This is a genomic window from Gracilimonas sp., from assembly GCF_040218225.1.
Classification (GTDB): Bacteria; Bacteroidota; Rhodothermia; order Balneolales; family Balneolaceae; genus Gracilimonas.
Map to the genome: position 1 here is coordinate 519,042 of NZ_JAVJQO010000004.1, position 115,343 is coordinate 634,384.

Below are 115,343 nucleotides of genomic sequence, written 5' to 3' on the forward strand. Positions count from 1 at the left end.
TAGAATTGATAATCAGATCATAATCGCTTGAGTTGTTGATTTCCTGGTTGAAATTATACTTAGTGAAGTTTTCGCGTTCTGTATCTTTCTTCATGATAATTTCGGAGGCTTCCACTTTGGGAATTTGATAATCCTGTGCATAATTTTGGATGCGTTTTTTGAGCGGACATACCACACGCACATGGAAAGAATCTTTATGTTGGCAGATGTAGTTTGCTCCCCTTCCCACAATAATGCCGTTGCCAAATTTTTCCAGGGCACGAACGGCCTTTATCAGAAAGATCAGATAGCTTAGGTTTGTTTCCCGGTGATGGATAAAGCCAAAAATAGTGTCTTCCAGTAATCCCCTGCGGCTCTCATCTAAAGATTTAATAAACTCCTTATCACTGCCAATATTTTTACTGATCAATTCCAGCAAGTCTTTATCCCAAACCTTAAACCCCAACTGAGTGCCCAGCTCCGTAGCAAGTGCGGCGCCTTTAGCACCAAATTGCCGGGAAATCGTGATAATGGGAAATTTTTTATTAGGAACAGGAACTCCTTTTTGAGCGGCTTCTTTGCGAATCCAAAACTGGATTTGCTGTTCAGTGATCTGAGGAACTTTCTTTGACATGACAATTACCCATTAAATTAAATAACGAGCTTTTCTGACTGATGAAGGATTTACAATCAGAGTAAAAGAACCTTAAGTATTTAAAGAATTAATGTGAAGAGAAAATGAAAATAGATCCGATATAAGGGGGCTTTTTCAATCGGCTATTTTTGTTAGCTTTAAGAAATTCGGGAATCAAGAAAAGCTACTTTATGAAAAAAGCGGAGTTTGAAGAGCTGGAAAAAATTATTGATGAAGTTTTGCTCTATCCAAAAAAAGAGCAGAAGGCTCACTTAGAAAAACTTTGTGAAGGGAACCCAGAACTTCAAAAGCAGGCCGAAGAACTTTTAGAATCAATCCATGAAAGTGAAACATTCATGGATGATCAGCAGAAAAATCTGAGATCTTTCCTGGATGATTTTTCCGAGACGGAAGCTTATAGCGAATGGGAGGAAGAAAGCTTTTCGCCGCAGAATTTTGGGGCTTATACAACCACCGGCAAGATAGATCAGGGCGGAATGGGCGTTGTGTATAAGGGCAACCGCTCGGATGGGGAGTTTGAAAGAGAAGTAGCTATAAAGGTTTTAAACAGGCGGTTGGTAAGTGAGAACTGGGAGAAAAGGTTTAAGCAGGAAAAAGTAATTCTGGCCAGCCTGGAACATCCTAACATTGCCAAGTTGTATGATGCGGGGATAGCGCAAAATAACCGGCCATATCTGGTGATGGAATATGTCCGTGGGCTGTCGTTAAATGAATACGTCAAAAAAGAAAAACCCGGCCTGAAGGAGTGTCTTCAAAAGTTTAAAGAAGTCTGTGAGGCCATTGATTATGCGCACCGAAACCTGATTGTTCATCGGGATATTAAACCTCAAAACATACTCGTAGATGAGCATGGCCGTGTGAAAGTGCTCGATTTTGGAATAGCTAAAATCATTTCTGAAGAACTTTCTGAAGAAGAAGTAGTACAGACCATTGAGTCGGGACGACTGCTAAGTTTAAGCTATGCCGCCCCCGAACAAATCAATATGGGGAAAATAACTGTAGCGACGGATGTTTACGCATTAGGCTTGGTGCTATATGAGATGCTTGCTCAGCAAAAACCATTTGATCTCTCAGGAAAGACATTGCAACAGGCCGAAAGAATCATCCTTAATCGGGAGACAAAAAGTATAAGTGAGAAAGCTAAGGTAAGTCTCAAAGGAGTTGATCCGAAAGACTTAGATGCGATCGTAAATAAGTGCCTTAGAAAAGAATCCGAATATCGCTATTCATCAGCCCGTGAACTGTTAGACGACCTCGATAATCTTCAAAAAAGTAAGCCCGTATTAGCCCGGAAGAATACCAACCGCTATAAGGCAAAAAAGTTTATTAAAAGAAATAGGTTTCGGCTTTCTGTAGCGGCTACTTTTCTGGTAGCGGCCATAGCATTTGGAATTATCTACAGTGTCAATATCACCAAAGAAAAAAACCGGGCATTACAAGCTCTGGGAAGGGCCAAAATGGTTAGTGATGTGATGGTGAATATCTTCGAAGAGGTTGACTACACAAAGACTGAAGACCCCCGCCTTGCTACTAGCCAGTTTCTTGATGAGTCCCTGGCAATGGTGAAGTATAAGTTTGCTGATGTGCCTGGTGAAAAGGCCCGGCTGTTATTAAATTTTGGGAGCATAAAGTTTAATCTGGGCGAACTGGAAGCTGCAGACTCCCTGCTTAATGAAGCATCCTCAATTCTGCATTCTCTGGATAAAGAAAATGAATATCGGTATTGGATTGTAGATGTGTATAACTCGAAGGCAGATTTGGCGAGGGCTATGGGGAATGATAGAAAGGCTATCGTCTATGCCGACTCATTGGAAAGTTTTTTAAGGGAAAATGAGGAGGAGATCAAAAATCTGGAAGTGGTTGCTGTTGACTGGCAGGCGTACCTGTTGTCATCTAAATCTTACAAGGCAGAAGTATATACTTACCTGGGCGAATATGAGAAGTCAGACAGCCTGTACAAAGAAATTTTTGATGGATATGCAGTAAGAAAGGATACTCTTTCAGATGCGTATTGGGTAAGCAGACATGATCATGGGTGGCTGTTGTTTGATATGGGTGAATATGAAAAAGCTATATCAACCTTTGAGGAAGTTGTAAGCGCAAGAACTAAAGGGTTTGAAGAGGGCAGATTATACTATTCTCCAACTAAAGTAGCTGGAGCTCATGCTAGTTTAGCCTGGGCCCTGCACATTCAAAACCAGCAGAAAAAAGCCGAGCAACACTCTCGTAAAGCACTTGAAATGTATGATGATATCTTTGGAGATAAGCCAAGCATAGAGCGATCAAAGGCAATGAATGATTTAGGAATTATCATTCAGAAAAGTGGAAAGTATGAGGAAGCCAGGGCACTAATCGAAAAAGCATATTATATGAGAAAAGAGCTGTTGGGGGATAAACATCCTTTGACCTTAACAAGCGAGGGAAACATGGGAATGGTTTATTTCTACGATGGTCAAAAAGAAAAGGCTATCGATTGGTTTATAAAAGCGCACGAAAGCAACGTTGAAGTTAAAGGAGAAAACCACCCGGACCATGTTAGGGAGTTAAGCAATATTGGTGCTGTTTTTATGCAGCTAGGGAAAAATGAGCAGGCAAGAAAATACTTTAAGAGAGCACTAGATATTGGCGAACAATACTATGATACATCTAATGTGATTTACAGCAAGACATTATCAGCCTATAATTCTATCAAGTAAGGAACTGAAGATGACTCCTGAAAAGAATAAGGGAATGCCTGTCAGGAAGTGTCAAATCCTTGGATAAAATAGAGATTTCTCCAAGTCATTCATTTATTGTATAATCAGGCTGGTTAGTAATAGATTATATTATATAGGAGGGTTAATATGAAGGTGATATTAAATTTAGTAGTGTTGGTATGTTTTGTCGCCAATCTTTCACAAGCGCAGGATCGTCCGGATCCAAATGTTCCACAGGGGGTTAATTTTGAAGTTCCGGAAGGATGGCAGGTTCGTCTGGATCATGAGATGGAAGACGCAATTATTGGCTCCAAGCTTGACTCCTCTGACGTCTATTTTGTAAATATGACTCCGGGCTGGCATATTACTACAGGTCCGGCTGGCATTTTTTATCATCCTTCAAATACGGCCTCAGGAACCTTCGGGATAAAAACAGAGCTACACTTTTTTAATCCGGGCGACAGAAACAGAGAGGGATATGGATTGTTTTGGGGCGGATCAAATCTGGATGGTGATGCACAAGCATATATGTATTTCTTGCTCAGGAATACCGGGGAGTTTCTTATCAAAAAAAGAATAGGAGAAAATACCGAGGTAGTTAAAGAGTGGACGGCTAGCGATGCCATCGTCAAGTATGGGGATAATGAAGAGTCCTCTGTTCTAAATGTACTTCAGGTAATGGTTGATGAAGAGAATGTCAGTTTCTATATCAACGACGAAAAAGCAGCAACTGTAAGCGCTCAGGGGATTAATAGCGACGGAATTTTTGGCCTGCGGGTAAACCATAGCGTCAATCTGCACATTTCGGATTTAGCTTTGGCTCAACGCGATTAAAATTTTTTCCCACCATTTAAAATTTAGCGCTTGTTGATGTAACACGATTTCAATTCAGCCGTACGAGTTCATGTCTCAGAAAATTTAAAAGGAGAAGAGAGATGAAAAAAATAAATGCGGTATTGATCTTAGTTATAATCGGAATGATGACGGCAGCTTGTAGTACGTCTGTAAATAAATCTACTACTACCCACGTAAAAGACCTTGTTCAGTCGGACGTTTTTGGCGTATTACCTGAGGCAGGCCAGGAAATTGTAGTCTATAATAATCCTGAAGAAATTGAAGGGGAGTACCTTGAGCTTGCAACCGTAAATATTCAGGAAACAGCTCAGAAGAGTTCCACAGAAAACATGATGGAAATGCTTAAAAAAGAGGCAAAAAATTTAGGCGGAAATGGAGTAATCCTTGTCGAAAGCAAAACCAATGAAAAAGGCAGCGCAGTGACTAAAGAAGTAAAAGCAATTGCTGTTTTTGCTCTGGATAAAATGCCCGCAAAAAACCAGTTTGTACTGCTTTAAGAAAAAGCCTGGAATTAACCTTGGTGAAAAGTGTTTTATTTTATGTACTCTGCAATAAGTAGAGAAATAGAAATAAGACAAGAATCATGCAGGAAAGTTTTGAGCTTCTGGCAGAAAGAATTATAAGCACTGCGCCACAGATAATAGCCGCTGTGGCCTCTTTAATAGTACTCATTTTTATTGGTCAATTCGTCAGCAACGGCGTCACACGATTGATAGGTGGTGAGAAAAGGAAAGGAGTTAAACAGGTTCGGCTTGTTAAGCGTCTGGTTAGGTGGGCTTTTAATGTTCTGGGGTTAGTAGTTGCTTTACAAATTGTAGGTTTAACCCAGGTTGCCACCAGTTTTTTAGCAGCAGGTGGAGTAATGGCTGTGGTTCTTGGTTTTGCTTTTCGTGAGATTGGAGAAAACCTTCTTGCAGGATTATTCCTTTCTTTCAGCCGGTCGTTTGATGTAGGTGACCTTATTGAAAGTAATGGAATCAGAGGCGTCGTTAAGCGAATAGAAATAAGAGATGTGCACATCAGAACAGCGGATGGATGTGATATATTTATTCCAAGCGCCACTATCTACAAGAACCCACTTCATAACTTTACCAGGGATGGGTTGAGGCGAGGAAACTTCACGGTTGGCATTGATTATGGTGATGATCTGGAAAACGCCAGGGAAGTGCTGCTATCGGTGGTGCAGGAAAATACGCTAACCCTTCAAAACCCGGAACCTAAGGTACAGATATCCGGATTTACACCTTCCTATGTTGAGCTGGAAATATTCTTCTGGATTGACACATTCAGCAATGACCTTGGGCTTGGCGAGATCAGGTCTGGTGTGATGAACGCCAGCCATAAAGCACTTGCAGAAAAAGGATTCACTTTCAGCTCTAATGTTACTACGGCCGTAGACATGTTGCCTGTAAATGTGAAACTAAGCCAGGATGAAAAGGGAGTTTAAAGTCCGAACTGGTTTTTTAGTTCGTCAAGCTTTTCGCGGGACTCATCACTGATACCCCCCTCTGTGGCAGCAACTGTTTCAAGAAGGCTGTAAGTCAGCTTTTTACCATCATCAGAGAAATTACTTTTGACATGGTTGATAGCATCCTCTTGAACTTCATGAAGACCCTCGGTGCTGAGAGCGCCAAGGTGACTAAGTGTCTCCCGAAAAGTTTTCATGGAATATTCCATATTACTAAGAATGCGTTTTACAGCTTCTTCCTCTTCATAGGAAATAGTGCCATCGGAGCTTTCAATCCAAAAAATGAGTACATCGATTGCCGTTTCGTCGGTAAGGGAAAATTTTCTCATGGTAATAGTTGATTAAAATTCGTCTGCAAGAAGTTCACAAATTTCTTCCAAAAGTTCTCGTTGTTCTTTGGTAATAGAGTTTTTGGTGTTTGAGTCTATGTCGAGCTGTCCAACAAATTCATCGTTTTTCATAATGGGAACAACGATTTCGGATTGCACATCTGTACTGCAAGCCAGATAATTCTCTTCACTATGTACATCCTGAGCCACAAAAGTTTCGTGGCTTAAAGCAACCTGCCCACAAATCCCTCTTCCATAAGGTATTCGGGTATGATCAGTTGAAGGACCCACAAATGGACCAAGAACAAGCTCATTTTTGCCTTCAGGATCTGGGAGATAAAAACCAACCCAGTTAAAGGTGTTGATTTCATCGGCTAATAATTCACAAATTGCGAAAAGCTTTTCATCGCGGGTAACATTCCGCTCTAAAATATCTTCGGTATCCGATATCAATTGATCGTAGGAAATAAGTTGTACGGTGCTCATAGCATTATTAAAATTTGATGGAACAGAAAATAAAATAATATATCCGATATAAAAGTTAAGCTTTGTTTTAAGTAAAAACACAATCTAAAAATTGGTAAAAAGGTGTGTATCTTTAAGCATCATGGAAGAATTTTTTAACGACATAATTCCTTTTTCAACAGTGTTTATGAGCATCGCCGCATTATTCTTTGCAAGCTTTTCATCATTGTTTTCAGTTGTGAACCCTTTTGCTGCAATGCCGATCTATATTTCATTGATGGAAGGGCATTCCGACGAAGAGAAGATAAGAACGGCAAGAAAGGCTACTACATATATGTTTTTTGTGCTGATTATTTTCTTGCTGGTTGGAACTTATATACTGAGTTTTTTTGGAATAAGCTTACCGGGAATACAGATAGCCGGAGGACTGGTAATTGTAAGAGCTGGTTTTTCGATGCTAAGTCCGGATAATGGAGGTAAAAAGCTGACAAAAAAAGATCAGGAAGCGGCAAAAGAAAAAGAAGATGTTTCATTCAGTCCGCTTGCACTCCCGCTGCTTTCCGGGCCGGGAAGCATCGCCGTGGTCATTGGTTTTGGGTCAGACGCACAAGGAGTTACTGATTATATGGTTCATGGAGCCGCTGTATTTATGACGGCCCTGGTTGCTTATGGAATTTTAAGAGTCGCTCCGGCCATCGTAAAGTATATTGGCAAAACCGGTATGACCGTTATTACCCGAATGATGGGCTTTATCGCTCTGGCTATTGGCGTGCAGTTTGTGATTAATGGAATCTCTAAGTTCTTTGGTATTGGGTAAGAAAAATGGATCTTAATAAACTATTCGCTTACGATCATTGGGCAAACAGGAGGATAATCGAGGCTTTTCAAAAACTTAACGATAGCGAAGCAAGAAGCAATGTAGGGCAACTCTTTTCTCATCTTCTGGCTGCGCAGGTGATATGGATGAGCAGAATTACCGGTGAGAAAACAGATCTGGAAATATGGCCAGAACTCTCTGTTCAGGAAATGAAAGCCTTAATAGATGAGAATAACGAGAAGTTAATAGCTTTGATTTCCAAGAAAGAGGAAGGCATCACTTATCATAACTCGAAAGGTGAAGCCTTTGAGAATAAGGTTGGTGATATTTTGACTCACCTGATCATTCATGGGCAACACCACAGGGCTCAAATTGCAAAGTTATTAAGGGAAGCGGGTGTTAAACCACCGGGAACTGATTACCTCTTTTTTATAAGATGAAAGCAGGACTGTCAGTATAAAGAAGGAATTCTTTGTGCCCGGTAAGTGATATCAATATTCCCCCAACCCTGACCGTCTGCAAGTTGATTCTTAAAATGAAGTGTTGATTCAAAAACCACTTCCTTACTTGGGTATGTAACCTCTACCACTTTTGAGTAAGAGTTTGAGCTCCCTAAGCCAACTACACCAGGCATAATTAGCCTGTTTTTAGTTTCAGGTAGAAAGTCTACGTCACTAATTATTGAAGAAAACAGCTCTTCTCCCCGAGATTTCCCATAACTCCATACTTGTTTGACGGTCAAATTATCTTCATCTATTTCATACTCCGTTCCCATAGAGTAATTTGGTGCCGCGCCAAAATTTCGATTAAATCCATTGTCAAAAATGAAAAGATTACCGTTGGGTAGTATCAAAGGAGCGTGTTGTCCCCAAGTCCAGGAAAAGGCATTATGCTCTTGGGTTCCTTGCTGAACAGCATCACTAAAAGGGACACCATTCTGGTCTACAGCAGTCAAGAGAAACGGCGCCGTTTCGGTTGTTTTCTCATAGCGGCCTGCCTTTCCCCAGCCTTTGTGTGGGGCTAAAATCCATTGTAACTCGTTCTCCCAATTAACTTTTACAACACCTTGGTTCCTTCCCGAAATAATCAGGCTGTTATCGCTTTCACTATACCAAATTGCATTCATGTGGAACCAATCCACCCCACCATCGGTAAGGTCAGTTCGGTTTACATCCAGCACTTCAGCAAGATCCCATTCGGTTACTATATTACCATTGGGATCAACTTCAATTATATAATCTTCTACACTGATGATTTCTTCTCCACCTTTTATCATAGTAGCTCCGACCCTGCTAACAGCTACAACATAATTTCCATTTGGAATCTTGATGACTTCATGGTGCATATTGTTTTCTTCAACCACAATTCGATTTTTTTCTATGCCCGTCATATCAAATTCAAAAATTGTGACACCAAAAATGGCAAAGAACGAACCGTCATCATTAAATTTAATAGGCCAGGTAATTTTACCAAACTCACTCAAGTCCATATACCATCTTACATCCCCGTTATTGTCAAATATAATTGGGTGGGTGTTGAAGTCACCAGAATTCCCAATGTGTACTTCATTGAAGTGCATCCCGGGCTCCATTTTTGATTCCTGCAAAACATTAATTTCTGGGGTGGGAAGGAAGTCGGGAAGAGCTTCGGTCGCAATACTCAAGGTGTCTTTTACAATATGGTCTTCTGAGTTTTCAAGAGTTAAAACGACCTTGTTTTCAGTGTTTGGATAAAGTCCTAAAACAGGAATTTGAAATTTGGAAAAGCGATTGGAAAAGGAATTTTCTACAGGTATATCTCCTAAAACCTCGATTTTAGCAGTGGCGGGTTTACGGGTTTCAAACTGAATCTCTGCAGATAATGGGTTTCTGCCACTGGGATTTTTAATTATGGAGATAGGTTCTTTTACCAAATAATTTAAAGGGAGTTCGCTGGTTAAATAGACAAAATAGGTTTCCCGATTAAGCTCGCCTTCTGATACTACGGTATAAAAAACACCCTCAGAAAAATCATTGGTAGTTTCACCTGATATTTGAGGTTCCGAATCGACAAAAACTGTGGCTCCTTCTGAAGTTGAAAAAGTAGCGGTTAGAGAACTGAGGTCCACATCCCCGCCTACAGATCCGGTGTTTGTCACTTCAATGAAATGATCCTCATGATTAATAGAAAAAGAAGTATTAGGTAATTCACTTATGCTGAATTCAAGAAACTCTGCATTTTTATTGGACTCTGGCCCCGAGCCATTTTGACAACCGAAAAGAATTAATGAAAAAAATAATAAACCTGAGAAAAGAAGTTTTTTGGTAACAGACATCTCTTAAATAGATCTTATTTATATAGTTAAATAGTCAAAAATAAATTACAGGATAAAATTTAAAAATGATAAAATTTTAGAGAGATTGGACAATTAACCCGTCTATTCATTAGTTTCTACGCTTAATATTTAATAAACGGACAATACTCTGGTACTTATCGAAGAATTTCTCGCCGCGTTTTCCTCCTTCATGTGGGGATACCCTCTCGTTATCCTTTTGGTAGGAGGAGGATTGTTTTTCCTGATCTCATCTGGATTTACTCCATTTAGATTTTTCTTTCATGCTGTTGATTTAGTAAGGGGTAAATATGATAATCCCGATGATCCCGGAGACATTAATCACTTTGAAGCGCTCTCAACAGCACTGGCCTCTACGGTGGGTATGGGGAATATCAGTGGGGTGGCTGTGGCTATTTTTATGGGTGGCCCCGGTGCTCTGTTCTGGATGTGGATGAGTGCTATTGTAGGAATGGCGACGAAGTTCTTTACCTGTACACTATCCATCATGTATCGTGGCGAAGATACTGAGGGTAAAATTCAGGGCGGCCCGATGTATGTAATTCGGGAAGGGCTGAGTAGTAAATGGATGCCATTAGCATACCTTTTTGCATTAGCTGGTTTGTTTGGACCATTACCAATCTTTCAAACCAATCAGCTGGTACAGATTTTAAGAGATTTTATTTACATCCCAAATGGATGGGTTGAAGCTGACGCTGCTTTCACCGGAAACCTGATTACCGGTATTGTGCTGGTTGGGGTGGTTTCACTTGTAATCTTTGGTGGAATTACAAAAATCGGAAAAGTGGCCTCCAAGCTTGTTCCTTCCATGGTTGTGATTTATGTGGTATCCGTGCTGTTTATTTTAGCCGTTCACATTGGTGATATCCCGTATTACTTGGGCTTGATCGTAACGGACGCTTTTACTGGAAAGGCAGTGATGGGCGGGGCTGTTGGGCAGTTGATTATTATTGGTGTACAGCGCGCAGCTTTTTCAAATGAAGCCGGAATTGGAACCGAGTCGTTGGCTCACGGCGCATCAAAGACCAAAGAACCCGTCCGCGAAGGGTTGGTTGCAATGATGGAACCTGCTATTGATACGTTACTCGTATGTACCATGACTGCCCTCGCCATTTTGGTAACTGGTGTATGGCAATCTACGGAAGCCAATGGGGTAACTCTTACACTCAATGCCTTTAATGAAGCACTCCCCGCTTTTGGGACATATCTTCTGGTGATTTCAGTGCTTACATTTAGTGTGAGTTCTATGCTATCCTATTCTTATTATGGTTCTAAATGTTTAGGGTTTTTGCTGGGCGCGGAGAAGCAACATCTCTATAATTACTTTTATGTCTTCTCCATCATTTTTGGAGCAGTAGCCTCACTTGATGCGGTTATTAACCTGATTGATGGAATGTTTGCTCTTATGGCAATTCCGACGGTGACTTCTGCATTGCTCCTATCCAAGAAAGTAAGGCAGGCCTCAAAAGATTACTTCACCCGATTAAAAAACGGCGAGTTCAAAGAGTACTTAGACAAATAAAGGGATTTGTTTGAGTAGTCTTTACCCTGCACTTTATTCAGATTTTTATTGAGAATAACGCCGGAGTTTTCCCAAACCTTTACTGTAAGGAATGAGCTTAGGCGAAAACTTTAACATTTTTCTTATCCGCTCTTCTTTCAGATATTGGATGAAACCGTTATTTAGCGAACCTTCAACCCAAATAAAAATTCTGCATTGATGAAAAGAGCACTCACCGTATTCGTGATGATGTTTGTTGCCATTCAGGCCTCCGCACAAATACCGACCATTTCTGAAAAAACCAAAGGACTTAATAAGACTGAAGGGTATTTCAACTATTACTTTGACGAAGCTAAAGACCAGATCTGGTTGGAGGTTGATAAGTTGAACACCGAATTCATTTATGTAAACTCGTTGACGGCCGGTATCGGCTCAAATGATATCGGATTGGATCGGGGCCAGCTTGGGGATACCCGGTTAGTATATTTTGAAAGAAGAGGCCCGAAAGTGCTCATGGTTCAGCCTAACTACGAATACCGCGCAGAAACAGATAATGAACTGGAGAAGAAATCGGTTCGGGAAGCCTTTGCATCATCGGTTATTGCAGGGTTTGAAGTTGCAGCCGAAGAAGATGGAAAGGTGCTCATTGACCTAACCAGCTTTTTGCTGAGGGATGCTCATGGAGTGACTAACACTCTGCGCAGATCCAATCAGGGTTCCTACAGTTTGGACAAAAACCGTTCCGCCATATACAAAGAAGGCACGATGAACTTCCCCAAGAATACAGAATTTGAGGCAACGCTTACGTTCGATGGAAGTAATCCGGGAGGGTATGTGCGCTCGGTTGTACCAACACCAGAGGCCATCACAGTTCGCCAGCACCACTCTTTTGTAGAACTCCCTGATGACGGTTATGAGAAAAGAGCTCTGGATCCCCGGGCTGGATATTTCGGGATTTCTTACCAGGATTACGGCACGCCGATCGATCAGGATTTGACCAAGCGGTTTATAGCCCGGCACCGACTTGAAAAGAAAAACCCGGGAGCCGAAATGAGCGAACCGGTTGAATCGATCGTATATTATTTGGATAATGGAACACCGGAACCGGTTCGTAGCGCTTTGTTAGATGGAGCCCGCTGGTGGAATCAGGCGTTTGAAGCGGCCGGGTACAAAGATGCTTTCATTGTAAAAATATTACCGGAAGAAGCTCACCCGCTGGATGTTCGATACAATGTTATTCAATGGATTCACCGATCTACACGGGGATGGTCTTATGGCTCATCAGTGACGGATCCGCGGACGGGTGAAATCATTAAGGGGCATGTTTCGCTGGGTTCACTAAGAGTTCGTCAGGATTTCCTGATCGCTGTTGGACTGCTTGCTCCATATGGTGATGATCAGGTAAATACAACAATGCAGGAAATGGCACTTGCCCGAATCCGACAGCTTTCTGCTCATGAAGTGGGACATACCCTTGGAATCGCTCATAACTTTGCAGCCAGTGTTACAAATGATGCTTCGGTGATGGATTATCCTCACCCACAGCCAAAACTTGTGAATGGAGAAATTGACCTTTCCAGTCCTTATGATGTTGGAATTGGAGCCTGGGATAAAGTGGCTGTAGCCTATGGGTATCAGGACTTCCCGGAAGGAATGGATGAAAAAGAAGCGCTGGATGAAATCCTGGAAGCAGCTTATGATTCCGGACTAAAGTATATTTCTGATGCTGACGCAAGGCCGCAGGGTGGGGCTCATCCAGATGCCCATCTTTGGGATTTTGGCTCAGATCCATCTTCACAATTGTCAAAGATTTTAGAAATCCGTAAAATAGCGCTGGAGAATTTTGGCGAAGCTAATCTGAAATCAGGAAAGCCTATGGCGGAACTGGAGGATGCCTTAGTTCCGATGTACTTTTTTCATCGCTATCAGCTGGAAGGAACGGTTAAACTGATTGGAGGGCTCGATTATAGCTACAACTCAAAAGGGGATAATTTACCGGCCCCTAAAATTGTGGATAAATCAATCCAACAGAAAGCTTTAGCAGAAATGTTGAAAACTATTGATCCGTCTACTTTGGCGATTCCTGAGAACCTTTTAGAGCTTATTCCACCCCGGCCGTCTTCATTGGGATATTCTCGGGAGCTTTTTAATGGAAACACAGGTCCGGCACTGGACGCATTAGGAATTGCTGAAACTGCGGCCAACTTACCGGTGAGCTTAATACTAAATCCGGCACGTGCGAATCGACTGGTAGAGTATGGCGCACGCGATAATAATCTGAGCCTGGAGACTGTACTCGATGAACTCATTGCCGCAAGCTGGGACAAGAAAAACCAATCAGGATATCTCGGGTCCATACAACGAGTGGTAAATCATGTGGTGCTGAAAAATATGATTGCTCTTGCAGCAGACAGTGATTCCAATCCTGTGACCAAGGCCATTACCCATAAAAAGCTAACAGATCTCCAATCCAAATTATCCGGCAAAAATGATGCGGACAGCCGCTATGCGGTATATACGATTGGGATGTTTTTGACAAACCCCGAAGATTTTGAAGCAGAAGATGCTCCGGCACCGCCACCAGGATCACCAATTGGAAGTGATGCGATATTGTATTGTGAATTTTAGTTTTAAAATCGTCATTGCGAGGAGAAAAGTTGCGGAAATAGACTTGGGATTTTGGCCGACGATGCAATCTCCCTTATTCTAAATCCCAAGTGGTTCATGGAGATCGCCGCGGCGAAAAGCGGTAGAGTCAAAAGTTCGACAATGATGCTCCTCGCGATGACAATAAAATAATCACCAAATAGCAGCATGAAAATCATCCCGCCGGAAAGTCTGCTTGAAGCCTACAGCCAGGGGATTTTCCCCATGGCTGAGAGTAAAGATGCGGAAGGGGTGGATTGGTACTCAGCAAGAAAGCGGGGAGTTATCCCGATTGGTGAATTTCATACTTCAGATAATCTTAGAAGAATTATACGTCAGGGGAAGTTTGAAGTAAAAGTGAACCATCAGTTTCGGGAAGTGGTAAAGCAATGTGCTAAACGTGAAACGTCCTGGATTAATGACCTGATTATCAATTCTTACGATGTTTTGAATCAGTATGGAAATGCCTGCAGCGTGGAAGCCTATAATAAAGGCAAGCTGGTTGGTGGTTTGTATGGGGTGAAGTTGAAGGCAGCGTTCTTTGGAGAAAGTATGTTCAAGAAAGAAAAGTGGGCCGATAAAGTAGCTCTCTATTACTGCCATGAGATCTTGGAAAAGAACAGGTTCCTTCTTTGGGATACCCAATTCTATACCGATCACTTAGCGCAGTTTGGTTGTGTTTAAATTGAAGCTTCCGAATATGAAGAGATGCTGGAAATAGCCCTTAATAGAGAATGTAGATTTGTCCTTTAAAAACCTTCCACAAGAGCACGTTATAAAAAAAGCCACCCCGAATACGGATCGATGAAAATCATGTCCGGTATCCAAGGCAGCTTTCTGGATAGGATGTTAGTTACACTTTAATATTCGGTGAGGGTTACAGCATTTAATGCAGCTTCACGGGAAATTTGTCCTCGGTCCAGCTGATTAAAGGTCGACTTCTTAACCTGGAAGTCAACTCGTTCAGGCACAATATCACTTGAATCATTGATGTTCAATGAAACCAATAAGTATTGATCGTCATTAAGAGAGCTCAGCGTTCTGCCGTAATCCACAATAAACTCTTTGGTTTTAGCAACAAGAGCATCGTATTCTTTTTCAAGAGTTTCCGACACTTTCTTTTCACTTTCTTGAGCTTTTGCAGCGATTTCTTCTGCATTGCTATCCCGGTTCAGCCTTAATTCAAAAACATTTGAACCAAGCCCGTGACCCCGGTGCAAATCAAGTGAATACAATGCACCAAAATTATCCAGGTACATATACGAAAGAGAATTACTGTTTATCAGGTGATACTGATTACCATCCCCATCACCCAGGGCCGTTCCGAAGATGTTGCCAAGAACCTTCAGGTCAAGTCGTTCTTTATCTTCTGATGTAGACACTGATAAGCGGTTCTTGAAAGCATCGGTATTCAATCTCCCGGCACGATATGCCTCCAGGTCCGATTTTTTAGCTGAGACGGAAATTACAGGAAGGGGCTCAGACTTGTCTTCTTCATCTCCTTGTAAATTATAAACAGCAAAGCGGCTTCCGGTGGAGTTTGCAGAACCATAGATGACAAGAATACTTTCATCATTTTTTAGCTGACCGATCGTAGAGGCATAATCCTGCAGAAACTCACTGATTCTGTTCGTCACAGATTCTTTGTCGATGCTTCGGTCAGAGTCGTTGTCATCCGAGCTGTACTGAAACACAATCTGCCGGTCAGAACTTTTTCTGGAAACGATGGAGTACCTATTACTGGTAGATGGAATCATAAAAATGACACCGTACCCAGGAATATACGTCCCTTTAACATTTCCGGACGAGCCGCTTCCAAAAATAGTGTAGCCTTGTGAGCGCACCTGTATAGTTCCAGTTCCTTCCTTTGTGGTAAATTGGGTTTTAAACATTTCGCCCAGAATGTTCTCCATGATCTTGATGTCGCGGTTCATGCGATTGGTATCAAAATTCTGAGCGAGAGACAATGGAGACAGCAAAAGCGTCATCAATCCTACTATAATCATTTTAGCGAAATATCCACTTCTATGCCCGTCTTCGCGAGGAGTCTCAAAATTAGAATTCGAGTTGTCAAAGTAATCGACGAAGCGATCTCCCTGACTAATTTCAGATGTTGACTTAAAGAGATTGCCACGGGATTTACTCCCTTTGGCCGCCGAATCCCTCGCAATGACGAGGTTATTAAAGACTGATGTTTTCATAATTGTGTCCTGTAAATTTTAATTTCCGGTACTTACCGTTTGTATGAGTTCGCCTAATACCTGGTCGGTTTGTCTGAATCGGTCGTAATAAGTTTCTTCCATGTTATAAAGGCCGGAGCTGATCATTTGTAAATCAGATTGCCGTTGCTGTTCAATATAATCCGCAAAATTCACCAGGGTTTTTTCAATCCGGTTTTCTTGCTGTTGCTGCGCCTCCTGAATGGCGTCCGAAATCATGACAGCGTTATCTTCTCTTACCTGCTGGAGAAGCATTTCTACTTGCTGCGGGGTGAACCCCTGTTGTATAATTTCCTGCTTTTCACCAAAGGCCAGGTTAAAACCACCATCGCCCACAGTTATATTCATCTTAGTAAAAGCCCCAATAACAACAAATACGGCCAGAATCGAGGCCATTGCAAAACCGGCGCGGGCAAATCCGTTTTGAGGGAGTAACCCGCCAATTAGCTCATTCCACCACTCCTGTAATCCGGACTTGTTGGGCTCTACCATAACCAATTGCTCGGCAGGGTCCTGAACCGGAAGGTGGGAAATCATAGAGCGCACATCAGACAACGCGTCCAGCTCTTTCTTCAGCTCGGGGTTTTGGGATAAAAAGGTTTCTAATTCTTTTCGTTGATCGTGCTCCAATTCATCATACAGATAATCCATGAAGAGTGATCGGGCGGTTTCTTTATTCATAATCAAACACCTCTTTGTTGATATTCCAGGAGTCGAACGTCTTCTTCAGCGCGCTCAACCCGTAATACAATCTTGACTTTACTGTGTTTTCTGGTTCGTCTAAAATTTCTGCTATTTCTCTGAAGGTCAGACCTTCATATTCTTTCATAATTACCACTACTCGCTGGTCCACCGGTAATTGGAGGAGTGCTTTGTGAAGCAATACCAATCCTTCGTTTCGGAGAACCGTGCCATCGGCAGGAGTAGCGGTTTCGGTTTGGGGGGCTACCTTGAGAGCTTCATAAGAAGTAGCTCGCTTGCGGCCCGCACGTTTCAATTCATCGAGACAAAGATTATTGGCGATGGTGTATAGCCACGACCCAAATTTATTTACATCATCCAGCGTATCCAGCTTGTGGTAGGCTTTGATGAAAGTTTTTTGAGTGATCTCGGCGGCATCATCGGAGCTCGCAAAAAAACGGTACGCAAAGTGGTGGATGCGATCCTGCCATCGCGTTACCAGCTTGTTAAAAGCCTGGTGATTTCCACCACGAAAATCCTGTACCAGTTGCGCGTCTTCCATGTGTTCGTGTTGTCCCGGGTTCATTCTGAAGGTAAGACGAGAGAAGAATGAATATAGTTTTAAAAGAAATGAAATCGAGAGTTGAAAGGGTGATAAAGGGGAAAAACTAAGAGGTAAGCAAATAGCGCAAGTGTCCGCCTGTGCAGTGTTGAATTAGTGAAGAGGTTAATGGCTGGCTCGTCTGAGTTTAAGCCAAATCACTTTATCACCCTTTCAACTCTCAATTTCATCAACATAAAAAAAGGGGGAAGTGATCAACCTTCCCCCTCGTCTCTCTTCGCATATGGATGTCATTCCGTACGTTGCGTAACGACTCCATTCTCGTTAGATATAATAACTTCCACCCGGCGATTTTGTTGCCGGCCAGCCTCATTCATATTGGTGGCTACCGGAAATTCTTCCCCGTAACCAACGGTCTCAATTCGTTGTGAAGATATCCCCGCCTTAATAAGTGCTTGTTTCAAGGCATCGGCTCTTCGCTGGGATAAGTTCTTATTGTATTCTGCGGAACCGATGCTATCTGTAAATCCTTCTATCTGAACCGTTCTTTCAGGATAGTTATTCAAAAAAGCAGCCAGTTCATTTACCACTTTATTAGCTCCGGCTTTAAGGTTAGAGCTGTCGAAATCAAAAAGCACGTCGCTAAGGGTTAATACCATGCCCCGTTCACTTTGGCGGGCTTCCATTTCAGACAGTCGGTCGGCCAGCTCCGATGCTTCTTTACGAGCTTTTTCCGCCTCCTGTCGTTCTTTCTGAAGTTGTTGCATCGCATTTTCAGCGCGTTGCTCTGCTGCAATAGCTTCTGCTTTTCGGGCTTGTATCAACACTTCTTTACGTTCGGCTTCCGCGCGCTCAACCTCATCTTGCGCTGCGTTTAACTCAGCGGTTTCCCGGGCAATTTTTGTTTTCTGATTGGCAATGTATGCATAATGCTCAATTAGGTTTTTATCGGCACCTTCTTCCCAAAGCTGCTGACTTTGTTCCAGGGCTTCTTCCGCTTCTTTCAAGGCAACCGGTGCTTTCATTACAATCAGCGAATCTTGTTCAGCTTTATCATAAGATTGTTTTGCTTCCATAAGCAGCGGGTTGTTCTGGGGAGGGCCGCCACAGGCAGATAGCAGGAATACAAAGATTATACTTGTGAAAAGGAAACTACTTTTTGCAGAACTCATCATGATTGACTCTCCGATTTATCAATATTATTCTGAATTTCTTCCTGAAGCACCCGAATACTTTCCCGGAGCTCTCGCACCGCTTTCTGGGCTTTTTCCGATAATGATTTCATTTGTGCCAGTTCAGCATCTACCATGGCGCGGTCGGCGGTACGCTTTGCCTTTTCATATTTTTCTTTAGCCACCAACTCGCGGGCTTCGGTAAGTTTCTTTCGGGCCTCCCGTATTTCAAGCGGAGCATAATTTTCAGCTCCAACCTGCTCAGCTTGTTGAATAGAGGCTTCTACCTGAGTGAGTTTATCGGCAGGGGGTTTGGTGCTGGCACAAGCACTCAATACAATAACGAGCGGAACAACAATCGCTAACTTTCTCATGACCTTGAATGTTTTTTTGCAGAAAATTCACTCAGTTAAAGAAGAGAAATGAGACTTTGTTCCCGGTGAGGTGATTGGGCACTTAAACTAGTTAGTAAATAAGTTTGAGGATGCTAAAAAAGCCACATCAACTCTCATCCAGTCAACTCTCAACCCTCTATAAAAATAATTATCCACATAACTGTTGATAAGCCTTAAAAGATGCCGTATTTTTACAGGCTCTGTAATTGGCGGAGAAAAATTCTGTTAACACCATGTTTGAAGATTTATCCTCAAAATTAGATAAAGCATTTCAATCCCTTAAGGGAGAAGCTCGCATCACGGATGTGAATATAGCGGAGACTGTCCGTGAAATTCGCCGTGCATTGCTGGATGCTGACGTTAATTATGAGGTTGCCCGTCAATTCACAGAAGATATTAAAGAGCAGGTGCTCGGTTCTGATGTACTCACCAGTGTTAATCCCGGCCAGCAGTTCACAAAAATTGTGCACGACAAGCTGGTTGAAACATTTGGTGGCGAAAAGGCCGATATCGCACAGGCTGACACTCCCCCTACAGTAATTCTTATAGCCGGACTTCAGGGTTCGGGTAAAACGACCTTTGTTGGTAAGTTAGCCCGACACTTAAAACAGGAGCATAAAAGGAATCCTCTTCTTGCTGCCGCCGATGTTTATCGCCCTGCCGCTGTTGACCAGCTTAAGACACTCGCTTCGCAAATTGATGTTCCGGTGTATTCCATCGAGCAGAAAGATGCAGTTCGGGTTGCCAAAGAAGCCGTTTCGATGGCTAAAAGTTTGGCGCTCGATACGGTTATCATTGATACCGCGGGTCGTTTACATGTAGATGAGGAAATGATGAATGAGGTTGCGGAAATTAAGAAGGCCGTAAATCCTCACGAGATTCTGTTTGTAGTCGATTCCATGACCGGACAGGATGCTGTAAACACAGCCAAAGAATTTAACGAACGCATTGATTACGACGGCGTGGTATTAACCAAGCTGGATGGTGACACCCGCGGTGGTGCTGCCCTTTCCATTAAAACCGTTGTAAACAAGCCCATCAAATTTGTGAGTACCGGCGAGAAGCTGGATGCTCTCTCTCCATTCTATCCCGACCGTATGGCTCAGCGTATTCTGGGCATGGGAGATGTGGTGTCGTTTGTTGAAAAAGCTCAAAAAGAATTTGACGAGAAGGAAGCAGAAAAACTTCAACAGAAAATTCGGTCGGATAAATTCGACCTGAACGACTTCCTTGAACAAATTCAGAAGATCAAGAAGATGGGAGACTTCGGTGATCTTGTTTCTATGATACCCGGCGCCAGCAAAGCATTGAACGATACTGAAATCGACGATGATGCCTTCAAACCAATTGAAGCTATAATCTTATCAATGACGCCGGAGGAACGCCAGGAGCCCGAGTTGCTAAACGGAAGTCGAAGACGACGCATAGCAAAAGGATCTGGCACCACTGTTCGTGAGATCAATCAACTCATGAAGCAGTTCGATCAAATGAAAAAAATGATGAAGACCATGTCAAAAATGGGTAAAGCCGGACGTGCTCTTCAAGGATTGAAGAATCTGCCTATCGGCCGATAAGAACTTATAATTTAAACACACATTGGAGAACAGCATTGTTAAGAATCAGATTACAACGAAAAGGACGTAAGAAACGCCCGATTTGGCATATCGTAGTAGCCGAAAGACACGAAGCCCGCGATGGACGAATCGTTGAGCGTGTTGGTCGTTACGACAACGTAACCGAGAAAAAGGAAGTGGTATTAAATGAAGACCGTATCCTTTATTGGTTAGATACCGGCGCTCAGCCTACCGACACTGTACGTAAAATCCTTCGTCGCGAAGGTATTTTGTATAAGCGTCACCTTATAAACTGGGGCAAAAGCGAAGAAGAAGTAGAAAAAGCACTGGCAGAATGGAAAGAGTACAGAGACTCTAAGAAAGACGATGCCACCAGCCGTAAAGCGGATTATAAAGAAGTGCTTGCTGCTGAAGAAAGAGAATATAAAGAGCAGCTTCAGAAAAAAGCGAAGCAGGCTGCTGCTGAAGTAGAAGCTGAAAAAGCGGCTGAAGAACAAGAAGACGAAGCTCCTAAAAATGAAGCCGAAGAAATTGAAGCGGCATTAGAAGAAGCTGAATCGGATGACTCTGCTGAAGAAACCACAGAGGCTGCCCAGGAAGAAACTACGGAAGCAGAAGCTGAGGAAGAAACAGCTGATGAGGCCGAAGAAGAAACCGAAGCTAAAGAAGAAGCTCCGGAAGAAGAAGAAAAAGCTGAAACTCAGGAAGAATCTTCTGACGACGCTGAAGAAGAATCGGAAGAAGCTGCTGAAGAAACCAAAGATGAAGAGCCGGCTGAAGAAGAGAAAGAAGAAGCCAAAGAGTCATCTTCTGATCAGGTTTCCACTGATATGAATGCAAAAGAGGCGATTGATCATATTAACAATACTGATCTAGACGACCTTAAAGGATTTGTCCCGGAAAACGAAGACCGCGTGACGGTTCAGCGTGCCTGGGAAAGCAAACAAGAAGGATAAAAAAGATATCCGGCGCCTATGAATCAGGACGCCAATACACCGGGCTTTGTTCAGGTGGGGCATATTGAACGCTCCCATGGACTTGAGGGCGAGGTCAAAGTTTTCTTTGATGTCGATGACCCTCAAAAAGCCGAAAACCTTAAGCTGGTGTATTTGCGGAATGAACGAGGCGATTTTTACCCTGCCCGAATCATGGATTTACGGGTTGAAGGGAAAAGAAACAAAATTTCGTTCTTTGTACAATTTGACCATATCGCTGATCGCACCGGCGCTGAAGCATTGAAAAGCAAAGGCATCTTCCTGGAAACAGATGATGCGGAGCCTTTTGTCAGTGCTGAAGAAGAACCTGATGATTCACTCGTAGATCATGAAGTTTATGATGGAGATGAATCGATTGGGTTAGTGGTTGATGTGATGAACAATCCGGCTCACCCTATTTTAGTAGTTGCAACTACATCGGGAAGCCGGCTCATTCCATACATCGATCATTTTGTAAAAGACCGGCGCGACGGTAACATCTATTGCCAAAACCTGGATGAACTGGAGGGAATCTGATGAGAATTGATATTATATCAGCTGTTCCTGCTTTGTTGGAAGGACCCCTGAATCACAGTATTGTGAAGCGGGCCATCGACAAAGACTTGGTTAAAATTCATGTGCATGATTTACGGGACTATACCGAAGACAAGCACAAGAAAATAGATGATTACCCTTATGGTGGCGAACCCGGAATGGTGCTTACACCGCAGCCAATATTCAGCTGCATTGAGAAACTCCAGTCTGAGCGTGATTATGATGAACTCATTTTCACAGCACCCGATGGCGATGTTTTTGAACAGCCTGATGCGAATGCATTATCGCTCAAAGAAAACATCATTATTCTGTGCGGCCACTATAAAGGCGTAGATCAGCGGGTAAGAGATGAATTGATTACCAAAGAATTTTCGATTGGTGATTATGTGCTTTCGGGAGGAGAACTGCCGGCGATGGTAATTACAGATGCCATCGTTCGCTTGCTCCCCGGTGTGTTGGGAGATGCCGGAAGCGCATTGAATGATTCATTTCAGGATGGACTGCTGGAAGGTCCGGTTTATACACGTCCGGCAGAATTCAAAGGAATGAAAGTTCCTGAGGTGTTGCTATCCGGCGACCACAAAAAAGTAGCTGAGTGGAAGCAGGAACAATCCGAAAAGCGGACCAAAGAACGAAGAAAAGATTTGTACGAAAAATTTAAGAAAGAACATTAATAACAATCCTGATAGTTATCGGGGTTAAATTTAGAAATCATGGATAAGTTAAAACTTGTAGAGCAAAGCCTGATAAATGAGGACATTCCTCACTTTACAGCTGGAGATACTGTAAATGTACACTACCGCGTACGAGAAGGTGAAAAAGAACGTATTCAGCAGTACGAAGGTGTTGTACTTTCTGAAAGGGGAAGTGGGCCGAACAAAACGTTTACAGTTCGTAAAATCAGCAGTAACGTTGGTGTAGAGCGTGTTTTTCCGCTAAACTCTCCTTTTATTGCTAAAATTGAAGTGAAGAAAAAAGGAAAAGTAAGACGCTCCAAGCTGTTCTATCTTCGTGATCTGCGAGGGAAAGCAGCTCGTATTCAGGAAAAAGGCGCGAAGAAGCAATAATTTAGCTCGCTGAATTTTACTGTGATCTTAGATTCTTGTTAATCAGGTCTAAGATTACAGCACAGCTTGCTGTGGCTATATATCAGTATTAAAAAACTAATTAAGGATGAATATTATTCTGTTTGGCCCTCCGGGGGCGGGAAAAGGAACTCAGGCAAAACTGTTACAAGACGAGTTCAGCATTCCGCATCTTTCTACCGGAGATATTTTTCGGGCTGCCATCAAAAACAAAACGCCTCTTGGTGTTAAAGTAAAATCCATTCTGGATTCCGGAGAGCTGGTTCCTGACCAAACGGTTGTGGATCTGGTAGCTGATGAACTTAGTAAAGAAAAGTATCAGGATGGATATATTTTGGATGGTTTTCCAAGAACGGTTGTTCAGGCCGAGGCTTTTGATTCTTTTCTGGATGAGAATGATGATAAGCTGGATGCTTTTATTCTGTTATCTGTTCCCGAAAAAGAGCTGATAAAAAGAATTCTTTCACGCGGTGAAGGGCGCTCGGATGACACCGAAGAAAAAGTGAAAACCCGTCTTCAGGTGTATCGTGAGGAAACCCAGCCTGTAATGAGGCACTACGAAAAACAAGGCAAAGTCCAGCAGATAGACGGTATAGGATCCATCGATGAAATCTTCGGGCGCATTAAAAACGCTCTTTCCTAATCATATTTAAATCCCGCCACCGAGCGGGATTTTTTATTGTTGGCTTATTCATAATCGTTCGGCACGCAAGAGCTTACCATTAACAGGCAATGGAACGATTATCTGCATTTCTTGTGTATATTATTTAAAGAGTTATTAATTACAGGAGCGTGTGAATGGTAGCATCAAGCAAAAAAGGTACTGGCTTACTAAAGTGGGGAACCGGGTTGGCGGTATTGGGAGGATTGTCGGTTATATTATCCGGTTATGGATATCAATGGGGTTGGTGGCACTTCAGTACGGGTTTCTCGATTATTCCATGGGGAACTGGTACGGCGATATTGGGAAGTATTATAGGGACTATCGGATTCTTTAGAATACAAGGACGATCCAGAGATCAGACCGTTTCTGGCCTGGTTGCCATGGTGATAGGTTTAGGTGTATTATTAAATTTTGGGTATTGGTACCTCGAGGTTCAAAAAGGATACCCGCCTATTCATGATATAACGACCGATACGGTAAACCCTCCCGAGTTTAATGCCATTGTTCCCCTAAGAGAGGATGCCCCAAATCCACATGAATATATTTTTGAAAATGGGCCGGCTGAAGCACAAAAAGAATTTTATCCCGAACTGGAAACGCTGAATGTTTCTATGGATTATGACAGGGCGTATGATCATGCACTTGCCACAGCTCGTAAAATGCCCTGGCAAATCGTGGGAGAAAACAGACAAGAAGGTCGCATTGAAGCCTATGACAAGCTTCCCTGGTTTGGGTTTATTGACGATGTTGTAATCCGCGTTGATACAACAGAAATGGGCAGTAAAATTGATATGCGCTCAAAGTCCAGAATAGGAAGAGGTGATTTAGGGGTGAACGCAAAACGTATCCGTTCCTATTTCAACACCTATAATAAATAACTGGTCAGGGAATAAGCCTAATTACTTCGTCTGCCAGTAAGTTAGCAGCCTTTGGTTTCATGCGAAACCAAAGCTCGGGCTCAATTAGTTCGAGTTCAGAAACGGCCATTTTTCCAGAGTTATTAAGAATAAGATCGACACGGGCATAAACCGGAAGTTCAGGACAAGCCATTAATGCTTCCCGGGCAAAATTGATTTCCGACTCTTTGGGAATATATTCATGAACAGTTCCTCCAAAATCGTCCTGAACCCTGAAATCACCTGGTTTTGCTTTCTTTAAAACGGCATGACTGAAGTTTTTCCCAAAGAATACAAACGACCACTCTCCACTTGACAATACAGATTCCTGAAAAGGCTGTAACATGAAGTCTTCCTTTTGCATCACTTCAATAAGCTTATTGGCAATGATATCGATATTTTCTGGCTGGATACGATAAGTATGCCGGCCAGCTCCACCCACCGTCGGCTTTATGACGGTATCCCGCCACCCGGTAATTTTGTGTATTTGGTGGATTGACATGCCATTTCCCCGGTTGAGGTATCGCGTTGGAATAACAGAAACTCCAGCTCGGTTAAGGTCATCCAGATAGTGTTTATCTATATTCCAGTTTATAAGAATCTTACTGTTGATGAAGTGAGTTTTAGAAGAAGCCTCCTCCATCCAGCCTTGGAACTCTTCAAACCTATTGAAATAATCCCAGGTTGTTCTGAAAAGAACTGCTTTGGTTTGCTCCCAATTGAATTCAGAGTCTGCCCAATCTTTTCTGCCTACCCTTAGGTTTCTAGCTTCTAAGGCTTCCTTAACAATCTGGTCTTCCTTCAAAACATTCTGAACATAGCCGTCGGGTACACTTGGGTTTATATAGCGGGAGTCGGTTAATATGACTATATCAAAAATTGGTTGTGGCATTGGCAACGTATATTTACAATAAAACTGATGCTAAGGAATACAATTAATTGATAAAAACCAACACACGACACGGCTAGGGCATTTTTTATGAGACTTCATCTTGCTGGTTTGTATTTATTTAACAACAGAAAATTAAAGGTTGGCTAACTGAATAAATACCAAAGAAAAAGTTATAATAAAGGCGAAACATAAGGGGGAACAAAAAAATAAAAGTCTCGTTAGATCAGTAGCTAATAATAAATAAGATGGGTTTTCATGAAGAAGTTAATAAGCATAATAATTTATACGCTGGTTCCATTTTTTGCATTCTCACAAGTAATGGATGACGCTGATATTAAAAAACTTGAGAAAGGGGAGTACAATCTTGAATCCGGAAAAATTCAGGTTACCTTTTCTGATACCGTATCACCAAACTTTTTAGAGACAAAGTTGGATGAACTGGGCTTTGAAATTTTAAGTAGCAACATTCAAAATATTGTCCTTTCCATAGAAAACAATCCAAGCCCTAAACAATTAAAGGAGCTGGAAGAAAGTGAGTGGGTTGAGTTTGTTATGAGCGAAGCAGCGGGAAATGCTGATAAGGAACTTGAGCAGATTAATGAAAGCGATTCACTAGAGGGTAATCAGGTAAATCAGTTGCTGGCGAAGCTGACTTACAGCAAAGAATACGAATATGTAATAGTAGCTTTAACATACAGTGCAACCGAAGAAACAGTTGCGCATATTAAAGCAAAGTACCCAGAGCTTAAATTTAAAATGGTTGAAGAGAGCCAGCGTACAGCTATTCTAAAAACAGAAAAAGACAAAGAGTTAGAGGCTATGGATGAGTTGAAAAAACTCGTTTTCGTTGAAAATACGGCTATGGTTGGAAGTCTTGAGTAGAAATCAGAGACCATTGAAATGCTGCTTTCCTATAACCCGTTTAATCTATAAGTGAAGTTGGAAAAAAAGAGATTATTATGGAAGCGCAGAAAGCACCCGTAAATAACTCACCCTTTTCTGAAAAAGAACTTGAACATTTTAATGATCGGCTAGAAGAAGAACTGGATGATGCTAAAGAAAAGATCAGTTCATTTGAGGACCGGTTAAGCGAAATAGAGGAAAAGCTTGATGATACATCTTCTTCCGCTGCTCACCATCAGGGAAATATAGCTTCCTCGGAAGAAGAAAGAGAGAAGTACTATGCCATGATTGAAAAGCAAAAAGAAAAGGTCGAAGAAATAAACATGGCAAAAAACCGAATAAAGACAGGGAATTATGGCATCTGCAATGTAACTGGTGAGCCCATCAAAAAAGAGCGACTCGAAATCAAGCCTTATGCCCGTTACAGTGTAGAAGCGGTTAAGTCAGCCAATAATGTTGAAAGCCATAAAATTACAGTAAGCGATTCAACTTAAAAAGTCAGCTTAAAAGCAGAGAAATGTATACTTTAGTAGTATAAAATGTATAAACTATGCTTTACTTTGGTATATGATAAGTGTGATGAGCAAAAGCTTTTTTCTGTTAACATTAATAGTGTTGGTTTTCGGTTGCAAATACTCCCCCAGCGGAAGTAATTATATAGAAAGGTCGCAAGAAATGTTACCGATTGAGGCAAATGTCTCAGTATCCCCTTCTTTTCAAATTGACGACACTATTAAAGTATCTAGCTTCATAGAAGTAAGTTATAGTTTTGATCCAGGGAATAGTAATAAGCAAATAAGAAGGATTAGCTATTGGCTGGATGATGATACTCTGGATAGTCAATGGGGCGAAAGTTATGCGAATTTAGAACAGAGCAGTAGCTTAGAAACTACGAGATATGAAGATGGTGAACATACACTTCACTTTAGATTAATCACATCATCGGGAAGGGGGAATATTGCAGATAAGTTGGGGGTAGAACTCATAGAAGAAACCTACAGTTTTCCCCTGTGGTTTGATAATGCACCAGCAACTTCAGTTCAAATAAATGCAGCACAAAAAACGGAAGGAACTCTTCAGCTTACCTGGAAGCAGTACCGGAGGCCAAATTTTCAAGAGTATAGGGTATATAGAAGCACGTCCTTAAGAAATGGAGATTTGGAAAACACGAGACTGGTGGGAATAAACAGTACAAGAGAAAACACGATGATACATGACCCAAACTATATTGGCGGGAAGGTATATTACAGGGTTGATACACGGTTGAATTCGAATCATGCAAATGATTACTATGGTATGGGCTCGGCTTTTGTGTATGAAGATGATTATCCGCAGTTTAGTTCTGCCAGAATTGTTAATGACGAGATGATAATAAAGTGGAAACAGTGCAAGTATCCTGAAAACTTTGCCAAATATGATGTTTCTAAAATAAATAGTTCCAATACCTGGAGTTTTGAAAACATCTCAGACACGACCATAACAGTACCTGTTCCCGTGGGAGGAAATACAGCTACATATATTCTAAGAACGTTTGCGAAATCAAATAATGCGTTTACAAACATTAAGTCAGATACATTGCAGATCAGCCAATGAGCATGTCCGGGAAAGTAACAAGTCTGTTGGTGATGTTTATCACTTTGGGGGGCAGTATTATTGCCCAAACCCAGTCTTATGAGGCAGAATTCAGCGTGGGGTATTCATCAACTTCTGCAACAGATTTAAAAAAACTTCAGGCTGAAGTGATCTCATCTCAAAATTTTGAGTATAAAGTTACAGACAACTTTCCGGCAACACCTTATCTGAATCTTGCCATATTTAAAAATTTAGAAGACGGGAATAGGGTTGGCTTGTTTTGGAGGTATCTATCAACCGGCGGGCGATTAACGGTAAGCGACTATTCCGGAACCCTGACGTCTGATCAAATACTTACCAATCATGAGATAGGCGCAGATCTAAATATTTATTTGAAAGAGTTCCCACAAAAACTTGTAAGACCATTCGTGGAGCTGCAAATTTCAGCATTACTGAGTCGTTTGGAAATGAAGGATAAAGCAGTAATTATAAATTCGGGAGAGCAGAGTGAAAGCCTGTCTTTAGTAGCTCAAAATGTTGCTATTACACCAAGCCTTGGATTTGAAGTTATAATAAAAAATCATCCCATCAGGTTTAAGGCAGGGTATCTGATTGAGGTTACTCAATTTCCATTTCATTTGAAGGAAAACAGAGATGCCAAACTAAGGATTTCAAATGATAATACTGTTGGTCCGGGACTAACAGGGTTAAGAATAGGGGTTGGAAGCGCTATAGGATTTTAGAATAAACCTAATTGCTTATCCTGCTTGTTAGCGGGCCATTCAGGAAGTGGCGGGACATCAATAAGCCTCGAAAGCAGTTTGTGAAAATGTCGGCAAAGTTTGGGTTGATCAACTTTGTTTGGAGCGTGGATAAAAACGTAGGGGTGAAGCCCTTCATCAATCCATTCAGCCACTATGATAGCCCACTCTTTTAGGTAGGGGTCGTTGTTAAGGATATCATTGGTACCCACGTATCTTAATAGAGGTCGGGCACCGGTGGTATCGAATCGAACGGGTACTTTGGGTTTCTTCTTTTGCGCCTCTGCAATAGAAGATTCGATAGCTTTAACCGAATGGAGTTTACGGGTGTCAAAAATAACCCGATCCACATCATAGCTTTTTAGTAGCGAAGTCAGGTTTCGTTCGTGTTTGCCGTGGTCAAAAAAGTCGCGATGCCGTACTTCCACGGCATAACTAAAGGTCTTTGGAAGAATAGAAAAGACATTTTCTAACTTATATAAATCCTGCGGACCAAAAGTATCTGGAAACTGTATCATGAAGGGGCCGACTTTCTCACGAATTGGTTCGAATAGCTTTACAAACGCAAGGGTATCCTTCTCAGCTTCCAGCATTTTACGTTCATGAGTCAAATAGCGTGGGAATTTAAAGCAAAACTTAAATCCTTTCGGGGTCTGCTCGCCCCACTTCTTTATCACATCAGGGTCGGGCACGCTATAGAAAGTGGTATTTCCTTCTACCGCATTAAAAACAGAAGCATATTGAGATAAAAACTGTTCTGGTTTAGCATCATCAGAAAAGAAAGTCCCTTTCCATTCCTGAAGGCTCCAGACAGTACAGCCAAGATGATATGGCATTATCGTTTTTATCTTTTTAATCCGTTTGCTTTCAATTAACTTCGCAATTAACTAATTCCACCAATCAATTTCCAAGCCTTAAAGTTCAGAACGGGGAATGGAAAAACATTGATTTATCACAGAGCCAAAATAAGATGCCATTTGAGACTTTAGATTATGCTGTTGTTGCCGGATATATTTTATTAATGATTGCCGTTGCCTGGGCCGCGAAAGTACGTGGTCAGGAATCGCTGGACGATTTCTTCGCCGGTGGAAAAAACCTGCCCTGGTGGTTGGTTGGGGTTTCGATGGTGGCCACTACTTTTGCAGCAGATACTCCCCTTGCCATTACTGGAATTGTTGCAAAACAGGGAATAGCGGGAAATTGGTTTTGGTGGAACTGGATGATTTCAGGTATAGTGACTGTATTCATCTATGCCAAACTCTGGAAGCGAGCAGATGTGTTAACCGATGTTGAATTCATCGAGCTTCGCTATGGCGGAAAGCCCGCAAGTTTTCTCCGAGGGTTTAGGGCTCTGTACTTTGCCTTTCCATTCAACTGTATCATTATGGGATGGGTAACGGTGGGGATGGCCAAAATCCTTACTGTAGTTACTGGCGCTGACCAATGGATTGCCATCCTGGTTTTATATGGACTGATTGCCATTTATATTGCCATCTCCGGTTTGTGGGGAGTTATTGTAACCGACTTCGTACAATTCATTCTTGCAATGATCGGCACAATTGCGTTAGCCTATTTTGCGGTCGATCATGTTGGCGGGCTTTCGGAGTTAAAGTCACAGCTTGGAGATGTTGCTAATTATGATGTGCTCAGCTTCAATCCATTTACCAATCCAGAAATTGCTTTAACCACAGCGCTTATTTGGTTGGGGATGAACTGGTGGGCTGCCTGGTATCCCGGAGCGGAGCCTGGAGGAGGAGGTTATATTGCCCAGCGGATGTTCTCTGCCAAAGATGAAAAAAATGCGGTAGGCGGAACCCTGCTTTTCAATATTCTGATGTACGCTGTTCGCCCATGGCCCTGGATTTTAGTGGGGCTTGTGGCTCTTGTAGTATTCCCCGGACTTGAAGACCCTGAAACCGGCTATCCATTGATGATGCTTGAAGTTCTTCCCGTGGGGTGGATGGGGTTGCTCATGGTTGCTTTTCTTTCCGCGTTTGTATCAACAATATCAACTCAGCTTAATTGGGGTACTTCCTATGTGGTAAACGATTTCTATAAGCGGTTCATTAAAACAGAAGAGGAATTTGAAAACAAAGCGAAAGCACAGTCACATTATGTATTTATTTCCCGAATAGCCACCTTACTTATGGCCGCGTTAGGTGTGGGAGTTTCCTATTTCTTTGATTCTGTGTCTGGTGGCTGGGAGTTTATTCTCTCATTAAGTGCCGGAATTGGCGGGGTATTATTGCTTCGATGGTTCTGGTGGAGAATAAACGCATGGAGCGAAATAACGGCAATGATCGCCGCTTTTATTGGAGCTGTTTTCTGCAATCAAATGGGGTATGATTTTTCGGGAAGCATGATCTTCACCACTTTATTTTCTACGGTGGCATGGCTGAGTGCTACTTTTGTGACCAAGCCAGAGTCTGAACAAACGCTTAAAAAGTTTTATGCCAAGGTAACACCAATGGGAAGCTGGTCGGGATACCGGAATGGCAAACACTCAACCGATCGCTTGCTTCCACAGCTTATTAACATTGTAATGTCATTATTGGCCATCTTCTTTTTCCTTTATGGCTTGGGACAGATTTTCTTCTTCAATGTTGGAACAGGGATTGGTTTCCTGCTGGGAGGCTGTATTTTTGTTTACGCTGTGGTGAAGAAGATTTAGACAGCACCTTTTCAACAAAAAGATAAAATTTTTGAAACCTATCTGGGAGGATAACGTATTTGTTCTAAATTTTAAAACAAATGTATTATGGATATTCTTTCTCGCATGGAAGAGCTGATACTTCTTTCCGTATGGAAGCTGCAGGATGAGGCTTATGGTCTGGAAATCAGGCTACATCTTTCTGAAATACTGGATCATGATTTATCAGTGGGTGCGGTATATGTTCCGCTAAAGCGCTTAAAAAAAAGAGGATTTTTAGATTCATGGGATAGTGAGCCCACGGAGGAACGAGGGGGTCGATCCAAGCGCTTTTACAAGCTCTCAAAAAAAGGATTAAATGCGCTTCAACAAGTCAGAACAGTTCAGGAAAATGCCTGGTCTGACTTACCAGATTTGGGTTTAGGCTGGGTCCCTTCAAAAAACTGACGTATGCCTGACCATAAAAACATCATAACAAAAATATTAGATGAACTTCTGCCTCCGGATCTCCATCACCTGATCGGAGACCTGGAAGAAGAGTTTAATTTAAACAAAGAAAGAGAGGGGTTGGCTCAGGCTCGATGGTATTTTTGGTCTCAGCTGGTTCGTTCTTTCCCCTGGTTTTTTGTTCAATCTCTAACATGGAACATGGAAATGATTTACAACTATCTGAAAGTAACCTGGAGAAACCTTAAAAAGCATACCGGCTTTTCACTAATTAATGTACTGGGGCTGGCAGCAAGTATGTCGGTCTGCCTGCTCATTATTTTGTTTTTGATTGATCAGCGAAGTTATGATCGGTTCCATAGCAAAAGTGACCAAATTGTAAGGGTAACCATAGATTTTAAGTCACCCTCGAATAACGAAAGCAGTTTGTATGCTACAACACCTGCTTCGCTTGCTGAAAAGCTTGAAACGGATTACCCTGAGGTAGAGGAAGCGCTTCAGGTTCGGGGAAATTATGATGGTGAATTCAAGCATGGTGAGAAGGTGATTCCCCTGCAGGGTTTCTATGCAGATGAAGATTTTTTATCTGTTTTTGATTTTGAATTGATTTCCGGTGACCGTGCTTCTGCTCTAAATGAACCTGGCCAGGTTTTGCTTACTCCTGAAAGTGCTCAGAAATTGTTCGGTGACGAGGAGGCCCTGGGTAAAACCATTACCGGACTTGGCGATCGGGATTATGTGGTTTCAGGTATTATCAATGATGATGTAAGAACGCACTTTACTTTTGAAATCATTGCTTCACATAAAACTCTGGAAGCCAACACAGCCTCTCAGGAAATGTTAAATAGCTGGACGAGTAGTGTCTACGATTCCTACACATATCTGTTGATGAAGAAAGGAATAGATACAGAGGCGTTTGAGGAGAAAATTCAAACAATAATAGCCAGTGATTACAACGACCCTGAAGGAGAAAGTGTAATGGCATCAATGATCATCCAACCATTGACTAAAATTAACCTTGGTCCGGCCTTATCTAACGAAATAGGTATGGTAGTACCTAATTTTTTTGGATGGGTTTTTATCGGTTTTGCTATCATCATTATACTAATCGCCGGGTTTAACTATGTAAGTCTGACAATAGCACGATCACTTAACCGGGGGAAAGAAGTAGGGGTTCGGAAAGTGCTGGGTGCTCATCGGCTGAGCGTAATCAAACAGTTTTTGTTCGAGTCGGTGGTAATTACCACTATAGCTCTTTGTTTTGCAGTTTTGATTCTTAGGTTTCTACTACCTGAGTTCAATAGCTTATTCTTTATCAGTTTTACTGAGAATCAGATAGAAATGGATCTTCTGGCAAATTATGGGGTAATAGCTGTCTTTATATGCTTTAGTATTATGGTAGGTGTTTTTGCCGGTATCTATCCTTCCCTCTATCTGTCGTCATTTCAGCCGGCCAGCGTACTGAAAGGAATTTTTTCCACAGGCAACCGGCTTTCCGGTCAAACATTAAAGAAAACACTTACGGTGGGTCAGTTTACCTTTTCACTGATATTTATCATTACTTCCTTTATTCTTTTTCAGCAGTTTAAATTTATGGGAGAGACTGATTATGGCTTCAATCGTGAGAACATTGTAAATATAGCTCTCCAGGATATTTCACTTGATCAATTAAAGTATGAGCTGGAAAACATGCCGGAAGTGCAATCGGTAGCAGGAGCCTCTGTCGTACCGGCATTGGGTTCTATTCGGGGAGTTTGGCTGGAATCAGATTTGATAGAAGAACGTCTTCGGGCCCATTCATTTTTAACCGATGAAAACTATATCCAAACGATGGGGTTGAATCTGTTGGCAGGTCGAAACTTCAACCCGGAAATCTCCATGGATACTGCAAACGCCGTAATTATTAGTGATCAGGCTGTTGCACAACTAGGTTTTGAAAGCCCTCAGGATGCTTTGACCAAAGAAGTAACCATCAATGATGAAGACTATGAAATAGTGGGAGTGATTGAGAACTTCATTTCTGCTGATCCTATGCGGGCTGGAGATCCCATTGTAATGTTTTACAGGCCCGACATTACGTACTATGCGGTTGTCAAAACAAAAGCGGGCTCAACAGGTGATTTTCTACAAAACCTGGAAGAAAGCTGGTTAACAATGAATAGTCTTTATTCATTGAAGTACAAAGTTTTTGACGAACAATTAAAGGAAAGCCCTCAGCTGATAGTATTTGTTGACTTCATAAAAATTCTGGGACTTATAGCCGGGTTTTCAATTTTGATATCCTGCCTGGGCTTGTTAGGAATGGCTATGTATTCAGCAGAAAACAGGGTGAAAGAAATTGGTATTCGGAAAGTATTAGGTGCCTCCGTACAAAATATTGTGGTGCTGCTATCTAAGGAATATCTTGTATTGATTGCAATCGCTCTATCCATAGGAATACCACTCTCATGGTTCATTAATAACCTGTGGATGCAGCTGGTAACTAATAAGGTTGGTCTTCAGCCGGCCGTATTTGTATTCGGATCGATCGCCGTATTGGGGCTGGCAGTGATAACTATTGGTTCTCAGGCTTTCAAAGCAGCGCGGACGAACTCCATCGATAACTTAAGAAGCGAATAGCAAAAAATTGGAGTTGATCGGACAATCTATTTAACAACCATCTGGTTTAAGTCGATAAAAGTCATAAAAACATTATAGATATAAAGACGAAAGCTTTATTTTTTTAATGTATGGAAATATTTTAAATGACTTTTCCGGCTTTAGGTTAACTGCTTGGTTGAATAATGATTAGAAATTTTCTCGTAAGGATTAAGCTATTATTATTGGCTTTTATTTTACCGTGGGCTTTGTGTAGTGCCCCGGGAAACGCTCAGGCTACTTCTGATTCTCTCTGGACCTTTTCCGAAATCCGCTCCGATACCAACGGCGACCATAAGCTTGACTACCTTGGCCAAAAAGTGACCATCACGGGTATTGCTAACATAGGCACCGGCTTGCTTCATGAACACTATTTGCAAGCTTTTGTTCAGAACGATTCGGCTGGAATGTCGATTTTCGCAATGGAAATCGAAACTCCGTTTGAAGTCGGGGACAGCATAGTGGCGACAGGGATGATCGAACGATACAACGGGCTCGCAGAGGTTCATATTGATTCATACAAGGTATTCAAGACTTCATCCCCGATAAAGATAAACTTCTTATCTGACGCCATTGAAGCGCCGCAGAATTACCTTGGAATGTTGGTTAAGGGGGAAGGGAAAGTCATAGAAAAAGGCAGCACCTTTAACGGAAAGTATGTGCGTATTTCATCCGAAGGTTCATCAAAAAGTATGATGGTATACGTTTCAAATTTTCACCGTCTCTTTGATGAGTTCGAGTTCGATGTTCTTCAGGTTGGTGACAGGATTTCGGTTGAAGGAATTATTACAGAGTATAACCCAGAGTTTCCGGAAGAAAGAACGTTTAAATTATTTCTAAGAACTCCGGAGGACCTTGACTTTAAGGGAATTCCCCAGTTCTATCTTTACCTGATAGCCGCGACCTCCACTTTTTTCATGATCCTGATTGTTGGGTGGGTAATAGTTTTAAAGAGAAGCGTAAAATCCAAAACAAAAGAAATAAAGGCTTCTTTAGAACAGAAAGAGGTATTACTCCGTGAAATTCATCATCGCGTAAAGAATAGCCTGACGATAGTTTCGGGACTTATAGAGCTGCAGGAAGGGAGCACAGAAAGTCAGGAAGCAAAAGACGTGCTGCAAAACAGTCAGGCACGCATACAATCAGTGGCGTTAATTCACGAGAAACTATACAAAACAGAGTCGCTTTCAGAAATACAGCTCAATAACTACATCAATGATTTGGTGCAGGCTATTCATGGAACGTTCTCCGATTATAAAGAAGCCGTGGACCTCAATTTTGAACTGGAAGAGGTTTTTTTGGAGACAGATCGGGTGATTCCTTGTGGACTACTCATTAATGAACTGGTGGTGAATGCATTCAAACATGCATTTAGTAAAAACAAGAAGGGACGGCTTGATGTTATTCTGAAAAAAGAGGCAGGGGAAATTATTTTGACTGTTTCAGACAATGGGCCTGGATTACCCAAAGACTTTGACCCCAAAACCGACGAAAGTCTGGGCTCAATGCTGATCGATTCATTTGCCTCTCAACTGGATGCCAGCATGAAAGTAAGCAACAAAACGAGTGGAGGAGCCGAGTATATTTTTAAATTTCCTTCAGAAAATAAAACTGACTAACGATCTTCTTTACGGTACACAAATTTCAATCCGGACCAGTCTTCGTCCACGGCACATACCTTCACATCAACAAGGCCAATTTGAAGGCCAAGTGAACGCACTTCGTTTCCGGTGATGTCGGTGTCAACCTTAGATGACTTCTTAATCCAGGAAACCCATAAAGTGCCATCTTTTGCTAATTTTTCTTTAAGGGGAGGAAAGAAATTGTTCAGCTCTTCTTCGTTTCTGCAAAACACATGAATAAAATCTATGAGATCGTGATAGTTGTTGTCTACAAGAGTGACATCATCGGGAAAATCACCTAGTATTTCTAAGATGTGCTTTGGCTGATTGACAAGAAAAACGGAATAACCGGGCTTAATGCCAAGTTTTTTCAGGAGAGGTGTTCCTGAATAGCCAGCCATCAGTCTTGATACATTTCTGCCACATTCAAAAGCTTGCGGAGGTCTTCAACTTTCTCAAGTTCTTCCTGGCGTTCGTAGCTATGAATGAGATTACGAATACACCGCAGTATGATATCGAGGTTGGTGGCAATTTGGAAGTGCTCGGGTCGGGGATCAATATTGTTTTTCTTCAGAAAGAAATAGCACTGATCATAGGTAACAATGGCCCCGTCATCGTATGGATCTATTAAAAGCTCTTCCTTATCACCCACATAATTCAGCATAAAGTGAATGGGCATATTGATACCAAAAAAAGGCATTTCCAGCCGGTGGGCTATAAACATCACAACAAGACTCAGAGAAATAGGAAGGCCTTTTCTGCGGTCAATGACCTGATTCAGGAAACAGTTTTTGGGAGCGTGGTAGGATTCTGTATCGCCCCTGAAGTTGAGGTCTTCAAAGATGAATTTAAGCATGCGCTTCATTTTGCGCTTTTCATCCAGCTTATACTTAATCTGGGGCTCAATCATTTGTGCAAAGTGATCCAGCTTATTTTGATATTCTGATATTCTGAGCGTTGGGTTTCCAAACCGGGCCAGGGTAAACACAGCGGTCTCTAGTGACTTACGGGTTTTGATGCCATGCTCGAGAATTTCGATGAAATCAGATTCGAGTGTATCAAAGGTAAGCTTGTGAATTACATCATTTACACGGCTTTTTGCGTCTTCTCCACTAATCTCGGAACGATATTCATCAAGCAGCGGAACGGCTTTCTCGCCAAGTTCCTGAAGACGGCTTTCGACACTTTGTTGCACAAATGGATCAGGGTCATCCATTAAAAAAAGCAACGATTCTATTTCTGTCTTAGAAGTCATAATCTCTTTTCATTTACCTTGGCCGGTCAAGATATTGATTCACAAAGCCAATTACTTCTTATAAATGCGGTTTGTAACCGTTATATTTCACAGCTTCATTAAATCAATTATCTAACCAATCTATGGATATTAATGTTTCTTCTGAAATAGGACACCTTCAGGGAGTGATTGTACATACTCCCGGACATGAAGTTTCGCTGGTCAATCCTGAGCTTAAAGACGAACTGCTATTCGATGATATTATCTTTGAGGAAGACGCCCGGATAGAACATCTGGACATGCTGGAAGTCTTTAAAACGGCGATGCCAGCTGATGGCAATGTGATCGAAATCATTGATCTTTGCATCGAAGTATTTAAAAATGAAGATGCCCGGTCTTTTTTCATTGAACAGCTGATAAAAGAGTTTCCTGAAGAAAACCTCCACGTTGTGGAAAAAGACCTTCATAAACTGAATCCCAAAGAACTACTGATTTTCGTAACTCAGGGATACCTGGAGCACTCCAAAGGATTTTCACTAAATCCTTCTCCAAATCTGCTTTTCACAAGAGACTTGGCAGCTGTTGTGGGTGATAACATCTTAATTTCACGGGCAGCTAAAAAGGCTCGGTTACGAGAGTCTTTGCTAATGGAAACACTGGTAGAATTTCATCCCCTATTTGAGAGCGTCAGAGAGAATGCTATAAAAATATCCGGCCATCAGTCTATTGAAGGTGGAGACGTGTTGGTGGTTTCAGAGAAACTGGTTTTAATTGGGATGAGTGAAAGAACCTCTTTCAGTGGATTAATGAAAGGAACTGAAGGTTTATTGAACAGTGGTGTTGAAACGGTTCTGGCTGTTGATATTCCAAAACAACGCTCCTCTATGCACCTAGACACTATTTTTACTTTCGCAGATAAAAATGAGTGTATTGTATTCCCTCCGGCTATTTTAGAGCAGAACAACAATGTGGTTGCTCTATTTAAAGATGGGAGTTCTATTAAAACAGAAATGAAGGGCTCACTGAAATCAGCACTGGAAGAATCAACCGGTTATGACTTTAATTTCATTAAGTGCGGCGGTGAAGACCGAACTAATCAATTCCGCGAGCAGTGGACGGATGGCGCTAATGTTTTTGCGTTAGCACCGGGAATAATCGTTGGCTATGAACGTAATACCAATACTTTTAACACGCTGGTTGATCATGGTTATGACCTGATGAATCAGTTTGAGTTTATCGAGGAATTCAGTAAAGAAGGATTCACGCCTAAAGCCGGGCAAAAAATAGCTATCAGTTTCCAGGGACACGAGCTTTGTCGTGGACGAGGAGGCGCTCGCTGTATGACCTTGCCGATTTCCAGAAAGCCGCTAACCTATTAAGAAAAAGAGACGATTGAGTTCAAACCCATATCAAGAGGAAGTTAAAAGCGATTTTGAAGTCCTTTCCAGTAAAGAAGAGCCCAAAAATAAGCCCGATACCAAAACGATTTTAAAACATCTGGGGCTGTTTTTACTCACGTTTTTCTTTGTGACGATGACCGGCGCAAATTTTGTGGGATTTGATCCGGTTCTATTTCCTTTTGCCATCCCGAATTCTACAGACTTACTGAGAGGGGTGCTTTTTGCTGGATTGTTACTCTCCTTTCTCACAGTTCACGAGTTTGGGCATTATTTTGCAGCAGTTCATCACAAAATAAAAGTGACACTTCCCTACTACATCCCCCTTCCAATTGGAATAGGTACACTGGGGGCAGTTATTCGAATCAAGGAGCGCATTCGAAAAATGCATAAGCTGTTTGATATAGGTGCAGCGGGCCCTGTAGCCGGTTTTATTGTGGCGTTGATTGTTTTATTGGTTGGCTTTGCCACATTGCCTGAGCCGGCCGAATATGTGCAAAATTTTTCAGGGCACGAAGAGCTTAAAGAATATGTGGCTCAGAATGGTACTTATCCGGATTTTAAAACAGATAAGGTTGACGGACAGGGGGTTTTAACAGTTGGAAATACACTATTGTATACTGCTTTGGCATCCATGTTTGAAAACGTGCCGCCAATGTGGGAGATGTATCACTATCCCTTTTTATTTGCCGGATGGCTGGGGCTGTTTTTTACAGCACTAAACCTGATGCCCGTTGGTCAGCTTGATGGGGGACATATTCTCTACTCACTTATTGGGCATAAAAAGCATAAAATTGTAGCACGGCTGTTTTTTACTATGGTTACAGCAATTGGCGGTGCTGAAATGCTTCCACTGTTGAGAGATTTAATTTCTGGTTACACTACCATGCCGCTGGCGGAATATGTGGTTTGGGGGTTTATTTTATTTATTCTGATGAACCGTGCTTTTCGCTCAGATCGATACTGGGTTTACGCAATGATGACTTTCTCTATTATCGGCTCCGTAGCTTATAATTATACAGTTGGGGGAGTGGAAGCAGGGCAAGGCGACTACATATGGGTTATATGGAGTTTTTTCATCGCATTTGTAGTTGGGGTGGAGCATCCGCCGGTGGATATTGAAGAAAAATTATCACCCACCCGGCGCGTGATAGGCTGGTTAAGTATGCTTATCTTATTACTCTGTATTAGTCTGAATCCAATTTATATGAATTAATGAAATCAATGAGAACAATACTTTTTGGTATCCTTGCAATAGGACTTTTAACTGCTTGTAATCAGCCTGAAAAGAAAGCTGAGCAAGAACAAACGCTTGATCAGCAGGTAAACAGTTTGGTGGAGGAAGCCAAGTTTGAAGATGCCATGGCTATTCTGGACGGCCGCCCAACTTCTCCGGAAGTTGTTGCTTTGAAGGAAGAAGTACACCTGCAGCATGGAATTTACCTGATATATAATTCCGACCCTTCCCAAATGCGGGAAAATGCAAACAATGCACTGCGTGAATTTATAGCTGTGCTTGAAATCAACCCGGAGAATGAGAAAGCAATAGCAGAAACCGAACAGATTTTGGGCATTTACCGGACATTTCCAAACCGAAGCCCGGAACCAGAAATAATGGAAAAGCTAAAAGAATTAGGTTTCGAAATTTAGCTTTGTCATTCCGCACTTGATGCGGAATCTTCATAAAAAGGCAACCCAAATATGTATAAAGATTCCGGCTCAGAGGCCGGAATGACAATAAGAGGGAAGTTATATGTCAGATAAGAAAACATCACCAACCATTCAAAATCGAAAGGCTCGCCACGATTATAACATCGAGGAGACCTACGAAGCCGGTTTGGTTCTGAAAGGAACCGAGGTGAAATCGTTACGTCAGGGTAAAGCCAGCTTTGCAGATACTTTCGCATATATCCAAAATGGTGAAGTGTATTTGCGGGACATGTACATCAAGCCCTATGAACACGGCTCGTATTACAATCACGATGAAACCCGCCCCAGAAAATTACTGCTTAACAAAAGGGAAATAAGAGAGCTTGAAAAAGCAACGGAACAAAAAGGCTATACCATTGTTCCGCTAAAGCTTTACTTCAAAAAGGGAAATGCCAAGGTGCTGATCGGTATTGCCAGAGGTAAAAAGCAGTACGATAAGAGAGATTCCATCAAAGAGAAAGATGTGAAACGCCAGATTGAGCGCAACGTGAAGGGGAATTACAAGATTAATATGTAGAAAGTTACTTAGTAGCTTCTTTGTTTTTTTCTTTCCACTTCTTTAATTCAGATTCTACATAATCCATGTGATTCTTAGCTAAATCTTCACCAACTTTCTTTGGGGCTTTAAAGTTCATACTACTTTTCCGTTTATATGTATCAAAATTGAAATTTTTGGAAAAGTCTATTGTTAGTAAATCTTTCATAAGACTGAATTTAATAGAATTATTTATATCAATTTAATCTTTTTTTCTGTAATAATTATTAAAAAAATGATGATTTAATTTTGGATCAAAATAATGTTTACGCTTTATCCAAATAAATCCATCACCTTTTGTTATTACAGCAACATCTACGGGGCCTCCTACCGTTTCAAGCTCATCTATTGACACTTTTCGTTTAAAGGAGGTGATATTTACTAAAGACAGTGCCATTTCAGCCAGCTCATCTAGAGGTAAATTATCAAGATTGCTTATTATAGGTTGAACAAACTTCTCATTAGTGAATTCTTCTAAGTTTTGTCTTAAGTCTTCTTTTAAGCTTTTACTGATTTTAGATATTTGCTTAGTAAGGCTTTTCTTTTTACTTGTTTCAATATCTGGTAAAGAGTCTAAAATTTTTGAAGGGTATTCATTGATAATATCTTCTATATATTCACCAAAGAAGTTCATAAAAGCGGGGTCGATTCCTTCAATAAATCGATTAACCATTTCACTTTGAGCAAAAGGAATAATTGTGGCTAAACCCCTATTATCAGTTTCTTTAAATAATATATATTTTAGTTTTCCATCATAAAGCGCGTCAATTTTATATGATGTAATTGATGGGAAGTACTCTTCTTCTCCAAAGCCTGCAAATACAACACCAGTGTAATTTGTCATATGCTTACAAATAACTTCAAATGTTACATGCTTAATAAGGTCTAATTTCTTTTTTGATAGCTTAATTTTCACTTCTGCACGCTCTAAGCTCACCTCTATCAATTTGGGAATGGCCTTTTCATCCAGCAAAATATCACTTGGTTTTAAGTCACAAATCCGGTCATTTTCTTTTAATATTTTTTTTGCTTCCTCAAAAAAGTTCATAAAAGCATCTTCAACATCACTTTGTTCGACTGTGTCACTCTCTGACTTAGAGTAAATCAACTCAAGCATATGGTTTCGAGCATTAGCGCTTAAATTAGTTGCAGTATTTATAAATGTAGTGGCTATAAAATCAGCCCTTTCCTGTTCACTTAGAATCTGTTTCTGAATATTTCTAAGCCAGTTTAAAAAGTGCTCTGAGCAACTTTTAACTGTATCAAAGCTTTTATCACCAATATCATTACGGTAGGATTTTATTATTACCTCCCATGGTATATTCATGAATTGCGCATTATTGAAAATCATTATACCAATAGGATGGTACTTTGAAATGGTAAATAATTTATTCTCACTGCTATATATTTTACCTGAACCCCCAATAGTCACAGCGCTATCAGCAGCAAGTGCCACTGCTTTTCTGTTCATTACTGCAATTTCCGCCGTCATAATACCCTCTTTTTAGAGGTAAGTAATTGAATTAATTTGAAAAAACAAAACCCCGCTCTCAGCTAAGAGCGGGGTTTTCATATAAAGTCAACAGGAAAGCCTGTAAGCCGGATTCTGTCGAGGGTAATCATTTGTCTGTCGCGTTCTACCCGATGGCGTCACGACAAGTGGCGTATACCATCTGCATGAACTTGCACCCCGCGAGGTTTACACTGCTCCCGACCTCACGGTACGGGACGGTGAGCTCTTACCTCACCTTTTCACCCTTACCTCAAACAAGTTGAGGCGGTCTGTTTTCTGTTGCACTATCTGTCATCCCGGCATTCCTGCGGGGAAGCCTCCCCTTCGTCGGCTGAACCGAATCGGGGAGCACGGTACTTGTTGGTGTCCGGACTTTCCTCCCGGCACATAAATGTGCCAGGCGATTACCTGGCTTTCCTGTCGAATAAAGATAGGGTTTTTTAGAATAGGAATTAATAGAGGTCATCTCGTGGCGAATGCCCGGGATCTGGTTGTTGAAAAGGCACGGATGGTTTTCAAAGAACCAGATTCCTGCCTGCGCAAGAATGACAGCAACGGGTCAAAACAAAAAAGGGAAGTCGACCACTTCCCTTTTTTCATAAACAATGTGCTGATCCGAAAACAATTACATCAGATAGATAAGTCTTCTTTAGCTTTGTCAAAGAAAGACTGATCTACCACAATCCGCCCGCTGTTTTCATCGATGATGATCTTGTTTTTGCGGCGTACTTCAACCTGAGTTTGTGGTGGCAGCGCCATTCCCAGGGCAGCACCGCGGTCCATTGCTACAACAGCCATGCCATTATTCAAACCATCACGGAGGCGGTTATAGCTGCGCATGTAGCGGTCGTCAATCTCTTCTTCTACCTCTTTTCTTTTCTTGAGAAGTTCTTTTTCTTCATCTTCAGTAGATTTTACAACGTCATCGAGGCTTTCGCTTTTCTCATCATATAATTTCTGAGCAGCTTCAAGTTCTTCTTTGGCCTTCTCAATTTCCGGGCCGATTTCCTCTTTACGTTTCTCTATTTCCTTAAGGCGAGACTCCGCGTTTTCGATAACCTGCTTCTGAGCTTCGATCTCTTTGGTGAGAGCATCATATTCGCGGTTATTGCGAACACTCATTTGCTGATCTTCGTACTTCTGAATTTTTTCTTCAGAGCTTTTAAGATCAAGTTGCAGGTTGTCGTACTCAACAGTAAGGTTCTGATCTTCTTCCTCAAGGTTGTTGAGCTTGGCTTCCTTGCGGGCGATGTCAGTTTCCAGATCCAGCACTTCTTCCGGAAGGTCGCCCCGAAGCTGTTTCAGCTCGTCTATGCGACTGTCAATGTATTGGAGGTTGGCTAATTTTTGTAATACTTCGTTCATGGAGTGAGTTTCAGCTTGGTTGAATAGTTTTCGGTTCAGGCTCCGATACATATACCTGCATCGGGTTCGTTACGGTTCGGGTTACAGATACTTCAAGTTCTTCAAATGCTTCAGAAAGTTCGTTCTTTAAAGCCTCGGCTACCGGGAATTCACTTTCATAATGGCCAACATCTACAAGTAAAAAGTTATCGGCTTCAGTGAAATAATCATGGTATTTAATATCAGCAGTTACAAAAGCCTGAGCGCCGGCGGCGATGGCTTTATCCTTCAAAAATACTCCTGCACCGCCACATACAGCCACGCTTTTAATACGGTCAACGTTACCGGAAAATCGAATGGCCTTCACGTTCAAAGCCTTCGATACAAGGTGTAAGAATTCATTTTTGCCAATTCCTTTTTCGGGATATTCACCAATTACACCCATGCCAAAGTTTTGGGAAGTAGAGGCAAGGTCAATAACCTGGAAACTACCTTCTTTCAACATACCCTCGCTTTTGAGGGCTTTTTTAAGAACAGACACATTGTGCTGGTCAATAATAGCTTCAAAACATTTGAGCCCATCTTCGCGACTATTTACATCAAAATAGTGGGCCTCTTCTGCAGAATGGTAATTCAACAATTTCAGGACAGCATCACTGTCTTTGTGAGAAGTAATAAGACGAATCTTTCGGCTGATGGAATAATTTTTATCTAAAAACTTCAGGTTATCCAGACCCAGCATATTAGCTAATACAAAAGAAACACCATCAAGGGCAGCGTCTAAGTTCGTGTGAGCTACCAGCAAGCCTATATCATTCTTAATAAGCTTGTAAATAATCCGGCCCTGTTCATCAGTTGGATTAATGCTTCCAATTTTACTGAAGATAAGCGGGTGATGGGCAACAATAAGTTCGCTGCCTGTTTCTATGGCTTCAGCTACAACACTGTCGGTTACATCGAGGCAGGTAAGAATAGAAGTTACCGGAGCATTTGGGTCTCCGACGAGTAATCCGACATTATCATAATCCATTTTTACTTTGGGAGGAGCCCACTGATTAAGGAAGGTAGATATTTGCCGGATTCGGGTTGACATGCTATCTATCTCCTTGCACTTTGAAACCCGACGACCTTTTGGACGGATGATGTATGAATTTGTATGCGTTCAATAAATAAGTAACCATTAATTACGATAGCCTTAGAGCTTCCAAAAATAAGGCTTATTGATGAATGATAAAAGCTTATCTTGTGGTTAATTACACAGAATCGCTAAAAAAAGAACATTTTTTGTAATGAGTGACCAGGATATCGCCCAAAACCTTAAATCAATTCAACAAAAAATTGAAAAGGCTGCTACCGAATCAGGCAGAGACCCTGACGAGATTGTCCTCGTAGCGGTAAGTAAAACCAAACCCACGGAGGATATCCTGACGGCTATTAAAGCCGGACATTTACAGTTCGGGGAAAATCGGATGAAAGAGCTTGAAGATAAAATGGCTGAGATAGAACTGCCGGAGGTTGTTTGGCACTTTATTGGAAATCTTCAAACCAATAAAATCAAATACATTGCTGATCGGGTAGACTGGATACACTCTGTAGAAAAGGCTAAATACCTGAACGAGATTAACAAAAGAGCGGGTAACGCTGATCGGGTAATAAATGCTTTGATACAGGTGAATATTAGTGGTGAAAAGCAGAAAGGTGGCTGTGAGCCAGAAGATTTGGCTAATATTTTAAAGTCGGCACAAGATTATGAGCATGTGAGTGTTCGGGGATTAATGGGAATGGCTACTTTTGTTGATGATGCAGAAGACGTGCGTTCAGAATTTAAACTGCTGAAACAGCTTTTTGATTCACACCAAAAATACAATGGCGGCAGCGTAAACCTGGAGCACCTTTCGATGGGCATGACCAACGACATGGAAGTGGCTATTCAGGAAGGAGCAACGATGGTGAGAATAGGTAGTGCCATCTTTGGTGAGCGCAACTATGATTAGCTTGACGCGTAGTAATTTTAAGCTATATTTAAGAACCTTAACTAAATTCTAAGAGGGCATTATGTTATTTGGATTACCATGGTATGCTGTTGTAGCATTAGCATCTGTTATAGGCGGACTTTTATATGCTTATAAAGAAAAGGAAATGGAAATGGAGGAAAAACGCCTTGGAAGCTCCCGTGAACTTAATGAAATGAGAAAGGTAGTTCACAATCTGAAATCTCGTGTGGAAAACCTGGAGGCTATTGTAACCGAAGAAAAGCGACACGCCTCTGCAAGTAATTCTGATTCACTGAGTGATATTGAAATTGAGGATGAAGTTGAAGGTCAAAATTCCGATAATATCGGTTCAAAAAGGAAAACAAGAGCTTAATATACTGGAGTAACTATGCCTGAAGAAATTATGATTTTATCGATTGTTGCAATCGTATTTGGAACAGGGCTGACAGCCTTGGTTTTGACCGGCATATACAATCTTATAAAAGCAAAAATCGATCAAGGGAAAAATTCTTCTGGAGATATAAACCCTCAGTTTTTCAAAGCGTTGGGCGAGTTTAAAAAGAATACAGAACGGCGTATTTCCAGTCTTGAAGAAGCGGTTGCTGATATTGAAGAAGAACGCTATCTGGTTGATGACGGAGAGAAGTCGATGCCGGAAATTGAAATAGAAGAAGAGGAAGTTCGTTCAACATCTAAAAAAGAAAAAGATGAGGATGGAAATCTCAGGAACATGTTAAACGAATAAATGGTATTTTAATTAAGCTTTAAGGTCCACAAAAAACACTTGGTTATGAAACTCACTCCGCTTGAAATAAAACAACAAACTTTTGAGAAGGGGCTTCGCGGGTATGATACAGCAGATGTACAGGCTTTTCTTACGCTGGTATCAAATGAATTTGAACACCTGATCAATAAAAATAAAGAGCTTGAGCAGCAAATTGATAAGCTGACCGAACGTGTAAAGCACTACGAGCGGGTGGAAGATGCACTGCATGAAACACTGCAAACGGCAAAAGAGTCGATGGAGCAAAAGGTTTCCGGTGCAAAACAGGAAGCAAAAAACACCCTCGAAAAAGCTGAAATGGAAGCGGATGCCATCATCAAGGAAGCAAACCACAACCGGCAGCAAATCCGCCAGAGTATTCTCCGGTTGCTGGATCGTCGGGAAGAAATTATAAACGGAATAAGCTCTTATCTCGAAAACGCTAAGAAATCGGTGGAGCAATTCGGTAAAGACGAAATGGAAGTTTTTCAGCTTCCTAAAGAAGAGAAGCTGGAAGAGTCGCTTGATAATGTGAAGCGCCCAACCAAGTTTATGCTTGATGAAGAGGGTGAGGCTGACGGTGTGAAATCAGCAAAAAAAGAAAATGAAGATGATGAGGAAGAGGACCATGCATTTCCTCCCGGAAGCGACCGGCTAGATGATATTCTTGATGAAATAGATTAGCCGTTGCCGTATTTTTGCAGATCTGTATACAGCCAATTGACACCCATTAAAGAAACTCTATGAAATACGATACGGTTGAGGAATTTCGAAATAAAAGAGATGAAGCAGTAAATTTTATCAAGGGAGAAACGGAGTTTCAGCCGGAATATCTGCTTATTCTCGGTACAGGTTTGGGGCAGCTCGCCGACGAAATAGAGGCCGAACAAGTCATAAGCTATGCTGATATTCCTCACTTCCCGGTGTCAACGGTAGAAAGCCATGCGGGAAAGCTGATTTTCGGAAGGCTTGGCGGAAAGGAAGTGGTAGCCATGCAGGGGCGTTTTCATTACTATGAGGGTTATACCATGCAGCAAATTGCTTTTCCGGTTCGTGTGGCAAAGGCTATTGGTGCTCAGTCACTATTTGTGAGTAATGCTTGTGGAGGCCTGAATCCAAACTTCAGCCGGGGTGATATTATGTTGATTAAGGACCATATCAACTTTTTGGGTGACAATCCTCTTATTGGCCCAAATGATGATGAGTTGGGACCGCGCTTTCCTGATATGAGTGAACCATATACAGAGCGATTGTTGGAGCTGGCAGAGAATGTCGCTCTTGAAAACTCTATCAAGATGCATCAGGGAGTTTACCTTGCTGTAACCGGCCCTATGCTGGAAACAAAAGCGGAATACAGATATATGCGTCAGCTTGGTGCAGATGTGGTAGGAATGAGTACTGTTCCGGAAGTAATTTCGGCCGTTCATATGGGCATGGATGTACTTGGTATTTCAGTAATTACAGATGAGTGCTTTCCTGATGCGTTAGAACCGGTGGATATTGAAGATGTGCTGGCTGCTGCGGCTATGGCCGAGCCCAAAATGACCCAGGTAATTATTAATGTTTTAGAGCGGTTATAAACAACTTTTTATCCACAAAAAGCGTTACTTTTCCACAAAGTATTGCATTACTACCAACAATTCCTTTTTTATAATAAACAGCAACCAATAGCCTGCCTATATGCAACAGCATTTTGATGGATTCGATGATGAACAGTGGGACGAATTCAAGTGGGAAGCTCACTTAAACGAAGTAGAGAAAAAAAGTGAGCAGCTTAGAAAGTTTATAGCTTCCGACCCGAAAGGAAATACTCCAAGATGGCTGACTTTGCTTCAGGAAAGTCAAAATGAGGACGACGCCTTTGAAGCCTATGTAGAGGAAGAACTGTTGATGGATGAAGCCTATTTCCCGGAAGACGAAGATGATTGGGATGATGAGGATGACGACTGGGATGACGAGGATTTCCTCTTTGGCTTGAATGGAGATGGCCTGATGGATCAGTCTGAAGAAGATGAAGATTATGATGAGTTCGATGAAGGGGAAGAGTGGAAAAGCCTGAGTGACGAGTATATGTATACGGACTATGGCTCACTCGAGGATCTTGAAGCTTTCTTTGAAGCCAAGGAATTTGCTGTAGATATTCTGAAGTGGGCCGAAACGGTTCCCGCAAAACAGCAGTCTAAAGACTTTCAGGAATTTGTAGACGAAACCTTAAAGATTGGAGCCAAGCTTGCAGGCGGGCACTCATTTGGGTTTGAGCAGGAATATATTGGTGCCAATATAGCTTACTCTAAAAAAGCTTTAGCAAGTGCAAACCATGCGCTTGAACTGCTTCAAGCTCTGAAGAAGAAATCACTCTTTGCTAAAAAAGAATACCTGGAGTTCCATTCCGTTTTGTTTGAACTGAGAAATGATATCGGAATTTATATTCAGGAACTGCGGGATCAATTTCGTTTGGGCTTAGAATAATTTCAAAACTTAATAATCTGGTAGAGACACAAAGATTTGTGTCTCTACTTTTTTTTGAAACTATTCCCAGATTCCTACCTCTTTATTTCCGTCAGAATCAGTTGCAGCGCGGAACATAGATCCGGTATTTGTTTTCATAGAAATGTTGCCATATTTATCAACGGCGATAAAGCCGGCGTCACCGGGCTCAAGCACGTCATCAACCAGGTAATCCATAGATGCCTGCAGCGAGGTATTTTTAAACTCCATGTAAGCAGCCAGTGTATGTGCTGAAACGTTTAACATGATTTTCTCTCCCCATCCTGTGGCAGATACAGCAATTAAGTCGTTGGCATAGGTTCCTGACCCAATGATAGGCACATCGCCAACACGGCCATACTTCTTATTGGTCATGCCACCCGTGGATGTGGCCGCGGCAAGGTTGCCATTTTTGTCCAGAGCAACAGCTCCAACGGTTCCGTATTTCCATTCTTTTTGTTGATTAGTTTCAATCAGACTTGACTCCTGTTCTTCAGCCTGTGCTCTTTTCAGCGATTGAAAACGACGTTCGGTATAAAAGTATTCAGGATCTACGCGCTCCACATCTGTTTCATCAGCAAAGGTTTCAGCGCCATCAGCAGAAAAGAAAACATGCTTCGATTCAGTCATAACTTTTCTGGCTAAAGAGATCGGGTTTTTTACCGTAGTTACACCGGTAATGGCACCTGCATTCAGGGTTGAACCATCCATGATAGCTGCATCAAGTTCATTTTTTCCTTCCGAAGTAAATACAGCTCCTTTTCCTGCATTATAGAGTTCGTTGTCTTCCAGGTAGTTGACTGTTTTCTCGATTGCATCTAATGCAGAACCCCCATTTTCCAAGATTTCAGCACCAATGTTTAAGGCTTCCTCCAGAGATTTCATATAAGCTTCTTTGCGATCTTCAGGCATGTCTTTTGAAACATAGCCGGCGCCTCCATGCAGGGCAATAGCCCATTCTTTTTGAGCGGGTTGCGAAGAGTTAGCGTCTTGGGATTGTGTGCATCCCAGAGTAAAAGTGAACAATAGAAGAGCAAAGAAAATGTTTTTCATAACAGGTAGTTAGTTAGCTTTGATGGATTATAACTCTCAAAAAACCCATTTTAAAGTGTAGAGCTTTTCATTTACCTATTTTAGCAGTTAGGTTTTTAATGACTATAGAAATACTGCGTCGTGATTAAAAAAATAGATGCTGAAATCAGGCATAAAAAAAGGGCAGCCTCAGCAAAGACTGCCCCTCTATACGTAAATTAAGAAGTGATTTTATGCTTCTACTGGCGCACTTTCTACTACCTGAACATTCAGGTGTAATTTCACTTGATCGGCAACTACTACACTGCCAGCTTCAGTGACGGCATTCCATTTTAGTCCAAATTCTTTACGATTTACTGAACCGTTAATTTCAAAACCAGCTTTTGTTTGACCATATGGATCATCAACAGTTCCGCCATGCTCCACATTTAGTGTTACCTCTTTTGTGATGTCGCGGATGGTAAGATTTCCGGTCAGTTCGTAATTGTCTCCGCCTTTATTTTTGAAAGAGGTAGATTCAAACTTGAGTTTAGGATATTGTTCAGCGTTAAAGAAATCGTCAGACTTTAAGTGAGTGTCTCTGTCAGCATTGTTTGTGGTGATGCTGTCAATATCTGCTTCAAATTTTACAGAAGCATTTTCAAAAGAATCACCCTCTGTAGTCAGAGAGCCATTGAAACTTTTGAAATTACCAGTTACCGTTGAAATAACCAGGTGTTTTACTTTAAACTGAATCTCTGAATGAGTAGGGTCTATATTCCAGGTTGCCATAATAATATAATTAGATTAGTATTAAATAATTTAATGTTGAACTAAATTACGTACTATTAACTCATCCTCACAATAGATAGTTCCTATTGGCTCAATTATTAAACTTGTCAGGATTTATGGGAGGCGTTCTGTATGGTGCTGGATGAGGTAATTGCAAAAAGAAGCTAAAACAGTTTGGGAATTAGTTTTAAAGATGAAAAATTAATTTATTAGTGCTCCAAACTAATTAAGGTTTATAGGGCATGAAAAAGAAGATCAAAATAGTACAGGCAATAGTAATAGCAATCTGTGTTTTACAAAGCATGGGTATTCAGGCTCAAATGGTTTTTTGGCCTGACGCTACCTACAACCCCGAAATTACATCGCCTGAGGAGTTTCTTGGTTACGAAGCTGGAAGTTATCTTACGGATCACTTCCAGATGATTGACTACATTCACCTTTTGAAAGAGCAAGCTCCGGAGCGTGTTGAAGTTATTAAAATAGGCAAATCTATGGAGCGCAGAGATATGTATCTGGTGGTCATTAGCTCTGAAGAAAATATGGCCAGGCTGGAAAGTATCCGAACTAAAGTTAGTAGCCTCAAGGATCCGGTAAATACTTCAAATGAGGAAGCGCGGGAGATCGCATCTAATACTCCGGTTATAACGTGGATGAACTATGCTAATGACGGAGATGAGTCGGCAGCCTTCGAAGCTGGACTTCAGGTTACGTATCATTTTGCTGCTGGTACAGATTCGGAAACGCAAGCCGTGTTGGACGAATCGGTTATTGTAATTAACACTGCACACAACCCGGACAGCCACCAGCGGCATGTGACCTGGATGAAGGCTTCGATTGTTGGAGGCGGAACTCCGGACAGGATTGCATCAGAGCATGCCGGGGACTGGCGAATGTCGAACAGCAATAGTCGCTATCAAATTGATATGAATCGGGATGGTTTTGCTCTTACTCAGGATGAGAGTAAAATAGTTTCTGAGAACATGCAGTATTGGAGCCCGCAAGTTTGGGTTGACTATCATGGAGAACCAGAAGAATACTTTTTTGCTCCCTATGCTATTCCTGTAAACCCTAATTATCCGGGTACTACCAATAAATGGGCAAATGTAATTGGCGAAAATAACGCAAAGGCTTTTGATGAATTTGGTTGGACTTATTATGCCCGGGAAGTCTTTGATTTACATTATCCTGGTTATTGGGATTCCTATCCTGCTTTCAATGGGGCTATTGGGATGACCTATGAAACCAATGGAGGAGGAGATAAAGGTTTGGTATACCGCAAACTTGATGGTACACTCTCAACCCTGAAAAAAGCCATCCACCACCATGTAGTAGCAAGTATTGCCACTGCTATCACGACGGCTCAAAACCGTGAAAAAATGTTACTGGATTATTACAGCTTTTTTAAAAGTGGAATGGATGAAGTCAAGAGCGAAACAGTTAAACAAATAGCACTGGTACCTGGAAGTCAGGAAAATGACGTGCATGACTTGGTGAGACTATTATTGGATCATGAAATTAAAGTGTATAAAACGGGGGAGCAAAAAACCGCACAAGGAATTAATTATCTGTCTGGGAGAAATGAACGAATTACACTTCCAGCCGGAACATTTGTTGTACCAATGGCTCAACCCAATAAACGACTGGCGAAAGTGCTGCTGGAAAGAAATACGGATATACAACCTGAGTTTCTCGAAGAAGCGCTAAAAGCTTATGACTACAACAAATCTGTAGGAGAAAATGCTCCCAAACAATCGCTCGGATTTTATGATGTAACTGCATGGTCGTTGCCTTTGACTTACAATATTAATACTGCTGGGTTGACCCGCGAAATAAGCGGCTTGGTAGAAATCTCAGGTACGCCAGAGAGAGAGGGAGGTGTAGTTGGGAGCAAAAAAGCCAATTATGCCTACTACTTTGATTACCAGTCGAATGATGCGGCACGCCTTTTAAGCCGGCTGATTCAAGAAGAATTCAACGTTTCTATTTCCACAAAGCAAGTAAGCTTGAATGGGAAAGACTATAAGCGAGGCGTGGTAATAGCACGTGTTCAGCGAAATCCTGCTAATCTATATGATCGGATAAATGCTTTAGCAACAGAAATAGGAATACGAGTAGAAACGACCGACGCTGCCTGGACAGAAAAAGGCATTTTGCTTGGCTCAAGAAATGTCGTAAGTCTGCATAAACCCAAAGTTATGGTTTTGATGGAAGAGCCGGTTAGTGAAAATGGGTTTGGTGCTATCTGGTTTAACCTGGAAGAGAGATATAAGTTAGATTTTACAGCAGTACGGTTCGAGGATTTTAACCGTGCAAATTTATATGATTTTGATGTTATCATTTTGCCACCGGGATCTTCATCAGGATACCTGAACGGTTTAGGAGAGCAGGGAATCTCCTCCTTAAAAAACTGGATTTCGAATGGTGGAACATTTATAGGAATCAAAGAGGGAGCTGTTTTTGCCGCTAACGAAAAGGTCAACCTTACCAGCTCTCGTCTTTTGGGCAGCCAGGAAGATACCTCTGTAGACTTTACTCCGGGAGCCATCTTAAAGGCGAATTTAGACCTGAATCACTTCCTCACTCTGGGATTTGAGGATGAGTTACCCGTGCATGTATTCAGTTCAAATATATTTACGCCAAGCGAAAAAGGAGCAAATGTAGCCGTTTATGACACTGAAAGCCCTAAAATGAGTGGATTTATCTTCGAAGAAAATGAACAAAATTTTAGTGGCAATCCATATCTGATACACGAACCTATGGGACGTGGTAATGTTATCCTGTTTCCCGAAGAACCAACCTTCCGTTTATATTGGAGAGGCCCTGAAAGGCTTCTTATAAATAGTATTATTTTACCAAACAGCTTTTAAAAAATATTAAGTAGTTATGTATAAGAAGTTGCTATCTACAAATATCAATAAATTTATAAGCGCCGATTATGCCGTATTATTATTAAGAATTGGGGCCGGTCTTATTATTTTCACTCATGGCCTTCCAAAACTGATGAAAGTTTTTGCCGGCGATTTTAGCTTTGGAGATCCCATTGGGATTGGGCCAGAGCTTTCACTTATTCTCGCGGCTTTTGCGGAAGGAATTTGCGGCTTGTTTATCACTTTGGGTCTTTGGACAAGACTATCAGCAATCATTCTTTCCATTAATATGGCAGTAGCTTTATTTTTTGCTCATGCCGGAGACCCATTCAGTGCCAAGGAAAAGTCCCTGTTATTCTTGCTAATGTTTGTTGTTATACTGTTTATGGGTGGAGGGAAATACTCGGTAGACAAGAAAATGGGTGGCTAAACTCACTTAAGTTTTTATAAACAACGTAAAATCAACAGAATATCAGGGGATTCTTCAGCTTTCCTTCAAAGTTAAAAGGTATTTTGGGTTGTTATGAAGTTGCTTATAGTCGAAGACAACCCTGATTTGCTCGAAAATATTCTTACCTACCTCAAAAGGGAAGGCTATATCTGTGAAACAGCAGAAGACTATGACACTGCGTTTAACAAGATCATGTCGTATACCTATGACGTAGCCCTCATTGACATCATGATTCCCGGCGGAGATGGACTTCAGGTTTTGCAAGAGTTGAAGTCCGTTAAGCCTGAAACAGGAACGATTATTATCTCTGCAAAGAACTCTTTAGATGATAAAGTGAAAGGATTGGAACTTGGTGCAGATGATTATCTAACAAAACCTTTTCAGCTGGCTGAACTTCAGGCTCGTATTAAAGCGGTTAACCGTAGAAACAACTTGGGCGGGAAGGAGGTTCTGGAGGTCAATGAAATTTCCATCAATACAAAAACGATGGAGGTTGCAGTAAATAATACCCCTGTTGATTTGACGCCCAAGGAATATGATCTGCTGGTCTATTTTACGTCTAATAAAAACCATGTGCTTTCCAAACAAACCATAGCGGAGCATTTGTGGGGAGATTATGTAGACCATCTTGAGAACCTGGATTTTGTATATCAGCACATCAAAAACCTTCGGAAAAAATTAGCTGAAGCCGGAGGCACCGACTATATAGAAAGCGTGTATAGTATTGGTTATAAGTTCAACACGAACAAAAAAGTGTCATGAAGCTGATAACCAAATTCCTGCTTATTTACTTATTTGTGAGTACCATCGTTTTGGGAATAGGTGGCGTTATATCCTATTACATTATAAAGGATGAAATAGATCAAGAGCTGAAATGGGAATTTCTGGATCGGATAGATCGGGTAACGTATTTGCTGGAACAGGGCAAAACCTTTGAGGGGCTGGAAGGAGTTAATCAGGATGAGAACCTGGTCATCAGGAGTCTTCCCTATAATCTTGAAAATAATGTAGAAGTAACAGATACATTAATTTGGGATAGCCGGCTTGAGCAGGAGGAAAAAAACGTAAAAGTATCGGCCTACCGCACCATTCAGGACACTACATACTATATATCCACGTATGGAAATATGATTGAGTCGAATGATGTTCGCGAAGCCGTAATCACCATTCTTCTGTGGATCTTAGGGCTTCAGGTGGCTGGTGCCATCGGGATAGGATACTTTGTTTCTGGTCCGCTGTTCAAGCCTTTCCGAAATACGCTTAAACGGATTCAGGGATTTCAGCTGAACGAGAGTGAGTTCCTCAAAGCTGAGAAAACAAATGTTCAGGAGTTTAAAGACCTGAATCAGTTTGTTGAAGAGATGACAAAGAAAGCGGTATCGGACTATAAAAATCTAAAAGAATTCGCGGAAAATGCTTCCCATGAACTTCAGACTCCCCTTGCAATAGCCAAAGGAAAGTTGGAGTTACTCACAGAAACACCGCTGAATGAAGAGCAATACAGGTATGTAGAAAGTCTGGAGAAAACGATCAAAAAGTTATCCAGATTAAGTGAGTCTCTGGCGTTGCTCACCAAAATCGAGAATCATGAATTCATAGATGGTGAAGTAGTAAATCTTAGCAACTTGATAACAGAGGGAATAGAGGCTTTTAAAGAATTTGCAGAGCTCCATAACCTGACTATCAACACGGAAATTGAGAATGGGGTGTCCATTAACATGCATCCTGTGCTGGCAGAAATACTTTGGAGCAATCTGTTTCAGAATGCAATCCGTCATAATATTAAAGATGGGAGCATCAGGGTTATTCTGACACCAGAAAAACTAAAAGTATCTAATACCGGTAACAATTTAAAAGTTAAACCTGAGCAGTTATTTGAACGATTTAAGAAAGCTGATCCAAGTTCAAATAGCATTGGCCTGGGGCTGTCCATCATCAAGCGAATTGCCGATCAAAATGATATGGATATCACTTATGTGAATGAAAATTCATGGCACCATCTGGAAATTAGTTTAAAGACTGTAAAAACAGGCTGATCTTCAAATTTGCTTCAGGATTGATTCAAAATTAAGGCATGATTGAGCGGTAATTTTCATTACACAGACAGACTATTCAATCAGGGCATTAATCTAATAATCATGAAAAAACTCATCGTTCTTACATTTATTTCTTTCATTCAATTTGGTTTTGCCGGGTTGTTACAAGCTCAGACCACAACTGTTTCCGGAACTGTTGTAGATGATGAATCCAGTCCTTTAATTAATGCAACTGTAGCCTTATATCGACCCGCGAGTGATTCAATTGTTGAAGGAACAGCGACTTCAACCGAAGGTAATTTTATCATTGAAGCAGAACCAGGGACGTATAATCTTGAGATTAGCTTCCTTTCTTTTCAGGAATACACCCGGGAAATAGAGCTTATTGAAGGAGAAAACCTTGACTTGGAAATCATACAATTGATGCCTGCTCAGGAAAGTTTAGGTGATCTTGAAGTTCAGGGAGAGCGGTCATACATGGAAATGAATTTCGATAGCCGAAGCTTTAACGTGCAGGACGATGTCACCAGCCTTGGTGGTTCGGCTTTGGATGTTCTCGACAATGTGCCTTCTATCACTACCGATTTTGAAGGAAATGTAAGCCTTCGTGGAAACCAGGGAGTTCAGATTCTAATCAACGGCCGTCCGTCAAATTTGGTGCGAAATGGAACGGATGCACTGAGCAGTATTCCGTCCAGCATGATTGAGGAAGTAAAAATTATTACAAATCCATCAGCAAGATATTCCGCTGATGGAACGGGTGGTATCATAGACATAATTTTAATTGATGATGCAAACCTTGGCTTTAATGGAAGCGTAAGAGCTGAGGCCAGTTACCCGCAGGAATATGGGATAGGTACAAACCTGAATTACCAGAGAAACAAGGTCAACTGGTTTATGAATGCCCAGGTTGAATATGGCAGTGAGCCGGAATCCGGGAGTACATTCCAAAGCTTTAGCAGCGATACCACCTATGCATATCGTGAACTGGTGGATACAGATGAGACCGAAAGAGAGGCTAACATAAACTTTGGCGCAGATATTTATTTACCTGCTGAGCAATTATTAACTCTGTCAACACGGATAAGCCTTGAAAATCAAACCGAAGACCGGGACCTGAACTACATTGATTATGACCCAACCAATGATCAGGTCTATCAATCCATATCGGATAACTGGGGAGTTGTGCGGCAAACAACACGGGATGTAATTGAGGAACAACGGGAGAGCGATTTTGATATCCGGGCTCAATATGAAAAAACATTCAGTGATGAGAATGACCATAAGCTGGTAGCCGATCTGGACTTTGAATTCGGAGAAGAAGGAGAAGAAGTAGACTTTGAACAATTTATACAGCAAGGGGCAGGCAACTCTGTTCAGCAGCGGACCAATGGAGATGAAACGTATCGTGAAGCCAGGCTTGATGTTGATTATGAACGCGGTCTGGGAGATGCAGGCAAACTTGAAGCCGGACTTCGTTTCAATTACGACTGGCAGGATAATGATTATATAGTGGAGGAACTCCAAAATGGGGAGTGGGTCCGTTCTCAAGAAAACATCGGTGCTGCTGATAACTTCCGGTATTTGGAAAATGTGAATGCAGCCTATGCCATTTTTAACGGGGAGCTGGAGCCTTTTACCTATCAGGTGGGGTTAAGGGCTGAGAATACAAGAATTGAATCGGAACTGGATCAGTCAGGCAATAAAAGCTCACAGAATTACACGAATTTGTTTCCGAGCGTGTTTCTCTCTTATACACTTAACGAACTAAACTCCTTTCAGGCAAGTTACAGCCGCAGGATTTCGCGCCCATGGTCTGGACAATTGCTGCCGTTTACAGAAATCCAAAATGAACGGGAGCGCGAAATTGGTAATCCAGACCTGAAGCCAGAGTTTGGGAATTCATTTGAGCTGGGCTATCTGCGATACTGGGAAACAGGGTCGGTATTGACCAGTGTTTACTACCGGTACAGAACGCAGGTAATCGAAGATATTGAGACCACGGAAATTATTAATGGGCAACCTGTTAATGTTGAACGGCCTTTTAATCTTGCTTCGGAAGATGCCTGGGGTGTTGAGTTTTCTGCAGATCAGGATCTGTTTGAAGGACTGCAGCTTTCCGGTAGCCTGAATATTTATCAATCGAGCAGGGAAGGAGAGTTTGAAGGAATTTTATACACCAGTGAGTCAGAGTCTTTTACCAGCCGGTTGAGAATCAGGTGGCAATTTCTGGATGGGTGGAACTTCCAAAGCTATTTATCCTATCGCGGGGCCGAGCAAACTACCCAGGGCCGAAGAGCTGGCCGATCTTTTGTGGGAACAGGATTGTCAAAGGAGCTAATGGATGGCCGGGCAAACATCTCTCTGAATGTCAGGGATGTGTTCAACTCCCGGAATAGTGACCGTGAAATTATAGAACCCAATTTATACCGTAACAGTCAGTACAGCTGGTCGAGCCGACAATTCCGCGTGAATTTCCGATACAATTTCGGAGGGAATGATGATGATAGAAGAGGCAGAAGGTGAAGGCTTAATGAACGTGTTTAACCCTTTTCTGTAGCTAAAAGAAAAAGCCGAAAGCTTTGAGGCAATCGGCTTAAAAGTACGCCCGGAAGAAAGTAAAAGTGTTCATTTTATTACACTTAAATGCGCTTTAATGATACCTTGAGGCCGGTTTGGTTTTCTGTTTAAGTGGGCAAAGGGTAGGTAAATGAAAGATTTGTTTGCCGGAAATTTGGAATAAATATCATCCCATCTTTCCAACAAACCAACTTAATCTACTTAATTTTCATGTTACTTTATAAACGAAGGCATTGGTATTGAGTAAATGATATTGTCTGATTTTGAACTACTATTTCTCAATTTACTCGGAACCTGTAACACCTTGTGTGTTTTAAACCTGTGAGCTGATTTAGGATCGTGTGAAGGTAGATATATGACTGGACCTTGTTCTGCCAATCTCAAAATCTTCTTTTGCGTATTAACCGCTTGTTTTGTGTCTGGACTTACGCCATCCGGTTGAAGTTTTAATAAAAGCTCCTCTGTATAACTGGTATCTCCAGCCAGGAATATTTTCTCATTTCCGGTATCGACAACCACTGAAACGTGACCAGGAGTATGCCCCGGGGTTGGAACAATCATAATGCTTCCATCTTTGGTTACAGGAAATGATCGTGTAAATGGACCAAATTCCTGATCTCGAAATTCGACCTCATTTGGCTGAAACCAGTTCTCCCAATGTTGAGGTAAGTATCCTCTCAATTTACCTAACGTACCTTTAGCATTCTGATATTCTGTTTTTGGCACCAGAATATTACTGTTTGAAAAATGATACAGCCCCCCTGCATGATCTGTGTGAAAATGGGTGAGTATTACTGTATCTACTTCTTTAGGATCTACATCAAAACGGGCTAATTGATGGTCAATCTCCTCTTCTCTCGTTACATCCATTTTAACCGCATATCGGTAATAGGGATGCCATTTGGGAAAATATCCGGCACGCGAGGTCTTAGATGTTTCTCCGGTATCGATCACAAATGTTCCTTCAGGATGTTTGATCAACCAGGCATAAATTGGTAACCAAATAGTCCATTCATCGGAAGCGATTACACGAAGCATTCCTCCCTTTTCACGTGATTTCTGAGCTCTTTTTACCTTAACAGATCCTGTTTGTAGTGGATAAATTTCCATAATTACTCCTATAACTAGTTAAGTGTTCAGTTATAGGATATACAGGTCAGCAGCCAATCACTTGTATGAACCTGCTGTTCTTAAATATTTTTGAAGGAGTAATGCCATAATTTGATTTAAATGCCCTGTTCATATGTGGGGAATCCGTGAAACCCGCGGAGTATGCAGCCTCGGTAATTGATTCCCCATTAGCGAGCTTGAGAAGTGCGTGCCGCAGTCGCTGCCATAAAATATATTTCCGAATCGGAATACCTATCTGCTCAGAGAATAAATGCATCAATCTACTTGGACTTATATAAACAGTTTCAGCTAATTGTTCTACCGTAATAGTTTGATCGCTTAAATGCTCTTTAATCCAGTTAATACTTTCAGTGATCCGGTCGTCTAATTTATCCATTGAATCTGCTGCAGGCCAGCCTGTAATTAGTTCCCGAATTTGATGGGCTGTATCACAATTCAATGTTTGCTCTGTAAATGGTTTCAAATTAGATTCAAGATCTCCTAAAGAGGTCTTTATGACCTGTGAATCAGGCATTGACCTTTTGATTGAAAATTCCGGATCCAGCCATACCATAAGCACCTTCTCTGAACCGTCTAACTCAACCTGATGAGGTATGTCACCAGGTACAATAAAGGAATTTACATGTTTTGAGTTAAACCATTCTTTGGAACTGAGTTTAAAAGAATCAGATTTACTCAGGCCATATTGAACATAGTGATGAGCATGCATTTCAGATCTGCCATGTCGCCCCTGAAAGATCAGACAATCATCTAATATACAGTAGATATTTTGTGTTGTTTTTCCGAAAACGTCTTCGGGTTTTATTTTACTATTAATAATCACTCAATGATCAACTACTGAGAATATATATAAAATCCCTAATTAAGTAGGATGAAGAGCTCACTGAATACGAGAATTTTTAAGAGCCCTCAGCTCACTGTATCAAAAAATACCTACTTATTCTTGAGACGCTTAAATTCAAGAGTTGGAGTCCAAATCTCTTGTATAGTTCCATTTTAATTGATATTCGTTGGTAAAAAAATCTAAGTAGCAATAAAGTGCATTTAAGTGAAAATGTTTGCCATATGTTGGCCAAGCTAAAAATAAAACAGGCCGTTAAGTATTGTAAATTAGCAACTTAACGGCCTATAATAAGTACGCCCGGAAGGATTCGAAAATTAATCATGACTAAACGTCGCTTATCTATTAATGACGTTTAAAAGGTTGATAAGGCTATTTTAGCCTTTAATGAACAAAGTTTGTTTTGCTTATTTCAGTAATTTGTTATACCTATGTTATACCTAATAATCAAAGACATATTATGACAATTGAAAGTTTTTTGGCGACAATTCTAGTAGCTCTAATTCCCAGCACTTTTTCTGTATATATAAATTGGAAAAAGACAGAGAATGAAGTCAAAAATATTAAACGAGAATACGAAAAAAGCTATCTACTAAAATTGGTTGAATCACGATTCGAGGTGTATCCTAGAGCTCTTAAGGGTTTGTCAAAATTATTAAACTATGAAAGTTACATAGATGATGGCCATAACTTAATGGTTGGTGACCTTGAGTCGGATGCTGACATAGTTAATCTATGGTATATGACAGTTGGCTCAACATATATGAGCGATGAAAGTATCTCAGCTTATCAGCAATTCTCATTTGAGATCGACCTATTACGAGCAGGAGGAGAAGGTTTATTAACACCTAAGGATGCTAAATTAGTAACAACTACAGCTAAGAAGTTATTTGATCATCTAAGAAATGATTTAAAACCAAATAAGATTTAATAGCCTCTAAGATGAACGCAACAATAAACTTCGAACTACGAGATCAGAAAGCAGATGCCAACGGTGAAGCCCCTCTTTACCTGCGAATAACCTATGACCGGAAACCGGCTTGGATGAGTTTAGGGATTAGCCTCAAACCGAAAGACTGGAACCGAAATAAACAAAAGGTAAGTCGTTCTCATCGAAGGTGGGATGTACTCAATGAAGAACTGTTAAGAATCAGCGGTCAGGCTCATGATGCTATTCTGGAACTCAAAGAACAAGACCGTCTCAATGCAAAACGAGTTATTCAGCTTCTGAAAGGGCAAGACCGAAAAGATTTCTATACCTATGCCGATAAATACATTAAAGACTTATTCGCTATGGGTTCGGTACGAAGGGCAAAGAATGCGAAAGTCATCCTGAATCAGATAAAAGCATTTAAGAAAGACGAATCTTTTCCGATTCAGGAAATCGACCACCAGTTTATCGATGACTTCTCGACCTACCTGAAAACTGAGCAGTCGAATGCTTCCAATACCATTCGGAAGAAGTTCCAACGGTTATCACATATGCTGAAACGGGCGAAACGGGATGGGATTCTCACGGTGAATCCATTTGATGAATACAAACTCCCTGCCTATCAGAAACCGAAAAAGGAAGCGCTAAGTATCGGGCAAATCCGAAAGATAGAGAAACTTGATCTGCCGAAAGGTTCTTCGATTTGGCATACGAGAAACTACTTCCTGTTTTCGTTCTATAATGCCGGAATCCGTTTCGGGGATTTATGCCTTCTTAAACGGAAAAATATCGTAGATGGCCGTTTAAAATACGTGATGAGTAAAACCACCTCAAATGCCGAACCGAAATACAAGAATATCAAGCTTCGGGATGATTCCTATGAAATACTGGAACGGTATAATTACGGTCAGATGGAAGATGAGTCGTATTTATTCCCGATACTCGATACGGGGAAAAACGTGAATGACCCGTTAATCTTTGATCGGGAAAAGCAGAGTAAAAATGCGATAGCAAATAAGGATTTAAAAAAGATCGCCAAGAAAGCAGAGATTGATTTAACGCTCAGCACGCATATTGCACGGCATTCCTTTGCTAACTATGCCTTAAAAAGTGGAATGGGTGTGTATGCGATTTCCAAAGCATTGGCTCATTACGATTTGGCCACGACTGAATCGTATTTAAAGTCGTTTGATGAAGAGCTACTGGATTCGGAAATGGATGCTTTATTTAATGAATAGTTATGTCTGAATTAATCTTATCACTTGTAAAGCACGTATTATCATCGATCTTTATGGGGTTCATCCTTTGGTATCACTTAGAACGAGGCGTAGTATTTATGCCTTTCGTAGGATGGGTAACAAAAGATGAAAAGCCGGTCTATTTTCAATTAACCATTAATTTTGGTTATGCTGTACTATTTGTACTACTAGTTAGCAGTGTATTAACAGTAACTCATTTCATGGACATCACGGAAGTAGGTGGGTTTTTTGATACCGGTTTTAATGAATAATTTATGCCAGAATCAATTCTTAACGTATTACTAATCGGACTGTTCATAGTTGTTTTGGCGGTATTTATTACCTACCAATTACGAAATGAAGTGGTGATCACTCTTAATGGGAAATTTAAGAAGAAAGATTCACCGGCTTTATTCTATTGGGTGATTGTTGTGAATGTGGCTTTACTTTTAATCTTAATATTACTGCTCACAGATCATATTGGAATAACAGCTATTGAACCCTATATACAGAGCCTCTTTAATGATTAACATATAGTTGAATCATTAGCTACCCGTAAATATAAGCCAGTTACCGAATCTTAAAGGAAAAAGCTTAAAATGGTTAATGAATTAATTCATTAGAAACCGATGCTAAATGAATTAAGCGCAAATTCATTTCTTTAAGCATTATTCATTAAAATTGATCGGGGAATTCATTAATTCGATGATAACTCATTAACGGGATTCAGAAAGTTAAGTCAGAATTGGTTTCTTAAAGGAATTAATGAATAAAATAGAAAATGAAATTCACCAGAAGTAAGCTGTAATGAATAAAAAAGATAATGAAGGGTTTAAAGCTAATATTCCTTTCTACCCTAAAGTGAGCAAGAAAGCATTTTCCATTAATCCAGATGGTTATTCATCAAAAGGGGATGAATTAATCTTTGGAATGTATTCGGACTCGGTAAAAAAGAACGGGTTCACAGCCACGTTTAATGAATTAAAAAAATTCATCAAAGAAACTGCCAAGGAACGGGAAGATTCATTAGAGAAGATCATCCACCATGAAAAGTGGTTTAAGAATGGGATTGAGTTTATAAAAGAATTCCAGCCATATCGGGAAAAAGATGATAAGGATGAGCAAAAAGTTAATGAACTCAATAAATCCTATCCCCGAATAAACTTCGAAGACTTTTTAGAACAGTATGAGAGTTGGTCTTCTTTTCAGTTGGCAAGCCTAATTCATTACGTCGATGAAAATATGGACTACTTTAAACAGGTAACGTTCGCAAAGTTAGAGAGAGACGGTAAGGATTTAAGAGAGGCCATCATTCATTTTGATAAGATCAATTATTTGAATGAACGTACAAAAGACCTAACAGAGCTGATACTTCAAGAGGGGTTAGATAAAAAGATTGAAGAAGATCGGTTTGTTCAAAAAGAAGTTCAGATAAAACAAGAAGAGCAGGAAAGAAAAGAACAGCAGGAGCAAGTTGATAAAGGGGGAAGACCTGAAAAAGTAAGCGATGAATACATAGAGTCATTTATTGTTGATTGGGTGCAGAAAGCCAAAGAAGGCCACGATGATTACAAGCGGTTAATATGGAACTCACCTAAAAAGAAAGGAAAAATTAAATACGCTCGAATTGTCCAGCTACTTATCAATTCATCAGAAGTTGAAAAAATTAATAAGGACACCTACAAAGATGATACGGTGTTGGCTCGAAAGGTAAGTTCATTACTTGAAAAAAATGATTTAACCTAAGTAGAATCTGATTTAAGTAAGTTAAGTCATGTTAAGTTACTGTGTTTCTTACGTTTGTTGATTAATGGTGTTAGCTTCTCCTTCGAACTTAAAATTAGAAGGAGACCATTATGAACTTTGATTCATTTATAGACGACCTGTTACAGCGAATCGAGACGATAGTAGAACGGGTACTCTTAAACGTATTCGAGAGTAAACTTCCTGCGGTTATTCGCAAGACCAACCGAAAGGAATTCATCACAACAGAAGAACTAGAAGAGCTTACCGACTGGTCAAGAGGCAAGATATACTACCTGAGAAAAGAACAAGGTCTGCCATATATCAAAGAAGGTCGAAGCGTACTGTTCAAAATGGAAGACATTGAGCAGTACCTGGAAGAAAATAAAATCCGGATTGATTAAGGCCATTTGTTATGAGTCAATCAGTCATAGATGATTTTGATTTTCAACTCGAAAGTCCAGAAATACAATCGTTAATAAGAAAGGATATAAAACGGTATCAGAAACAGTTTTACTGCGTCAGTGAGGAACAGCGCAGGCAGTTTGAACTGCTAAATACTTTTAAACGTCCGTATTATGAAGCCAAGCATAACGATTACCATTCGAAGGGGTTAATTGAGGTTCACGGGAATAGCTGTAAGATTACATTAGACCCGTTAACAGATATTCAGAAGTTTGGAAAACTGCGGGATGAGCTCCAACGACAAGAAAGACCAAGTGAGCGAATAACGGATAACGTTAATTTTAATCATCAATACAAAAAGACAGGTAAAGCATTCTTTAAGCGTGTAGATGATGACTATGCTAACGAACCACCTAAAAGAAGAAAAGGGGATATCAAAGGGCTAACAAAGAATTCAAGAAGGCGGTTATTGATTCGGGTTAACCAGTGTAATCCCGATGACATCACTAAATTCTTTCATGTAGTGCTTACCTACCCGTCCAGATATCCTGCAGACGGAAAAGAACACAAAGCAGATTTAGACGCATTTTTGAAGCGTTGCAAAAGAAAGTACAGTGAAGAGATAGAGTATCTTTGGCGGTTAGAGTTTCAAGGACGTGGAGCACCTCACTATCATTTAATGATGTACTTACCTGAAGATCAAAATATAGTAGATGTTCGAAAGTGGATTTTGCAAAACTGGTATGAGGTTGCTCAACGATTTTGGGATACTAAACTAATAGATCATTCAAAAGTTGGGACATCAGTTGACCGAATGTTTAGTCTAAAAGGTGGAAGATATTTAACGAAATACATTGCAAAGAGTGACGATGATATTCCCGAAAATCAGGGAAGATTGTGGGGGTGTTCAAGGAATTGGGGAGATGTAGTTTTAAAGCAAGTAGAGCTAACCAAAAAACAGCTTATTCATTTTAGAAGGTTAGTTAAGCGATTTTTAAAAGGTCAGAAAAGAATGCAGAAAATGGCTACTCAGCCAATGAACTTAGTGGTATTTGGCCACTGGAGCTTTTTCACTCATGCCATCGATTGGGTGAAAGACGTGTACTGATGTAAGTTGCTTACCATAGAACTATCAAAGCTTTAAAGGCGTGCACACCGTTGCACGCCTTTTGTGCATTAATGATTATAGTAAATGGACGTTTTACTATAAGTAATCACAGATACAAAAAATGCCCGATTAAGGGCACGAAAAGGTGGTGAAGCAGCGAGCGGGCTTGTTTATAGTCCCATATTTCGCCAACACCTATTCTTCAATCATAAAATGTGACATAAGTGTGTCTTCGATCTTGGGATCTCTAATACCTGGCTTTTTCTCAATCTTCCTTTCTATATGTATCTTATATAAATCCCTGAAGTTCAATCTCACTATTGAATCTTCAATCCTATTGTCAAAATAACCGCTAAACAATTCGTTTTTAGTTGACTCGAAGTTAAAGTGGCCAGTATTACAATTTAAGGCTGTAAATCTACCATTTACATCGAATTGATCACTATCTGTAAATGAGAGATCTGTAATTTTATTTTTTGCTCTATCTGCCCTTAGAAGACTGAAATTGGATTTATAATGTGTTCCTGTTTGTGGCTTCAACCAACCTATGTCTAGTTTTAAATCACGTTTAATTATTTCATCTAAAAAATCGATGTAGGATGAGATAGAATAGTCGCTAAGGATTTGAAATACCTCAATGTTATTCTCTTTAGAAATACTTTCATTAAATAGCATAAAGATTTTTTCTGCTATTGCTTCGGTAGTTGATGACTTGTCAAAAAATGAAGGCTGTGAAAATTTTGGTCTTAAGAATATACTATATGAAGCAGCCGCATTATGGAATACCTCTGTTTTTGCAAACTGAATTACTTCTCTATGCTTATCGGTTTTGGAAGATATTTTACCTCTATTCTTTCCTAGATAAGTATCATAAGCTATTTCTCTATAAACCTTGTCAAATTCAGTAATTGCAACTCCTAACAGGTCTGTATCTATTGTACCATACTTAACCCCTTCACCTGCTAATAAATGAAGGTTGAAGGTCTCAGAGTTTGATTCATAACTAACGGCTTTATGGATGTAGTCATTTATATTAGTACTACTAAGCTTTTCACGGTTGAATTCTTTTAATATTTTTTCGTAATCAACAATATTTTCTCGATCTGCATAAACATCATATCTTGGCAAATAATCGTCTGGGAATTCAGTCTTATTAGCAATTACAACTTTATCCTCTTCCCCTCCATTATCTACAAAGAAGCCAAAACCATCTACCGGATTGAGCATAAGCTGACGATGACTTATCTCTCCATTTATAAAGTTCAACAATAGGTAGTTATTCGTTTTAAAGAAGTAATACCTATCTGTTTTGCCGTCATCGCTACAATCTAACCACTCCCTTACAATAGGAAAGCCATCTTTTGATTTATAAACAACTGTTGAGGGGAATTCTTCAAACAATAAAGTTCCTACCCTTACTAGTTCACTATAAGGTAATACCTCAACCGTTAAGGCTTTTATTTCTTGCATTTTAAATTAATGAGTCAACAATGGCGAATTTACTACTTAAATCAACTCCAACATACTCATGAAGGTCAAAATGTCCTTGTTCATTAGAGTCACATGAAATGCCATCATCCACACTTAAGTTGCCGTTAGCTACATTTTGACCCAACTTCTTATATAGATACGTTTTGTCTTTTGTAATTTCTTTAAACCGGCTTTTTGCTTGTTCAATTGTATCAAAAAAAGATACCGCCCAAAGCCCACAGTCCCGCTTATCTCTTTCTGGAGTAATTTTAATGGGAGGAAGAAAATTATTCGGATGGTTTATATCATCAAAAACCCATCTAAATGCCTCACGATCTTTTGGTGAATAGTCATCCAAATTACAGTGGTCAACTTCCTGCTCGTACTTTAACTCCATTCGCTAGTATAAATTATTTTATCTAATGATCCTATATGGTTCCTAAGATGTAATAGATAGTTGTCATCTATATCAAATTATTAGATTTCAACGATTAAAAAAACATCTAAAATCCAATATTTGTTATACCTATATAACAATAAAACCCTGTAAATCAATGATTTACAGGGTTTATAATCTAGTTTAGTAAATTTTTAAACAGTCATTAAATCTGCTTCTGATTTTTTTTGTTTAAAATCTTCTCTAACAATTTCACTTTTATTAGATACTAATTTATCCATTTTTGAAACTTGATGATTCATATTCATCTTATGAATATTACTAAACCTTTTTTCAGCTAATAAAGAATTTAGTTCATCTAAAAAAGACCTAGAAGCAAATTCAATATCTTTAAAATCAATGACTACATTAGGATAAAGAGTCTTTTTAATCTCTTTATTATATAAAGTGCGTGCTGTCGCTCTATTACTCAAAACGCTTACATTAAGCTTCTTACTAAGATCGATATGTTTAGCGAATATATTCATAGATATCTAGTTTTTGTGCGGGTTTAGTAAAACCCATGTTTACAATAGTACCATTCCAATCAAGATTTTGCAAATTCAGGAAGGTTTTTCGGCCTTGGCTATCTACATAATAACCTGCTGTACCACTTATAACGCAAAAATACCCGTTTAGTTCATTATTTGATAAAAGATTTATTGCGTTTCTAATACCTGTACCCCTTTTGGTCGAGCCAAATTCATCTTTTGCAGATAGAAATTCTTCTATTACTTTTTGCATAGCATCAATTTCAGATTCAACATTTCTCCCAGCATTTAATAAAGACTCATACATACCTATACCATTATCAGCTAAACAAATCTCACAAGAATCATTTCCCGGCCAATACTGTGAAAATATAATACTAGTTGATGCTTCTGAGTGTTCAAATATATTATCAATCATTTCTGTAATTAATAAAGCTGATACATCTTTCCCTATTCTTTGGAGAAATTGTTTATCTGTAATTATATTTCTTTCTAAAAGGGAAATATAAATATCAGATAGTGATCTTAACTTCTGTTCTTTGCCCTCATAGTCCAAATTTGTTAAATCAGCTCTTGTAAGAGGTAAATAGGTTCCGTTATTATCAGTATAATATTCTACCTCTTGTCCGCTAGGAAACCCAATAGTGCCTAAATATCCAGGAATGTCAGAAAAAGATAAATTCTTCGAAAGACCCATTATTGATAGAGGAACAATTGAAATTGGCCGAGCAAAACCGCAAGAATTAAAAGTAACCTCAGCGCCATCTGGTAATACTGATAACGCCCGCATATTATTTATGGATTCCTTCACTCTTTCGAAAGCATCCCAACTATTACCAATGTCAATCATCTAAAATATTTTTTGACAAAGGTAACGATTATTTAAGGTTTTACTTACTACTTAAATTAAGTTGTGTGACAGGGCTTAGAACACGTTTCACACCCGTTTGATTGGGGATAAACTTTTTTTGCTTCTTTTACTGCACTTGCACAACTATCATGCGAACCCAAGCTGGTATAGCTTTTAATTTTGGGAAACCAAATACACGAAGTTTTATGAACTTCATGGTCTCCATTATTCTGAGCATTGTCATTAACTACATAATTTGGCATAATATCCCCGAATTTTATTAAAGGTTAATAGTAAGAGCGAGTTCAGAACAATTCCTTACAAATGTTATACCTATATTATACCCATAAAACAACAAAACCCTGCAAATCAATGACTTACAGGGTTTAAAAGTACGCCCGGAAGGATTCGAACCCTCAGCCTTCTGATCCGAAGTCAGACGCTCTATCCGGTTGAGCTACGGGCGCAGATGTTTTGAATATCGAACACTGAACATTCAATATTGAATGTCGAAGTATTCTTTCAGCATTTCAAAAGGGCATCAAATATAAGAAGAGTTGTACTCAGAAACATCTAAAATCAGCTTCTGATTTATAATATCAGCATGGCATCACCGAAAGAGTAGAACCTGTATTCTTCATTAATGGCATGTTCATAAACCCGTTTCATTTCATCGAATCCCATAAAAGCGGCAACCAGCATAAGGAGGGTGCTTTTGGGAAGGTGAAAGTTGGTAATCAAAGCATCAACTGCTTTAAAGGAATAGCCCGGAGTGATGAAAATGTCGGTTTCCCTGCTTTCCGGGGTGAATTCTCGTTCTGAGTTAGAGGCGGTCTCCAAAACGCGGATACTGGTTGTGCCAACGGCCGTTATATGTTTGGCTGAATTCAATTCTTTACATGTGGATTCTGTAAGCTGAAACCATTCGCTGTGCATGTTGTGTTCGTCCAGGTTTTCCGTTTTAACCGGGGCAAAGGTGCCCAGTCCCACATGCAGGGTGACTTCCGTTTTCTTTATCCCTACATCTTTCAGTTTAGCAAGCAATTCATCCGTGAAATGAAGACCGGCCGTAGGAGCGGCCTTACTTCCCAAATCCTTCGCATAAACGGTTTGATACTCATCGGAAAGAGATTCATCCTGCTCGATGTAAGGAGGAAAGGGGGTGTATTTATACGGTTCCAGCTTTGGGTCGTCCATATCACAGGACAGCACCAGGGTTCGTAATCCGTCTTCGGCAATATTGATTACTCTCGCGGAGATGTCTTCAGCCAATTGAAGCTTTTTGCCCTGCTTAAACTTCTTGCCGGGACGCACCATTGCTTCAATGGTGTTGTTGTTGCTGACGGAGGTTACAAATAGCTCTTTCTTTCCGTCATCAAACAGCAGCCGGCACTTCTCAACTTTGCTGTTATTAACCACCATAGTGGTATCATCCGGCAGGTAGTTGCCGATATTGTAGAAATAGTCATCGGTTATGCTTTTGTCTTCCCGGTTATAAATCAGCAGGCGTGCATGATCTCGGGGATGGGCCGGGGACTGGGCGATGAGCTTTTCGGGAAGATTGTAGTCAAAATCAGAAAGGGTAAATTTCATTCTTAACTAATTGTTGCTATGCAATTTTACCAAATGGTGCTTTCTGCAAGTTGATACTTTTCTTGACCATGGTCTAAATGTCCCCAACTGTAATTGTATGACACAATTCCCTTACCATTTAGAATCATAATATAAGGATAGTAGGGACCTGCGCCTGTCGCTGCATACAAAGTATCACCGTGAGTATGGCTTAATGGGTAAGAGGAATACAGTTTGTAGGAAAAATCTCCCTGGTCTGAAAGCCAGTTTTTTAAACCAAAAAAAGGTGATAATTCTGATTCAACAATCAGTCGGTTATCAGGTTTTTTTCTTATAGTAGATGAAAAGGAATTTTCTGTGAAGGTAGTATCCTGAACACGGACGACTTCCTGGTTTTCATTAAACCGATCTTCATCAAGGTAAGAAGTGAAAGTCGTTGTTGTTACAAAGGTAAATAGCGTATCCTGCCCTTCGGTATTAACGGCAGTAATTTCTACAATCCTGGTTCCTTCGTGTTCGTTTTCATATCTGTCAGTGTGCACATAGCCTGTATAAGTATACTTCCACTTATTGTTTAAGGCCATAGGAAAGAAAACTCCATAGATGGGTTCGATGGTTTCATTCCAAACAATTGGAGTGCGACTTTCTTGAACAACAATCTCTACTTCCTTTGATTGGTGCAGCGAAGATTTCAATTGAAGGGTGTGGCGGCCTTCGGGCAGTTTAAATGAGTATTCTTCTTCTTTTGATATAGCTAATAAAGAATCTCCTTTATAAATACCAACACCTAAAGCCACGGTAGTATCAATGTTCGAGACTTCTGTTAAAGATGGAATAATCTCGTATTCGATTATCTCAGGGTCTTCCCCCGATACGGAATTAGATTCACATGATAGTACTGTGAAAAAGAGTAGTGCAATGTAAAGCAGAGGAATAAAGCGATTCATACCTCAATCTATATTAATCCAAAACAATCTCAAAGAAATTACTCTTGTTGGGTTTAACCTCAACAGTGCGTTTAGCCTGAATACTGCTATCCTGAACAACATATATTTGGAGACTATCCGTAACTTCAAAAAAGCCATCTATGGACCTGAATCCAAGTCCCAAAGCAAGGTAGTTTTGATTTAAAGTGAATTCACCTAAAGCATTTGTGGTAGTAAATGGAAATGATCCGGGTAAGAGACTGTCAGGTTTATTTACCAAAAACAGATTCCTGGTTACCAGATCCTGATTGGTTTCTATTTCATAGCCCAGAATACCATTTGTAAGTAAAGAATCCGGGATTATTATCTCTTGATTGCCAGGTGCAAGAGTGTCATCAAAAAAAGTATAGAATATACTGTCCGCTCCGTGTCTGAATAAAGAAATGGTATAAACAGCTTCAGATTGGATGGTGAAATTAATAGTGTATTCTTCGGCGGCATTTTCCTGTGAAAACCCTCCTGGGTTAAAATGGTTGCGAATATGAATATCTGCGTTCGAAACAGCTTGCCCATTTTCTAACACTACTCCTTCAACTTCTTCGTAGACAGGGATGTCTTTATCATTTATACAGCTGGTAAAAAACAGAATAAAACCTGATAGAACCAGTAAGTGGATGTGTTTCAACTTCAAACCTTTACGTGTACTTTTTGCTTTACGGTTTCAATGATACCGGCAACACCAATTCCTATTTCATCGTGGAGTTCTCGCTGGGTGCCGTGTTCTACTATACGATCGGGAATACCCATTATTTTTAACGTCGGTCTTTCTTCCTTCTCAGCGATATATTCAGCTACCGCACTTCCGAATCCACCCATTTTTGCACCATCTTCAAGGGTGATAATGTGATTATACTCTTGACATACCTGGTCAATCAAATCTGTATCCAGAGGTTTTGCATAGCGCATATCGAAATGCCCGATCTCGATACCCTCTTTTGAGAGGGTCTCAGCGGCTTCGGTTACATATTTTCCAATAGGGCCAAAGCTGAGTATCGCGATATCATCGCCATCTCTCAGTTTGACACCTTTACCAATTTCCATAGGCTCGAATCCTTCCCGAACCTTCATTCCCGTAGCTCTGCCCCGTGGATACCGTATAGCCCATGCTGCATCATCATACTTTGAAGCGGTATACATCATATCCCGTAAATCCTGCTCATTGAGCGGGGAAGAAATGATCATGTTAGGAATCGCTCGCATATATGCGGTGTCGTAAGCACCATGGTGAGTAGGGCCATCAGCACCTACCAGTCCGGCGCGATCAATACAAAAAACAACCGGTAGGTTTTGAATGGCCACATCATGTACCAGCTGGTCATAACCACGCTGCAGGAATGATGAATAAATCGCACAAAAAGCTTTTTTCCCTTCGGTGGCTAAACCGGCGGCAAAAGTAACGGCATGTTGTTCTGCGATGCCAACATCAAAAGCTCGTTCCGGGAAGGTGTTCATCATAGGCCACAGGCTTGAGCCACTTGGCATAGCCGGTGTCATGCTCACAATGCGTTCGTCTTTTTCAGCAAGTTCAACCAAAGCATCGCCAAATACATCCTGGTATTTTGGGATGGGATTTGGCTTTGAAGGAGCGGAAAGGGATTTCCCGGTTATTTTATCAAATGGGCTGCTGGACGCGTGCCATTTTGTTTGTTCACGCTCGGCCGGTGCAAATCCTTTACCTTTAACAGTAACGATATGAAGTAATTTAGGGCCTTTCACATCTCTGAGGTCTTCGAGCATTTTCCGGAGACCATCTACATCATGTCCATCCGTTGGGCCGTAATATTTAAATCCTAAAGAACGGAAAAGTGAACCAGGAGTAAGAGCGGCGGTCATCGCCTTTTCAAGCCGTGAGGCAACCTTGCGCATTTTCTCACCGGCCGATTTAAAGTGTCCGAGCATATCGTACACTTCATCCCTCATCTTATTGAAGGTTTTACTGGTTGTAATGTCAGCCAAATATTCTTTGAGAGCTCCAACATTCGGGTCAATCGACATATTATTGTCGTTTAGAATTACCAGAATGTCGCTGTTCATTGCACCGGCGTTATTCATTGCTTCAAAAGCGAGACCGGCAGTCATGGCGCCATCACCAATTACCGCTACTACTTTTTTGTCAGATTGATCTAAATCACGGGCAACAGCCATGCCCAGCGCAGCAGAAATAGAAGTACTTGAATGGCCAACGCCAAAGGTGTCGTATTCACTTTCAGAACGTTTTGGGAAACCAGAAAGCCCGCCATATAGCCTGTTTGTATGAAATTCATCTCTTCTGCCGGTTAAGATTTTATGTCCATATGCCTGGTGGCCAACATCCCAGACAAGAAGATCTTTTGGGGTGTCATATACATAGTGAAGGGCAGTTGTTAATTCTACAACTCCAAGGCTGGCTCCAAAGTGCCCGCCATGAACGGACACCATATCTATGATATACTGGCGCAACTCATCACATACTTCCTGAAGCTGATCTTCCTCAAGCTTCTTTAGGTCGGAAGGGGAGTTTATCTGAGCAAGTAATTTTCCAGGTGTTGGCTGTTTCTGGTCCATAGGATAAAAATTTACTGGGTATTGGCTTCGTTTACTTGTTCTATACGAAGTTCAGCTTGTTCCAGAATTTCGGTACAAAACTTAGACATTTTCACGCCTTCCTCATATAGCTTTACAGAATCTTCCAGTGTAATCTCTTCATCCTCAAGTTGTTCCACTATTGATTCCAATTTCTTTAAAGCCTCTTCGAAGCTAAGTCGTTCCTTTTCTGCCATTAAGATTTTTGGTCAGGTAATATTGAATAATGTTTAGCCCTGAAGGATACCGGTTTTTTATCAAAAAGGCATCTTTTGATACGGTGTCACCAATGGATTCGATGAATAGATTTTCCATCAGATTCAAAAACGAGGGCTTTTTCCAAACTTGTAAATAACATTTGGGCATCAGTTCGGTGCAGTCGGGCCAAGGCTTCACGGTGTGGGTGACGGAAACGATTCCGTTCTGCCAGCGATACTACGGCTATTTCAGGAGTAACAGAATTCAGGAAAGTGGTTCCTGAACTTGTTCTGCTACCGTGATGCCCCACCTTTAACAGGTCAGTATCCAACAGGTTTTGGTAAGCATGAACCAACCTTTCTTCCTGGTCTTCTCCGGCATCTCCGGTAAACAGGAACTCAGATTCACCATAAATTACATTTACTATCAGGGAGTGTTCATTGGGATCAGAGTTGTAGATATTTCCATCTGGCCCAAGGATCAAAAACAACATGGATGGATCCAGCCCAAGTGTGTCTCCTGAAACCAATGATTTTATAGGTATCGACTTTTCCTCAGCCAGGCTTAGATAAGATTGATAGAGGTTGGAATCGTATTCATATCCTGAGTTGTAAATAATACCAATAGAAATATTATCTATTAAATCGAGGATGCCGCCAATATGATCGGCATGAGGGTGGCTCAGGATAACGGCATCAAGGTGTTTGATCCCGGATGCTTTTAAATGAGGAAGAATAACAGATCTGCCACTGTTATATCCCGGCGACCATACACCAGCATCAATAAGGATGTTTTTGTTATTTGGGGTTTGTAGAAGGGCGGCATCTCCCTGACCGACATCAAAAAAAGTGACACGCAATTTGGCTGGCAGGAGTCTATTTGCTGTATTGAGTGAGAACATCAGGCAGGCGGTTGCTAAAAAGCCGGCGACTAGCTTCCATCGCAATGCGGCCGTTTGCCACGCTGAAATGCCAAGAATTAAAAACAGCCAAAGGATAAAAATCAGGCTGCTATTCAGCGAAGCTGTAGTCCAGGCCCAGTCCCACCCGGCAGCTATATTTACGAAACTACTCATCCATTCAAGGAAAATATAGGAGGGGTAATTCAGTACAAATCCTGCTATCGGAATAAATACTGTAAGGAATAGAGCTATTAAAGAAAGAGGAACTACAACTCCAAGAAAAGGGACAAACAGAGCATTGGCTATAGGGCTAACCAGAGAAATCTCTCCAAAGTAGTAAACCTGTAATGGATATAGCCCGAATTGTACAACTAAAGAAACAATGATTACCATCAGCGGTTTTCCATACCACCGGATACGAACCCAGTATGGAAGCAGGTTTTGAATAACAGGCAGAATGAGAAGTATAATTAGTACGGCTGAGAACGAAAGTTGAAACCCGATATCAAAAAGCTGAGAAGGGTTAATAACCAAAAGAACAATAGCTGCAGCAGCTGTAAGGTTGATGGAGTCGTTTACTTTGTGAAAGAGCTTTCCATAGGTTAGAAAACCAGCCATCACAGATGCCCTCATTACAGAGGGAGAAAAACCGGTGATTCCGGCATAGCCTAATAAAATAAGGATAAGAAGAATGAGCCCGATTTTACTGCCATGCTTTTTTGTCCAGAAGTAGGGAATAATGATCCAGAATGGGGCGATAATAAAACCAACATGCAAACCTGAGACAGCCATAATGTGTGATAGCCCGGCACGAGCAAACGCAGTTTTAGATTCCCAATCCAAATCCTGTTTATAACCAACCAATAATGCTTTGGCAATAGGGGCTGTCTGGTCATCGAAGTTTTTATCAACTAACTCCAGGGCTCTTTCGCGCCACCAAACCCACTCAGAGAGGTTCTTGTTTGGGGTGATTGTAAAACTACTATTCAGTTTTATTTGGGCAGAAAAACCCTGGGACCTCAAATATGCCTGGTAGTCAAAATCATGAGGATTTCGCTTTTCTGAAATGGGAATGATGGTTCCTGTAAACTTAACCCGATCTCCCAAAGTAGCCTTTCCGGCAGCTTCATCTGCCAGTATCCGTGCCCGGAAATCATCACCGGAAACTAAGTTTCCGAAATAAATACTATCAACCTGAAAATCCCACCGTTCTTTCCCCGCAGAGGAAACAGATATAGACTGAATAGAGCCAACTACAGTCACATCTTCCCATTCAGAAACTCTGATGAGCTGTTCTGTTGCTGAGTCTGATTTTTCGGATTGAACCGCCATTCTGAAAATTCCGAATGATGTGATCAACAAAAGAAAAATGAAGATGCATATGTTTGATATTAAAGAGCTGACTGAATTTCGGTTCAACCATTCGATGCTTCCAAAAATGATTGCCAGAGAGGAAAAGAGCACGGCACTTAGCAGGAAAGAGGGAGTGAAAAAGCGGTAAATAAGAATCCCCAAAATCATCAGGAGCACAATTCTAACAGCCGGATACCGGCTAAAAGGAAATCGATATGTGCTTCTTTGCTCCATGTAGGTAAGAGCACTAAAAAATCAATTCCTTACAAAAAAATTGTTCACCGGGGCTGAATGTTGCTCAGAATTTTCAAACAAACAAAAAAGGCCTGATCAGTTAGACCAGGCCTGTAAAGTCCAGAATTATAAAAATCAGTTATTTGAAGGCATGAGCCGGTAAATTCCATCCCCTTCAGCGGAAAAGTAAATATATCCGTCAGGTCCCTGTTCAATAGCTCGGATTCTTCCGGTTCCTTCTACCAGTTTTTGTTCATTAACTATTTCATCGCCTTCTAAATCCAGATGAGCAATATAGGCGAACTTTAATGATCCAACCAGAAGGTCTCCTTTCCAGCCTGGATATTTATCGCTTGTTATGAAGGCCATTCCAGAAGGAGCAATTGAAGGATCCCAATAAGTTACGGGCTGTTCCATGCCATCGCGTGCTGTGTCTTCCGCGAACTCCGTTCCGTCATAATTAATGCCATAGCTTATAACAGGCCAGCCATAATTTTTGGCAGGTTCAATAATATTGACTTCGTCTCCACCGCGCGGGCCATGTTCGTGTGCCCAAACCAATCCACTTTCAGGATGAACGGCCATACCTTGTGGATTTCTGTGTCCGTATGAATACATGGCATCAAGGCCCTCTTTTCCAACGAAAGGGTTATCTGAAGGGATAGTGCCGTCAGCATTAAGACGGTAAATTTTACCACCGTCACGATTTAGGTCTTGAGGGTTAACGCTCCTGTTGCCCCGGTCACCAATGGAGAAAAACAGGTGTCCATTCTCGTCAAAAACAACTCTGCTGCCATAGTGCTGGCCACGGTTTGAATTAGGTTCACCTTTATAAATTTCCTCTATAGAGGTAAGGCTGTTTCCATCTAACTTAGCACGAATAATTTTTGTGTTACTGCCGGATCCTTCACCAGCACTGGATGAATAAGAAAAGTAAATCCAGCCATTTTCTTCATAGTCCGGATGGGGTTTCACGTCCAGAAACCCGCCCTGTCCGTTTACATCAAGGTCTGAAGGAATACCATCTGTTATTTCAGCAATAATTTCACCGTTGTTAATACGATAAAGCACGCCACTTTTCTCGGTTACCAGCATTTCACCATTTGGAAGGAAGGCAATGCCCCACCCAATTCGGATACCTTCAACCACCAGCTCAGCTTCTACGTTAAGGTTACTTTTAACATCACTGGTCTGGCTGTTGCATCCGGTTGTGAGCAAGAGTAAGGTTAAAAACGGCAAGAAGTTCTTTGTCAGTTTTTTTAAAGTCATCATAAAATTTATTGTTAATGCTGATTATTGATATAGGAATTGGCGGAACTCATCTACGCCCATATAACCTGTTTTCTTCTTGATAACGTTTCCTTGTGCATCTAAAATCAGTGACGTTGGGAAAACATAAGCACCTTTGCTTTGAGCCAACTCTTTAGATGGAATCAGCTGCCCGTTGAATTTTACAGGTTCTGTAGAATTCCCATCAAGACGAACGGGGATATAATTAGCATACATAACCTGCTGAACGGTAGAATCAGGGAATACCTCTCGGTCCATTGCCCGGCAGTATTTACACCCAATTTCATAGACATCAACAAAAATAAGTTTGTCTGAAGAGGCTGCAACAGATTGCGCTTCAGCAAGGGTATACCATTTTACACTTTCTTTCAGGTCGTCATTGGAAATTTGATCCAAAGACCGCACAAGAAAAAACCCTAAAAAAATCAGTGCAAAAACAACAAAAAGGTACCGTTTATTCATCTTTTGGAAATTAACATTTTAAGTAAGAATTTAGGATGGCAATCAACGTTTACTTCAAGAGTAAATTAAAATAACAAATTTATATAGAAATGACGTACATCAATAGCTCATATTTCTTGACATTAAGTATTGTTTTGTTTGTAGCAGCCGGCTGCGCATCAATGAATGAAGCTCGTAAAGAGCGGTACGAAAGAAACTATTTGGGTGATATCAGCAATGTAGCTGATCAAGCTTCGCTGGCTTTTTTACAGTCTGGAATTAACGTTGAAAGTTCTGGCTGGGATGAATCCAAGAGTACCTATGAAATTCTGGGTTATATTCAGATGCCGGCTTCCAATGCCCGGAATCTTGTTGGTAATAAAGAAGGGACTATCAATGTTGCTAAGGTTGTGATGAGGATTACAAAAGTTGGAGACGAAGTTGTACATACTAATATTGATACCAGTACGCAGGGAACTCATGCTATGGCGTCAAGTGCTGATGGCAACATAACCGTAGGAAATCCTGAGGAAGATATTTACAACATTCTTGATAAAAAGTTTAAAAGACAAGGTAAAGAGGTAGCAAACTAGGGCGTGATTCATTGAAGAATACGGTAGTGCAAACATATCGACTGGGAGAAGTAGAGGTAAAAGTCACCGAAACGGATAAAGAAAATAAGCTAAAAGTAGAGTGCTTTGACGGGGAATACCGGTCTGAGTTTACGGTAAGTGAATATGAGTTTAAAAATTACCGGCGACTGATGAATCAGCGTATAACCCAGGCTTACAAAAATATTGATGAAGAAGAGGGAGATTAAAAGCCAGCACCACCAGACACAAGCAGGTAAACCAGAATAAAACTGCTTACGGAAAGCACGAGCCCTACCATAAATACATTATAAGCGATTCTGATTAGTCTGTACTTTTCTGAAAGTACTGATCCCAAGCCATATAAATCGCGGGCCATAGTATCGTAAAGTCGTTCGCTGTTGGTCATTAGCTCTTCCATGCCCGTTACGTAATCTTCTCTGTTCAGCTTATTAAAATTCCCGAAAAATAGAATATTAGAGCGGTTTGAACGCACATCTTCCAGTGTGACGTCTTCTTTACTTACCCTTGGGCGGGCAGCGAGAACAGAATACACAAGGGCAATCATACAGGTTACCAGCAGGATAGAAGTGGGAATCAGCAGCCATGGATTCGAATCTATCTTAGGAGATATAGAAGCAATAATAATGGATATGATTATGCCATTAATGCTAATCATGATATTGGATTTGTTATCCGCAATGGCACTTAATTCGATATGGGTTCGGTAAGAAGTCCGAAACATATCTGAAACTCCCCGTTTGCGTGAGCCGAGATCTTTTTTTTCTTCTTCCGCCTGAGGGGCTTCCTGTTGTGTGTCTGACATAGTTAATTCCCGAATTGTGAGTATTTAAGATACGAAAAAACCAATGAATTAATGAGCTTTAAGGTGGGCTTTAGATTCTTTGGGCAGCCCAATTTTATCTACTAGCTCATCAAAGCGCGGGTCATCTTGAAGGTTTCGTATTACCGGAAGAGTCTTTATCAGGAGCAGTGAACCGAGCCTGTTTTTTAATGCCTTATTCAGGTATTTGAAAGCCAGGTCTTTATCTCCCAGGGCAGCATAAACCATAGCAAAATCCAGTGTGAGGTTTTGATTAGGCTGATCTTGTGCACGTTTCTTAATTAACTCAATGCTTTCTTCTGTTCGTTTTTTATCACCCATTAAAGCATAGATGCAAGCCAGCTGGGAACCACCTTTGTGCTTGGAATCAATAAGGTCAATATATTTTTTAGCTGCCCTAAGTGCTTTATCATACTTTTTCTGACTCATGTAAACGAGTGCTTTTCCTTCGAGCGCAGCTCTGAACACAGGGTCTAAATCGAGGGCCTCGTTGAAGGAATTAAGGGCTTTTTCATAATTCCCTACCACCCAGTGTGCACGTCCTAGCTCAAGCAACGCAGGGAGGGAAAGGGGGTCAATTTTTGCAGCCGCCTCAGCTTGTTGAAGCATTTTATCAAAACGGCCAACAATACGATTATAAAAAGAGAGAGCCTGCCGGGCTTCACTGCTATTTGGTTCCATTGTGATGGCCTTCCGCAGGTTCGATTCGGCCGTATAAAAATCCCACTTGAAAAACAGGTTTACAAAGCCAAGAGCAATGTAAGAGTCGGCTCTGGAATTATTAATCTCAATAGCTTTGAGGGCATTCTTCTCTGCTTTGGTAAAAGCTTTTTCACCTGACATGTGACCTATAGTTCCCAGATAGGTATAGCAGTTGGCAAGGTATGAGTAAGCATTGGTGTACGTGTTGCACTCGTCGATGGCTTTTTCGAAGAAGGTAATTGCTTTTCGGACGGTTTCAGGAGATCGTTTGTTCCAATAAAAAAGTCCCTGCAGGTAGTAGTTGTAGGCATCGATATTTTGAGTTGGTGATTCGTAAAGCCTTCCTTTATCCTGTTCTGTGAAGCTGTCTTCCAGCCGCCCTACAATTTTACGGGCAATTTCGTCCTGAACGGTAAAAATATCTTTTAATTCCCCTTCAAAATTTTCCGACCAAATGTGGAAGCCGTCATCTGCATTTATTAACTGTGCTGTCACCCTGATTCGATTTCCAGCTTTTCGAACGCTTCCCTCTAATATGGCAGCAACATTTAATTCTTTACCGATATCCCGGATGTCTTTGGTTACTTTTTTATAGGCAAAAACGGATGTTCGGGAAGCTACACGCAAATCTTTCACTCGTGTAAGTGTATTGATAATCTCTTCTGTTATACCATCACTAAAATACTCGTTATCAGGTTCTGAGCTGAAATTAGAAAAGGGCAGCACAGCTATGCTCTTTTGGGTACTGCCTGTAAGTTCTTCGATATAACTTTGTTTGGGAATTTCGAGACCTCGATCGGCAAGTGCATAAATACTTATTGGGATGTAAATATTTTTCAGCTCGTGTTCACCAAAAGCTTCTACTCTTATACCCGGGTGGTTTTTGACTTCATCAAAAACCTTTCCTGAAATCATAACAGAACCTGTTATACCCAAAGACTGAACCCTTGCTGCAACATTAACGGCATCTCCGTAAATGCCCTCATCATCATAAACAACATCCCCTATATGTATACCTATTCGTAAAGGAACCTTTGGTTCTTTTCTGAGCTCAGCCTGAATTTCTTTGGCGCAATTTACGGCGTCAAGAGCGCTGCCAAACATAATGAGTGTGCCATCCCCATAGTACTGCATCACCTGGCCATGATACTTTAGCAGGTATTCCTCGATTACAGAGCGCTGATGGTCTCTGACTGCTTTCGCACTTTCTTCATCTTCTTGCATCATTTTTGAGTAGCCGACAATATCGGCGAACATGATGGCGGCGAGCAATCGTATGTTATTAGTCTGGGCCATTTAATATGGCATTGTGATTTGGTGATTTAGGAAGGTTCGACCTGATCAAATATAATCAATAAAAGAGCCCGAAAGTATATGAGTGCTAGAATAAAAATCCGGCTTTAACTGAGAACAAGGTTCCTTCTTTCGAGACACCAATACTCGAATTGATTAAAAAAGATTCAAAGATATTGAACCATAGTCCGCCTCCATAACCGGAATGCCAAACCGATGAGCCTTCTCCATCAAACCAAACACGCCCAACATCAAAAAAGCTGCTTATTCCAACTTTTCCGCCTAACAGGTAATTATAGAAGTCAAATAATTCAAGCCGGAGTTCAGTGTTGTTGAAGAAGCTGGTTCGACCAGAGAAACGTCTTCCGTTAAATCCCCTCAGGTTTGTAGTACCTCCAAGTGTATTGGCTTCATAAAAAGGGAAGTCTCCAATATTGTGGGCTGAACCAACTCTGTTGGCCAGTGTAATTTGAGGATTGAGTCGGGGAGAGAAATATAATTCAAGTTCAGATTCCAGTCGGGTAAAAGTTTCTCCTGTACTAATAATGCCAAGGTTATAATCACCAATGAAACTAAGCCGGTACCCTTGCCGGGGATTGAGTCCATTATCTAAATCAACAAACCGCAACGAACTAGCGAGTCCGGTAAAGTACTGTTCATCCAGTTCACCGTTTGGAATTCCGTTAACAGGATCGGTTACAATGTTGTTGGGGTCTTTTTCCACATTCGTCCCACGAAAATGGATGCCAGCGTAGAATTCCAGAATATTCTTCTTCAAACTCAGGCCCGGCTCAAGAGCAAACTGATACAAGCGAGCCCGGTAATAATTAAGAGATCGGCCCTCTAGTGTAGTTTCATTTCCAAAGCCGAAAAAGTTTTTATAACTCTTTGGGAGCAGAAACTCTCCATCCAGCTTTGCATCCCACTTTTGAATTAGATTATACCAAGTGCCATTATACCGTACATTTGAAGCTCCGGTAAGGGGGGCGTAATTGGCTCGGGGATAATGAACAGAGGCGGGTTGCTTTCTGAATCCATTTTGAACGATTTGTGGCCCGCCCCCAAGAAAAAGCCCATCATCATTATTGTATTCAAAAAAGAGCTTGGCCCGAACGGTATTCCAGCGGAAGTCTTTGCTGTAATTGTAATGAATGTTTTCAGCTTTGTCAGACAGGTTAACATCCGTATTCGCTCCGGTGTTTATGGAGTTGCCATTCTTTGTATCATAGATTTCAACTTGCCGGGTGAGTCCTTTTCGATTGGTTGAATCGGAGTACACGTCTTTCCCGGAGCCTCCGATAATCCGAATTTTTGTGTTGTTCTTCGTGTCACCATTCAGCTTGAAAATATCGTCATCTCCCATTCCGTACAGTCGCAATTCATGGGTCTCATCCTTGAAAAAAGCTCGCTTAAAATATTGTTCTCTCAGGTCCCCTTTGCCTGAAAGTTTGAACACTTTGACGATGATCTCATCTTCACTGATCACCTGCACTTCAAAGAGTTCCCGCTTGTTACTTCCCTGAATGGAAACTACACCAGAGATCAGGTCATAGTATTCTTCAGCCACTGCAACAATTTGGTTTCTGCGAATTTTGAATGTCCGGATCGTTTCTTCTCCATATTTTTCAAAAACCCGGTCGGGATAGTTTCGAACGGCTTGCTCTATCACTTCATCCGTTAAAGAGTTTTTGATGTCTTCCGCAATATTCAGCCATTCCTGTTTGGTGAGCTGATTTGTGAACCGGCGCGTCATGGCGAGGGAGTTATTATTCAGGCCTTTCAGGTACCCATAGTCTTCCGAGAAGTTTTGATACTGAGCGAAAGGTCCCAGCACTTTTGCCAGCGAAGGAATGACTCCGGTCATGTTCATCAGGGCGATGTCCCGATCTCGGGGGATGGGTTTGTAGATTTTACCCTTTTCATCCTCAGGTTCAAAAGAAGCCCATCGCCATTGGTCTTCATGGCGATCCCAATCTGCAAGCAACATATCAAAAAGGCGATTTTTGGCGAATGTGTGCTGATCTACCCTGTGGTCTATATCATTATCCAGCTCTCTGATGAGTTCTGTACTGCTGAGTACTTCTTCGGTGAAACCAACACTGGCAACATCACTCATGTCGCCATTCGGGCGCTCTTCAAAAAGGGCAAGTTGTCCGCCTATTTCCTCTGCATAAACGCCGAGTTTAGGGTCTTTTGGCACGTAATAGATTTTTGGGTTGGTGTGATAGGTGCCAATAGCATCAGCGAGTGTTGGAATAATAAGGGCAGAGAAGGGGTTGATAATGGAAAACTGATCCTGAGCAAGATCTCTGGCAATGGTTTTCTTAAGGTTTTCATCCCAGATTCGGCCAGCCTCTTTGTCAACGGAACGAAGAACGAAATCCCGACCATCTTCACGCTCCAGGTGAATAGTTGTAGATTGTCCTTTTCCTCCGGTTCGAACGGGAGTCAACCCGCCTTCCACTTCAGTTACATCAAAAACTGGAAACTCATTTTCTATTGACCAGTATTTTCGATTATGGGACCCAATAAAAAATTCGAAAAGGCCACCTTTCCCATCATACTCAGGATTGGCTGCAACCACTTTAGTACTGTCGGTGTAGTCAATATCCGGGATGTCTTCTGTAGATTCCTGGTCAGGAAAGGCTTCTTCAAATGGAGGTTTAAGCTGATTTCGATACAGCATTTTACCGGTTGATCCGTCACCTTCGGGCACCCATGCTTCCATCCAAACAGAACCATCAGCATAATATTGAACCGTCATAAAGCCATTTCCGGAGTGGATAAATTCGGCCCCTCTCCCTGATGCCACATAATTTTCCTTGGTTCCGGAGCCGCTTATCAGGTAGTGGTGATTGATGCGTGTACCCTCTTCCCGGTGATACTGAAGGCTATGGGCATGGCCGGAGGCATAAATCAAATCTTCAAGTTCATAAGCATGGAATAACTCTTCCAGAGCACCCACCATCTTAGCATATTGGTGATGATGCACATCCTGCGGAAACCCAAAAGCCCTGCGATAAAGCGTATATAAGCTTCCAAAAACGGGTGGTTTCAGATGCGTTGACGGGGGAAGATAACCTCCATGGTTGCCATTGGTCCTTAATGGGTGATGAGCAGCTACCAGCAGATAGTCTTTTCGCTGTTTTTTTAGAATATCATCCAGTTCAATAAGAATATCACCGGCATCAAAAAGTTCGTACTCCCCGGTATCACCGTAAGGTTTATCGTATTTATGAAGCCACCACTGTGTATCTAAAACAATAAGCCGGATGTCTTCGCGCAGCCTTGGGTCATCGTTATCATCCAGAAGCTTAACGGAGATTGGGCCAGGAAATCCGTTATCAGGTAAGAACGTGTTTCCGCGGTTCAGATAGGTTTCCACAAATTGCTCTTGTCGATTTACAGCTTCCAATCCATCCGGGCCACCATCATCCCAGTCGTGGTTTCCGGGCAGAAAAACTATTCGGCCTTCAAAATGCTCAACTGTTTTGAGTTGCTCAATTAACCGTTGTTCATAAAACATACGGCGCGAATGGGTGGAGTCAGGCAGCCCATTCATATAGATGTTATCGCCTAAGAAAATAGCGGCACTCCGACTCCCTGCATTTTCCAGTTGACTTTGAAACAGTTTTAAAACGGGTTCTTGTGTATCTAAAGAGGGTGCTCCAACATCCCCAATCAAAAAGACACGATAGATTAAATCTTTGTTGTCGGGAGGAGCAAGAGACAGGGGGTTACCATCTTCCTGATTGATATACGTTTGGCTGGTAGAACAAGAGGATAGAATGAGTAGTAGTAAGAGCGCGTAAAACTTATTTATCATCAAGATAAATTAGGGAACCATGAACTAACAAAAAACATGGAATGAAAAGTAGATTATTCGTTTTGGAAGGGTAAATAAGGAAAGAGAAAGGCATAAAAAATCCCGCTCAGTGTTTACCTGCCGGGCTTGTTTTTTGAATAACTGCTTCCAATATACGGCGGAACCGGTGCCTCGACCAAATCTAATTTCTTTCCAATAACTAATAGTAAGTAATAATAAATTATTTGTAGTTTATAGTATATAAACAGTAATCAAAAATTGATAATTAAGAAGTGAAATGCCTAAGACTGTAGGAGATTTAACGCTGTATTCGGTGGATGATCTGCATGAGCAGCTTGGAATCTCAAAGATGACGTTACGGACGTACCTCAGAGAGGGCCGGATTCGCGGTCGTAAATTGGGAGTGAGTTGGTACGTGACCGAAGAAGCCATTCGCGAGTATTTTGACGAACCTCAGGAATCATCACCACAATCAACCAAAAAGAAAAGTAAAAAGCAGTACCGATATATTGTGCAGGGGATTAACGATCTTGTGAGTGAAACCGAAGAATGTGAAACTATTGACGAAGTTATATCCACCCTGAAGGAACAGGCGATTATCAGCTTATTTCAGGTTCGGATTGTGGATAAGGAAACCGATGAAATCACCGAAATTATTAAAGCCAGAGAATTTTTAGAACGCCATGCTTAAACTGAAAGAAACCGGATTAGAAGAATTTTCATTTGGAGACGGTCCTGATGATCAATTCTATATTTTAGTAAACAAGAAAGTAAGCCCGGAAGGTATTGACGTGGATAAACTAAGTAAAACAGATCCGCGCAAATTTGATCAGGTGCTAACGGATATGGGATGTGTCTTAATGCTTAATGGAGTCGAAGTAACCGAGCTTTGCATGCGTGGAGAATTGGATAACGAAAACCTGCATGAAAGCATGTACGAGTTGGCGAAGGAAGAGGGGATTATTAAATAGTTAATCAATCCTGAATGGCGCATTTTGCTGCCACCACTCCCATGCACGGAGCAGGCAAATAACAGTTTTTCCGTCATTAATCTCGCCAGAGTGAACCATGTTTACAGCTTCTTTGAAAGGGATGCGCTCACGGGTCACAAATTCATCATCATCAACTTTTTGAGGAACAGATTTCAGGTTCCATGCAACGTAAATGTGAATGATTTCATCGGAATAACCGATGCCCGGGTAAAAATGTCCGACATAAGCGAAATCATTCGTTGCAACACCAGCTTCTTCCTGAAGTTCACGAAGGGCAGTATTGTCTTGAGTTTCTCCGGCATCAATTTTACCGGCAGGGACTTCCCAAAAAACCTGTTTCATGGGATAGCGGAACTGTCGGATCATCATCAGATCGCCGTTTTCAAAAACCGGAACCACAGCACAGGCGCCGGGGTGTTTAATCCATTCCCTGGAGGAAGTTGAGCCATCGGGTAATTCAGCTTCATCATAAAAAACATGTAATAACTTCCCGTTAAAAATTTCCTTTGAAGTCCGGGTTTTTTCGACCAGTAATTTATGCTCGTTCATGGGTGGTTTTAGAGACTTAATGACTGTAAATTTGGACAGGTAATATCGCAAATAAAAACAAGGTTTGGCTGCAGCAATAAGAAATATAGACGGTAAGAAAGTAGAAGTAACCGGACAGGTTTTCACCTGGTCTAATACAATCTCTTTTTCCAGAATACTGGTGGCCTTCCCTGTAGTATATTTGCACTACCTGAATGATTTTCAGGTAAATACCGCTATTATTGTATTGATTCTATATGGAGTGATCTCTGATTACCTGGATGGGTTTATAGCGCGCAAAACGGATACTATTTCAGAGCTGGGCAAGATGATAGACCCCGTAGCTGATAAATTATGTGCGCTTGTTTTGTTTGTATATACCGTTTGGATTGGCTGGATTCCTCTTTGGTTCCTGATATTTGCCATGATTCGCGACAGTATGATTATGCTGGGATCGTACTATATAAAGAAGAAATATGATAAAGTAGCTATGGCTATTATGTCGGGCAAAATTTCTGTAAATGTATTAGCTCTTTACTGGATTGCCGTATTCTTTTTTCCCGAAGCAGGAAGCACGCATATGTTCTTAATGGCCTGCTCAGTAACATTAATGGTTATTTCCTGGATTGATTACTTTAATCGCTACCGTCTTATTATGAGCGGAGCAGAATTCAACTAGTTTATTATTTATATGGGATTTCTTGAAAAATTAGGACTAAAGAAAAAAGAGACGCTTGATAAAGGTGTCGAGAAAAGCCGTGATGGTTTACTCAATAAAATTGGAAAAGCTTTTGTTGGCAAAGACAGGGTTGACGATGCTATTCTGGATGATCTTGAGGAAATCCTGATTACTTCCGATGTGGGCGTTAATACTACTATCGAAATTATAAAACGGATTGAAGCTCGCGTTGCCAAAGACAAGTATGTGACTAAAGATGAGCTACAGGTTATGCTTCGGGAAGAGATTGTAAACCTGCTGGAAGATAACGCGCCCGACAAACCCGCCGAATTCGAGGCTGAATTTCCAATCAATCCACACGTCATCTTAGTAGTTGGGGTAAATGGAGTAGGTAAAACCACAACGATTGGGAAACTTGCTCATCTCTATAAAAAAGCAGGAAAGAAAGTGATATTAGGAGCGGCCGATACCTTTCGGGCTGCAGCGGTAAATCAGCTTAAAATATGGAGTGAACGAGCGGATGTTCCTATCATTCAACAGGGGCAGAACGCGGATCCGGCGTCGGTTGCCTATGATACGGTTGCAGCTGCAAAAGCCCGCGGCAGTGATATAGCTTTGATTGACACAGCGGGTCGGCTTCACAACAAAAAAGCTCTGATGGAAGAGTTGGCTAAAATTAAGCGCGTGATGGGGAAAGTGGTGGATGGAGCTCCTCACGAAGTGATTTTAGTTCTGGACGCCTCCACCGGACAAAATGCTATGCAGCAGGCTAAGGCTTTCACTGAAACTGTGGATATAACCGGTTTGGCACTCACAAAATTAGATGGAACTGCTAAAGGGGGGATCGTGATCGGAGTATCGCATGAACTAAGTGTTCCTGTAAAATACATCGGGCTGGGAGAGAAAATTGAAGATCTTCAGGTATTTGACCGGGCCGATTTTGTGAATGCTTTATTTGGAGAATAAAAAAGCCCGGAAGGCTTGGAACCCCGGGCTGAAGTAGAGTTAATTTTTTTACCCACCAATTGGGGTGCCTCCTGTTTTCCCTCCGTCATCATCATCGTCATTATCTGTTTTGTCATCTCCATCCGGAGCTTTATATGTAATGTTAAGCTTCAACGTATCTTTCATTCTTTTCAATTTGTTCTTGTTCATCGAAAAAAAACAATATATTGCCATTAATTGCAATAACAGAGGATGTTCATGAAGACGTTTTGTACGACTGCTTTATTGATTTTTGCAGGCTTTCTTTCCGGTTTAAAGGCGCAAAATGTGTCTTCTGATTCGTTGTATAATCTGGCACATGATTTATACCGTCAGGGGGAGTACGGACAGGCAGCGGACATATTTAAAGAGGCGGCGGAAAGCTATCTGGCGATGGGTGATTCAGTGGAGTGGGCAGGTGCAATTTTAAGGCAGGGAGACGCTTTATTGAATCAGGGAGAAGTACGGAAAGGAGAAGAGTTATTTCTTTTTGTACATACTAATGAGCCCCAAAATGCGGAAGCTTCATTAAAAGCCAATCTATATAAAAACCTGGGAAGGGTGTACCGGGAGTTAGAGCAATATGAAAAATCAACTCACTATTACAGGAAAAGTATAGAATTTGCCGCGACTACCGGAGACTCCGTACTTATTGGGCAATTAACCAATAATATTTCATACCCTTATTTATACTCTGGAGATTATGAACGCGCCTTTTCCAATCAGAAAAAAGCTAAAGAAATTTATGAATCACTCGGGGAAGACTATCGCCTTTCCTTTGTCTTGAATGGAATGTTTTTGACGCTCAGGGATTTAGGGCTTTATGCACAGGCGAACCAATATATACGGCAGAGCATGTCGCTGAGAGAAGATATTGGAAACCCCAACCTCCTGGATGTAGCCTATCACAATATGGCAGCTAGCCACAATGACCTGGGCAGACCCGATAGTGCTATTATTTATTATGGCAAATCGCTGGAACTATCTCGTATGCTGGAAAACCCATACGATATTACGCAGACGCTCATTAATATTGGGATGTTGTATGAGCGTTCCGGAGATTACGACAATGCCTTGTCTTATTATAACGAAGCACTCGAAACCAATTATCAAACCGAGCGCCCGGTTTCTATTGCCAATAATCTGAAACGACTTGCTGAAGTTGCAGTTCAAAACGATGATTTTAGCAACGCCGAAAACTTTTACAGCGAAGCATTGACCTGGATGAAAAAGGCGGATGCTCCTCAGGAATTAGCGGGCCTTTATCTGGATATTGCGGAGCTGAAATTAGACCAAGAGGAGTTTGAGGATGCCAGAAAATATGTAGCAGAGGCAAAAAACACCTTTGAAGAAAGTTATATGCCCTTGGCATATCAGGCGCATAATGTGCTTGGGGAAATCTATAATGCAGAGGGCAAACTCAGAGAGAGCTTGGGGGAATACCGCCGGGTATACAATTTATATTCTAATCAGGGAATCGTTTCAAAAATAAAGCCGGCTATGAACCTGGCAAGAGCCTATAGCAGGGTCGGGTCAGACAGTGCCTTTGTTTTAGCCAGTGAATCATTCACTCTTATTGATTCTATTCGCACCAATGTATCAGGCCTAACTTTCAGAGCTGGGTTTTTCCGTGATTACGCCGGGTTTTATAATGAAGTGGCATCCTGGTATATCACCCAGAAAAATAACCCGGTGAAGGCTTTTGAACTGGTTGAGGCAGCAAAAGCACGGGTATTAATGGATGAGTTAGCTGAAGCCCGTGAAAAAGTATACGAAACGCTGGATGAAGCAACACTCATCAGAAAACAACAGAAAGCCAAGCAAATAGACCGGCTTTATACCCAACTTGAACAGGCTGATTCTAAACAGGAAGCAACGTCGATCAGGAGAGAGCTCAAGGACCTTGAATTTGAATACCAATCCTTTCTGAATGAACTTCATGAAAATAGCCGGGAGTTAAAAAGCTTTGATTACCCAAAGCCAGTTACACTCAACGAAGTGCAAGACTGGTTGAATGAAGAAACGGCTGTTATAGAATATGCCTTTACAAGTTCAGGGATGATCAGAATTGTGACCACGCATGATGATATTTCAGCCACATATACAGACTCGGTACAATCATTGAATGCCCGAACCTTTTTCACCGAGACCGTCAGGGGATTCCGCGAATCCATAACGGGTGAAAAAGAAAAGGGTGTTATCTTTGAACAAGGATCTAACTTGTATGATTTTTTGATTCCTTCAATTGAAGAAATGGGTGGCACTAGAATTTCTAATCTGGTGGTTATTCCCGATGGACCTTTGAGCTTTCTGCCCTTTGAAGCCTTAAGCAGGAACTCCCGCTTTTTGATTGAGGACTTTCATGTTAAATATTTGCCTTCTGCATCCATTTATTCTTTTATACAAGCTCCTCATAGAGATTCGGAGTTTGATTTATTGGCTTTGGCGGGGTCCGGTTTTGAAAGCGAACAAAGTAGTGCTTATCCAGCCCGTTCACAGGCTTCTTTTGCCTCTCTTCCTTCTACTTTACTGGAAGTGGATTCTATTTCCGTGAATTTCAGCAAAGTCAAAATTCTAAAGAACGATGATGTGACCGAGGCTACGCTGAAGTCTCATGATTTAAGCTCGTATCGTTTTCTTCATTTCGCCACACATGCCAATGTTGATGAAAGCAACCCATTCCGAAGCGGTCTTATACTTTCGAAGAAAACAGATGTCGAATCCCTTTTTGGGGAAGATGGGCACTTGAACAGCCGAGAAATTTCAAACCTGAAATTGAATGCCGACCTGGTCACTCTTAGCGCCTGCAACACAGGTATGGGGAAGCAGGTAACCGGAGAAGGTTTGATTGGTTTACAGCGTTCTTTTCTCTCAGCAGGTGCTTCTTCGGTGATGGTAAGTCTTTGGTCAGTTTTTGACCGAAGTACGTCGGTGTTTATGTCTAACTTTTACCGCAGCATGCTGTCTCATCAGCGGGAAGATTATGGAATGTGGAACCAAACCCTGAACTGGTTTGGAATGTATGAGCACCCCATGATTGATTATAAAGCCAAAGCTATTCGTGATGCCAAGCTGGCGATGATCGATCACCCTTATTATAACCACCCGGTGTACTGGGCTCCGTTCATTCTGATAGGTAAATAAAAAACGCTCCGCACGCTCTGCGTCGGAGCGTTTTTTAAAACCCGATATCTAACTCTGAACAAAGAGGGCTCAAGTTAGAAGTTCTCTTACCTTGCTCCGATCGCTCTGCGTCGGGGCAGAAGAGATCAAAGTTTGGCGTTGGATGTTCTTTGTTCTACCGAGGATCAACCTGTGTCTTTTCGATGAACTCCTGATTATCTACTTGAGGGCGTTCAGGGGAATTGGCTAATAATGCTGTTAGGTTATACACTAAATGGGTTCTCTTCAGATAAGGCTCAAAGGTTATTTTTTCGATGTGATCCTGCGGGCGGTGATAATCTTCGTGCGTTCCATTAAAGAAAAACACAAAAGGCACACCAAGTCGCCCAAAGTTCCAGTGGTCACTTCTTCGGTAAAACTGGTTTGGATCTTCAAGGTCGTTATATCGATCGCTGAGAACTAAGTTTGGTCCCATTACATTGGCCATTTTAGTAAGGCTGTCCATCTGAGAGGAAATAATTTTTCCACCAATGATATAAACATAGCTGCTGTCTGCACCCTGATGTTCAGGATCTACGCGACCAATCATGTCGATGTTAATATTAGCTACCGTATTATCAATGGAAAAAATGGGGTGGTCTGAATAATAACGAGAACCCAGAAGTCCCTTTTCCTCTCCTGAAACACTTAAAAATAAGACACTCCTTTTTGGTCCAACACCGGCAGCTTTTGCTTCAGCCATGGCTTGCGCAGTATGCAGGGTTGCTACGGTTCCACTTCCATCGTCATCGGCACCATTGTAAATGTTGTCGCCGGTTGAGTCTGGCTGGCCAACTCCAACATGATCATAATGTGCACTTAGAACCACAATTTCATCTTTAAGCTCTGGGTCGCTGCCTTCCAGTAAGGCCACTACGTTTTTGGTGTGAACCGTATTCTGATTAACAACTGGATGATGATGCAGGGTTTGTCCATCTAATAATTTTGCCTGGAAGGATGCAGGCTCTGCTAAAATTTTGCTTTGGGTTTCAGCTAAAGCTTCCAGGCTTTTTAATCCCAGCATCTGAGCGCCTAATTCTGGGTGGACTCGATTAAATGCTGGTGATGTGCTTCCGTCATCTTCCTGTAAATATTTGAGGTTTAATCCCTGTCCGCGCCCAAAATAGTTTTGGCGGGTTTTGGATTCCTGAATGTAGTCTGTAGTGTCAGTTCCAACAACCAGAATAGTACCAATAGCGCCGCCAGAAGTTAATGCTCTTTGCAAATACTGCATATTGGTACTGGACTGATTATATAGTACAAAAAGCCACTTTCCTGAAAGGTCTTCCGGGTAATGATTGATGCCTTCAGCTTCGTTGAACATTCCGGCTCCAGCAAAAACAATGGGGCCATTTACGCTATCACTTCCGGCAAAAAGGGTAACAAAATTCCCTATTTGCTGAGTGTTATGAATAGAGTTGTCAACAACTTCGTCACCCTTTGTTAGTCGATAGGTGATTTGATCAACGGCGGGTTGGGTAAGTTCGTAATGCTGGAAATAAGAATTATCATCACCAACAGGTTTTAAGCCGATTTCAGCATATCGTTTGGACAAATATCGTGCAGCTTTTTCCTCGCCAATGGTTCCGGTTTCTCGTCCCTGGAGGGAGTCATGTGCTAGCACAGCTAAGTCGCTATAGAGCCTGTCCTTGGTAATTTCATTAGAAAACGAATAGATGGTTGGAGGAGGAGTTTCAGGCCCTGTTTTGAAGATGCTGCAAGCAGAAAAAGTGAGGGCTAGTAAAAAGAGAAGTGCTTTATTGGTCATTGAAGTATTTAGGTTAGTTAGCGCCAATGATTTCATCCACCGGCTTAAGGTCTATGTAAAATTTGGTTGGGTCTTCTTCGAGAAACAAGTTGATTTGTTGCTCTTTAATCATCTCTAAAACAGCAAGAAAAGTAACGACCACATAAATTTTGTTTTTCAGGGATGAGCAGACTTCCATAAAGGTTTGCCGGCCGTGTTCCTGCAAGCGATTAAGTACAAATTCTGCCTGCTCTTCAACAGTTGTACTTACTTTTTCTACATGGTGTACAATGTTTTTGCGTTCAATATCCTGCAGTACTTTTTTGAAGGCGGCAATCAGGTCAAACATAGTCACATCCTGCAGGGCTTCACCGGTAGCTTGCTGTTCTACATCATCTGCTTCAGGATAACCCCGCATGTATTGCTTTCGGACTTCTTCGTCCATATCGGCCATTTTTTCCGACATTTCCTTATACCGTTTGTATTCCAGAAGTCGCTGCACAAGCTCATAACGGGGATCTGATTCATCCATCTCCTCATCATCAGCATCTTCCCGTGGGAGCATCATTTTGGCTTTGATCGACATTAACATACTGGCCATCAAAATAAACTCACTGGCTACATCCAAATCCAGTTCTTCGAGCATATGGATGTAATCCAGAAATTGTTTGGTGATGTAAGAAATGGGGATGTTATAAATATCCAGCTCGTCTTTTTTTATAAAGAAGAGAAGCAGGTCAAGCGGGCCTTCAAAATTATTTAGCTGTACGCGATACATAGCTTAAAACTACAGTGTTAGAAACTAAATTTCTTTATTTTCTTTTCTTTGGCGAATGTTATTTTAGATTTCATTTAATTTAGGCAAAATTAAGGGCATGGATTATTCAAAATTTGTAGATGCCGTATTGGATCGTGATGAAGCAACAATCACTGAGCAGGTGAATGTTATCACTCCTGTGCTTATCAAATTCTTAACGGTCAGGCTGGATGCTTCAATCCATAACGCCCAGGATTGCGCACAAAATACACTCCTGATTGCGGTAGAAAAAATCAGAGAGGACAAGATAACCAACCCGGATGCCGTAATAAACTACCTGTTTACCACTGCAAAACACGAATATTTTAAACAGCTTTCCAAAGACCGTGAGATCAACTATGAGGAGCTCCCGGAGCACCATTCTGATAAGGCTGATCAGCTAAATCGACTGCTTGATAATGAGAAAATGAACATATTAAAACGCTGTATGGAGGCGTTAAAGGCTGATTACAGAAAATACATCGAATATTGGTTCCAGAACCCAGACTTTGAAACTTCGGTTGTCGCAGATCACTTTAATATTTCTGTAAGCAATGCCTGGACAAAGAAACATCGGGTTATAAATGCACTGAAAGAGTGCTTCGAAAAAAAAATTAAACTTTAACTGTAAGGAATTGTCTTTTCATCGCTCTAACTATATGAGATCAGAATGTATTTATAGAATACATTCTGTAATAAATGAAAAGCTTTAGTATGGAAAACTCGAGAGAACTAGAAATCAGACAACAAATAGATGCCTATTTAAAGGGCCGGCTTTCGGAGGAAGAGATTCAGGCTCTGTGGAATGAGTTCGCCAAGAACCCTGAACTGCTGAATGTTCTTGAAATTGAAGTAAATGTAAAAGAACTGATTGAAAGAGAAGCCCTTAATTCAAAAGGTAGCTCAGGCAAGGCAACGATCAACAGGCTTCCATCCTGGACTTGGCATGCAGCAGCAGCTGCTGTTCTGGCATTTATCGCCCTGGTACAGATATTCAGAATAGAAACACCCACACAGATGGATCAGTTTGTGGTGCAGCGTATTGGCCCTGATCAGGTTGAAACATCAGACGGAGTTCGTGCCAAGGATATGAGGATTACGACGGCCGACTCTTTACTGAATTTAGGTTTTGAAGCTATAGTGTCCGGAAATGAAGATCGTGCCATAGAATTGTTTGATGAAGTAATCAACAGGTTTGATGAAGAGCCTTATGGATCGAAAGCATTTTTGAATAAGGGGATAATTCTCTATAACGAATCTGATTATGAGGCGGCTATAGAGTCATTCAGGGAGGCCACAGAACGTGTTCAGGATAGCCGCATGATTTTAGAAAAAGCCTACTGGTATCTTGGAAATGCTCTCGTTAACGTGGGCGAACTCGAAGAAGCGCAAAAAGCTGTATTTGAGGCTTATCAGTTGGAAGGAGTATTTCGAAATCCCGCTTTCCGTTTGTTGAAAAAACTAAGTGATGATCTGGGAAGTTCAGACTACGAAGGATTTGATGCTCAGCAGTTAGAATAAAATCTTTATTAGTCACGGTGTACCTTGGGTATTGGCTCTGAGCCTTCTTTCATATGATTCATTAAAAAGTCATGAGCACTCAGCTTTGAGTCTCCTTTTTCCTTCTGAGCTCGCTGGTAGGTACCGTCTTCAAGTAAAAGCCACCGCTGTTTATTGTCATTGAAATAGATATTGATGACAAACTGAAGGTATTTTTTTAGCTCAGTCTTTTCTATAGGTGTGATGGCCTCAACCCGTGCATCAAGATTGCGGTGCATCCAGTCAGCCGACCCAATGAAGTATTTGTGCTCACCGCCATGATGAAAGTAATAGATGCGGGAATGTTCAAGATAGCGACCAATAATAGAATGTACGGTGATGTTTTCACTTAGATCTTTTTTGCCAGGAATAAGCCGGCAAACACCACGAACAATCAGGTCAATTTTAACCCCAACCTGAGAGGCTTCATACAACTTTTGGATAATCAAGGGATCTTCCAGGCTGTTCATTTTTGCTATGATGCGGGCTGGATTTCCTTTTTGAGCTTCCTTGACTTCTTTTTCAATCAGCACATTCATCTGCTTGCGCATATGGTTCGGCGCCACCAATAATTTCTCAAAAGTTTGGTCAGGAGCATATCCGGTAAGCAAATTGAAAATGTCGGTTACGTCTGAAGTAATCTTTTCATCACAGGTGAAAAGAGCCAGATCCTCATAAAGTTGAGCTGTATCAGGATGGTAATTTCCGGTTCCAATGTGACAATAGGTTTTAAGTCCATCGCTTTCTTCACGGACTACCATGGTAAGCTTGGTGTGAATTTTAAGGCCTGGAATTCCATAGGCCACGTGAACACCAAAGTTTTCCAGCTTCTGCGCCCAGTTAATATTTCGCTCTTCGTCAAAACGCGCTTTAATCTCAACCAGAACAACCACCTGTTTGCCTTCTTCAGCAGCATTCATAAGAGAATGCATTAATGGGGAGTCTTTGGAAGTACGGTATAAAGTCTGTTTGATTGCAAGCACTTTGGGGTCCCGGGCAGCCTCCTCAACAAACCGCTGAGTCGAAAGCTCAAAACTGTGGTATGGATGATGAACCATGAAGTCGCCTTTCTTAATGACTTCAAAAATACTGGGTATTTCCTCTTCCGGATTATGCTTGAGTGAAGGGTGCAAAACCGGGTTCCAAACGCGCTCTTTAAGTCGATTAAATCCGCTGAGTTTGGCAATTTCCATGGAGTCTGCCAATCCGATGGTGCCTTTCATCTCATATACATCCTGCCAGTTGATGTTCAGGTTTTTGATGAGATATTTCTTGAGATGTTTAGGCATTTCAGCGTCAATCTCTAATCTCACAATTTCAGCAAACTTTCGTTCCCGCAGTTCATCTTCAATTGTTTCCAGCAGATCTTCTGCCTCTTCTTCATTTCGATCTACGGAGGCGTTTCGGGTGACCCGGAACATATGAGCGGAAAGCACTTTCATGCCCGGAAAAAAGTGATCCATTTTCTCCCGGATTATATCTTCAATAGGGACAAGAATTACCTTGTTTCCTTTTCTGTGAACCTGTACAAAACGGTTTCGGTTTGCCGGAATCTTAAGCCGTGCAAAAGATTTTTCTTTCGTTCTGGGATTGACCAATTCAATAGCAAAAGAAAGGCTTTTGTTAGAGATAAAAGGGAAGGGATGAGATTCATCAACCGCGAGAGGGGTTACAATTGGATAAACCTGCTTCTGGAAATAACGGTCACTCACACTTTTTTGATAATCTGTAAGATCGTTATAAGACTTTATGTGAATGCCCTTATCAGAAAGCTTGGGTACCAAATCTTCGAAGAAGCAGCCTCGGTAGGCTTCAATCATATTGTGCACTTCATGCCGTACGGATTTGAGCTGATCAGATGGAGTCATTCCATCAACAGAAAGTTCTTTAACCCCCGCAAGAAGCTGACGCTTCAACCCGCCTACACGCTTCTGGAAAAACTCATCCAGGTTTGAACAAACGATCGACAAAAACTTAACACGCTCAAGAACTTTGTTTTTCTCATTCTGAGCTTCAGCCAACACACGCTCATTGAATTTCAGCCAACTCATTTCGTAGTTGAAAAAATAATCACTCCCAAAGATTTTCAGATTGCTGGATCTCAAGTCTTTATGCATACCCTTTTGTTTGAGGATTTCATTCTTTTTGGGATTGGCTCTTTTCTTGGCAATCTTCGATTTTTCTTTCACCGATGGGTCAAAGTTTACTTCATCGGGCGATAACGAGGTCTTTTTCATAGAAAGCATTCATTAATTAGCATGCGCATTTCGCATTAAAACTAAGTATAATTCTGTAAACTTAGCGTTAACAATTAGACTAATCTTACAACGTGAATAATCCGCTATTAAATCCTGAAGAAAAAGAAGAAGCATTTGAACAGACGGTGCGCCCGGGTTCGCTTCAGGAATTTATAGGTCAGCAAAAGGCGATTTCTAACTTGTCAGTTTTTATTAAAGCTGCCAAACAGCGGGGCGATGCCCTTGATCATGTGATTCTTTCCGGACCTCCCGGATTGGGGAAAACCACATTATCCTACATTATTGCAAATGAGATGGGTGTGAAGATTCGTCCAACAACAGGGCCAGTGCTTGAAAAACCCGGTGACCTGGCGGGTATGCTGACCAATCTGGAAGAAGGAGATGTTCTTTTTATTGATGAGATTCACCGGCTGAATCCGGTAATTGAGGAATATCTGTATTCAGCAATGGAAGATTATAAACTCGATATTGTGATCGATTCTGGTCCGAATGCTAGAAGTATTCAGATCGAGTTGAATCATTTTACTCTTGTTGGGGCCACAACGCGAAAGGGGCTATTGACCGCTCCACTTCGTGCCCGTTTCGGGATTGATATGCGGCTGGACTATTATGATGTAGAGCTACTCCAGCGAATTGCCCTCAGAACAGCGGACATTATGGGAATGGGAATCACCGAATCGGGGGCTCATGAAATTGCCCGAAGAAGTCGCGGAACCCCACGAATCGTGAATAAGCTGCTTCGGCGAACGCGCGACTTTGCCCAGGTAGAAAATCTTGACACCATCGACAACAAAATAGCCGACAAAGCCTTGAATGCTTTGGATGTAGATAACAACGGCCTGGATGAAATGGATATTCGAATCCTCAAAGCAATTATCGAAAATTATGATGGAGGTCCGGTAGGACTTAGCACTTTGGGAGTAGCTGTGGGAGAAGATAAAGGCACCATTGAAGAAGTTTATGAACCTTTCCTGATTAAAGAGGGTTTTCTGCAGCGAACACCAAAAGGGCGTATTTGTACGAAAAAGGCATATCAATATCTGAATGTAGATCCTTCTAAGACGGATAAGGATTTGTTTAATTCATAGCTTTTTTCTCATCAAATCTTTTTAACTTTGCAGCCTTTGTGAGGCGGGTAAAATCCCAGAGTCACATTTCCTAACCGAAAGCACCTTATTATTTCTAAGAATTTATTTAAGCATGAAAAATCTTTTTACTTCTGAGTCTGTATCCGAAGGCCATCCGGATAAAGTAGCTGATCAAATTTCAGATGCTATTTTAGATGCCCTCCTAACCGATGATGCCGAGTCCCGTGTAGCTGTTGAAACTCTTGTGACTACTGGTTTGGCTGTTGTTTCGGGTGAGGTTACTACCGAATCGTACATTGATGTTCAGGAGATTGTCAGGGATGTCATTCGGGAAATTGGTTATACCAAAGCAACATATCGATTTGACTCAGAAAGCTGCGGAGTGCTTTCCACCATTCATAGCCAAAGCCCTGATATTGCACAAGGAGTTGACCGGGATGGTGCCGGTGATCAGGGAATGATGTTTGGATATGCGACTAAGGAGACCCCTGAGTTTATGCCGATGCCCCTTCAATATTCTCACAACTTGTTAAAAGAGCTGGCCAGAATAAGAAAGAAAACGGATAAGATGGAATACCTGGGACCTGATAGTAAAAGTCAGGTAACTATTGAGTATGGCGACGATGGGAAACCGGCGCGTATTCACACGATTGTTCTTTCAACCCAGCATGATGAAGGCGTCGAACAGGCTCAGATTCAAACCGATATTAAAAAACATTTGATTGGAAATGTAATCCCAGCTGAGCTGGTAGACGATGAGACGATTTACCACGTAAATCCAACGGGCAAGTTTGTAGTGGGTGGTCCGCACGGTGATACCGGGCTTACAGGACGTAAAATTATAGTGGATACCTATGGTGGCCGTGGTGCTCATGGCGGCGGTGCATTTTCAGGAAAAGATCCTTCCAAAGTAGATCGAAGTGCGGCTTATGCTTCCCGGCATATTGCCAAGAATATTGTTGCAGCCGGTCTGGCAGAAGAATGTCTGGTTCAGCTTGCCTATGCTATTGGCGTGGTTGAGCCGGTTTCCATTAATGTTCACACGTATGGAACCGGGAAAATGACCGATGTGGAACTGGCTGACAAAGTAGCCAAGACCTTTGATTGCACCCCTCAGGGCATCATTAAGCGGTTCAACCTAAAAAGCCCGATTTATCGCAAAACAGCCGCCTACGGACACTTCGGAAGAGAGGAATTCCCATGGGAGAAGCTGGATTATGTGGATAAGCTGGGGTAAGGGTATTAGTTCTTAAAGTTGTATCGCAAGGTGATATTTGAGTGATAATTAACCCATACGGTTTCATCTTGGAATAGATAATTATCACGTACTGCAATAAACGCCCCAATGTTGTAATCTAGTTTTTTGAATTCACTCTGAAAGCGTAATCCAAGTTGGTGTTCTATATCCTGGGGAGTGGGGCCATTAATATTTGTGAAGGTAGTATAGAAGTAGTCATCATTATATCGGGCGCGCTGGTACTCAAATGTGATTACATTCTTATCCCATACATAGGCCACATTCAGCATATCAGCTTGTGCTCCCGGGCCAACAAAAGCTCCTAGAACTTGGCCATTATTGGTGTGCCCCTGTATATTGACTCCATGTGAGTATAGTGGCCAAAAAAAACCAAAACTGTCTCTATGCCAGTTAGCTAATGATACATGTTCGTAGTTAAAGCGTATAAAGCTATCTGTGGCTATATAAAAGTTGTTAGCTACACCATACATATATGCACTTTGTCGTTCGTATTGTTCAACCAAGGCAACAAAACCACCAGCAAAATCAGCCCTTAGCCATTCCGCATATATGTTGAAGTCTGAATTATCATCTTTCCAATCGAAGGTTATAGAAATGTTTTGGTCATAATAATCATTGGTTAATTTACCGTTGACGAGTCGGTCGTTACTTTCGCTAAAGAATTGTGAAAAAGTAATAAAACCATCATAAAAGAAATCTTGGGCATACTGGGTTTGTGTATAAAAAGTTCTATGTATACCGATTGTCATTTCTTCCCAAAAACTTGGCCGATACCCTATGTTTATTGCTGAGAAGTATCTTCTATTATCATCAGGGTCATTATTGAAATAACCTGATTCTTCCAATAATCCCCAATAAATGTTCGCAGTTAATTTACCTATTGAAGTTTCTAAAGGCTCTGAAGTTCCCACTTTTAGGTGTGGTATGCCTGGCGCATTCATGCTTAGGATAATTGGATTATAGATTCCAGGACCCCAAATCATATTTTGAGTAGATAAAGCTACTTCTATTGGCTTTAAATCTAAGCTAATTTCACTTTGACCGGGAAAAAGCCTGAAATAGGGCTCGTCCCCATATCGAATTACATAGTCAATAAAGTTTCCAAAATATGGATATTGATATTCTGGGCTGTTTGTAAGGTCTGCACCAGTATAAAAGTCTTTGTTTTGTGCATACTGAACCATGGGGTTGATCACATAGGTTAGTCGACCAATTTTCCCTGAAAAACCGAATCCAATCGTAGTATTTAGGCCTCTTCCCTGCCAAGCGGGTCCATCATTGATGGCTTTGGCATATTTGGTATTATGAACTGTGTTCATATATATAGGCTGTAAGTTAAAAGTTCTTTCAATATCCTTTTTGCAACGAATTGAAGGGAAGACATTGAGATACTCGTCCATACAATCCAATGAACGTGCTTCTATAATATCTTGCTGATCATAGACAATGTATTGTGCTTTTGCATATCCACTGGAAAAAGCTACAATAAATAAAAAAGCAAGCAACCTGCTGAGAGGACTAAAGCTAAGATAAGTAAAGAATGAACTACTAAATGAAAGAGGAAATTGTCTTGACATGTCAGGTCTATAAGTCGATTCTTAAATTTGTACCAATTGTATTTAGGGGTCTTTGACGTAAAAGAGCTGCCTTTTAAATATGAGATCTGTGAAATAATCCAGTTTGCTCCCTCAAAATTTTTAGCTGCAAAATGTATTGAACATGGAGTCGTCTTAGTAATGCTGTTAAAGATACGATCATTTTTAATGCTATAATCATCTTTTTCCAGTCCCGTTCTACCGGCTGTACATGAAAAGATAATATTTTTAGTATCCAGCTTAATCACATCAGGGAAATAGCTCATGTATTCTATCAATAAACTTTGGTCATTATTGTTCTTACTATCAAATTTATCTGAGCTCAGGGTTTCTTTTATAATATTTCTTACAGTGCCTGCTCTACCGATCCATTGTCCTGCGTTTAAAAACCGGTAAGGTTTTTCCCTATTCCTTACTCTAAGATATATTGCGACCTTTTCTAAGAAAGTCCCATCTATATTTATGTTCTGTTCTGCAGAATAAATAACGGAATGACCCAGTTGATCATATTTTTCAATGATCTCTTCCTTAGGGCAGAGCATTAAAGCGTCATATGCATCTGTATAAAGTACGATTTCATCGTCCGGTAAATTATCTAGGTACTCAATTAACCATATCGACTTACACTTATGACTGGTATATTCTTTCCCCCAACCAAGAATATCGAATGATATCTTGTGCTGTGATGCGGACTTCTGGAAAATTTCAAAGTCTGGTGTAGAATGAGTAGCAACCGTAACAAATTTCATTATAGTTGAAGAAGTATTTTCTATCGTTTGTTTCTAATTTTAAAAATGAAAACCCTTACTTAAAAGAATGGTTGGATTATCATATCAAAGTGGGGGTAGATCATTTCTACCTCTTTAATCAATGTGGTTCTGATGAATCATGGCGTATTATTGAACCTTACGAAAAAAAAGGAATTATTACGGTTCATGACTGGACCAATATAAGCTCAAAGTTTGAGGGTCCCACAAACTTTTTGCAGAAGAATAAGAATCATATGGCCTACAATCACACAGCCAAAAATTATCGTCATGAAACAGATTGGTTATTAAAAATTGACCTTGATGAGTTTTTGTTCATGGCTAATGAAGATTACACAATAAAGTCTTGGTTAGATCAGCTAAATAAAAGCGGTGTTCGAAAGGTGCGGGTACCTCGAATTGATTTTGGAAATAGTGGACATACTGAGACACCTCTTGGGGGAGTCCTTGAGAATTATACTCGACGTGAGGAAACTCATTCAAATTATAAAGATATGGCTAATACCGATTTTCTAAGTGATAATGAATTTAATACTTCTTCACATAGATGGTCTTATCGCTGGTTTTCGGGAGGCAAAACCATTTTACCAGACGCACTAAAAGGACTTCGAATAAACCATTATTACACCAAATCTAAACACGAATATTTTAACCGACAAAATATAAGTCGAGGGCGTAAAGTGAGTGAAGATGACTTTAAAGCAATAGCAGACCGAACAAATAAAGTTCAAGACCGCTCTATACTTCGGCACTTACCACTACTTCCGGAAGATTAGGTTTAGAACAAATACGCCAAACGCATTTTTGAAGATTGATTTTGTAGCGATTTTATAGAACCGTTGTTGAGGCTTTGGAAGCGAGGCCAACCAATCATGCTTAGCTTTTACTGCTGCGTGCTTATCGTACCCGCTACCGTAGGGATGATCAACATAATGCGTGTAATCTACCACACTAATGCAGCCCTGATTTAAAGCATGATATCCCAAAATGATATCTGTGCCGTATCCAAATTTATTCAGTTCAATATCAATCGGGCACATTTTGTCTAGAATGGAAGATCGAAATGCAAAGCAAAAACCTTCAGTAAAACAAACCTGTTGAATTCCCTTTCCTTTGTTGTAATTCATGTGGCGGTGGTATGAATATTCAGCGGAAGGGGCATAAACTCCGACTGCATCCTTTTCAAAGGCCTCCCGAGTTTTCTGCAAGAAGATCTCAACATCGAAAATTTCCACATCAGAGGTGATGATGGCTCCTATTTCATACCCTTTATTTTTCAGAAATGAATTTGTCTCGTTGAGAAGCCCATTATAGTAGATATTCTCAAAGGTTTCATCAAAATGCTGCATATCATCATTACTGATCTGAGAACCACTGTCAAATAAGAATACATCTGCCTTTCCCTTGAGCCTTTGTTTAAGTTGAATGGCCTTTTCGTTCAATGCGTGGTTAAAGATAATAATTGCGATGTTATCTGATGAAATCATTTCAGGAGATATTGTCGATTTTCCCATATCTCAGGTGCACTGTTTTGTCGGCAACAGCTTCAAAACCAGAGTCGTGTGAAATATTGATCACGGTTTTCCCCTGATCTCTCAAATAGGGTAAAATAGTATGAAAAAATAGTTCTTTAGACTTTTGATCCTGATAAGCCGCCCATTCGTCAAACACATAAATTTCTTTGTCTTCCAGTAAAGACTTCAGTAAAACGACACGCTTTTTCTGTCCTTCAGATAGATTTGTTGACGATAAATTTCCGTCTCTTATGAATACTTTCTCACTTAACTCCAGTAATTCCAGATATTCGGGAGCCTTTTTATAAATGATTTCAGGGGGAATATGTTCCAGGTGATCAAATACAAAACTGTCAGTAAATACCACACCAAATAAATCCCGGTAAGCTGATAAATTTTGTTCCTTTATAGGAAGCCCACGATAACAAAGCATTCCTTTATGTGGCTGATAAAGGCCACAAATCACTTTAATCAGAGTTGTTTTTCCGGAACCATTTCCTCCTGTAATGAATGTGATTTTTCCTTTTTCGATAGTTAAATCTAAAGGCCCCACTTGGAATGAACTTTCTCCATCCCTATGCACATAGACCAGGTTTTCAAGTCTAATATTCGGCTCATTTAGAGTTGTTACTTCAAGAGGCTCAACCGAGTTAATGTCTTTCAACTCAACTTCCTTGCTTACATCTATTCCAAGCTTGTCTATTTGTAATACTGAGGCTTCTATTTTTTTCATAGTGCTAAAAAAGCCACTGATAGTAGAAAGTGGTGCAAGCATGAATAAGATCAACGTCAGATATTTATTAAAGAAATCCATTGTCACAAAATCGAATACTACAATAAGTATGATAACAGCACCAAGGAAGATGAATAAAACAATATCATTCATTCGGTTGGTGAAAGCGTTGAGAACATTATGGTAGAAGTAATACTTCATCTGTCTGATGCTACCGGGAACAATCTTTCTGTTAATGTAAGAGTCTCTGAATTTCGAATTTATTTTCAGAGACTTCAGACCATAAACCAAGCCTTCAAATGCTTCATAGATACGATTTGTATATTCTCTTGATAGCTTAGAATATTTTGCTATAAAGCTCAGAGTGATTTTGTTGATGATTATTATCAGAATGAACGCTAGGAGGGTTAACCCTGAAAGTGGTGGAGAAAGCCATACCATATATATCAAGAGCCCTAAAACCATAGCCACACCATTTGCCACGCTGGGAAGTCGCTCAATCACCACCCCAATGGTTGTAATATCTTCAGTGAGAACGGGGAGTAACTTAGCTTTTAAATTTTCCAGATGACTGTAATCGGCCTTAATAATACTATTAGTTAAGTCAACACGCAGGTTATGAACTATCTTCTTTGTGAGGTGCGAAATACTTATGGAAGCAATTATTGAAAAAACCAGAAAAGCTACGATGTAACTAGTAAAAGCCCATATAAATGACTCAAGGGATAAGTTTTCGCCATTAATTACAGAATGAATTTCTTTGATAACAAGCGTTGAAAACAAACCCGATAACAAACTTGAAATGGCAGCTACCAAAAAGAGGGGGGTTGATGCTCTTATTAAAAGACCAATTAGTTTCATGAGCTACCCTTGTTTCTCAAAAGACGAAGGTTTCGGATATTTCTGATCCAGAAACTCTTTTATAATTTTGACGACCTTTGGATTTGGTTTGTCGCGCAGGTCATCATTTAAACAGTAAAATTCAGGGCTGTTCTTTTTCATTTCGTCAAAAAAGGCCTGTTGCTTGCTAAAGTTGTTAGTCAATTTATGGAATCTGAAGATTTTATTTAATTCCGTAATCCAGACCGGGTCGGATTCTCCCGTATGGTTTTCAAGCATATGATACCGGTATAATTTGTACGCACACAGGTTGCGATCATCACGAAACTTACTTTGCCGGGTTTTCTTTGTTTTTTCAGGAAATAGAGCATAAGCTTCTTCCCAGTAATGCTTATTAATCATTATAGGCTGATGTTCTATAATTCCAAGTCCAATCAGGTCTTGGTATCCATCATAGATTCTCCACCTCAGGTTTTCACCAAAGAGCGTATTGAAAATACGGTACTTATCGTCTTTATAAAATGACTGAAGGCTGACAGGGGCTCCAAATAAAAAATCATCATTCATATAGAGAAAATTCGTACTTAAACCAGGAATCTTGTGAAGAAAACTCTCTATGACATTGGAGTTAAAAGTGGGGAGATATCTATCCGGAATTACCTGATCATGATGTACTAATTCAATACGCTCATTGTTCAAATCCAACCAGTCAGGAACCTGTGGTCTTGCTGTTAAAATGTATACCTTGTTAAATATATTGAAGTACTTTTCAAGTGACCGCAGGCTATACCTGATCATTTGAAAGGCATCACGAAAGCGTTCAGGATTGGTATCTTTTTTTATATTTGCATGAGCATCACGGGTCTTTACGTATTCTTGATCTGACCCATTAACCCATGTATAAACTACATCAAAATTCATTCAGTGATTTTAAGGAGGACTTTTTGCTAAACCCCATAAGTTACCAATTCCGGCGACTGTTGGAATATACTCAAAGAATAATTCATACAAGAATGAATCGTGGGAACTTAAAACAGCAAATTCTCTGGGAGTTATTTGAGCATTCAAACCAGTTTCTAAAAGAATTGGAAGTGGACTATTGGGTTAATTTTGGCACTCTGCTTGGCTTCCAAAGGGAGGGCGATATTATTGGTCATGATATTGATATTGATTACGGCTGTCACGAAAGGCATTATCAATACATTTTGGACAATCGAGACAAGTTACCTGTTACACTCACTCTGCATGATACTTCTAACCGTCATCACGGCCCCAAACTATATATGAGCTACAAAGGGTTTGATGCTGATATCTATTTTTATAAAGAGATGGAAGAGCAGCTACACAGCTATGAAAAAACGGATTGGGAAAACTATAACGTACCTATTCCCAAAGGGCAGGTTTATCCTACCCAAGACTTCGAGATTAGAGGAATGCCTACACGCATACCTAACAATACAGAGGCATACCTGAAAACTATTTATGGTTGTTTGGATAAGGACGCTGTTAGAAATCCTGAAACCGGATATTGGGAAAAGCCTTAGATTTCGCCTAAGAGCCCGGCAACCTCTATTTAGCTGATTTTTGGCAATACCTGCGTTAATGCATATTCGAGGTGATCTTCATTGTCAATTTCACACCAATTCAGGTCGGGAAAGTGTGCAATATTAATCGGCTCTTCTTCCCGGGAATATCTAGCCAGCATCATTTCATAATCCTCACTGTAGTTTGCACCTGTTTGGTTATAATATGCTGCGAAACGCTGAATCAACCCATCTGATAGCACCCAGATGCCGGTCATAGCGCCTTCTGGTTTTGATTGGTTATCAATTTTTTTAGTGAGTTGAGATAACCGTCCATTTTCCGAGCTGAAATACACATTATCATCCAGGTTCAGCGGGGCAGAAGTGAAAATGAAATTTTTTGTTCTGTCGGTGTGCTTGTATTTATTGAAGACAGCAGGATCATATAAAATATCTGCTTCCAATAAATAAAACGGCTCATCCACCAATGATTCAAACATCAAAAAAGTGTAAATACTGGCCCGGGTGTCATAAAAAGGATTCTCTATAATTGTCACTTCTTCATACTTTTTCTCCAGGTAATCGAAGCTTTCGAGCAGGTGTCCGCAGCCAATTAATATGCTCTCAACACCTGAATCTTTTAAAGCCTGAATCGAATATTCAATTATAGGCAGGCCATTTAATGGAGTTAACGGTTTGGGTATTTCATCCCCGGTTACGCTTCTGAGGCGGGTTCCCTTGCCAGCGGCTAGTATAATGGCTGTTTTTATCTCCATATCATTGAGCATAAATTTTTTCGATTTCCCGGGTGATCAGCTTCCAGTCGTGTTGTGCGGCAATTTCCAGTCCCTTTTCAATTAAATTATTCTTGGCTTTGGCTGGCATTTCAATGTGATGTTTAACCAGTTTATAAAGTTCATCCGTGTTACCAGGTGGAGGAAAGTTTTCTTCCCCGTACTTTTTCCCAATGGTCAGATACCCTTCATTTCCGTATCCGGTAACCCTTACTCCAAGTGCCATCGCCTCCAGAAGCACAATTCCGAAGCTTTCCCCATACAAGGCAGGGGCAATCATAAGGTCTGATTCTAACAGTAGCCGGTTTTTCGCATGGTCACTCGCATTGTTATAAAAAGATACTTTTTTCAGTCCGTGCTCATTTACAAAGCTCTTCATCGCAGAAAGCTGTGGGCCATTTCCAACTAACTTCAGGGAAATTTTTATAGCCAACGGTTCATTCTGCAGCCTGCGATAGATTTCAAGCAATTCAAAAACACCTTTTCTGTTTTCAAAACGACCAACAAAAATGATCCTGAACTCATCATCCGGAGCTGAAGTTTTTTCCATTTTTCTGACGGTCTCAGTATCAATCCCATTAGGTAGAATCCGGAAGTTTTTTGGGAGATTTTTTGGGTCAGCGCCCATGGCTTTTGTCTGTGTTTCGGATACAGAAATAATCTCATCCATTTTGGGGAGATAGTATTTAGCCCCAACCTTCATCAGGTTTGCACCTATATGTTTGCCCAACCCACGGTCTGGTGGGGTGTCATGAAAGGTGCCAACTTTTTTTATAGAGTTTGGCAACATCCAAAGCAGTTGAGTTTGCATTACCGGGTTCCATATGGTGTGAAAGTGGATTACATCCGGTTTAAATTCATCAAAAAACTGCCTGATTGTTCTTTTTTCATTCGGTTTCAATACCGAAACATCGATTGAGGTACCCCACCATGGAATTCTTGTGCTGCTGGTTATATGTTTTACTTCACAACTAATTCTTTTTTCGTTTTCAGGTTTGCTGGGACTTGGCGCAAAAACCACTACCTTGTTATTTTTGCTGACTAATTCGTTACTTAATTGTTTAACATGGGTCTGAACACCTCCGGGAATTGATAAATCGTAAGGGCACACCTGAATGATATTCATATTTAAAAAGCGTCGATAATATATGAGTACTAATTATGCTATCGGTGAAACTCGGGTTTTTATGGATAGCAATCATTTTTTTAAACAGCTGACCACTGATGTTCAAAACGCCAGGCATTCCGTTTCGATACAATGCATGAGTTTTGAGGCTGATCAGGTTGGTACCAAACTTATTGAATTGCTCGTCAGCAAGCCAACACTGGAACGCACTTTATTAATTGACGATTATTCGCGGTTTGTTGTGAATGATACATTTCTGAATGGACCTCAGGGCTGGCTGAATAAAAACAATGCCCGCAGAGAGCGTGAGGCTTTAGACGGACTTTTAAAGAAAGCTGAGCAGGCTGGCATTCACATAAAATTTACCAGTCCCATGGGGTTTTTAATGCACAGATATCCAGCCCGGAATCATAAAAAAATGGTGCTCATAGATAAGGAGATATCATATCTGGGCGGGATGAATTTTACGGAGCATAATTTTGAGTGGAGTGATATTATGATTCGCCATACCAACCCTGATATCGCTTCAGCTCTTCAGGAATCTTTTCTGGCAGACTTGAATGAGACCACACCTCCACCGGTTACTGAAATTAGCCCGGAAACAGTGCTCTATGTGTTAAACGGGTGGAAGACAAGGGCCGCTTACTCAAATTTATTAGAGCGTGTTAAGTCGAGCCGTAAGGTGGTGGGCCTCTCACCCTACATTTCTTACCCTATGCTTGATGCAATCGCCGCCGTTTCTGAAAATATGGTGATCCTTCCAAAGGCAAATAATAAACCCTTAATGCATTATATACATAGATTTAAGCGGTACTCTGAAATAAATTTTAAATATGTATCAGGTAAAATGGTTCATGCAAAAATGCTTATTTTAGATGATGAAGTAGCTGTGTACGGGTCTTCAAATTTTGATGTGATCAGTTACTTTTTTGAAAAGGAAGTTGTAATGGTGAATAAAAATTCTGATCTGATAAAACAGCTAACTGCTTTTTCCTCACAATTAATCAATAAATAACCATAGATGTCTTCGAAGGGTTTTTTCAGCGAGTACGACAAGTCGATAAAGAATAAAATTGTTGAGGAAGGTTATGATCTTTATTTCAGTCGCCCCTGCGGATATGTGCTTGCCAGGTTTTTTCATAAGCTAAAATTTACCCCTACCAATATTTCTGTGTTAGGTATGCTGATTGGAGTAACCGGCGGGATATTATTGTATTGGCAGGATGTTCTGTTGTACACATCTATCGGGTTTGTACTGGTGACTTTTGCAGGATTGATGGATAGCGCGGATGGACAAGCGGCCCGCATTTACGATCAGCGTTCTGAAATGGGGAAGTACCTCGATTTTTTTAATGATATGCTGGTTTTTATCAGTTGCTATCTATTCGGGTTGCTGTATTTTACGGATACATATACTCTTGCCGGTATTCTAGCTTTGGGTCTTACTTCCGGGTATGTGCATAGCATCAAGTCGAACTTGTATGAATATTATAAGGGAGAATTTCTTCACTTTAGCCTTACCGACTCAAAACACCGTAACCCTCCGGTAGACCATATCAAAGAAAATTTTGACAGGTCCTCCTCTCTGCTTCGAAAGGTTACCTATCCCATCTTGATTGATTATGTGAAGCGCCAAAACAAGATTAAGTTCAGGAGCGATGAAACAACCCGAATTTTTGAAGAAGCGAGGGAACAGGATCCTCAAAAATTCAAAGAAATTTATGAACGTAACAGCCGTAAAATGCTGGCAGGATGGGCTTGGGTTTGCGGCTCAAATGTGATGCGAAATGGCATCCTTGTTTCCAGTTTGTTTGGGCGCATCGACATCTACGTAATCGCGAATATCGCCTCTTACGGGCTTTATTTATTAGTTGGGAAGAAGCAAAATCAGGTAGATCAGAGGATTATAAAGGAAATCCGAGATTGGGATCTTACTTCTTTATAAGGTAAGTCTGTACAAGAAGTGATGTAAGATATGTTGCCAGAAGTGTTACTGCTATTCCTGTAACAGCAAGAATTCCCACTGACTCCATCCCCGGATGATCGATAAACAGCAGTCCGATAAATCCCAAAATCGTGGTAATTGAACAGGCGGCTAATACTGGGAATCTTTCTGTAAAGAAATACCCAAAAAATTCTAACCTGTTGTTAATCAATGAGTCAACCAGGTGAATTCCATTGTCGGCTCCTACACCAATAATGATTGGGAAGACAATGACATTGTAGAGGTTAATGTCGAACTGGAAAACCGACCTGATGGTTAACAGAATGCCAATACTTAATAATAGCGGAGCTGCGGCAAGTGTCGCATTTAACAGGGAGCGGTAGTACACTAATAGTATCCCAAAGATAGTAAAGAGGGGTACTACAAAAAGAAATGTTGATTCCTGAATCAGCAGTTCAAGAATACTGGAAGCAATGATGGAAGTACTAGCCGCATAAAATGTTTTGCCAGAATCTAAACTAACTGAGCCAGAGCTTTTTCTAAACTGAATGGATGTCTGCCCGTTAGACAAGCTCATTGCCGGATAAATAATCACCAAAGGTGCCATACTCCCGTCCTTATAGAAAAAGCGATTTTTAATGTATTTCGGCAAGCCTTCAATAGTAGGGGGAATTGTGTTCAGGGCAATTTCAATAACCTCTCTTTCTTCTGCGTCCAGGTTTACCAGGAACTCTTCATTTTCGTCCAGCAATTGTTTGATGGAATCCACCTTTTGATTCTTAACATTGAACTCCAAATCATCGGCCGGGTAGCGGGTGGAAAATGACTCTACCCGTTCAATGTCCTTATACTGAGTTCCAATGCCTTCACTTATCTCAAAAAACAGCGCTTTTGATTGCTCAATGTTTTCGGTGATAAAGTATGATGGTTCGTGGTAGTCGCCACCTTTTTGAGTCTGTGAGCTGAAGGAATCATATAGTGTGGAACTTGATTGTGGCTCCAGGTCAGAAAAGTTAAAGTTAAAGCTAAGAGATTGTGTGCCTAAATAACCTCCAACAAAAGTTACCACTAAAAATAATGGAAGCGCGATTGAACGAACCGGCTTACCGAGTCTGAAGAACTGTGCATCAAATAAGTTCAGAGAGCTATTCCCGGCATTGGTGTTTTTTGTAACAGACGGCGAAAAAAGCAGAAACAGGTACGTAGAAAAGAGGTTCACCAAAATATTGATGAAGAAAATAATCCCGAATTGGATAAAGCCTTCAAATTCAGCAAAAATAAGACTCATTATTGCGAGACCGGTTGTCAGGCAGCTTAAGAGAATGGGGCGGGTAGAGAAGAGGTAGGATGATAATAATCTGCGAATCGAGGTGAGATTCGGTGGATGCTGCTTATTAGCTGAATACAGGTGGAGAATGTAGTCCAGGTTAATACCGAACAAAATGCTGAAAATAATACCGGTGAATACATTGATCTCATTAAATAAAAATGATGAAAGACCAATGGAAGTGATAAACCCGGAAAACAGCACGAAGAACATCAACGCCAAATCTATTACGATGTATCTTGCTTTATATGCCGACTTTCGGTTTATGAATATCATATAGGCTACAAGGAAACCAATGAGGCTTAACACACCTATCACAAGTGCTTTGGTTATCGAGGCTTGTACGTCATTAATTTTGTTGTAGTGATCGATGTAGGAACCTCCCCAATATAGCTCCAACCCAGCATACTCTTCCTCAATGCTGTTTTTCTCTTGTTGTAAAAGCAGGTAGGTCTGTTCAACTTGTGTATAGTCGCTTTTTGAGAAATCAGGCAGGAATAGCATGCTGATTACGGTACTATCTTCATTGATATTATACCGGCGGGTATTGGCGATATTTTCAAGAAGCACAGAAGGAACATTCCCTAATTCTAAATCCGGAGTTTCATCCACTACCTCATCATCATCAAAATTAACGTATAGTGGATTAGCTTCCAGTTTCTTTTGGGTGACGAAGTCTTTTATCTCTTTATAAAGCAGATCAAGTTCACTTTCCGTCATTAAATACAATGCAGATTTCCGGATGTCATATAAATCATTTTCTAATTCTGCACCTCTGAAAACCCGATTGCCGTTGTTTGTAAGCTCCAAAAATGTATCTCGAATAGAATGGGCAGCGTCAATTACCGGCTTATTGTCAACTGAGCGAATGATGAGTGAAAACCCACCTTCGGTAGAATTTAGTTGCTCAAGTTTTTTATAGGTGTTCAGGTGGTTGTTGTCATCGGGCAGAAGGGCTATCAGTTCGCCATTAAACTCCAGATTCATTGCCCGGTTTAGCAAGTAAGCAAATGAAATGAGGTAACCGACAACCAGAACGATCAGTATTTTACGAATCTTCATTTACGAATCAGCTTTAAGATAGGATCGAATCTCAGAAATCACGTATTTCAGGTCTTCTTCATACAAATCACCAATTACTGCCATACGAAATGTATCTGTTTCTGGTATTACACCGGGATAAACGGTGATGTTTTTTGTGTACAAAAAGTCATGGAAATGATCAAAGTCTTTAGGAAGAATGCCGGTTCTTTTTACTGCGATCAGAATTTTTGACTGTTGTTCATCCGGCAAATAAAACTCAAATCCGAGTTCTTTTAACCCGTCATATAAAACCTGCCAGTTTTGTTGATAGCGTATCCAGCGCTTTCCCGGTGTTTCTTTTAAGGTTTCTTCAATGGCTTGCTTAAATGCATAGCACACCTGAACCGGTGGAGTAAAGCGCAGTTGATTGTTCTCCTTCAGATATTTCCACTGCTTATATAAATTAAAATAAAAACTACCGGAGCTTTTTTCGAGAGATTGTATCTGATCTTTTTTGAAAATAACGAACGAAAGTCCCGCAACCCCATGAATGCACTTATTTGATGAGGCTGCCAAATAGCCGATCTCTAATTTACTTAGATCGATAGGATAGGCTCCGTATGAACTCATAGCATCCACGATCAGCGTGATATCCAGTTCATCGCAAAGTGAAGAGATTTCTTCCAGCGGATTCATCATACCCGTTGAGGTTTCATGATGAATAACTGCTAAATGCGTAAAATTTCCTTCCTGTAGTTTTTCTTTAATAGCTTCTAAATCTGGGTAATCACCAAACTCATGAATGGTTTCGTGGGGAAGCTGATAGGACTCACAAATTTGTTTCATCCTGATCCCATAAGCTCCGTTTGTGACAATCAGTACTTTTTTTGAAGTATCAAGGGCTGATGTCAATATAGCTTCAACAGCCCCGGTGCCACTGGCGGCAAATAAACAGGCTTCGTAATCATCCT

General features: G+C 40.9%; 111 protein-coding genes, 1 tRNA gene and 1 other RNA gene (2 of these 113 cut by a window edge). 62 read left to right on the forward strand and 51 right to left on the reverse strand.

Annotated features, from left to right (window positions below):
* Positions 1-613 carry the 5' portion of a cytidylate kinase-like family protein gene (locus tag RIB15_RS06325; RefSeq protein ID WP_350201307.1) on the reverse strand. 101 nt of this gene lie to the left of the window's left edge, so 613 of the gene's 714 nt are visible here — the first part of the coding sequence; it begins with the start codon at positions 611-613; its stop codon lies beyond the left edge, outside the window.
* Positions 614-804: 191 nt separating this feature from the next.
* Between RIB15_RS06325 and RIB15_RS06330 the strand changes: the two genes are divergently transcribed.
* The 4 genes from RIB15_RS06330 (at position 805) to RIB15_RS06345 (ending at position 5,632) form a co-directional block, all read left to right on the forward strand.
* The gene (locus RIB15_RS06330; protein WP_350201308.1) at positions 805-3,330 is read left to right on the forward strand and encodes a protein kinase domain-containing protein; all 2,526 of its coding nucleotides are present in this window, start codon (positions 805-807) and stop codon (positions 3,328-3,330) included.
* A gap of 147 nt (positions 3,331-3,477) precedes the next feature.
* On the forward strand, positions 3,478-4,164 hold the full coding sequence (locus tag RIB15_RS06335; protein ID WP_350201309.1) for a hypothetical protein: 687 nt from the start codon (positions 3,478-3,480) through the stop codon (positions 4,162-4,164).
* Between the two features lie 101 nt (positions 4,165-4,265).
* Positions 4,266-4,682: a hypothetical protein gene (locus RIB15_RS06340; protein ID WP_350201310.1), complete on the forward strand. Its 417-nt coding sequence runs from the start codon at positions 4,266-4,268 to the stop codon at positions 4,680-4,682.
* Positions 4,683-4,768: 86 nt separating this feature from the next.
* Positions 4,769-5,632, forward strand: a complete 864-nt coding sequence (locus tag RIB15_RS06345; protein ID WP_350201311.1) for a mechanosensitive ion channel family protein — start codon at positions 4,769-4,771, stop codon at positions 5,630-5,632.
* Here the strand turns inward: RIB15_RS06345 and RIB15_RS06350 are convergent.
* Both RIB15_RS06350 and RIB15_RS06355 read right to left on the reverse strand, forming a co-directional pair.
* Positions 5,629-5,982 carry a hypothetical protein gene (locus tag RIB15_RS06350; RefSeq protein WP_350201312.1) on the reverse strand — a complete coding sequence of 118 codons (354 nt, stop codon included), beginning with the start codon at positions 5,980-5,982 and terminating at the stop codon, positions 5,629-5,631. The two genes, RIB15_RS06345 and RIB15_RS06350, sit on opposite strands and share 4 nt — an antisense overlap.
* 12 nt (positions 5,983-5,994) lie before the next feature.
* Positions 5,995-6,468, reverse strand: coding sequence for a GAF domain-containing protein (locus RIB15_RS06355; protein WP_350201313.1), 474 nt, complete (start codon positions 6,466-6,468; stop codon positions 5,995-5,997).
* 121 nt (positions 6,469-6,589) lie between these two features.
* On the opposite strand from RIB15_RS06355, the gene RIB15_RS06360 reads away from it, so the two are divergent.
* Positions 6,590-7,264: a MarC family NAAT transporter gene (locus tag RIB15_RS06360; RefSeq protein WP_350201314.1), complete on the forward strand. Its 675-nt coding sequence runs from the start codon at positions 6,590-6,592 to the stop codon at positions 7,262-7,264.
* A gap of 5 nt (positions 7,265-7,269) precedes the next feature.
* Complete coding sequence (locus RIB15_RS06365; RefSeq protein WP_350201315.1) at positions 7,270-7,704, forward strand: DinB family protein; 435 nt, start codon at positions 7,270-7,272, stop codon at positions 7,702-7,704.
* 11 nt (positions 7,705-7,715) lie between these two features.
* Here RIB15_RS06365 and RIB15_RS06370 read toward each other — a convergent pair whose 3' ends face one another.
* The gene (locus RIB15_RS06370) at positions 7,716-9,578 is read right to left on the reverse strand and encodes an aryl-sulfate sulfotransferase (protein WP_350201316.1); all 1,863 of its coding nucleotides are present in this window, start codon (positions 9,576-9,578) and stop codon (positions 7,716-7,718) included.
* Positions 9,579-9,726: 148 nt separating this feature from the next.
* On the opposite strand from RIB15_RS06370, the gene RIB15_RS06375 reads away from it, so the two are divergent.
* The 3 genes from RIB15_RS06375 (at position 9,727) to aat (ending at position 14,427) form a co-directional block, all read left to right on the forward strand.
* Entirely contained in the window at positions 9,727-11,118 is a 1,392-nt protein-coding gene (locus tag RIB15_RS06375; protein ID WP_502881340.1) for an alanine/glycine:cation symporter family protein, read from the forward strand.
* 198 nt (positions 11,119-11,316) lie between these two features.
* On the forward strand, positions 11,317-13,725 hold the full coding sequence (locus RIB15_RS06380) for a zinc-dependent metalloprotease (protein ID WP_350201318.1): 2,409 nt from the start codon (positions 11,317-11,319) through the stop codon (positions 13,723-13,725).
* Positions 13,726-13,911: 186 nt separating this feature from the next.
* Entirely contained in the window at positions 13,912-14,427 is a 516-nt protein-coding gene (gene aat / locus RIB15_RS06385) for a leucyl/phenylalanyl-tRNA--protein transferase (RefSeq protein ID WP_350201319.1), read from the forward strand.
* Positions 14,428-14,603: 176 nt separating this feature from the next.
* Here the strand turns inward: aat and RIB15_RS06390 are convergent, their stop codons facing one another.
* The 5 genes from RIB15_RS06390 to RIB15_RS06410 all read right to left on the reverse strand — a co-directional run bounded on the left by RIB15_RS06390 (position 14,604) and on the right by RIB15_RS06410 (position 18,751).
* Positions 14,604-15,944 carry a hypothetical protein gene (locus tag RIB15_RS06390; protein WP_350201320.1) on the reverse strand — a complete coding sequence of 447 codons (1,341 nt, stop codon included), beginning with the start codon at positions 15,942-15,944 and terminating at the stop codon, positions 14,604-14,606.
* Positions 15,945-15,962: 18 nt separating this feature from the next.
* Positions 15,963-16,643, reverse strand: a complete 681-nt coding sequence (locus RIB15_RS06395; protein WP_350201321.1) for an anti-sigma factor family protein — start codon at positions 16,641-16,643, stop codon at positions 15,963-15,965.
* The gene (locus tag RIB15_RS06400) at positions 16,636-17,205 is read right to left on the reverse strand and encodes an RNA polymerase sigma factor (protein ID WP_350201322.1); all 570 of its coding nucleotides are present in this window, start codon (positions 17,203-17,205) and stop codon (positions 16,636-16,638) included. Before RIB15_RS06400 ends, RIB15_RS06395 begins: the two co-directional genes overlap by 8 nt.
* 290 nt (positions 17,206-17,495) lie before the next feature.
* Complete coding sequence (locus RIB15_RS06405) at positions 17,496-18,380, reverse strand: OmpA family protein (protein WP_350201323.1); 885 nt, start codon at positions 18,378-18,380, stop codon at positions 17,496-17,498.
* Positions 18,377-18,751 (reverse strand): DUF4398 domain-containing protein, encoded by a 375-nt coding sequence (locus tag RIB15_RS06410; protein WP_350201324.1) that lies wholly within the window; start codon positions 18,749-18,751, stop codon positions 18,377-18,379. Before RIB15_RS06410 ends, RIB15_RS06405 begins: the two co-directional genes overlap by 4 nt.
* Positions 18,752-19,005: 254 nt before the next feature.
* Between RIB15_RS06410 and ffh the strand changes: the two genes are divergently transcribed.
* The 7 genes from ffh (at position 19,006) to RIB15_RS06445 (ending at position 24,502) form a co-directional block, all read left to right on the forward strand.
* Entirely contained in the window at positions 19,006-20,346 is a 1,341-nt protein-coding gene (gene ffh, locus RIB15_RS06415) for a signal recognition particle protein (protein WP_350201325.1), read from the forward strand.
* A gap of 35 nt (positions 20,347-20,381) precedes the next feature.
* The gene (rpsP, locus tag RIB15_RS06420) at positions 20,382-21,302 is read left to right on the forward strand and encodes a 30S ribosomal protein S16 (protein WP_350201326.1); all 921 of its coding nucleotides are present in this window, start codon (positions 20,382-20,384) and stop codon (positions 21,300-21,302) included.
* Between the two features lie 18 nt (positions 21,303-21,320).
* Positions 21,321-21,857 (forward strand): ribosome maturation factor RimM, encoded by a 537-nt coding sequence (rimM, locus tag RIB15_RS06425; protein ID WP_350201327.1) that lies wholly within the window; start codon positions 21,321-21,323, stop codon positions 21,855-21,857.
* Positions 21,857-22,549 carry a tRNA (guanosine(37)-N1)-methyltransferase TrmD gene (gene trmD / locus RIB15_RS06430; RefSeq protein ID WP_350201328.1) on the forward strand — a complete coding sequence of 231 codons (693 nt, stop codon included), beginning with the start codon at positions 21,857-21,859 and terminating at the stop codon, positions 22,547-22,549. Before rimM ends, trmD begins: the two co-directional genes overlap by 1 nt.
* A 39-nt stretch (positions 22,550-22,588) precedes the next feature.
* On the forward strand, positions 22,589-22,942 hold the full coding sequence (rplS, locus tag RIB15_RS06435; protein ID WP_350201329.1) for a 50S ribosomal protein L19: 354 nt from the start codon (positions 22,589-22,591) through the stop codon (positions 22,940-22,942).
* A 106-nt stretch (positions 22,943-23,048) separates the two neighbouring features.
* The gene (locus RIB15_RS06440) at positions 23,049-23,603 is read left to right on the forward strand and encodes an adenylate kinase (protein ID WP_350201330.1); all 555 of its coding nucleotides are present in this window, start codon (positions 23,049-23,051) and stop codon (positions 23,601-23,603) included.
* A 155-nt stretch (positions 23,604-23,758) separates the two neighbouring features.
* Positions 23,759-24,502: a DUF1499 domain-containing protein gene (locus RIB15_RS06445; RefSeq protein WP_350201331.1), complete on the forward strand. Its 744-nt coding sequence runs from the start codon at positions 23,759-23,761 to the stop codon at positions 24,500-24,502.
* Between the two features lie 4 nt (positions 24,503-24,506).
* Here RIB15_RS06445 and RIB15_RS06450 read toward each other — a convergent pair whose 3' ends face one another.
* On the reverse strand, positions 24,507-25,412 hold the full coding sequence (locus RIB15_RS06450) for an ATP-grasp domain-containing protein (RefSeq protein ID WP_350201332.1): 906 nt from the start codon (positions 25,410-25,412) through the stop codon (positions 24,507-24,509).
* Positions 25,413-25,667: 255 nt separating this feature from the next.
* On the opposite strand from RIB15_RS06450, the gene RIB15_RS06455 reads away from it, so the two are divergent.
* The 4 genes from RIB15_RS06455 to RIB15_RS06470 all read left to right on the forward strand — a co-directional run bounded on the left by RIB15_RS06455 (position 25,668) and on the right by RIB15_RS06470 (position 28,630).
* On the forward strand, positions 25,668-26,294 hold the full coding sequence (locus RIB15_RS06455) for a hypothetical protein (RefSeq protein ID WP_350201333.1): 627 nt from the start codon (positions 25,668-25,670) through the stop codon (positions 26,292-26,294).
* A gap of 77 nt (positions 26,295-26,371) precedes the next feature.
* Entirely contained in the window at positions 26,372-26,809 is a 438-nt protein-coding gene (locus tag RIB15_RS06460) for a TraR/DksA family transcriptional regulator (protein ID WP_350201334.1), read from the forward strand.
* 181 nt (positions 26,810-26,990) lie between these two features.
* The gene (locus RIB15_RS06465; RefSeq protein WP_350201335.1) at positions 26,991-27,908 is read left to right on the forward strand and encodes a hypothetical protein; all 918 of its coding nucleotides are present in this window, start codon (positions 26,991-26,993) and stop codon (positions 27,906-27,908) included.
* 2 nt (positions 27,909-27,910) lie between these two features.
* Positions 27,911-28,630, forward strand: coding sequence for a hypothetical protein (locus tag RIB15_RS06470; RefSeq protein ID WP_350201336.1), 720 nt, complete (start codon positions 27,911-27,913; stop codon positions 28,628-28,630).
* Here RIB15_RS06470 and RIB15_RS06475 read toward each other — a convergent pair.
* Positions 28,627-29,484 (reverse strand): DUF72 domain-containing protein, encoded by an 858-nt coding sequence (locus tag RIB15_RS06475; protein ID WP_350201337.1) that lies wholly within the window; start codon positions 29,482-29,484, stop codon positions 28,627-28,629. The genes RIB15_RS06470 and RIB15_RS06475 overlap by 4 nt on opposite strands.
* 134 nt (positions 29,485-29,618) lie before the next feature.
* On the opposite strand from RIB15_RS06475, the gene RIB15_RS06480 reads away from it, so the two are divergent.
* The 4 genes from RIB15_RS06480 (at position 29,619) to RIB15_RS06495 (ending at position 36,001) form a co-directional block, all read left to right on the forward strand.
* The gene (locus RIB15_RS06480) at positions 29,619-31,319 is read left to right on the forward strand and encodes a sodium:solute symporter family protein (protein WP_350201338.1); all 1,701 of its coding nucleotides are present in this window, start codon (positions 29,619-29,621) and stop codon (positions 31,317-31,319) included.
* Between the two features lie 87 nt (positions 31,320-31,406).
* A complete protein-coding gene (locus tag RIB15_RS06485; RefSeq protein WP_350201339.1) occupies positions 31,407-31,745 on the forward strand; it encodes a PadR family transcriptional regulator in 339 nt (112 codons plus the stop codon).
* 3 nt (positions 31,746-31,748) lie between these two features.
* Complete coding sequence (locus tag RIB15_RS06490; RefSeq protein ID WP_350201340.1) at positions 31,749-34,364, forward strand: ABC transporter permease; 2,616 nt, start codon at positions 31,749-31,751, stop codon at positions 34,362-34,364.
* 164 nt (positions 34,365-34,528) lie between these two features.
* Positions 34,529-36,001, forward strand: coding sequence for a sensor histidine kinase (locus RIB15_RS06495; RefSeq protein WP_350201341.1), 1,473 nt, complete (start codon positions 34,529-34,531; stop codon positions 35,999-36,001).
* Here the strand turns inward: RIB15_RS06495 and RIB15_RS06500 are convergent.
* Positions 35,998-36,405, reverse strand: a complete 408-nt coding sequence (locus RIB15_RS06500; protein ID WP_350201342.1) for a DUF3052 family protein — start codon at positions 36,403-36,405, stop codon at positions 35,998-36,000. The genes RIB15_RS06495 and RIB15_RS06500 overlap by 4 nt on opposite strands.
* Positions 36,405-37,259, reverse strand: coding sequence for a transglutaminase-like domain-containing protein (locus RIB15_RS06505; protein WP_350201343.1), 855 nt, complete (start codon positions 37,257-37,259; stop codon positions 36,405-36,407). Before RIB15_RS06505 ends, RIB15_RS06500 begins: the two co-directional genes overlap by 1 nt.
* A 122-nt stretch (positions 37,260-37,381) precedes the next feature.
* On the opposite strand from RIB15_RS06505, the gene RIB15_RS06510 reads away from it, so the two are divergent.
* The 4 genes from RIB15_RS06510 (at position 37,382) to smpB (ending at position 40,862) form a co-directional block, all read left to right on the forward strand.
* Positions 37,382-38,617, forward strand: coding sequence for an arginine deiminase (locus tag RIB15_RS06510; RefSeq protein WP_350201344.1), 1,236 nt, complete (start codon positions 37,382-37,384; stop codon positions 38,615-38,617).
* Between the two features lie 13 nt (positions 38,618-38,630).
* Complete coding sequence (locus RIB15_RS06515) at positions 38,631-39,851, forward strand: site-2 protease family protein (RefSeq protein ID WP_350201345.1); 1,221 nt, start codon at positions 38,631-38,633, stop codon at positions 39,849-39,851.
* Positions 39,852-39,859: 8 nt separating this feature from the next.
* Entirely contained in the window at positions 39,860-40,285 is a 426-nt protein-coding gene (locus tag RIB15_RS06520) for a hypothetical protein (protein ID WP_350201346.1), read from the forward strand.
* A gap of 103 nt (positions 40,286-40,388) precedes the next feature.
* Entirely contained in the window at positions 40,389-40,862 is a 474-nt protein-coding gene (gene smpB, locus RIB15_RS06525) for an SsrA-binding protein SmpB (RefSeq protein ID WP_350201347.1), read from the forward strand.
* A 4-nt stretch (positions 40,863-40,866) separates the two neighbouring features.
* Here smpB and RIB15_RS06530 read toward each other — a convergent pair whose 3' ends face one another.
* From RIB15_RS06530 to RIB15_RS06550, 5 genes are all read right to left on the reverse strand, one after another.
* On the reverse strand, positions 40,867-41,049 hold the full coding sequence (locus tag RIB15_RS06530) for a hypothetical protein (protein ID WP_350201348.1): 183 nt from the start codon (positions 41,047-41,049) through the stop codon (positions 40,867-40,869).
* 33 nt (positions 41,050-41,082) lie between these two features.
* Positions 41,083-42,372 (reverse strand): hypothetical protein, encoded by a 1,290-nt coding sequence (locus tag RIB15_RS06535; RefSeq protein WP_350201349.1) that lies wholly within the window; start codon positions 42,370-42,372, stop codon positions 41,083-41,085.
* A gap of 87 nt (positions 42,373-42,459) precedes the next feature.
* An RNA gene (gene rnpB, locus RIB15_RS06540) (RNase P RNA component class A) lies at positions 42,460-42,813 on the reverse strand.
* Positions 42,814-43,023: 210 nt separating this feature from the next.
* Positions 43,024-43,758 carry a zinc ribbon domain-containing protein gene (locus RIB15_RS06545; protein ID WP_350201350.1) on the reverse strand — a complete coding sequence of 245 codons (735 nt, stop codon included), beginning with the start codon at positions 43,756-43,758 and terminating at the stop codon, positions 43,024-43,026.
* 10 nt (positions 43,759-43,768) lie between these two features.
* On the reverse strand, positions 43,769-44,830 hold the full coding sequence (locus RIB15_RS06550) for a Nif3-like dinuclear metal center hexameric protein (RefSeq protein WP_350201351.1): 1,062 nt from the start codon (positions 44,828-44,830) through the stop codon (positions 43,769-43,771).
* Between the two features lie 196 nt (positions 44,831-45,026).
* Between RIB15_RS06550 and RIB15_RS06555 the strand changes: the two genes are divergently transcribed.
* The 6 genes from RIB15_RS06555 to RIB15_RS06580 all read left to right on the forward strand — a co-directional run bounded on the left by RIB15_RS06555 (position 45,027) and on the right by RIB15_RS06580 (position 48,963).
* Complete coding sequence (locus RIB15_RS06555) at positions 45,027-45,731, forward strand: YggS family pyridoxal phosphate-dependent enzyme (protein ID WP_350201352.1); 705 nt, start codon at positions 45,027-45,029, stop codon at positions 45,729-45,731.
* Between the two features lie 61 nt (positions 45,732-45,792).
* Positions 45,793-46,104: a hypothetical protein gene (locus RIB15_RS06560; RefSeq protein WP_350201353.1), complete on the forward strand. Its 312-nt coding sequence runs from the start codon at positions 45,793-45,795 to the stop codon at positions 46,102-46,104.
* Between the two features lie 15 nt (positions 46,105-46,119).
* Positions 46,120-46,476, forward strand: coding sequence for a hypothetical protein (locus RIB15_RS06565; RefSeq protein ID WP_350201354.1), 357 nt, complete (start codon positions 46,120-46,122; stop codon positions 46,474-46,476).
* A gap of 45 nt (positions 46,477-46,521) precedes the next feature.
* Positions 46,522-47,178: a DivIVA domain-containing protein gene (locus tag RIB15_RS06570; RefSeq protein WP_350201355.1), complete on the forward strand. Its 657-nt coding sequence runs from the start codon at positions 46,522-46,524 to the stop codon at positions 47,176-47,178.
* Positions 47,179-47,237: 59 nt separating this feature from the next.
* Positions 47,238-48,074, forward strand: coding sequence for a purine-nucleoside phosphorylase (locus RIB15_RS06575; RefSeq protein ID WP_350201356.1), 837 nt, complete (start codon positions 47,238-47,240; stop codon positions 48,072-48,074).
* A 100-nt stretch (positions 48,075-48,174) separates the two neighbouring features.
* Positions 48,175-48,963, forward strand: coding sequence for a hypothetical protein (locus RIB15_RS06580; RefSeq protein WP_350201357.1), 789 nt, complete (start codon positions 48,175-48,177; stop codon positions 48,961-48,963).
* A gap of 60 nt (positions 48,964-49,023) precedes the next feature.
* On the opposite strand, the gene RIB15_RS06585 is transcribed toward RIB15_RS06580, so the two are convergent.
* Both RIB15_RS06585 and RIB15_RS06590 read right to left on the reverse strand, forming a co-directional pair.
* On the reverse strand, positions 49,024-50,034 hold the full coding sequence (locus RIB15_RS06585) for an isoaspartyl peptidase/L-asparaginase family protein (RefSeq protein ID WP_350201358.1): 1,011 nt from the start codon (positions 50,032-50,034) through the stop codon (positions 49,024-49,026).
* 210 nt (positions 50,035-50,244) lie between these two features.
* On the reverse strand, positions 50,245-50,784 hold the full coding sequence (locus RIB15_RS06590; RefSeq protein ID WP_350201359.1) for a YceI family protein: 540 nt from the start codon (positions 50,782-50,784) through the stop codon (positions 50,245-50,247).
* A 242-nt stretch (positions 50,785-51,026) separates the two neighbouring features.
* Here RIB15_RS06590 and RIB15_RS06595 point away from each other — a divergent pair, with 242 nt between their 5' ends.
* The 5 genes from RIB15_RS06595 (at position 51,027) to RIB15_RS06615 (ending at position 58,664) form a co-directional block, all read left to right on the forward strand.
* A complete protein-coding gene (locus RIB15_RS06595) occupies positions 51,027-53,651 on the forward strand; it encodes a M14 family zinc carboxypeptidase (RefSeq protein ID WP_350201360.1) in 2,625 nt (874 codons plus the stop codon).
* A 16-nt stretch (positions 53,652-53,667) separates the two neighbouring features.
* Positions 53,668-54,081 (forward strand): DoxX family protein, encoded by a 414-nt coding sequence (locus tag RIB15_RS06600; RefSeq protein WP_350201361.1) that lies wholly within the window; start codon positions 53,668-53,670, stop codon positions 54,079-54,081.
* Between the two features lie 93 nt (positions 54,082-54,174).
* Positions 54,175-54,864 carry a response regulator transcription factor gene (locus RIB15_RS06605; RefSeq protein WP_350201362.1) on the forward strand — a complete coding sequence of 230 codons (690 nt, stop codon included), beginning with the start codon at positions 54,175-54,177 and terminating at the stop codon, positions 54,862-54,864.
* Positions 54,861-56,138 (forward strand): sensor histidine kinase, encoded by a 1,278-nt coding sequence (locus tag RIB15_RS06610; protein ID WP_350201363.1) that lies wholly within the window; start codon positions 54,861-54,863, stop codon positions 56,136-56,138. The genes RIB15_RS06605 and RIB15_RS06610 overlap by 4 nt, the downstream gene beginning before the upstream one ends.
* A 102-nt stretch (positions 56,139-56,240) precedes the next feature.
* The gene (locus tag RIB15_RS06615) at positions 56,241-58,664 is read left to right on the forward strand and encodes a TonB-dependent receptor (protein WP_350201364.1); all 2,424 of its coding nucleotides are present in this window, start codon (positions 56,241-56,243) and stop codon (positions 58,662-58,664) included.
* 267 nt (positions 58,665-58,931) lie between these two features.
* Here the strand turns inward: RIB15_RS06615 and RIB15_RS06620 are convergent, their stop codons facing one another.
* A complete protein-coding gene (locus RIB15_RS06620) occupies positions 58,932-59,828 on the reverse strand; it encodes an N-acyl homoserine lactonase family protein (protein ID WP_350201365.1) in 897 nt (298 codons plus the stop codon).
* Between the two features lie 46 nt (positions 59,829-59,874).
* Positions 59,875-60,672, reverse strand: a complete 798-nt coding sequence (locus RIB15_RS06625; protein ID WP_350201366.1) for a helix-turn-helix domain-containing protein — start codon at positions 60,670-60,672, stop codon at positions 59,875-59,877.
* Between the two features lie 478 nt (positions 60,673-61,150).
* On the opposite strand from RIB15_RS06625, the gene RIB15_RS06630 reads away from it, so the two are divergent.
* The 7 genes from RIB15_RS06630 (at position 61,151) to RIB15_RS06660 (ending at position 66,115) form a co-directional block, all read left to right on the forward strand.
* The gene (locus RIB15_RS06630; protein WP_350201367.1) at positions 61,151-61,621 is read left to right on the forward strand and encodes a hypothetical protein; all 471 of its coding nucleotides are present in this window, start codon (positions 61,151-61,153) and stop codon (positions 61,619-61,621) included.
* Between the two features lie 11 nt (positions 61,622-61,632).
* Positions 61,633-62,859 (forward strand): phage integrase SAM-like domain-containing protein, encoded by a 1,227-nt coding sequence (locus tag RIB15_RS06635; RefSeq protein ID WP_350201368.1) that lies wholly within the window; start codon positions 61,633-61,635, stop codon positions 62,857-62,859.
* 2 nt (positions 62,860-62,861) lie between these two features.
* Complete coding sequence (locus RIB15_RS06640; RefSeq protein ID WP_350201369.1) at positions 62,862-63,131, forward strand: hypothetical protein; 270 nt, start codon at positions 62,862-62,864, stop codon at positions 63,129-63,131.
* 3 nt (positions 63,132-63,134) lie between these two features.
* Positions 63,135-63,389 (forward strand): hypothetical protein, encoded by a 255-nt coding sequence (locus RIB15_RS06645; protein ID WP_350201370.1) that lies wholly within the window; start codon positions 63,135-63,137, stop codon positions 63,387-63,389.
* A 277-nt stretch (positions 63,390-63,666) separates the two neighbouring features.
* Complete coding sequence (locus tag RIB15_RS06650; protein ID WP_350201371.1) at positions 63,667-64,605, forward strand: hypothetical protein; 939 nt, start codon at positions 63,667-63,669, stop codon at positions 64,603-64,605.
* 110 nt (positions 64,606-64,715) lie between these two features.
* Complete coding sequence (locus RIB15_RS06655) at positions 64,716-65,006, forward strand: helix-turn-helix domain-containing protein (protein ID WP_350201372.1); 291 nt, start codon at positions 64,716-64,718, stop codon at positions 65,004-65,006.
* 11 nt (positions 65,007-65,017) lie between these two features.
* Positions 65,018-66,115, forward strand: a complete 1,098-nt coding sequence (locus tag RIB15_RS06660) for a rolling circle replication-associated protein (protein WP_350201373.1) — start codon at positions 65,018-65,020, stop codon at positions 66,113-66,115.
* A gap of 195 nt (positions 66,116-66,310) precedes the next feature.
* On the opposite strand, the gene RIB15_RS06665 is transcribed toward RIB15_RS06660, so the two are convergent.
* The 11 genes from RIB15_RS06665 to RIB15_RS06715 form a co-directional block, all read right to left on the reverse strand.
* Positions 66,311-67,585: a hypothetical protein gene (locus RIB15_RS06665; RefSeq protein ID WP_350201374.1), complete on the reverse strand. Its 1,275-nt coding sequence runs from the start codon at positions 67,583-67,585 to the stop codon at positions 66,311-66,313.
* Position 67,586: 1 nt separating this feature from the next.
* A complete protein-coding gene (locus RIB15_RS06670; protein WP_350201375.1) occupies positions 67,587-67,982 on the reverse strand; it encodes a hypothetical protein in 396 nt (131 codons plus the stop codon).
* 194 nt (positions 67,983-68,176) lie between these two features.
* Positions 68,177-68,509: a hypothetical protein gene (locus RIB15_RS06675; RefSeq protein WP_350201376.1), complete on the reverse strand. Its 333-nt coding sequence runs from the start codon at positions 68,507-68,509 to the stop codon at positions 68,177-68,179.
* Positions 68,493-69,362 (reverse strand): ATP-binding protein, encoded by an 870-nt coding sequence (locus RIB15_RS06680; protein WP_350201377.1) that lies wholly within the window; start codon positions 69,360-69,362, stop codon positions 68,493-68,495. Before RIB15_RS06680 ends, RIB15_RS06675 begins: the two co-directional genes overlap by 17 nt.
* A gap of 393 nt (positions 69,363-69,755) precedes the next feature.
* Positions 69,756-69,829, reverse strand: a tRNA-Arg gene (locus RIB15_RS06685).
* Positions 69,830-69,953: 124 nt separating this feature from the next.
* A complete protein-coding gene (gene queA, locus RIB15_RS06690; protein ID WP_350201378.1) occupies positions 69,954-70,955 on the reverse strand; it encodes a tRNA preQ1(34) S-adenosylmethionine ribosyltransferase-isomerase QueA in 1,002 nt (333 codons plus the stop codon).
* Between the two features lie 26 nt (positions 70,956-70,981).
* The gene (locus RIB15_RS06695) at positions 70,982-71,881 is read right to left on the reverse strand and encodes a hypothetical protein (protein WP_350201379.1); all 900 of its coding nucleotides are present in this window, start codon (positions 71,879-71,881) and stop codon (positions 70,982-70,984) included.
* Between the two features lie 13 nt (positions 71,882-71,894).
* Complete coding sequence (locus tag RIB15_RS06700) at positions 71,895-72,545, reverse strand: hypothetical protein (protein ID WP_350201380.1); 651 nt, start codon at positions 72,543-72,545, stop codon at positions 71,895-71,897.
* A 2-nt stretch (positions 72,546-72,547) separates the two neighbouring features.
* The gene (dxs, locus tag RIB15_RS06705; RefSeq protein WP_350201381.1) at positions 72,548-74,464 is read right to left on the reverse strand and encodes a 1-deoxy-D-xylulose-5-phosphate synthase; all 1,917 of its coding nucleotides are present in this window, start codon (positions 74,462-74,464) and stop codon (positions 72,548-72,550) included.
* Between the two features lie 11 nt (positions 74,465-74,475).
* Positions 74,476-74,679, reverse strand: coding sequence for an exodeoxyribonuclease VII small subunit (gene xseB, locus RIB15_RS06710; RefSeq protein ID WP_044146242.1), 204 nt, complete (start codon positions 74,677-74,679; stop codon positions 74,476-74,478).
* Between the two features lie 86 nt (positions 74,680-74,765).
* The gene (locus tag RIB15_RS06715; RefSeq protein ID WP_350201453.1) at positions 74,766-77,000 is read right to left on the reverse strand and encodes a DNA internalization-related competence protein ComEC/Rec2; all 2,235 of its coding nucleotides are present in this window, start codon (positions 76,998-77,000) and stop codon (positions 74,766-74,768) included.
* On the opposite strand from RIB15_RS06715, the gene RIB15_RS06720 reads away from it, so the two are divergent.
* Positions 76,951-77,082: a hypothetical protein gene (locus tag RIB15_RS06720; protein ID WP_350201454.1), complete on the forward strand. Its 132-nt coding sequence runs from the start codon at positions 76,951-76,953 to the stop codon at positions 77,080-77,082. The two genes, RIB15_RS06715 and RIB15_RS06720, sit on opposite strands and share 50 nt — an antisense overlap.
* Positions 77,083-77,303: 221 nt before the next feature.
* Here the strand turns inward: RIB15_RS06720 and RIB15_RS06725 are convergent, their stop codons facing one another.
* A complete protein-coding gene (locus tag RIB15_RS06725; protein ID WP_350201382.1) occupies positions 77,304-78,440 on the reverse strand; it encodes a PQQ-dependent sugar dehydrogenase in 1,137 nt (378 codons plus the stop codon).
* Positions 78,441-78,461: 21 nt separating this feature from the next.
* Entirely contained in the window at positions 78,462-78,920 is a 459-nt protein-coding gene (locus RIB15_RS06730) for a thioredoxin family protein (protein WP_350201383.1), read from the reverse strand.
* 89 nt (positions 78,921-79,009) lie between these two features.
* Between RIB15_RS06730 and RIB15_RS06735 the strand changes: the two genes are divergently transcribed.
* Complete coding sequence (locus RIB15_RS06735) at positions 79,010-79,492, forward strand: hypothetical protein (protein ID WP_350201384.1); 483 nt, start codon at positions 79,010-79,012, stop codon at positions 79,490-79,492.
* Between the two features lie 11 nt (positions 79,493-79,503).
* Positions 79,504-79,719 carry a hypothetical protein gene (locus RIB15_RS06740; protein WP_350201385.1) on the forward strand — a complete coding sequence of 72 codons (216 nt, stop codon included), beginning with the start codon at positions 79,504-79,506 and terminating at the stop codon, positions 79,717-79,719.
* Here the strand turns inward: RIB15_RS06740 and RIB15_RS06745 are convergent.
* The 3 genes from RIB15_RS06745 to RIB15_RS06755 all read right to left on the reverse strand — a co-directional run bounded on the left by RIB15_RS06745 (position 79,716) and on the right by RIB15_RS06755 (position 86,154).
* A complete protein-coding gene (locus tag RIB15_RS06745; protein ID WP_350201386.1) occupies positions 79,716-80,315 on the reverse strand; it encodes a Pycsar system effector family protein in 600 nt (199 codons plus the stop codon). The two genes, RIB15_RS06740 and RIB15_RS06745, sit on opposite strands and share 4 nt — an antisense overlap.
* 48 nt (positions 80,316-80,363) lie before the next feature.
* A complete protein-coding gene (locus RIB15_RS06750; RefSeq protein WP_350201387.1) occupies positions 80,364-82,331 on the reverse strand; it encodes a TPR end-of-group domain-containing protein in 1,968 nt (655 codons plus the stop codon).
* 85 nt (positions 82,332-82,416) lie between these two features.
* Positions 82,417-86,154 carry a BamA/TamA family outer membrane protein gene (locus RIB15_RS06755; protein WP_350201388.1) on the reverse strand — a complete coding sequence of 1,246 codons (3,738 nt, stop codon included), beginning with the start codon at positions 86,152-86,154 and terminating at the stop codon, positions 82,417-82,419.
* A 277-nt stretch (positions 86,155-86,431) separates the two neighbouring features.
* Here RIB15_RS06755 and RIB15_RS06760 point away from each other — a divergent pair, with 277 nt between their 5' ends.
* The gene (locus tag RIB15_RS06760) at positions 86,432-86,845 is read left to right on the forward strand and encodes a helix-turn-helix domain-containing protein (RefSeq protein WP_350201389.1); all 414 of its coding nucleotides are present in this window, start codon (positions 86,432-86,434) and stop codon (positions 86,843-86,845) included.
* Complete coding sequence (locus tag RIB15_RS06765; protein ID WP_350201390.1) at positions 86,838-87,125, forward strand: hypothetical protein; 288 nt, start codon at positions 86,838-86,840, stop codon at positions 87,123-87,125. The genes RIB15_RS06760 and RIB15_RS06765 overlap by 8 nt, the downstream gene beginning before the upstream one ends.
* Here the strand turns inward: RIB15_RS06765 and RIB15_RS06770 are convergent, their stop codons facing one another.
* Positions 87,126-87,695, reverse strand: coding sequence for an NUDIX domain-containing protein (locus RIB15_RS06770; protein ID WP_350201391.1), 570 nt, complete (start codon positions 87,693-87,695; stop codon positions 87,126-87,128).
* Between the two features lie 64 nt (positions 87,696-87,759).
* Between RIB15_RS06770 and RIB15_RS06775 the strand changes: the two genes are divergently transcribed.
* The 3 genes from RIB15_RS06775 to RIB15_RS06785 all read left to right on the forward strand — a co-directional run bounded on the left by RIB15_RS06775 (position 87,760) and on the right by RIB15_RS06785 (position 92,481).
* A complete protein-coding gene (locus tag RIB15_RS06775) occupies positions 87,760-88,353 on the forward strand; it encodes a CDP-alcohol phosphatidyltransferase family protein (protein WP_350201392.1) in 594 nt (197 codons plus the stop codon).
* A gap of 12 nt (positions 88,354-88,365) precedes the next feature.
* Positions 88,366-89,319, forward strand: coding sequence for a signal recognition particle-docking protein FtsY (ftsY, locus tag RIB15_RS06780; RefSeq protein WP_350201393.1), 954 nt, complete (start codon positions 88,366-88,368; stop codon positions 89,317-89,319).
* Positions 89,320-89,556: 237 nt separating this feature from the next.
* On the forward strand, positions 89,557-92,481 hold the full coding sequence (locus tag RIB15_RS06785) for a CHAT domain-containing protein (RefSeq protein WP_350201394.1): 2,925 nt from the start codon (positions 89,557-89,559) through the stop codon (positions 92,479-92,481).
* 154 nt (positions 92,482-92,635) lie between these two features.
* Here RIB15_RS06785 and RIB15_RS06790 read toward each other — a convergent pair whose 3' ends face one another.
* Both RIB15_RS06790 and RIB15_RS06795 read right to left on the reverse strand, forming a co-directional pair.
* The gene (locus tag RIB15_RS06790; protein WP_350201395.1) at positions 92,636-94,267 is read right to left on the reverse strand and encodes a M28 family peptidase; all 1,632 of its coding nucleotides are present in this window, start codon (positions 94,265-94,267) and stop codon (positions 92,636-92,638) included.
* A gap of 13 nt (positions 94,268-94,280) precedes the next feature.
* Entirely contained in the window at positions 94,281-95,024 is a 744-nt protein-coding gene (locus RIB15_RS06795) for a segregation and condensation protein A (RefSeq protein WP_350201396.1), read from the reverse strand.
* 97 nt (positions 95,025-95,121) lie between these two features.
* On the opposite strand from RIB15_RS06795, the gene RIB15_RS06800 reads away from it, so the two are divergent.
* Both RIB15_RS06800 and RIB15_RS06805 read left to right on the forward strand, forming a co-directional pair.
* A complete protein-coding gene (locus tag RIB15_RS06800; protein WP_350201397.1) occupies positions 95,122-95,667 on the forward strand; it encodes an RNA polymerase sigma factor in 546 nt (181 codons plus the stop codon).
* 74 nt (positions 95,668-95,741) lie between these two features.
* Positions 95,742-96,563 (forward strand): tetratricopeptide repeat protein, encoded by an 822-nt coding sequence (locus RIB15_RS06805; protein WP_350201398.1) that lies wholly within the window; start codon positions 95,742-95,744, stop codon positions 96,561-96,563.
* An 8-nt stretch (positions 96,564-96,571) separates the two neighbouring features.
* Here the strand turns inward: RIB15_RS06805 and ppk1 are convergent, their stop codons facing one another.
* Complete coding sequence (gene ppk1, locus RIB15_RS06810; protein WP_350201399.1) at positions 96,572-98,818, reverse strand: polyphosphate kinase 1; 2,247 nt, start codon at positions 98,816-98,818, stop codon at positions 96,572-96,574.
* 92 nt (positions 98,819-98,910) lie between these two features.
* Between ppk1 and ruvB the strand changes: the two genes are divergently transcribed.
* Both ruvB and metK read left to right on the forward strand, forming a co-directional pair.
* Entirely contained in the window at positions 98,911-99,927 is a 1,017-nt protein-coding gene (gene ruvB / locus RIB15_RS06815; RefSeq protein ID WP_350201400.1) for a Holliday junction branch migration DNA helicase RuvB, read from the forward strand.
* A gap of 112 nt (positions 99,928-100,039) precedes the next feature.
* Entirely contained in the window at positions 100,040-101,164 is a 1,125-nt protein-coding gene (metK, locus tag RIB15_RS06820) for a methionine adenosyltransferase (RefSeq protein WP_350201401.1), read from the forward strand.
* Between the two features lie 5 nt (positions 101,165-101,169).
* On the opposite strand, the gene RIB15_RS06825 is transcribed toward metK, so the two are convergent.
* Both RIB15_RS06825 and RIB15_RS06830 read right to left on the reverse strand, forming a co-directional pair.
* Positions 101,170-102,504: a capsule assembly Wzi family protein gene (locus tag RIB15_RS06825; RefSeq protein WP_350201402.1), complete on the reverse strand. Its 1,335-nt coding sequence runs from the start codon at positions 102,502-102,504 to the stop codon at positions 101,170-101,172.
* A 161-nt stretch (positions 102,505-102,665) separates the two neighbouring features.
* Positions 102,666-103,529: a glycosyltransferase domain-containing protein gene (locus RIB15_RS06830; RefSeq protein WP_350201403.1), complete on the reverse strand. Its 864-nt coding sequence runs from the start codon at positions 103,527-103,529 to the stop codon at positions 102,666-102,668.
* A gap of 5 nt (positions 103,530-103,534) precedes the next feature.
* Between RIB15_RS06830 and RIB15_RS06835 the strand changes: the two genes are divergently transcribed.
* Complete coding sequence (locus RIB15_RS06835) at positions 103,535-104,323, forward strand: glycosyltransferase family 92 protein (protein WP_350201404.1); 789 nt, start codon at positions 103,535-103,537, stop codon at positions 104,321-104,323.
* Here RIB15_RS06835 and RIB15_RS06840 read toward each other — a convergent pair.
* The 3 genes from RIB15_RS06840 to RIB15_RS06850 are packed head-to-tail and all read right to left on the reverse strand — an operon-like array spanning position 104,306 to position 107,555.
* On the reverse strand, positions 104,306-105,061 hold the full coding sequence (locus RIB15_RS06840) for a hypothetical protein (RefSeq protein WP_350201405.1): 756 nt from the start codon (positions 105,059-105,061) through the stop codon (positions 104,306-104,308). The two genes, RIB15_RS06835 and RIB15_RS06840, sit on opposite strands and share 18 nt — an antisense overlap.
* Positions 105,036-106,655, reverse strand: coding sequence for a cyclic peptide export ABC transporter (locus RIB15_RS06845; protein WP_350201406.1), 1,620 nt, complete (start codon positions 106,653-106,655; stop codon positions 105,036-105,038). Before RIB15_RS06845 ends, RIB15_RS06840 begins: the two co-directional genes overlap by 26 nt.
* A 3-nt stretch (positions 106,656-106,658) precedes the next feature.
* A complete protein-coding gene (locus RIB15_RS06850) occupies positions 106,659-107,555 on the reverse strand; it encodes a stealth family protein (protein WP_350201407.1) in 897 nt (298 codons plus the stop codon).
* 92 nt (positions 107,556-107,647) lie between these two features.
* Between RIB15_RS06850 and RIB15_RS06855 the strand changes: the two genes are divergently transcribed.
* Positions 107,648-108,178 carry a LicD family protein gene (locus RIB15_RS06855; RefSeq protein ID WP_350201408.1) on the forward strand — a complete coding sequence of 177 codons (531 nt, stop codon included), beginning with the start codon at positions 107,648-107,650 and terminating at the stop codon, positions 108,176-108,178.
* 29 nt (positions 108,179-108,207) lie between these two features.
* Here RIB15_RS06855 and RIB15_RS06860 read toward each other — a convergent pair whose 3' ends face one another.
* Positions 108,208-108,933 carry a phosphocholine cytidylyltransferase family protein gene (locus RIB15_RS06860; protein ID WP_350201409.1) on the reverse strand — a complete coding sequence of 242 codons (726 nt, stop codon included), beginning with the start codon at positions 108,931-108,933 and terminating at the stop codon, positions 108,208-108,210.
* 1 nt (position 108,934) lies between these two features.
* Positions 108,935-110,077, reverse strand: coding sequence for a glycosyltransferase family 4 protein (locus RIB15_RS06865; RefSeq protein ID WP_350201410.1), 1,143 nt, complete (start codon positions 110,075-110,077; stop codon positions 108,935-108,937).
* Between the two features lie 22 nt (positions 110,078-110,099).
* Between RIB15_RS06865 and RIB15_RS06870 the strand changes: the two genes are divergently transcribed.
* Both RIB15_RS06870 and RIB15_RS06875 read left to right on the forward strand, forming a co-directional pair.
* The gene (locus tag RIB15_RS06870) at positions 110,100-111,092 is read left to right on the forward strand and encodes a phospholipase D-like domain-containing protein (protein WP_350201411.1); all 993 of its coding nucleotides are present in this window, start codon (positions 110,100-110,102) and stop codon (positions 111,090-111,092) included.
* Between the two features lie 6 nt (positions 111,093-111,098).
* Positions 111,099-112,022 carry a CDP-alcohol phosphatidyltransferase family protein gene (locus tag RIB15_RS06875; RefSeq protein ID WP_350201412.1) on the forward strand — a complete coding sequence of 308 codons (924 nt, stop codon included), beginning with the start codon at positions 111,099-111,101 and terminating at the stop codon, positions 112,020-112,022.
* Here RIB15_RS06875 and RIB15_RS06880 read toward each other — a convergent pair.
* Both RIB15_RS06880 and RIB15_RS06885 read right to left on the reverse strand, forming a co-directional pair.
* Positions 112,009-114,411: an RND transporter family protein gene (locus tag RIB15_RS06880; RefSeq protein WP_350201413.1), complete on the reverse strand. Its 2,403-nt coding sequence runs from the start codon at positions 114,409-114,411 to the stop codon at positions 112,009-112,011. The genes RIB15_RS06875 and RIB15_RS06880 overlap by 14 nt on opposite strands.
* Positions 114,412-115,343 carry the 3' portion of a 2-aminoethylphosphonate aminotransferase gene (locus RIB15_RS06885; protein WP_350201414.1) on the reverse strand. 163 nt of this gene lie beyond the right edge of the window, so only the last 932 of its 1,095 coding nucleotides appear in the window; the start codon falls outside the window, past its right edge; it ends in the stop codon at positions 114,412-114,414.

Bases quoted from the DNA above. Each gene is read 5' to 3' on its own strand.
- RIB15_RS06840 (WP_350201405.1), bottom strand. From the start codon at position 105,061: ATGGGAAAATCGACAATATCTCCTGAAATGATTTCATCAGATAACATC.
- aat (WP_350201319.1), top strand. From the start codon at position 13,912: ATGAAAATCATCCCGCCGGAAAGTCTGCTTGAAGCCTACAGCCAGGGG.
- RIB15_RS06440 (WP_350201330.1), top strand. From the start codon at position 23,049: ATGAATATTATTCTGTTTGGCCCTCCGGGGGCGGGAAAAGGAACTCAG.
- RIB15_RS06800 (WP_350201397.1), top strand. From the start codon at position 95,122: ATGGATTATTCAAAATTTGTAGATGCCGTATTGGATCGTGATGAAGCA.
- dxs (WP_350201381.1), bottom strand. From the start codon at position 74,464: ATGGACCAGAAACAGCCAACACCTGGAAAATTACTTGCTCAGATAAAC.
- RIB15_RS06410 (WP_350201324.1), bottom strand. From the start codon at position 18,751: ATGAGAAAGTTAGCGATTGTTGTTCCGCTCGTTATTGTATTGAGTGCT.
- RIB15_RS06365 (WP_350201315.1), top strand. From the start codon at position 7,270: ATGGATCTTAATAAACTATTCGCTTACGATCATTGGGCAAACAGGAGG.
- RIB15_RS06510 (WP_350201344.1), top strand. From the start codon at position 37,382: ATGGATATTAATGTTTCTTCTGAAATAGGACACCTTCAGGGAGTGATT.
- RIB15_RS06535 (WP_350201349.1), bottom strand. From the start codon at position 42,372: ATGACGGCGGAAATTGCAGTAATGAACAGAAAAGCAGTGGCACTTGCT.
- RIB15_RS06495 (WP_350201341.1), top strand. From the start codon at position 34,529: ATGATTAGAAATTTTCTCGTAAGGATTAAGCTATTATTATTGGCTTTT.
- RIB15_RS06770 (WP_350201391.1), bottom strand. From the start codon at position 87,695: ATGAACGAGCATAAATTACTGGTCGAAAAAACCCGGACTTCAAAGGAA.
- RIB15_RS06650 (WP_350201371.1), top strand. From the start codon at position 63,667: ATGAATAAAAAAGATAATGAAGGGTTTAAAGCTAATATTCCTTTCTAC.
- RIB15_RS06340 (WP_350201310.1), top strand. From the start codon at position 4,266: ATGAAAAAAATAAATGCGGTATTGATCTTAGTTATAATCGGAATGATG.
- xseB (WP_044146242.1), bottom strand. From the start codon at position 74,679: ATGGCAGAAAAGGAACGACTTAGCTTCGAAGAGGCTTTAAAGAAATTG.
- RIB15_RS06615 (WP_350201364.1), top strand. From the start codon at position 56,241: ATGAAAAAACTCATCGTTCTTACATTTATTTCTTTCATTCAATTTGGT.
- RIB15_RS06695 (WP_350201379.1), bottom strand. From the start codon at position 71,881: ATGAATCGCTTTATTCCTCTGCTTTACATTGCACTACTCTTTTTCACA.
- RIB15_RS06380 (WP_350201318.1), top strand. From the start codon at position 11,317: ATGAAAAGAGCACTCACCGTATTCGTGATGATGTTTGTTGCCATTCAG.
- RIB15_RS06665 (WP_350201374.1), bottom strand. From the start codon at position 67,585: ATGCAAGAAATAAAAGCCTTAACGGTTGAGGTATTACCTTATAGTGAA.
- RIB15_RS06560 (WP_350201353.1), top strand. From the start codon at position 45,793: ATGTTATTTGGATTACCATGGTATGCTGTTGTAGCATTAGCATCTGTT.
- RIB15_RS06860 (WP_350201409.1), bottom strand. From the start codon at position 108,933: ATGGAGATAAAAACAGCCATTATACTAGCCGCTGGCAAGGGAACCCGC.
- RIB15_RS06610 (WP_350201363.1), top strand. From the start codon at position 54,861: ATGAAGCTGATAACCAAATTCCTGCTTATTTACTTATTTGTGAGTACC.
- RIB15_RS06530 (WP_350201348.1), bottom strand. From the start codon at position 41,049: ATGAAAGATTTACTAACAATAGACTTTTCCAAAAATTTCAATTTTGAT.
- RIB15_RS06455 (WP_350201333.1), top strand. From the start codon at position 25,668: ATGAAGAAGTTAATAAGCATAATAATTTATACGCTGGTTCCATTTTTT.
- RIB15_RS06370 (WP_350201316.1), bottom strand. From the start codon at position 9,578: ATGTCTGTTACCAAAAAACTTCTTTTCTCAGGTTTATTATTTTTTTCA.
- RIB15_RS06620 (WP_350201365.1), bottom strand. From the start codon at position 59,828: ATGGAAATTTATCCACTACAAACAGGATCTGTTAAGGTAAAAAGAGCT.
- RIB15_RS06855 (WP_350201408.1), top strand. From the start codon at position 107,648: ATGAATCGTGGGAACTTAAAACAGCAAATTCTCTGGGAGTTATTTGAG.
- RIB15_RS06640 (WP_350201369.1), top strand. From the start codon at position 62,862: ATGTCTGAATTAATCTTATCACTTGTAAAGCACGTATTATCATCGATC.
- RIB15_RS06870 (WP_350201411.1), top strand. From the start codon at position 110,100: ATGAGTACTAATTATGCTATCGGTGAAACTCGGGTTTTTATGGATAGC.
- RIB15_RS06795 (WP_350201396.1), bottom strand. From the start codon at position 95,024: ATGTATCGCGTACAGCTAAATAATTTTGAAGGCCCGCTTGACCTGCTT.
- RIB15_RS06725 (WP_350201382.1), bottom strand. From the start codon at position 78,440: ATGATGACTTTAAAAAAACTGACAAAGAACTTCTTGCCGTTTTTAACC.
- RIB15_RS06500 (WP_350201342.1), bottom strand. From the start codon at position 36,405: ATGGCTGGCTATTCAGGAACACCTCTCCTGAAAAAACTTGGCATTAAG.
- RIB15_RS06490 (WP_350201340.1), top strand. From the start codon at position 31,749: ATGCCTGACCATAAAAACATCATAACAAAAATATTAGATGAACTTCTG.
- RIB15_RS06475 (WP_350201337.1), bottom strand. From the start codon at position 29,484: ATGCCATATCATCTTGGCTGTACTGTCTGGAGCCTTCAGGAATGGAAA.
- RIB15_RS06575 (WP_350201356.1), top strand. From the start codon at position 47,238: ATGAAATACGATACGGTTGAGGAATTTCGAAATAAAAGAGATGAAGCA.
- RIB15_RS06595 (WP_350201360.1), top strand. From the start codon at position 51,027: ATGAAAAAGAAGATCAAAATAGTACAGGCAATAGTAATAGCAATCTGT.
- RIB15_RS06735 (WP_350201384.1), top strand. From the start codon at position 79,010: ATGACGTACATCAATAGCTCATATTTCTTGACATTAAGTATTGTTTTG.
- RIB15_RS06330 (WP_350201308.1), top strand. From the start codon at position 805: ATGAAAAAAGCGGAGTTTGAAGAGCTGGAAAAAATTATTGATGAAGTT.
- smpB (WP_350201347.1), top strand. From the start codon at position 40,389: ATGTCAGATAAGAAAACATCACCAACCATTCAAAATCGAAAGGCTCGC.
- RIB15_RS06555 (WP_350201352.1), top strand. From the start codon at position 45,027: ATGAGTGACCAGGATATCGCCCAAAACCTTAAATCAATTCAACAAAAA.
- queA (WP_350201378.1), bottom strand. From the start codon at position 70,955: ATGAAATTTACCCTTTCTGATTTTGACTACAATCTTCCCGAAAAGCTC.
- RIB15_RS06845 (WP_350201406.1), bottom strand. From the start codon at position 106,655: ATGAAACTAATTGGTCTTTTAATAAGAGCATCAACCCCCCTCTTTTTG.
- RIB15_RS06395 (WP_350201321.1), bottom strand. From the start codon at position 16,643: ATGAATAAAGAAACCGCCCGATCACTCTTCATGGATTATCTGTATGAT.
- RIB15_RS06600 (WP_350201361.1), top strand. From the start codon at position 53,668: ATGTATAAGAAGTTGCTATCTACAAATATCAATAAATTTATAAGCGCC.
- RIB15_RS06460 (WP_350201334.1), top strand. From the start codon at position 26,372: ATGGAAGCGCAGAAAGCACCCGTAAATAACTCACCCTTTTCTGAAAAA.
- RIB15_RS06585 (WP_350201358.1), bottom strand. From the start codon at position 50,034: ATGAAAAACATTTTCTTTGCTCTTCTATTGTTCACTTTTACTCTGGGA.
- RIB15_RS06825 (WP_350201402.1), bottom strand. From the start codon at position 102,504: ATGAACACAGTTCATAATACCAAATATGCCAAAGCCATCAATGATGGA.
- RIB15_RS06830 (WP_350201403.1), bottom strand. From the start codon at position 103,529: ATGAAATTTGTTACGGTTGCTACTCATTCTACACCAGACTTTGAAATT.
- RIB15_RS06730 (WP_350201383.1), bottom strand. From the start codon at position 78,920: ATGAATAAACGGTACCTTTTTGTTGTTTTTGCACTGATTTTTTTAGGG.
- RIB15_RS06670 (WP_350201375.1), bottom strand. From the start codon at position 67,982: ATGGAGTTAAAGTACGAGCAGGAAGTTGACCACTGTAATTTGGATGAC.
- RIB15_RS06865 (WP_350201410.1), bottom strand. From the start codon at position 110,077: ATGAATATCATTCAGGTGTGCCCTTACGATTTATCAATTCCCGGAGGT.
- RIB15_RS06655 (WP_350201372.1), top strand. From the start codon at position 64,716: ATGAACTTTGATTCATTTATAGACGACCTGTTACAGCGAATCGAGACG.
- RIB15_RS06755 (WP_350201388.1), bottom strand. From the start codon at position 86,154: ATGATAAATAAGTTTTACGCGCTCTTACTACTACTCATTCTATCCTCT.
- RIB15_RS06790 (WP_350201395.1), bottom strand. From the start codon at position 94,267: ATGACCAATAAAGCACTTCTCTTTTTACTAGCCCTCACTTTTTCTGCT.
- RIB15_RS06360 (WP_350201314.1), top strand. From the start codon at position 6,590: ATGGAAGAATTTTTTAACGACATAATTCCTTTTTCAACAGTGTTTATG.
- RIB15_RS06850 (WP_350201407.1), bottom strand. From the start codon at position 107,555: ATGAATTTTGATGTAGTTTATACATGGGTTAATGGGTCAGATCAAGAA.
- RIB15_RS06745 (WP_350201386.1), bottom strand. From the start codon at position 80,315: ATGTCAGACACACAACAGGAAGCCCCTCAGGCGGAAGAAGAAAAAAAA.
- rplS (WP_350201329.1), top strand. From the start codon at position 22,589: ATGGATAAGTTAAAACTTGTAGAGCAAAGCCTGATAAATGAGGACATT.
- RIB15_RS06765 (WP_350201390.1), top strand. From the start codon at position 86,838: ATGCTTAAACTGAAAGAAACCGGATTAGAAGAATTTTCATTTGGAGAC.
- RIB15_RS06400 (WP_350201322.1), bottom strand. From the start codon at position 17,205: ATGGAAGACGCGCAACTGGTACAGGATTTTCGTGGTGGAAATCACCAG.
- RIB15_RS06570 (WP_350201355.1), top strand. From the start codon at position 46,522: ATGAAACTCACTCCGCTTGAAATAAAACAACAAACTTTTGAGAAGGGG.
- RIB15_RS06630 (WP_350201367.1), top strand. From the start codon at position 61,151: ATGACAATTGAAAGTTTTTTGGCGACAATTCTAGTAGCTCTAATTCCC.
- RIB15_RS06635 (WP_350201368.1), top strand. From the start codon at position 61,633: ATGAACGCAACAATAAACTTCGAACTACGAGATCAGAAAGCAGATGCC.
- rimM (WP_350201327.1), top strand. From the start codon at position 21,321: ATGAATCAGGACGCCAATACACCGGGCTTTGTTCAGGTGGGGCATATT.
- RIB15_RS06355 (WP_350201313.1), bottom strand. From the start codon at position 6,468: ATGAGCACCGTACAACTTATTTCCTACGATCAATTGATATCGGATACC.
- RIB15_RS06335 (WP_350201309.1), top strand. From the start codon at position 3,478: ATGAAGGTGATATTAAATTTAGTAGTGTTGGTATGTTTTGTCGCCAAT.
- ffh (WP_350201325.1), top strand. From the start codon at position 19,006: ATGTTTGAAGATTTATCCTCAAAATTAGATAAAGCATTTCAATCCCTT.
- RIB15_RS06750 (WP_350201387.1), bottom strand. From the start codon at position 82,331: ATGGCCCAGACTAATAACATACGATTGCTCGCCGCCATCATGTTCGCC.
- RIB15_RS06405 (WP_350201323.1), bottom strand. From the start codon at position 18,380: ATGATGAGTTCTGCAAAAAGTAGTTTCCTTTTCACAAGTATAATCTTT.
- RIB15_RS06345 (WP_350201311.1), top strand. From the start codon at position 4,769: ATGCAGGAAAGTTTTGAGCTTCTGGCAGAAAGAATTATAAGCACTGCG.
- RIB15_RS06470 (WP_350201336.1), top strand. From the start codon at position 27,911: ATGTCCGGGAAAGTAACAAGTCTGTTGGTGATGTTTATCACTTTGGGG.
- RIB15_RS06545 (WP_350201350.1), bottom strand. From the start codon at position 43,758: ATGAACGAAGTATTACAAAAATTAGCCAACCTCCAATACATTGACAGT.
- ppk1 (WP_350201399.1), bottom strand. From the start codon at position 98,818: ATGAAAAAGACCTCGTTATCGCCCGATGAAGTAAACTTTGACCCATCG.
- RIB15_RS06480 (WP_350201338.1), top strand. From the start codon at position 29,619: ATGCCATTTGAGACTTTAGATTATGCTGTTGTTGCCGGATATATTTTA.
- RIB15_RS06520 (WP_350201346.1), top strand. From the start codon at position 39,860: ATGAGAACAATACTTTTTGGTATCCTTGCAATAGGACTTTTAACTGCT.
- ftsY (WP_350201393.1), top strand. From the start codon at position 88,366: ATGGGATTTCTTGAAAAATTAGGACTAAAGAAAAAAGAGACGCTTGAT.
- RIB15_RS06720 (WP_350201454.1), top strand. From the start codon at position 76,951: ATGAAGATGCATATGTTTGATATTAAAGAGCTGACTGAATTTCGGTTC.
- RIB15_RS06675 (WP_350201376.1), bottom strand. From the start codon at position 68,509: ATGAATATATTCGCTAAACATATCGATCTTAGTAAGAAGCTTAATGTA.
- RIB15_RS06550 (WP_350201351.1), bottom strand. From the start codon at position 44,830: ATGTCAACCCGAATCCGGCAAATATCTACCTTCCTTAATCAGTGGGCT.
- RIB15_RS06465 (WP_350201335.1), top strand. From the start codon at position 26,991: ATGTTACCGATTGAGGCAAATGTCTCAGTATCCCCTTCTTTTCAAATT.
- trmD (WP_350201328.1), top strand. From the start codon at position 21,857: ATGAGAATTGATATTATATCAGCTGTTCCTGCTTTGTTGGAAGGACCC.
- RIB15_RS06505 (WP_350201343.1), bottom strand. From the start codon at position 37,259: ATGACTTCTAAGACAGAAATAGAATCGTTGCTTTTTTTAATGGATGAC.
- RIB15_RS06660 (WP_350201373.1), top strand. From the start codon at position 65,018: ATGAGTCAATCAGTCATAGATGATTTTGATTTTCAACTCGAAAGTCCA.
- RIB15_RS06450 (WP_350201332.1), bottom strand. From the start codon at position 25,412: ATGCCACAACCAATTTTTGATATAGTCATATTAACCGACTCCCGCTAT.
- RIB15_RS06880 (WP_350201413.1), bottom strand. From the start codon at position 114,411: ATGAAGATTCGTAAAATACTGATCGTTCTGGTTGTCGGTTACCTCATT.
- RIB15_RS06875 (WP_350201412.1), top strand. From the start codon at position 111,099: ATGTCTTCGAAGGGTTTTTTCAGCGAGTACGACAAGTCGATAAAGAAT.
- RIB15_RS06580 (WP_350201357.1), top strand. From the start codon at position 48,175: ATGCAACAGCATTTTGATGGATTCGATGATGAACAGTGGGACGAATTC.
- RIB15_RS06565 (WP_350201354.1), top strand. From the start codon at position 46,120: ATGCCTGAAGAAATTATGATTTTATCGATTGTTGCAATCGTATTTGGA.
- RIB15_RS06390 (WP_350201320.1), bottom strand. From the start codon at position 15,944: ATGAAAACATCAGTCTTTAATAACCTCGTCATTGCGAGGGATTCGGCG.
- RIB15_RS06485 (WP_350201339.1), top strand. From the start codon at position 31,407: ATGGATATTCTTTCTCGCATGGAAGAGCTGATACTTCTTTCCGTATGG.
- RIB15_RS06590 (WP_350201359.1), bottom strand. From the start codon at position 50,784: ATGGCAACCTGGAATATAGACCCTACTCATTCAGAGATTCAGTTTAAA.
- RIB15_RS06805 (WP_350201398.1), top strand. From the start codon at position 95,742: ATGAAAAGCTTTAGTATGGAAAACTCGAGAGAACTAGAAATCAGACAA.
- RIB15_RS06605 (WP_350201362.1), top strand. From the start codon at position 54,175: ATGAAGTTGCTTATAGTCGAAGACAACCCTGATTTGCTCGAAAATATT.
- RIB15_RS06445 (WP_350201331.1), top strand. From the start codon at position 23,759: ATGGTAGCATCAAGCAAAAAAGGTACTGGCTTACTAAAGTGGGGAACC.
- metK (WP_350201401.1), top strand. From the start codon at position 100,040: ATGAAAAATCTTTTTACTTCTGAGTCTGTATCCGAAGGCCATCCGGAT.
- RIB15_RS06680 (WP_350201377.1), bottom strand. From the start codon at position 69,362: ATGATTGACATTGGTAATAGTTGGGATGCTTTCGAAAGAGTGAAGGAA.
- RIB15_RS06760 (WP_350201389.1), top strand. From the start codon at position 86,432: ATGCCTAAGACTGTAGGAGATTTAACGCTGTATTCGGTGGATGATCTG.
- RIB15_RS06785 (WP_350201394.1), top strand. From the start codon at position 89,557: ATGAAGACGTTTTGTACGACTGCTTTATTGATTTTTGCAGGCTTTCTT.
- RIB15_RS06645 (WP_350201370.1), top strand. From the start codon at position 63,135: ATGCCAGAATCAATTCTTAACGTATTACTAATCGGACTGTTCATAGTT.
- RIB15_RS06350 (WP_350201312.1), bottom strand. From the start codon at position 5,982: ATGAGAAAATTTTCCCTTACCGACGAAACGGCAATCGATGTACTCATT.